The sequence below is a fragment of the Peribacillus simplex NBRC 15720 = DSM 1321 genome, assembly GCF_002243645.1.
GTDB classification, from domain to species: Bacteria; Bacillota; Bacilli; order Bacillales; family DSM-1321; genus Peribacillus; species Peribacillus simplex.
Genome location: NZ_CP017704.1, coordinates 3252060 through 3367402, shown reverse-complemented (window position 1 = coordinate 3367402; position 115343 = coordinate 3252060). Strand labels below are relative to the sequence as shown.

Annotated in this window: 110 protein-coding genes, 1 pseudogene, 1 riboswitch and 1 other annotated feature (1 of these 113 only partly in view); of the genes and pseudogenes, 35 read left to right on the top strand and 76 right to left on the bottom strand. The window is 39.4% G+C overall.

Going from position 1 to position 115343, the window contains the following annotated elements; translation table 11 throughout:
- Nucleotides 1-190: 190 nt before the first annotated feature.
- Both BS1321_RS16210 and BS1321_RS16205 read right to left on the bottom strand, forming a co-directional pair.
- A complete protein-coding gene (locus tag BS1321_RS16210) occupies nucleotides 191-538 on the bottom strand; it encodes a VOC family protein (RefSeq protein WP_094246618.1) in 348 nt (115 codons plus the stop codon).
- Between the two features lie 260 nt (nucleotides 539-798).
- Nucleotides 799-1659, bottom strand: coding sequence for a transporter substrate-binding domain-containing protein (locus BS1321_RS16205; protein ID WP_063236156.1), 861 nt, complete (start codon nucleotides 1657-1659; stop codon nucleotides 799-801).
- A 507-nt stretch (nucleotides 1660-2166) separates the two neighbouring features.
- Between BS1321_RS16205 and BS1321_RS16200 the strand changes: the two genes are divergently transcribed.
- Nucleotides 2167-2664, top strand: a complete 498-nt coding sequence (locus BS1321_RS16200) for a hypothetical protein (protein WP_063236157.1) — start codon at nucleotides 2167-2169, stop codon at nucleotides 2662-2664.
- Nucleotides 2665-2973: 309 nt separating this feature from the next.
- Here the strand turns inward: BS1321_RS16200 and BS1321_RS16195 are convergent, their stop codons facing one another.
- On the bottom strand, nucleotides 2974-3828 hold the full coding sequence (locus BS1321_RS16195; protein ID WP_063236158.1) for a helix-turn-helix transcriptional regulator: 855 nt from the start codon (nucleotides 3826-3828) through the stop codon (nucleotides 2974-2976).
- A gap of 121 nt (nucleotides 3829-3949) precedes the next feature.
- Between BS1321_RS16195 and fabF the strand changes: the two genes are divergently transcribed.
- Complete coding sequence (fabF, locus tag BS1321_RS16190) at nucleotides 3950-5185, top strand: beta-ketoacyl-ACP synthase II (RefSeq protein WP_063236159.1); 1236 nt, start codon at nucleotides 3950-3952, stop codon at nucleotides 5183-5185.
- A 156-nt stretch (nucleotides 5186-5341) separates the two neighbouring features.
- On the opposite strand, the gene BS1321_RS16185 is transcribed toward fabF, so the two are convergent.
- The gene (locus tag BS1321_RS16185; protein WP_063236160.1) at nucleotides 5342-6433 is read right to left on the bottom strand and encodes a GerAB/ArcD/ProY family transporter; all 1092 of its coding nucleotides are present in this window, start codon (nucleotides 6431-6433) and stop codon (nucleotides 5342-5344) included.
- A gap of 411 nt (nucleotides 6434-6844) precedes the next feature.
- Between BS1321_RS16185 and BS1321_RS16180 the strand changes: the two genes are divergently transcribed.
- Nucleotides 6845-7207 carry a hypothetical protein gene (locus BS1321_RS16180; RefSeq protein ID WP_063236161.1) on the top strand — a complete coding sequence of 121 codons (363 nt, stop codon included), beginning with the start codon at nucleotides 6845-6847 and terminating at the stop codon, nucleotides 7205-7207.
- A gap of 158 nt (nucleotides 7208-7365) precedes the next feature.
- On the opposite strand, the gene BS1321_RS16175 is transcribed toward BS1321_RS16180, so the two are convergent.
- A complete protein-coding gene (locus tag BS1321_RS16175; protein ID WP_063236162.1) occupies nucleotides 7366-7548 on the bottom strand; it encodes a hypothetical protein in 183 nt (60 codons plus the stop codon).
- Nucleotides 7549-7689: 141 nt separating this feature from the next.
- Entirely contained in the window at nucleotides 7690-8130 is a 441-nt protein-coding gene (locus tag BS1321_RS16170; RefSeq protein ID WP_063236163.1) for a cell wall hydrolase, read from the bottom strand.
- 794 nt (nucleotides 8131-8924) lie between these two features.
- Between BS1321_RS16170 and BS1321_RS16160 the strand changes: the two genes are divergently transcribed.
- Nucleotides 8925-10106, top strand: coding sequence for a YhgE/Pip domain-containing protein (locus tag BS1321_RS16160; RefSeq protein ID WP_063236165.1), 1182 nt, complete (start codon nucleotides 8925-8927; stop codon nucleotides 10104-10106).
- 46 nt (nucleotides 10107-10152) lie between these two features.
- Nucleotides 10153-10683, top strand: a complete 531-nt coding sequence (locus BS1321_RS16155) for a PadR family transcriptional regulator (RefSeq protein ID WP_063236166.1) — start codon at nucleotides 10153-10155, stop codon at nucleotides 10681-10683.
- Nucleotides 10684-11628: 945 nt separating this feature from the next.
- Here the strand turns inward: BS1321_RS16155 and BS1321_RS16150 are convergent.
- From BS1321_RS16150 to BS1321_RS16115, 9 genes are all read right to left on the bottom strand, one after another.
- Nucleotides 11629-12207, bottom strand: a complete 579-nt coding sequence (locus BS1321_RS16150) for a TetR/AcrR family transcriptional regulator (protein ID WP_063236167.1) — start codon at nucleotides 12205-12207, stop codon at nucleotides 11629-11631.
- Between the two features lie 115 nt (nucleotides 12208-12322).
- On the bottom strand, nucleotides 12323-13966 hold the full coding sequence (locus BS1321_RS16145; RefSeq protein ID WP_063236168.1) for an amidohydrolase: 1644 nt from the start codon (nucleotides 13964-13966) through the stop codon (nucleotides 12323-12325).
- Nucleotides 13967-14009: 43 nt separating this feature from the next.
- Nucleotides 14010-15377, bottom strand: a complete 1368-nt coding sequence (locus BS1321_RS16140) for an APC family permease (RefSeq protein WP_063236169.1) — start codon at nucleotides 15375-15377, stop codon at nucleotides 14010-14012.
- Nucleotides 15378-15434: 57 nt separating this feature from the next.
- Nucleotides 15435-16373, bottom strand: coding sequence for an agmatinase (gene speB, locus BS1321_RS16135; RefSeq protein WP_063236170.1), 939 nt, complete (start codon nucleotides 16371-16373; stop codon nucleotides 15435-15437).
- A 367-nt stretch (nucleotides 16374-16740) separates the two neighbouring features.
- Nucleotides 16741-17286, bottom strand: a complete 546-nt coding sequence (locus BS1321_RS16130; protein WP_063236171.1) for a TetR/AcrR family transcriptional regulator — start codon at nucleotides 17284-17286, stop codon at nucleotides 16741-16743.
- A 143-nt stretch (nucleotides 17287-17429) separates the two neighbouring features.
- On the bottom strand, nucleotides 17430-18332 hold the full coding sequence (locus BS1321_RS16125; protein WP_063236172.1) for an alpha/beta hydrolase: 903 nt from the start codon (nucleotides 18330-18332) through the stop codon (nucleotides 17430-17432).
- Nucleotides 18333-18549: 217 nt separating this feature from the next.
- The gene (locus BS1321_RS28520; RefSeq protein WP_257790324.1) at nucleotides 18550-18678 is read right to left on the bottom strand and encodes a hypothetical protein; all 129 of its coding nucleotides are present in this window, start codon (nucleotides 18676-18678) and stop codon (nucleotides 18550-18552) included.
- A 342-nt stretch (nucleotides 18679-19020) separates the two neighbouring features.
- Nucleotides 19021-19251 carry a hypothetical protein gene (locus BS1321_RS16120; protein WP_063236173.1) on the bottom strand — a complete coding sequence of 77 codons (231 nt, stop codon included), beginning with the start codon at nucleotides 19249-19251 and terminating at the stop codon, nucleotides 19021-19023.
- Between the two features lie 51 nt (nucleotides 19252-19302).
- Entirely contained in the window at nucleotides 19303-19812 is a 510-nt protein-coding gene (locus BS1321_RS16115; protein ID WP_198319679.1) for a hypothetical protein, read from the bottom strand.
- Nucleotides 19813-20107: 295 nt separating this feature from the next.
- Between BS1321_RS16115 and brnQ the strand changes: the two genes are divergently transcribed.
- Nucleotides 20108-21448, top strand: a complete 1341-nt coding sequence (brnQ, locus tag BS1321_RS16110; RefSeq protein ID WP_063236175.1) for a branched-chain amino acid transport system II carrier protein — start codon at nucleotides 20108-20110, stop codon at nucleotides 21446-21448.
- Nucleotides 21449-21636: 188 nt separating this feature from the next.
- Here the strand turns inward: brnQ and BS1321_RS16105 are convergent, their stop codons facing one another.
- The 7 genes from BS1321_RS16105 to BS1321_RS16080 all read right to left on the bottom strand — a co-directional run bounded on the left by BS1321_RS16105 (nucleotide 21637) and on the right by BS1321_RS16080 (nucleotide 32901).
- A complete protein-coding gene (locus BS1321_RS16105; RefSeq protein WP_063236185.1) occupies nucleotides 21637-22155 on the bottom strand; it encodes a DinB family protein in 519 nt (172 codons plus the stop codon).
- A 166-nt stretch (nucleotides 22156-22321) separates the two neighbouring features.
- Entirely contained in the window at nucleotides 22322-22468 is a 147-nt protein-coding gene (locus BS1321_RS28910) for a YuzK family famiily protein (protein ID WP_197281894.1), read from the bottom strand.
- 315 nt (nucleotides 22469-22783) lie between these two features.
- Nucleotides 22784-23659 (bottom strand): L-serine ammonia-lyase, iron-sulfur-dependent, subunit alpha, encoded by an 876-nt coding sequence (sdaAA, locus tag BS1321_RS16100; protein ID WP_063236176.1) that lies wholly within the window; start codon nucleotides 23657-23659, stop codon nucleotides 22784-22786.
- Between the two features lie 40 nt (nucleotides 23660-23699).
- On the bottom strand, nucleotides 23700-24362 hold the full coding sequence (gene sdaAB, locus BS1321_RS16095; RefSeq protein ID WP_063236177.1) for an L-serine ammonia-lyase, iron-sulfur-dependent subunit beta: 663 nt from the start codon (nucleotides 24360-24362) through the stop codon (nucleotides 23700-23702).
- A 299-nt stretch (nucleotides 24363-24661) separates the two neighbouring features.
- A complete protein-coding gene (locus BS1321_RS27540; RefSeq protein ID WP_069981789.1) occupies nucleotides 24662-28993 on the bottom strand; it encodes an endonuclease in 4332 nt (1443 codons plus the stop codon).
- Between the two features lie 54 nt (nucleotides 28994-29047).
- Nucleotides 29048-31858, bottom strand: coding sequence for a bifunctional metallophosphatase/5'-nucleotidase (locus BS1321_RS28185; RefSeq protein WP_232522698.1), 2811 nt, complete (start codon nucleotides 31856-31858; stop codon nucleotides 29048-29050).
- 488 nt (nucleotides 31859-32346) lie between these two features.
- Nucleotides 32347-32901, bottom strand: a complete 555-nt coding sequence (locus BS1321_RS16080) for a helix-turn-helix domain-containing protein (protein ID WP_063236178.1) — start codon at nucleotides 32899-32901, stop codon at nucleotides 32347-32349.
- Between the two features lie 103 nt (nucleotides 32902-33004).
- Between BS1321_RS16080 and BS1321_RS16075 the strand changes: the two genes are divergently transcribed.
- Entirely contained in the window at nucleotides 33005-33589 is a 585-nt protein-coding gene (locus tag BS1321_RS16075) for a LysE family transporter (protein ID WP_063236187.1), read from the top strand.
- Nucleotides 33590-33934: 345 nt separating this feature from the next.
- Complete coding sequence (locus BS1321_RS16070; protein WP_063236179.1) at nucleotides 33935-34684, top strand: sulfite exporter TauE/SafE family protein; 750 nt, start codon at nucleotides 33935-33937, stop codon at nucleotides 34682-34684.
- A 94-nt stretch (nucleotides 34685-34778) separates the two neighbouring features.
- Here BS1321_RS16070 and BS1321_RS16065 read toward each other — a convergent pair whose 3' ends face one another.
- Entirely contained in the window at nucleotides 34779-36383 is a 1605-nt protein-coding gene (locus BS1321_RS16065) for an ABC transporter permease (protein WP_063236180.1), read from the bottom strand.
- Nucleotides 36383-37300 carry an ABC transporter ATP-binding protein gene (locus BS1321_RS16060; protein WP_063236181.1) on the bottom strand — a complete coding sequence of 306 codons (918 nt, stop codon included), beginning with the start codon at nucleotides 37298-37300 and terminating at the stop codon, nucleotides 36383-36385. The genes BS1321_RS16065 and BS1321_RS16060 overlap by 1 nt, the downstream gene beginning before the upstream one ends.
- Nucleotides 37301-37454: 154 nt before the next feature.
- Between BS1321_RS16060 and BS1321_RS16055 the strand changes: the two genes are divergently transcribed.
- Entirely contained in the window at nucleotides 37455-38042 is a 588-nt protein-coding gene (locus BS1321_RS16055) for a TetR/AcrR family transcriptional regulator (RefSeq protein WP_063236182.1), read from the top strand.
- A gap of 147 nt (nucleotides 38043-38189) precedes the next feature.
- Here the strand turns inward: BS1321_RS16055 and BS1321_RS16050 are convergent, their stop codons facing one another.
- The 7 genes from BS1321_RS16050 to BS1321_RS16020 form a co-directional block, all read right to left on the bottom strand.
- Nucleotides 38190-38975, bottom strand: coding sequence for a PhzF family phenazine biosynthesis protein (locus BS1321_RS16050; protein ID WP_174524202.1), 786 nt, complete (start codon nucleotides 38973-38975; stop codon nucleotides 38190-38192).
- 360 nt (nucleotides 38976-39335) lie between these two features.
- Nucleotides 39336-40748 carry a glycoside hydrolase family 18 protein gene (locus tag BS1321_RS16045; protein WP_063236188.1) on the bottom strand — a complete coding sequence of 471 codons (1413 nt, stop codon included), beginning with the start codon at nucleotides 40746-40748 and terminating at the stop codon, nucleotides 39336-39338.
- Nucleotides 40749-41354: 606 nt separating this feature from the next.
- A complete protein-coding gene (locus BS1321_RS16040; protein ID WP_063236184.1) occupies nucleotides 41355-42053 on the bottom strand; it encodes a GntR family transcriptional regulator in 699 nt (232 codons plus the stop codon).
- A 747-nt stretch (nucleotides 42054-42800) separates the two neighbouring features.
- Nucleotides 42801-44267: an aminoacyl-histidine dipeptidase gene (locus BS1321_RS16035; RefSeq protein ID WP_063236321.1), complete on the bottom strand. Its 1467-nt coding sequence runs from the start codon at nucleotides 44265-44267 to the stop codon at nucleotides 42801-42803.
- Nucleotides 44268-44307: 40 nt separating this feature from the next.
- Entirely contained in the window at nucleotides 44308-44916 is a 609-nt protein-coding gene (locus BS1321_RS16030; RefSeq protein WP_063236322.1) for a VanZ family protein, read from the bottom strand.
- A gap of 243 nt (nucleotides 44917-45159) precedes the next feature.
- Nucleotides 45160-46176, bottom strand: coding sequence for an ABC transporter permease (locus BS1321_RS16025; protein ID WP_063236323.1), 1017 nt, complete (start codon nucleotides 46174-46176; stop codon nucleotides 45160-45162).
- Nucleotides 46173-46898, bottom strand: coding sequence for an ABC transporter ATP-binding protein (locus BS1321_RS16020; RefSeq protein ID WP_063236324.1), 726 nt, complete (start codon nucleotides 46896-46898; stop codon nucleotides 46173-46175). The genes BS1321_RS16025 and BS1321_RS16020 overlap by 4 nt, the downstream gene beginning before the upstream one ends.
- A 118-nt stretch (nucleotides 46899-47016) precedes the next feature.
- Here BS1321_RS16020 and BS1321_RS16015 point away from each other — a divergent pair, with 118 nt between their 5' ends.
- Complete coding sequence (locus tag BS1321_RS16015) at nucleotides 47017-47616, top strand: TetR/AcrR family transcriptional regulator (RefSeq protein WP_063236325.1); 600 nt, start codon at nucleotides 47017-47019, stop codon at nucleotides 47614-47616.
- A gap of 45 nt (nucleotides 47617-47661) precedes the next feature.
- Here the strand turns inward: BS1321_RS16015 and BS1321_RS16010 are convergent, their stop codons facing one another.
- Entirely contained in the window at nucleotides 47662-48921 is a 1260-nt protein-coding gene (locus BS1321_RS16010) for an MFS transporter (RefSeq protein ID WP_063236326.1), read from the bottom strand.
- 361 nt (nucleotides 48922-49282) lie between these two features.
- Complete coding sequence (locus BS1321_RS16005) at nucleotides 49283-49474, bottom strand: hypothetical protein (RefSeq protein ID WP_063236327.1); 192 nt, start codon at nucleotides 49472-49474, stop codon at nucleotides 49283-49285.
- A gap of 332 nt (nucleotides 49475-49806) precedes the next feature.
- A riboswitch (cyclic di-AMP (ydaO/yuaA leader) is annotated at nucleotides 49807-49949 on the top strand.
- Nucleotides 49950-50118: 169 nt separating this feature from the next.
- Between BS1321_RS16005 and BS1321_RS16000 the strand changes: the two genes are divergently transcribed.
- Nucleotides 50119-51444: a TrkH family potassium uptake protein gene (locus BS1321_RS16000; RefSeq protein WP_063236328.1), complete on the top strand. Its 1326-nt coding sequence runs from the start codon at nucleotides 50119-50121 to the stop codon at nucleotides 51442-51444.
- A gap of 22 nt (nucleotides 51445-51466) precedes the next feature.
- A complete protein-coding gene (locus BS1321_RS15995) occupies nucleotides 51467-52123 on the top strand; it encodes a potassium channel family protein (protein ID WP_063236329.1) in 657 nt (218 codons plus the stop codon).
- A gap of 143 nt (nucleotides 52124-52266) precedes the next feature.
- Here BS1321_RS15995 and BS1321_RS15990 read toward each other — a convergent pair whose 3' ends face one another.
- From BS1321_RS15990 to BS1321_RS15980, 3 genes are all read right to left on the bottom strand, one after another.
- Entirely contained in the window at nucleotides 52267-53100 is an 834-nt protein-coding gene (locus BS1321_RS15990; protein ID WP_063236330.1) for an STAS domain-containing protein, read from the bottom strand.
- Nucleotides 53101-53527: 427 nt separating this feature from the next.
- A complete protein-coding gene (locus tag BS1321_RS15985; RefSeq protein WP_063236331.1) occupies nucleotides 53528-54232 on the bottom strand; it encodes a class I SAM-dependent methyltransferase in 705 nt (234 codons plus the stop codon).
- A 440-nt stretch (nucleotides 54233-54672) separates the two neighbouring features.
- Nucleotides 54673-55293, bottom strand: coding sequence for a class I SAM-dependent methyltransferase (locus BS1321_RS15980; RefSeq protein ID WP_063236339.1), 621 nt, complete (start codon nucleotides 55291-55293; stop codon nucleotides 54673-54675).
- A gap of 275 nt (nucleotides 55294-55568) precedes the next feature.
- Here BS1321_RS15980 and BS1321_RS15975 point away from each other — a divergent pair, with 275 nt between their 5' ends.
- On the top strand, nucleotides 55569-55847 hold the full coding sequence (locus BS1321_RS15975; protein WP_375781433.1) for a PadR family transcriptional regulator: 279 nt from the start codon (nucleotides 55569-55571) through the stop codon (nucleotides 55845-55847).
- 16 nt (nucleotides 55848-55863) lie between these two features.
- On the top strand, nucleotides 55864-56583 hold the full coding sequence (locus BS1321_RS15970) for a pentapeptide repeat-containing protein (protein WP_063236333.1): 720 nt from the start codon (nucleotides 55864-55866) through the stop codon (nucleotides 56581-56583).
- 229 nt (nucleotides 56584-56812) lie between these two features.
- Here the strand turns inward: BS1321_RS15970 and BS1321_RS15965 are convergent, their stop codons facing one another.
- On the bottom strand, nucleotides 56813-57703 hold the full coding sequence (locus tag BS1321_RS15965) for a PhzF family phenazine biosynthesis protein (RefSeq protein ID WP_063236334.1): 891 nt from the start codon (nucleotides 57701-57703) through the stop codon (nucleotides 56813-56815).
- A gap of 148 nt (nucleotides 57704-57851) precedes the next feature.
- Nucleotides 57852-58104 (top strand) — a binding site (T-box leader).
- A 64-nt stretch (nucleotides 58105-58168) separates the two neighbouring features.
- Between BS1321_RS15965 and BS1321_RS15960 the strand changes: the two genes are divergently transcribed.
- Both BS1321_RS15960 and BS1321_RS28515 read left to right on the top strand, forming a co-directional pair.
- Entirely contained in the window at nucleotides 58169-58993 is an 825-nt protein-coding gene (locus BS1321_RS15960; RefSeq protein WP_063236340.1) for an ATP-grasp domain-containing protein, read from the top strand.
- Between the two features lie 135 nt (nucleotides 58994-59128).
- Nucleotides 59129-59254 (top strand): hypothetical protein, encoded by a 126-nt coding sequence (locus tag BS1321_RS28515; RefSeq protein WP_257790323.1) that lies wholly within the window; start codon nucleotides 59129-59131, stop codon nucleotides 59252-59254.
- 100 nt (nucleotides 59255-59354) lie between these two features.
- Here the strand turns inward: BS1321_RS28515 and galE are convergent, their stop codons facing one another.
- From galE to BS1321_RS15925, 7 genes are all read right to left on the bottom strand, one after another.
- The gene (gene galE, locus BS1321_RS15955; RefSeq protein WP_063236335.1) at nucleotides 59355-60326 is read right to left on the bottom strand and encodes a UDP-glucose 4-epimerase GalE; all 972 of its coding nucleotides are present in this window, start codon (nucleotides 60324-60326) and stop codon (nucleotides 59355-59357) included.
- A 103-nt stretch (nucleotides 60327-60429) separates the two neighbouring features.
- Nucleotides 60430-64032 (bottom strand): CDP-glycerol glycerophosphotransferase family protein, encoded by a 3603-nt coding sequence (locus tag BS1321_RS15950; RefSeq protein WP_063236341.1) that lies wholly within the window; start codon nucleotides 64030-64032, stop codon nucleotides 60430-60432.
- A 173-nt stretch (nucleotides 64033-64205) separates the two neighbouring features.
- Complete coding sequence (gene galU / locus BS1321_RS15945; protein WP_063236336.1) at nucleotides 64206-65093, bottom strand: UTP--glucose-1-phosphate uridylyltransferase GalU; 888 nt, start codon at nucleotides 65091-65093, stop codon at nucleotides 64206-64208.
- A gap of 253 nt (nucleotides 65094-65346) precedes the next feature.
- Nucleotides 65347-67089 carry a phospho-sugar mutase gene (locus tag BS1321_RS15940; protein WP_063236337.1) on the bottom strand — a complete coding sequence of 581 codons (1743 nt, stop codon included), beginning with the start codon at nucleotides 67087-67089 and terminating at the stop codon, nucleotides 65347-65349.
- Nucleotides 67090-67323: 234 nt separating this feature from the next.
- Nucleotides 67324-67965: an NAD(P)-dependent oxidoreductase gene (locus tag BS1321_RS15935; RefSeq protein WP_063236338.1), complete on the bottom strand. Its 642-nt coding sequence runs from the start codon at nucleotides 67963-67965 to the stop codon at nucleotides 67324-67326.
- 428 nt (nucleotides 67966-68393) lie between these two features.
- Nucleotides 68394-68804, bottom strand: coding sequence for a disulfide oxidoreductase (locus tag BS1321_RS15930; RefSeq protein WP_063234972.1), 411 nt, complete (start codon nucleotides 68802-68804; stop codon nucleotides 68394-68396).
- Nucleotides 68805-68806: 2 nt separating this feature from the next.
- Nucleotides 68807-69496 carry a DsbA family protein gene (locus BS1321_RS15925; RefSeq protein WP_063234971.1) on the bottom strand — a complete coding sequence of 230 codons (690 nt, stop codon included), beginning with the start codon at nucleotides 69494-69496 and terminating at the stop codon, nucleotides 68807-68809.
- Nucleotides 69497-69810: 314 nt separating this feature from the next.
- Between BS1321_RS15925 and BS1321_RS15920 the strand changes: the two genes are divergently transcribed.
- Entirely contained in the window at nucleotides 69811-70245 is a 435-nt protein-coding gene (locus tag BS1321_RS15920) for an Rrf2 family transcriptional regulator (RefSeq protein WP_063234970.1), read from the top strand.
- Nucleotides 70246-70291: 46 nt separating this feature from the next.
- On the opposite strand, the gene BS1321_RS15915 is transcribed toward BS1321_RS15920, so the two are convergent.
- Nucleotides 70292-73162, bottom strand: coding sequence for an SH3 domain-containing protein (locus BS1321_RS15915; RefSeq protein WP_069981754.1), 2871 nt, complete (start codon nucleotides 73160-73162; stop codon nucleotides 70292-70294).
- Between the two features lie 589 nt (nucleotides 73163-73751).
- Here BS1321_RS15915 and BS1321_RS15910 point away from each other — a divergent pair.
- The 4 genes from BS1321_RS15910 (at nucleotide 73752) to BS1321_RS15895 (ending at nucleotide 75761) form a co-directional block, all read left to right on the top strand.
- Nucleotides 73752-74357, top strand: coding sequence for a protein kinase family protein (locus BS1321_RS15910; protein WP_063234969.1), 606 nt, complete (start codon nucleotides 73752-73754; stop codon nucleotides 74355-74357).
- Nucleotides 74358-74391: 34 nt separating this feature from the next.
- A complete protein-coding gene (locus BS1321_RS15905; RefSeq protein WP_063234968.1) occupies nucleotides 74392-74835 on the top strand; it encodes a DUF6376 family protein in 444 nt (147 codons plus the stop codon).
- Between the two features lie 125 nt (nucleotides 74836-74960).
- Nucleotides 74961-75389 (top strand): SRPBCC family protein, encoded by a 429-nt coding sequence (locus BS1321_RS15900; RefSeq protein ID WP_063234967.1) that lies wholly within the window; start codon nucleotides 74961-74963, stop codon nucleotides 75387-75389.
- Nucleotides 75390-75761 carry an ArsR/SmtB family transcription factor gene (locus tag BS1321_RS15895; protein WP_063234966.1) on the top strand — a complete coding sequence of 124 codons (372 nt, stop codon included), beginning with the start codon at nucleotides 75390-75392 and terminating at the stop codon, nucleotides 75759-75761.
- Between the two features lie 43 nt (nucleotides 75762-75804).
- On the opposite strand, the gene BS1321_RS15890 is transcribed toward BS1321_RS15895, so the two are convergent.
- From BS1321_RS15890 to BS1321_RS15855, 8 genes are all read right to left on the bottom strand, one after another.
- Complete coding sequence (locus BS1321_RS15890; RefSeq protein ID WP_232522811.1) at nucleotides 75805-78654, bottom strand: YhgE/Pip domain-containing protein; 2850 nt, start codon at nucleotides 78652-78654, stop codon at nucleotides 75805-75807.
- Between the two features lie 2 nt (nucleotides 78655-78656).
- Entirely contained in the window at nucleotides 78657-79163 is a 507-nt protein-coding gene (locus BS1321_RS15885) for an Rrf2 family transcriptional regulator (protein WP_063234964.1), read from the bottom strand.
- 177 nt (nucleotides 79164-79340) lie between these two features.
- A complete protein-coding gene (locus BS1321_RS15880; RefSeq protein ID WP_063234963.1) occupies nucleotides 79341-79655 on the bottom strand; it encodes a thioredoxin family protein in 315 nt (104 codons plus the stop codon).
- Nucleotides 79656-79918: 263 nt separating this feature from the next.
- On the bottom strand, nucleotides 79919-80314 hold the full coding sequence (locus BS1321_RS15875; RefSeq protein WP_063234962.1) for a VOC family protein: 396 nt from the start codon (nucleotides 80312-80314) through the stop codon (nucleotides 79919-79921).
- Between the two features lie 43 nt (nucleotides 80315-80357).
- A complete protein-coding gene (locus BS1321_RS15870) occupies nucleotides 80358-81635 on the bottom strand; it encodes a family 8 glycosyl hydrolase (protein WP_063234961.1) in 1278 nt (425 codons plus the stop codon).
- A gap of 792 nt (nucleotides 81636-82427) precedes the next feature.
- Nucleotides 82428-83114, bottom strand: a complete 687-nt coding sequence (locus BS1321_RS15865; RefSeq protein WP_063234960.1) for a VOC family protein — start codon at nucleotides 83112-83114, stop codon at nucleotides 82428-82430.
- A 282-nt stretch (nucleotides 83115-83396) separates the two neighbouring features.
- Entirely contained in the window at nucleotides 83397-84044 is a 648-nt protein-coding gene (locus BS1321_RS15860) for a pentapeptide repeat-containing protein (RefSeq protein WP_063234959.1), read from the bottom strand.
- Nucleotides 84045-84341: 297 nt separating this feature from the next.
- On the bottom strand, nucleotides 84342-84821 hold the full coding sequence (locus BS1321_RS15855) for a DUF4306 domain-containing protein (protein ID WP_063234958.1): 480 nt from the start codon (nucleotides 84819-84821) through the stop codon (nucleotides 84342-84344).
- A 134-nt stretch (nucleotides 84822-84955) separates the two neighbouring features.
- Between BS1321_RS15855 and BS1321_RS15850 the strand changes: the two genes are divergently transcribed.
- A complete protein-coding gene (locus tag BS1321_RS15850; RefSeq protein ID WP_063234957.1) occupies nucleotides 84956-85606 on the top strand; it encodes a DUF6944 family repetitive protein in 651 nt (216 codons plus the stop codon).
- Here the strand turns inward: BS1321_RS15850 and BS1321_RS28905 are convergent.
- Nucleotides 85607-85696: pseudogene (locus BS1321_RS28905) on the bottom strand (VOC family protein); the annotation flags it as partial.
- Between the two features lie 92 nt (nucleotides 85697-85788).
- On the bottom strand, nucleotides 85789-86190 hold the full coding sequence (locus BS1321_RS15840; RefSeq protein WP_063234956.1) for a hypothetical protein: 402 nt from the start codon (nucleotides 86188-86190) through the stop codon (nucleotides 85789-85791).
- A 167-nt stretch (nucleotides 86191-86357) separates the two neighbouring features.
- Here BS1321_RS15840 and BS1321_RS15835 point away from each other — a divergent pair, with 167 nt between their 5' ends.
- A complete protein-coding gene (locus tag BS1321_RS15835) occupies nucleotides 86358-86777 on the top strand; it encodes a MarR family winged helix-turn-helix transcriptional regulator (RefSeq protein WP_063234980.1) in 420 nt (139 codons plus the stop codon).
- Nucleotides 86778-86789: 12 nt separating this feature from the next.
- Entirely contained in the window at nucleotides 86790-87989 is a 1200-nt protein-coding gene (locus BS1321_RS15830) for an MFS transporter (RefSeq protein ID WP_063234955.1), read from the top strand.
- A 79-nt stretch (nucleotides 87990-88068) separates the two neighbouring features.
- On the opposite strand, the gene BS1321_RS15825 is transcribed toward BS1321_RS15830, so the two are convergent.
- The 9 genes from BS1321_RS15825 to BS1321_RS15785 form a co-directional block, all read right to left on the bottom strand.
- Nucleotides 88069-89280 (bottom strand): hypothetical protein, encoded by a 1212-nt coding sequence (locus BS1321_RS15825; protein ID WP_063234954.1) that lies wholly within the window; start codon nucleotides 89278-89280, stop codon nucleotides 88069-88071.
- Between the two features lie 27 nt (nucleotides 89281-89307).
- Nucleotides 89308-90135, bottom strand: a complete 828-nt coding sequence (locus BS1321_RS15820) for a hypothetical protein (RefSeq protein WP_063234953.1) — start codon at nucleotides 90133-90135, stop codon at nucleotides 89308-89310.
- Nucleotides 90132-90818 carry an ABC transporter ATP-binding protein gene (locus BS1321_RS15815; RefSeq protein WP_063234952.1) on the bottom strand — a complete coding sequence of 229 codons (687 nt, stop codon included), beginning with the start codon at nucleotides 90816-90818 and terminating at the stop codon, nucleotides 90132-90134. The genes BS1321_RS15820 and BS1321_RS15815 overlap by 4 nt, the downstream gene beginning before the upstream one ends.
- Nucleotides 90815-91195 carry a GntR family transcriptional regulator gene (locus BS1321_RS15810; protein WP_048686641.1) on the bottom strand — a complete coding sequence of 127 codons (381 nt, stop codon included), beginning with the start codon at nucleotides 91193-91195 and terminating at the stop codon, nucleotides 90815-90817. The genes BS1321_RS15815 and BS1321_RS15810 overlap by 4 nt, the downstream gene beginning before the upstream one ends.
- A gap of 180 nt (nucleotides 91196-91375) precedes the next feature.
- The gene (locus BS1321_RS15805) at nucleotides 91376-92131 is read right to left on the bottom strand and encodes an AAA family ATPase (RefSeq protein WP_063234951.1); all 756 of its coding nucleotides are present in this window, start codon (nucleotides 92129-92131) and stop codon (nucleotides 91376-91378) included.
- Between the two features lie 118 nt (nucleotides 92132-92249).
- Entirely contained in the window at nucleotides 92250-92867 is a 618-nt protein-coding gene (locus BS1321_RS15800; RefSeq protein WP_063234950.1) for a YdbC family protein, read from the bottom strand.
- Complete coding sequence (locus tag BS1321_RS15795) at nucleotides 92848-93387, bottom strand: GrpB family protein (RefSeq protein ID WP_063234949.1); 540 nt, start codon at nucleotides 93385-93387, stop codon at nucleotides 92848-92850. The genes BS1321_RS15800 and BS1321_RS15795 overlap by 20 nt, the downstream gene beginning before the upstream one ends.
- Before the next feature lie 143 nt (nucleotides 93388-93530).
- Nucleotides 93531-94556, bottom strand: coding sequence for a 2-keto-3-deoxygluconate permease (locus tag BS1321_RS15790; protein ID WP_063234948.1), 1026 nt, complete (start codon nucleotides 94554-94556; stop codon nucleotides 93531-93533).
- An 84-nt stretch (nucleotides 94557-94640) separates the two neighbouring features.
- The gene (locus BS1321_RS15785; protein ID WP_063234947.1) at nucleotides 94641-95606 is read right to left on the bottom strand and encodes a sugar kinase; all 966 of its coding nucleotides are present in this window, start codon (nucleotides 95604-95606) and stop codon (nucleotides 94641-94643) included.
- Nucleotides 95607-95916: 310 nt separating this feature from the next.
- On the opposite strand from BS1321_RS15785, the gene kduI reads away from it, so the two are divergent.
- The 3 genes from kduI (at nucleotide 95917) to BS1321_RS15770 (ending at nucleotide 98763) form a co-directional block, all read left to right on the top strand.
- On the top strand, nucleotides 95917-96747 hold the full coding sequence (gene kduI, locus BS1321_RS15780; protein WP_063234979.1) for a 5-dehydro-4-deoxy-D-glucuronate isomerase: 831 nt from the start codon (nucleotides 95917-95919) through the stop codon (nucleotides 96745-96747).
- A 46-nt stretch (nucleotides 96748-96793) separates the two neighbouring features.
- Entirely contained in the window at nucleotides 96794-97570 is a 777-nt protein-coding gene (gene kduD / locus BS1321_RS15775; protein ID WP_063234946.1) for a 2-dehydro-3-deoxy-D-gluconate 5-dehydrogenase KduD, read from the top strand.
- A 185-nt stretch (nucleotides 97571-97755) separates the two neighbouring features.
- Complete coding sequence (locus tag BS1321_RS15770; protein ID WP_063234945.1) at nucleotides 97756-98763, top strand: LacI family DNA-binding transcriptional regulator; 1008 nt, start codon at nucleotides 97756-97758, stop codon at nucleotides 98761-98763.
- 91 nt (nucleotides 98764-98854) lie between these two features.
- Here BS1321_RS15770 and BS1321_RS15765 read toward each other — a convergent pair whose 3' ends face one another.
- The 4 genes from BS1321_RS15765 to modA all read right to left on the bottom strand — a co-directional run bounded on the left by BS1321_RS15765 (nucleotide 98855) and on the right by modA (nucleotide 101383).
- Nucleotides 98855-99379: a GrpB family protein gene (locus BS1321_RS15765; RefSeq protein WP_063234944.1), complete on the bottom strand. Its 525-nt coding sequence runs from the start codon at nucleotides 99377-99379 to the stop codon at nucleotides 98855-98857.
- A gap of 40 nt (nucleotides 99380-99419) precedes the next feature.
- Complete coding sequence (locus BS1321_RS15760) at nucleotides 99420-99920, bottom strand: hypothetical protein (protein ID WP_063234943.1); 501 nt, start codon at nucleotides 99918-99920, stop codon at nucleotides 99420-99422.
- On the bottom strand, nucleotides 99917-100288 hold the full coding sequence (locus tag BS1321_RS15755) for a hypothetical protein (protein WP_232522697.1): 372 nt from the start codon (nucleotides 100286-100288) through the stop codon (nucleotides 99917-99919). The genes BS1321_RS15760 and BS1321_RS15755 overlap by 4 nt, the downstream gene beginning before the upstream one ends.
- Before the next feature lie 291 nt (nucleotides 100289-100579).
- A complete protein-coding gene (modA, locus tag BS1321_RS15750; RefSeq protein WP_063234942.1) occupies nucleotides 100580-101383 on the bottom strand; it encodes a molybdate ABC transporter substrate-binding protein in 804 nt (267 codons plus the stop codon).
- A gap of 157 nt (nucleotides 101384-101540) precedes the next feature.
- Between modA and BS1321_RS15745 the strand changes: the two genes are divergently transcribed.
- Nucleotides 101541-102467, top strand: coding sequence for a helix-turn-helix transcriptional regulator (locus BS1321_RS15745; RefSeq protein ID WP_063234941.1), 927 nt, complete (start codon nucleotides 101541-101543; stop codon nucleotides 102465-102467).
- Between the two features lie 94 nt (nucleotides 102468-102561).
- On the opposite strand, the gene BS1321_RS15740 is transcribed toward BS1321_RS15745, so the two are convergent.
- The 4 genes from BS1321_RS15740 to bioB form a co-directional block, all read right to left on the bottom strand.
- On the bottom strand, nucleotides 102562-103728 hold the full coding sequence (locus tag BS1321_RS15740) for an MGDG synthase family glycosyltransferase (protein ID WP_069981752.1): 1167 nt from the start codon (nucleotides 103726-103728) through the stop codon (nucleotides 102562-102564).
- A gap of 135 nt (nucleotides 103729-103863) precedes the next feature.
- Nucleotides 103864-104313 carry a DedA family protein gene (locus tag BS1321_RS15735; RefSeq protein ID WP_232522696.1) on the bottom strand — a complete coding sequence of 150 codons (450 nt, stop codon included), beginning with the start codon at nucleotides 104311-104313 and terminating at the stop codon, nucleotides 103864-103866.
- 167 nt (nucleotides 104314-104480) lie between these two features.
- Nucleotides 104481-105179, bottom strand: a complete 699-nt coding sequence (locus BS1321_RS15730) for a polysaccharide deacetylase family protein (RefSeq protein WP_063234939.1) — start codon at nucleotides 105177-105179, stop codon at nucleotides 104481-104483.
- Between the two features lie 555 nt (nucleotides 105180-105734).
- A complete protein-coding gene (gene bioB / locus BS1321_RS15725) occupies nucleotides 105735-106700 on the bottom strand; it encodes a biotin synthase BioB (protein ID WP_063234977.1) in 966 nt (321 codons plus the stop codon).
- A gap of 518 nt (nucleotides 106701-107218) precedes the next feature.
- Here bioB and BS1321_RS15720 point away from each other — a divergent pair.
- The 4 genes from BS1321_RS15720 (at nucleotide 107219) to BS1321_RS15705 (ending at nucleotide 111040) form a co-directional block, all read left to right on the top strand.
- Nucleotides 107219-107803 (top strand): biotin transporter BioY, encoded by a 585-nt coding sequence (locus tag BS1321_RS15720; RefSeq protein WP_063234938.1) that lies wholly within the window; start codon nucleotides 107219-107221, stop codon nucleotides 107801-107803.
- Nucleotides 107782-108489 carry a dethiobiotin synthase gene (gene bioD, locus BS1321_RS15715; protein WP_063234937.1) on the top strand — a complete coding sequence of 236 codons (708 nt, stop codon included), beginning with the start codon at nucleotides 107782-107784 and terminating at the stop codon, nucleotides 108487-108489. The genes BS1321_RS15720 and bioD overlap by 22 nt, the downstream gene beginning before the upstream one ends.
- A complete protein-coding gene (bioA, locus tag BS1321_RS15710; RefSeq protein ID WP_063234936.1) occupies nucleotides 108486-109868 on the top strand; it encodes an adenosylmethionine--8-amino-7-oxononanoate transaminase in 1383 nt (460 codons plus the stop codon). Before bioD ends, bioA begins: the two co-directional genes overlap by 4 nt.
- A gap of 224 nt (nucleotides 109869-110092) precedes the next feature.
- Nucleotides 110093-111040: a hypothetical protein gene (locus BS1321_RS15705; protein WP_063234935.1), complete on the top strand. Its 948-nt coding sequence runs from the start codon at nucleotides 110093-110095 to the stop codon at nucleotides 111038-111040.
- A 210-nt stretch (nucleotides 111041-111250) separates the two neighbouring features.
- Here the strand turns inward: BS1321_RS15705 and BS1321_RS15700 are convergent, their stop codons facing one another.
- Together BS1321_RS15700 and BS1321_RS15695 are read right to left on the bottom strand one after the other, a co-directional pair.
- On the bottom strand, nucleotides 111251-111442 hold the full coding sequence (locus tag BS1321_RS15700) for a hypothetical protein (protein ID WP_063234934.1): 192 nt from the start codon (nucleotides 111440-111442) through the stop codon (nucleotides 111251-111253).
- A gap of 164 nt (nucleotides 111443-111606) precedes the next feature.
- A complete protein-coding gene (locus BS1321_RS15695) occupies nucleotides 111607-111888 on the bottom strand; it encodes a hypothetical protein (RefSeq protein ID WP_063234933.1) in 282 nt (93 codons plus the stop codon).
- 197 nt (nucleotides 111889-112085) lie between these two features.
- On the opposite strand from BS1321_RS15695, the gene BS1321_RS15690 reads away from it, so the two are divergent.
- Complete coding sequence (locus BS1321_RS15690) at nucleotides 112086-112358, top strand: YesK family protein (protein ID WP_063234932.1); 273 nt, start codon at nucleotides 112086-112088, stop codon at nucleotides 112356-112358.
- A 39-nt stretch (nucleotides 112359-112397) separates the two neighbouring features.
- Nucleotides 112398-112604 carry an alternative ribosome rescue factor ArfA gene (arfA, locus tag BS1321_RS15685; protein WP_063234931.1) on the top strand — a complete coding sequence of 69 codons (207 nt, stop codon included), beginning with the start codon at nucleotides 112398-112400 and terminating at the stop codon, nucleotides 112602-112604.
- 270 nt (nucleotides 112605-112874) lie between these two features.
- Here arfA and BS1321_RS15680 read toward each other — a convergent pair whose 3' ends face one another.
- Nucleotides 112875-114368, bottom strand: coding sequence for a peptide MFS transporter (locus BS1321_RS15680; RefSeq protein WP_063234930.1), 1494 nt, complete (start codon nucleotides 114366-114368; stop codon nucleotides 112875-112877).
- A gap of 351 nt (nucleotides 114369-114719) precedes the next feature.
- Here BS1321_RS15680 and BS1321_RS15675 point away from each other — a divergent pair, with 351 nt between their 5' ends.
- Nucleotides 114720-114944 (top strand): hypothetical protein, encoded by a 225-nt coding sequence (locus tag BS1321_RS15675; protein ID WP_063234929.1) that lies wholly within the window; start codon nucleotides 114720-114722, stop codon nucleotides 114942-114944.
- A 101-nt stretch (nucleotides 114945-115045) separates the two neighbouring features.
- Here the strand turns inward: BS1321_RS15675 and rsiV are convergent, their stop codons facing one another.
- Nucleotides 115046-115343: the 3' portion of an anti-sigma-V factor RsiV gene (gene rsiV / locus BS1321_RS15670; RefSeq protein ID WP_063234928.1), read on the bottom strand. 572 nt of this gene lie beyond the right edge of the window; 298 of the gene's 870 nt are visible here — the last part of the coding sequence; the start codon falls outside the window, past its right edge; the stop codon is at nucleotides 115046-115048.

Genomic DNA, 115343 nt, shown 5'->3' with positions numbered 1-115343 from the left:
TGTAGATGTGAACATACGTTCCGCTGGCGCAAAAAAAGAGAACACCCGAATGGCTGCTTTAATTTTTGGGTTTGTTAAAGATTAATGTTGATTTTTGAACAAATAAAAGAGACCACCTATAAGTGGTCTTCTTTGGCATCCTATGTAACTAACGCACCCTTTAGCTCAATAGCAAATGAATTACAACTCGTTATTTCTCCCAAAGCTCGACCAGTCGACCTTCAGGATCTTCAATCCAAATAAACTTTCCAAATTCACTAATCTCTTTTTTCTTTGCAAGAGGTACACCAATTTGTTCAAGATGCTTAATAGTCTCGTTTAGATTATGTACTTGGAAATTTAACATCACTTGTTGTTCTGTTGGAAAATGACTGTCATTCTCGGTAAAGAAAGAAAAGATAGTCTCATTTCCTAATTGGGGTTTTATCACAGTCCCATTCCAATTTTCTATTTCAATCTTCAACACTTCACTGTACCATTTTTTTATAACTTCAAGATTCTTAGTTATCCAAAATATTCCTCCAAAACCTTTTATCATCGTATCTAACTCCTGTCTGTCATCAAATTTTTTGCTATCCGATTACATTAGATATTCGAGATTTAAATTTAAGTTCCTTTTTCAACTATACTGCCCCGTTAGTTGCATAACAAAAAGGTTGCTTCAGCAACTTTCCAAGTAAAGCTCCGTTAGTGAAACAAGAAAAAGGCGAAGTAATTTGCTCTTTTTAATTCAAAAAAAGCTACCCTAGAAACTGACACGAAAGTATTACGGGTAGCTTTTGGGCGCACCTCTATATTCTATTCCATCCACTTTTTGTAGAGTGCATCAAATTTTCCCTGGAGCCTCATTTCATCCATCCACATTTCCAAGTAGCTTGCATAAATGAAATCACCTCGTGGGATCATATAACCTTTTTCACTGTTTGTGAAAGGCTTGTCAGTTAGAGCTGCATACAATCTGGGATCAGCTTTTGCATAAAGCATTGCTTCTACTGTGTCTGTGATCATAACATCATACGTACCTTCTGCAACAAGATGTGGGATATCAAGATTGTTTTCTACAACCGTTACGTTAGCATTGCTTAGATACTGAAGGACAAATTCTTCGTTCGTTCCGCCTGGATTTACGCCGATGCGGACAGAAGGCTTGTTGATATCTTCAATGGTAAGATACTTGTCTTTATCTTCCTTGCGAATCAAAGGCACCTTACCGAATGAAAGGTAACCTTGGGATACATAAGCGCTTTTTTGTCTGGCTGTGTTGCGAGTCACACCGCCCACAGCGATATCAAATTTGTCCGCTTTCAGGTCTTTCATCATCGTAGGCCATGTGGTAGCGACAAATTCCACCTCCACACCAAGGTCTTTGCCAAGCTCTTTGGCAGCGTCCACGTCGATGCCTTCATACTCATTTGTTTCCGGGTTCAAATAGGTAAAAGGTTTGTAGTCCCCGGTCATTCCTACCCGAATGTATCCTCTTTCGATTATTTCATCAAGCTGCGAAGTCTCAACATTTTTCAAATGCCCTGGTGCATTTTCTGATGCGGGTTCAGCCGATACGTTTTGCGAGGAGATTAGGTCGTGACCGACGTACCCTGTACCTAGCAAGGATAAGCTGATCATTCCAGCCATTAGTGTTTTTTTCCAATTGTTAAACATGTGAATTTACCTCCATTTTTCGCTATATTTTTTATTAATCTACCAATTATTAAAAATACAACAAAAAAAATGAATCACCTTCAAAAAACGAACATTTTTCCATATTCAGGTTAGATTAACGTAAAAGTTGAGATTAAAAGGACTACAGATTTAGACATATCTAAAATAAATGTACTTTGTTCTTTCACTAACCTTCCCCGATAGTTACATAAAAAAAGCTGCCTCAAAGACAGCACTGATATTCAGCTAACGCACCCGTTAGCTTAAAAATGATATCTTAACTTACTTTCTAAGATATCATTTTTAATCAATATTTATCGGCTAAGTAATGGTGGATGTTTGCTTCTTCCCATAAATCGGTTAGTAATATAAGATTGTTCTGGTTTCCGTTTTTAAATTCCTGTTATAGATAAAACTCATACTTGTACCTTACCTCCTCAATGCTATAATTTCTTTAATAGCAATAATAAACAAATACCTATTGTAAATCTTTAAGGAGAGATTTATTTGAAACACTTATCTTTAACTCAGAAAAAATGGTGGTTGACTGCACATATATTATTTTCTGCCATCTGGCTTGGCGTTACTGTAACTTTTTTAATACTAAGTATCAGTGTCCTAATGACTAATGATATTGGGACAATAAAAGCGTACTATTTAAGCATGTTGCGGCTTGAACAAACTGCAGGTAGAGTTTCGATTATTGGAACAGTTATTACTGGATTTTTACTTTCCATTCTAACAAAATGGGGATTACTTAAATTTTATTGGATTATTTTCAAGGAAATCATCACGTTGATTTGTATGGCATTGGGATTTTTATTTATTTATTTTTGGACCTTAAAAGGTTTCAATGACTCAGATAAGTTTTTAAGTGATGCCTTCTTTGTAAACCACTACCAACTAATGACAGGAATTGTTTTACAAATAATTTTTCTAACAACGCTTTTTATAATATCAGTGTTCAAGCCTTGGGGACAGAGAATGAAGAAAAATGAAATATAAGTTGTAAGTATCCTTACCTTTAAGGATACTTTTTAATGAATTTTATCTAAAGTCAATTCAACTTTTTGTCTTACGACTATTCATAGGATAGTTCTCCTAGCTCTTAAACACCTAATTTCAAGCTTGTCTACGATAACCCGTCCCGAAATTGGTATAAAAATCAGAAACCACTATTGAACTAACCTGCGACGATAGTTCCATAAAGAAAAAACTACCTAAAAGACAGTTCCAATCTTAAGCTACGCAACCGTTAGCTTAATAAGAAAAAACACCTTAGTTGGAATTTTTCGGCACAGTAAATATGCTGGATCATGAACTTTCAATGGAGATTTTTTTCATTAATCGTTTTAATTTATCTTCTGTAGCTGTTCCCTCTACTGGTGTATAGATACTGCACCTTAAGTCCATGTCCCCCTGGACTTGGAGGGAAGTTAAATTAAACAGCATCTTTCCGGCTTTAGCATGTCTAAATTCAATCATCATTTCTGGAGCTTTGCTCACTTGACTTTCTTGCCATAAAGATTGAAATTCCGGGTGAGAATTACTCATTTCTTTAATAAATAGGTTATACCATTCATCACCTAAGTAGTGACCATAATAGGCACGAAAAATGGAAAGAAATCCTTTAACAAAATGCTCCCAATTCACAGCTAATGATTTTAATTCTTTTCTTGTAAAAACTAGATGGATCAAATTTCGTTGGTCATCTGGGAGTTGTTCAAAATCTAAAAATACATGAGCAGCAGCATTGTTCCAGCCTACAATATGACAATGTCGATCTGTAATGATAGTAGGGCAATACGTTAACTCAGCTAAAATTCTTTCCAAAGAAGGACTAAGTTTTGGCTGATCCTTCTTTCGATGAATAATGGATGATTTCACTTCTAAAGCTAAATCATATAGATACTCTCGTTCATCTTTATTTAATTGTAGAGCTGTAGATATGCAATCCAATACGCTTGTAGAGACCTTTATATCCCGACCTTGCTCTAGCCACGTATACCAAGTAGTACTAACTCCCGCCAAATGTGCAACTTCTTCTCTTCGTAAGCCAGGTGTTCTTCTCCGTGTACCTGCAGGTATACCTATAGATTCAGGCTTTATTTGGGATCGCTTAGTTTTCAAAAATGAAGACAAAGCTTCCAGTCTGGTTTTATCATTCATTTCTAAAACCTCCATCATAACAATTTAACCTAGTAGTTATTATACCAGGATAAACACTCACTTGTAATAGGATAACTCCGAAGTATAATACAAGTATACTATTCATTTGGAGTGATGAAAAATGGAAAGAGTCGTTATTACCGGAATGGGAGTAGTCTCTCCTATTGGAAACAACGTAGAAAAATTTTGGAGAAATCTGACTGAAGGGAAGTCGGGCATTTCCTCTATTGATACATTTGACGTAAGCAATCATAAAGCAAAAATTGCAGGAGTTATTCGTGATTTTAATGCAGATGATACTTTAGGGAAAAATGAAGCACGACGTCTAGATCGCTTTACTCAATTTGCTTTGGCTGCCGCTGAACAAGCTTGGACTGATTCTAATTTAGATATTGATGATATCAATCTAGAAAGACTTGGCGTATATGTTGGTTCGGGGATAGGAGGAATTGAAACATTGATTGATAATGTGGATACTCTTCGAGAGAAAGGTCCAAGAAGAGTTAGTCCAACCCTGGTACCAGCCATGATTTCAAATGCTGCCGCAGCCCAAATTAGTATCAAGTGGAACGCAATGGGACCTACTATGTCCCCTGTTTCTGCTTGTGCGATCGGAAATACAGCTATTGGTGAAGCATTCAGACTTATTCGCTTTGGAGAAGCTGATGCCGTTTTTGCAGGAGGAGCAGAAGCAGCTATAACAGATTTATCTTTAGCTAGTTTTGGTAATGCTACAGCATTATCAACGAGAAACGATAATCCAGCTAAAGCTAGCCGTCCTTTTGATGTAAATCGAGATGGATTTGTCATGTCCGAAGGAGCAGGAATTTTAATCTTGGAATCTTTGTCTCACGCTTTACGTAGAGATGCAAAAATTTATGCAGAAGTCATTGGGTATGGTGCGAGTTCTGATGCCTATCATATGGTAGCTACACACCCAGAAGGAAAAGGAGCCTATCTTGCAATGAAAATGGCTTTGAAAAATGCAAAAATTTCTCCTGAAGAGATTGATGTTATTAGTGCTCATGCAACAAGTACAGAAGTTGGAGATCGATCTGAGACACTGGCAATTAAAAAACTATTTGAATCAAAAGCTTATCAAATCCCAATAACAGCCAATAAATCTATGCTTGGTCACATGTTAGGTGCAGCTGGAGGCGTGGAAGCAATTGCTTTGGCAAAAAGTTTACAGGAAGGAATTATTCCTCCAACCATCAACTTAGAAAAGCCTGATTCATTATGTGATTTAGATTATGTACCAGGTGTTGCTCGTAAAGTGGAAATAAGTATTGGTCTATCAAATTCATTTGGTTTTGGAGGTCATAATGCAGCTATCGTTTTAAAAAAATACGAGTGAATTAACTTTCGCTCGTATTTTTTTAATTAAAATTAAAGATCCTCTAGAGTACCTTTAGCTATTATAGAATAAAACTGCAGGCAAACTCTCTTTTCTTCGAATTTGACTGAGTAATATATTATTAATTCTTTGCTTTTTATATTAAATGATAATTTGTCATAAACGTTTCCTCCACTTTTTTATGCTTATTAAGATCAAAAGAAGAGGCAAGTATATAACAAGGAAGCACACCCAGTATGGATTGATCATTTTATTTAATATAAATAAGGAATCGACATCGAAAAAGAATATATTGACGAGTAGTATGATTATGGACATTACCCATAAGGGATACTTTTGCTGGACGTTGAATAAGCGCTTGACACCCCTGCTGGCAGCCCACAAAGGAATGACCATGTTGAGAATGATGACGATGGCCCACCAAGAAACAGTTATGTATTCGAAACGTTGAATAAAGGGGAATTCAATGACACTGGTCAATGAGAGTGTTGGCCATAGGGTAAGGACCAACTGTTCCTGTGAATAAAAGACTGTCGAAACAAAATAAATTAATAGGATCAATAACGTAGTGGCCAAGGCTCCTCCATGAGCATACTTTTGTGATTTTTTTGCATTTTTGATGAACGGATAAAACATCAGGATCATTTCAAAACCAAGCATTGATAATGAAGTACTTCTAGTTCCTTTCATTATTTCCAATAATGTATGATCGAATATTGGAAGAGTTCCGGTGAAATCCGCGTATTTAAAGCCATATAGAGGTACAATTAAAAGCCAGTATGAAAAGATTACAGTTAAAAAGGCAATACCCGTAATGGTTCGGAACCCTCCCGTAATGATGTAATAAATCAGAATCAGGAAAACCAAAGCAAATGCCCAAGAAGGTACCTCGTCAAACATCCAAACATGTACAACATTTATATAGCCGATTATGATCGTCATACCAAGGGCGAAAAAGTACAGAATGAATAAGAGACTAAAGAAATTCCCAATCCATTTACCCCACGCATGGTTATTAGCGTATATGAGATCACCAGGAACAATACTGAAAATCTTATATATAACCCAAATTAATACATGAACAATCAGTCCGGCTAGGAGTATGGAGATCCAGCCATCTGTTCCCGTCGCCTTAGCTAAATCTCTTTGAAAATTTAACACGCCTAATCCAGTTTGCATGGAGTGCACTAAAAATAACACATAGAATGGCGATACCTTATACTTTTCATTAACACCAGCTTGGTTCATAGAGGACCCTCATTTTTATCACACATATTTCCTATGTTAATAATCTGGCTTTTACAGGAGTAATTTATTCAAAAAGGATACAAACGTTAAGTACAGTTCGAATGAACTAACCTTCCTCAATAAACTAATCACAATCTCACGACTGCTCTAGAATTCTTAGGATTTCCACAACAATTGAAAGAAAGGTTACATTCCTAGATTGAATTCGGTATACATTTATACAGTCTTTAACCTTATCTTCTAAGATCTAAAAATCTTAGGTATGCTTCCTCATTTTGAAGGATCTTATCAGCACGGTTCCTGATTACAGGGAAGCACGACTACTGTAAGGCTGTTTAAAAAATTGGCCTCTAGCACAATAATATAGTCAACGTATGTCTATCTTTATTCCACCAAAGGAGGAGTATCTATTTGAAGATCTCTTCAATATCATTCAAAGAACCTCCAGTTTATCATGACTTCCCTCCCCTCTATGAAGGTTTAGGGCTGCCTGAGTTATCTTCATTCATTCAGCAACGATTTGAATTTACATATACCTTGGGGAAAGTGGAAAGAATCGGGCTTGGGTGCATTCGCTTTTATAAACGGCAGGGGAATTTCGAAGTACATATACCTGATAAGTTGCCAGGAATGGGACCAATAAAGCTTCGAAAATTAAATAGTTTGTTACTGGAGGAAGCCAAAACAGCTTTCATCGAAAATATTGAATCGGGACCAGAAAAGCGGAAGGTGTACTACGCCGAATTTCGTCGCCCTCGGAAAGACGCTGAATAAGTGTGCTGTTCCACAATTGAAATGAATAAAAGCGCTGTTCCTTGTTATAGGAAAGCGCCTGTTTGAGGACAATCATTCTTGTCGTCTTGTCGATTTTGTTTTAATAAAAGGGTTCGTAATATAAATTTCCATAGGAATCCCTTATCTTAATAATCCGTTTAATTTTCATTATCTAAATCATCATCAAGAAATGACTTTTTATCTTCTTTAACTCCATACTTTTTTTCAAGAAATTGACCAATAATTGAATTGTTAATTCCTTTCCTTACTGCTGTTTCAATAACTATATAGAGAATGAATAACCCAATAATTAAATAAACAAAAAATATAATAGCTTCCACTAAAAATCCCCCAAACAACAATCCATCATTTCCTTTATTTTACCATAAGTTCCACAATTCCTTGTTGAAGTGCCCGTTTGATGCATAAAAAAAGGAGCTGCTGATCAGCTCCTTGAAATGAAATAATAGCCCCTAGACAGCCTAACCTGTATAAACACTTGCACATGTTCCAGGTTTTGGTTCATAATAACAATGATTTTTAAATTGACCAGCAAAAGGTTGATCGTACCATGTTGGAGGGCATGGAGCATATGGATTAAAATACCAAAGCGCATATTTCCCTGGATGTTGTCTCCAATAATCCAAATTCTGTTTTGCTAATCTTTTTTCAGCAGTTCTCGCTCTTTGATAAAATACATTACCTTTTTGAACAGCTTCAAAAGAATAATTTCCTCCTTGTACATGAAAAATGACCTGTGGAATTGTTCTTAAATCTTTAAAGTCTAAACAACTTGCTTTAACACGATTAACAATTACATTTCCTACATATAACATTCCTTGTAATCCTTCACCTTCGGCCTCTGCCCTCATCATCCTTGCCATTAAGTCAACGTCTGAACTTCGGTAACTTACTCTTGTCATTTTTTCACCTCAAATATATCGTATGAAAAAAAGCCTGCATTAATGTCATTGTTTATAAAATAAGAATGCTTCGTTTATAAACATAAAGACAGCTCCGCTCTTCAGCCAAACCCGTTAGCTGTAAGAGTTACTGTTGCTCCATTTTGGGGAATCACTGAAAAATTGTACCGGCAGAGTAAATCAATAACAAACACATAATTAACCGAAATGACTTGTCATGTTTAGCAAAAAAATCTTTGAACAGCGAGCCGAATCCTGACCACAAAAGCAATGCCATCCATCCCAGGAAAATGGTTAAGGCTAAATAGATAGCTACGAATTTAAGCGATTCATTAAACGGTAAAATAAACGCACTCAACACGGTTAAATAGAACAATATGCTTTTGACATTGATAATTTGAAGAACGAAACCTGATAAAAAAGAAGACTGCACATCTCTGTATTCCTTCTTTGAACCTTTTGGAATGCTAATCTGCCAAGCTAAGTACAGTTCTTCACGAACAATAAAATCTTTGAAAATTCAATAGAATAAAAATGTTACTAACGGGGCAGTTTGAAGCAAACTTTATTGTAACTTCCTCAAAGAATGTAATAGTTACTCCCAACAAAGTAGAAGATTTAACGTTCTGCTTTGTTGGGAGTTTTTTCATATACATAAAAAAACATAAAATTTTTCAATTGACTTTTTGAAAAAAATAAAATAAAATACAAAGTACTCGATTTAAACTACTCTAATTAGAGTACTTCAAATGGAGTAAAATACTGAAATTAAATCAAAAGGATGGATTCAACATATGAAATTTACTGCATTCTTAAAAACAAGAGGTGCAACTGCGGCAATCTTTATGGGGATTTTCTATGCAGTTGTCATGCTAGGCATCTTCTTGCCTGGGTATACAGCCATTCCAGGAAATGTCGATAAATTACCGATCGCCATCATCAATGATGATGCTGGTAAAAATGGGGCAATGATTGCCGAACAGTTACAAGAAAATTTACCCTTTAAAGAAATCGAGACGGATATAACCAATAAACAAGCCTTAAAAGAATTGGAACAAAATGATTTAGCATTAGTCGTACACATCCCAAAAACCTTCTCTGCAAATATGCAAAAAGGTGAAGCGTCATCAAGCATCGACTTTACAATCAATGAGGCAGGGGCAACAGTCGTTTCTTCTACCATGAATGCTATCGTAACTGAAATTAATAACCAGTTAAGCACTCAATTCTCACAACAAACAGCTCAGGGCGTATTGATGAACTTTAATGTACCAGAAAAGCAAGCCGCTGAATTAGCCGAAAAGATTGAGAAATCTTATGTAGGAAATGTAGTTACAATCAACGAAATACCAGATGGCATGAATAATAATATGCTGCCTATGTTCTTAACAATGGCCGGTTATGTTGGGGCGATGATCGGGGCGATGCAAATAGTAGGTGCATTTAGAGCCAGCCGTGGAAAAGCTAGTAAAACACGTTTATTCATTTATGCACAATTAACAGCGCTATTGATTGCAGTTATTTCATCAGTCATTGCTGTAGGTGTAGCGTATTTAATTGACAAGCCAAGCGGTGACCTATTCTTCGGTATAGTAGGTCAACAAATACTAAACTATATGGTATGTTTTAATTTCACCGCGGTTTTAATCTTCTTATTTGGTGAAGGCGGCATGATTTTAAACTTACCGATCTTATTAACACAAACAATAGCAAATGGTGCCACTATCACACGTGATATGATGCATTTACCATATGAATGGATGAGCCACATTTCACCGATGTATTACTCGGTGCAAGCGTACTTTGCAAACCTATATGGCAGCATCAGTCCAAGTCCGTATATTTGGTCAATGGCTGCGGTTGGTGCCGGTTCGATGTTAATTAATATGGCTATTGTCGCGTTTATACAAAAACCAATGCCAGGGCAGGTTTCTGAAACAGAAGTTGAAAAGAATGCGGCTGAAATCACAGCTTAGGTTTTGCTACAATAAGGAGATAATACTTCTTAAAGGAGCGTAGAAAATGTCTATTCAAATTTTTATATTGAGCAAGCTGATGGAGGATAAAAACTATCCTTATAAATTAAAAAAGCAGCTTTCAGAACCCATTCCACTGGATCGCCTAGGCGGGTTAACGGAAAGTAAACTGTACTACCATTTTGAGTCATTGGTAAAACAAGGTTTAGTCGAGCCAGTTGAAGTAATAAAAGAAGAACATCGGCCTGATAAACAAGTATTTGCGATTACGGCTAAGGGTCGCGAAGAACTACCCAAAAAAATCTATAAATTATTTGAAAATGCGGATGAAATTAAGGAAATGATTGTTGGTTTAGCTAACATCAAGTATGTAGATCGGGATAAAGTAGTAGATATATTAGAAAAAAAAGTACATTCCATCAAGGCTATTTGGGAGGAGCTTGGGAATTTCGAGCCAGAACCTAAAGGCAACGAGAATATTCGTGAATTTTTGGGTGGCTATTTTTCGACCAGAACAGATCACACAATATATTGGTTTGAAGAGTTAATTAGAAGAATTAAGATAAAAGAATTGTAAGTTTACTCAAAAGCAGGATTTTTGGCAGGAGTTCCAAAATAATTTGGGGTTACATCACAGGTGCAGATTTCCGTATAGATGGCGGTACCACGCCGAATATAGCGAAATTAGCATTAATCTCATAACGAAAAATAACATTCATTTTATAGATAAAGCTATGTGAAAACTTATATTCACATAGCTTTTATTTTTCATATTTCAATAAAAAAACTTGCTCGGAATGAGCAAGTAAAACTGTAGACAAAAGAAGTTCTATTAAATTTTAAAACAAAGTTGATGGAGCTGGTGTGCGAGACCCTGCGGGAAAAGCGTGTCCAGGGGAGACCCCGCAGGCGCAAAGGCGCCGAGGGCGGACCGCCCGCGGAAGGCGAGTGCCTGGAGTGGAAATCGACGATCAGATTACAAACCCTCAAAAAAACGTTCCAATTGATTTCAGAAATCCGCTCCCTTTCCGCCGACTGTCTGCCAAGCCGCATCAAAGCAAGCGGCTGTGGGGTCTTGGCTAGCCAGTTATTTCGGCAGGAGTCTCGCAAATTTCTTCAATCTAATGTTGTTTCATCCATATAAAAAGTAAAAAAACATGAAGGATAACCAAATCTTTTTTAAAACCATGGTTCGGGATGAGACCATTCCGTACCCCCTTTTGTCGTCAAACCGTACTTGCTCGGAATGAGAAAGTAACCAGTTTGTCGACAAAAGGATTTCTATAAATTTTAAAACAAAGTTGATTGGAACGTAAGGTACGAGACTCCTGCGGGAGAAGCGTGTCCAGGGGAGACCCCGCAGGCGCAGAGGCGCCGAGGGCGGACCGCCCGCGGAAAGCGAGTGCCTGGAGTGGAAATCAACGATCAGATTTTGTCGACTAACCAGTTATTAAGGCAGGAGTCTCGCAAATTTCTTCAATCTGTTTTCCCTAGTATGAACTGTATTAACGTATGAAAAAATTCATCTACTTAGTCCATACCAAAAATTCTCCCATATATTCTGAATTCTAGGTTCCATTTCCTCTTTCCCATAATAAGAAAATTCCATGAATACCCCATCAATCAAACAGAGGTAGGACATGATTAAGTTCTCGATTTTCACCTGGCGTATTTCTTTTTTGTCAATTCCTTCTACAAAGATAGCATGTAAGAGAGAGGAAAATGATTTTTCAGATCTAAGGAATTTATCATTTAATATGTGCTTCAAATGCTCTGGTGGAAAGATCATTGCTCTCTTTAAAAAAGTTGCTTTATCTTCATGGTTTTTATAATAGTTACAAGTATCAAGAAGGATGTGCCTCAATTTTTCTTCAGAAGAGAGTGTATTTATTTCTTCGACAAATTGTTCGACCTGGTGTATATGCTCTTCAAGAATTTCTTCAAACAGACACAAGAAAAGGTCATCCTTATTTTTGAAATGGTTATATATTGAGGGTTTTTGTATACCTACCCTCTTGGCAATTTCCGATAAAGCTGTTCCCTCGTATCCGTACTTAGTAAAAAGTGTTAAGGAAATGTTTTTAATTTCATTTTTTGTCATAATGAGCCCCCAAACTATCTAACGTTAGTTAATATCATTATAAACTCATTTCCATTTTTAAACTAAAGATTTGATACCTTAGAACATAGTTCTTTTTCTCGAAAAGATAGGCGAATCAGAATATGCTGGATAAAGAAGTTTCTTCGCTTTTATACACAACTTTCCCATCGTTTATTGTAAGTTCCACTTTAGTTTTGAGCACTTCATTTTCTGGAATATCAAAAAGATTTCTGTCTAACACCACAAGATCAGCAAGTTTCCCCTCTTCTATTGTACCTAGCTCGTGCTCTCTAAAGCATCCATATGCTGAGCCATATGTATATGCTTGCAATGCCTCTGCCAAAGTGAGTTTTTGTTCAGGATGCCATGTGTTTTTTGGATCTCCACTACTATCAACTCTTGTAATTGCAGTATATATTTGTCGCATTGGATTTAATGAGATAGATACCGGAAAATCTGTTCCTAAAGCTAAAGATGCACCTGAATTTAAAAGCGACTTCGTCAGGAAAACATTTTTTTCCCTTTCAGGACCTATAATTGATGAATATACCTCTCTTGATGAAGCAGCCATGTGATCAGGTTGCATAGAGACAATGACTCCCAGTTTTGAAAAACGTTCAATGTCATCCTGATCGATTACTTCAATATGCTCTATTGTATGCCTTGAGTCTCTTTTTCCATTTTTACGTACAGCTTCTTCAAAAGCGTCTAGAGCTAAACGAATTGCCGCATCTCCAATAGCATGAAACCTGATTCTAAATCCAAGTTCATCTGCTTTAACAACTCGATTAATTAATACTTCTGGATCTAGAGCTGGATGACCACAGATATCCAATTGATCGGAGTAAGGTTTTAGGAAGTAAGCGGTATGACCCGTGACTGTTCCATCAACAAATTGCTTTAATCCTGAGAATTGAAGTTTCTTTGATTCATATTCATTTCTCAGTATTTGAGCTTTATCCAAATTGCCATCTAATTCAGGAGTGATATGAAATCTAGTCGTTAATTCTCCTTGCTTATCCAATTTCTCAAAAAGGTCATAGTCTTGAAGAAAGTCATCTATTGGAGCATACAAATCGTTTACAGAAGTTATTCCATATTGGGATAATAATTGTAAAAACTTTTTTAATATCGTTTCTTTTTTATTTTGTGTTAACCGTAATGCCTCTTTTAAAACTATTTGTTGAGCTTCTTCATAGAAAATTCCAGTGAGTAAACCATCTTTATCTCTTTCATAACGACCAAAATCCGGATCACGTATATCCTCTGTAACTCCTGCTAAATCCATAGCTTTACTGTTTACCCATGTATAATGACCTTCAGCATGAAAAAGAACAACAGGACGATCTGGAATAACAGCGTCAAGTATTTTATAATGGGGTTCTTGTTTATCATGCCAATAACCTGCGTCCCATTGCATACCTATAATCCATTCTTCCTCAGAACAATCTTTAGAAAATTCCAGTACTTTTGCAGCTACTTCTTGAGCTGACCTGGCTTCAAATAAGTTAACACTATTTAAACTTAGTGCACTAAACATAATGTGGAGATGAAAATCATGAAACCCAGGCATAATTAATTGATTTCCATAGTTAAATACTTTTGTCTCATTTCCTATAAAAGGTTCAATCTCTGCTTTTGATCCTACACTCATAATTTTGTTACCTAAGATAGCAATTGCACCAGATGTTGGCTCATGTGTAAGCCCTGTGAAAATAGCATCACTAGAAAGAACAATATCCGCTTTTTTAATAGCCATAGGAGTTACCTCTTTTCATTCAAATTAATAAAACAGTAACTGATCATTGCACTAGTTTTACATCGAACTCTTCTTTTTGCTCTTCAAAATTCAATTCAGGAGGACGTTCCTTAAACATTTTTGTTAAGTACAATAAGTAAATGAACCCTACTGCCAACCAAGTAATTCCTAATACTAAAGAATGAATATCTAACTTTGTCATAAACAATATAGTTATACCAGTGCCTATTAAGGGAAGAAGTAAATATAAAATGATACTTTTAGGCGATCTCTGCTTCTGCCTCACAAAATAATGGATAAGCACAGAAAGATTAACGAATGTAAAAGCAAACAGTGCACCAAAGTTAATGAAAGAAGTAGCTGTTGCTATATCCAAAAATACAGCACTCATAGCAACACAAGCAATGATCAAGATATTGAATATGGGCGTTTGAAATTTTGGAGAAACATATCCGAAAATCCTCTTAGGCAGAACATTATCTCTCCCCATTGCATATAAAATCCTAGCTCCACTTCCTCCTGAAGCTATAGCAGAAGCAGTAGCAGCTGTCACTACCACAGAAATAAACAAACTATTCAGAAAATTACCTCCGGTATAAATCATGATATCCACTATAGCTGTATCAGGGTTCTTAAAAGAAGTGAAATTCGGGAAAATGGATTGTGCAAAATAGGTAGATGCAATAAATAATAACCCTCCAATTAATGTCGTAGCATAAATCGCTTTGGGAAGTGTTTTTTTTGGATCTTTGGTTTCTTCAGCTAGTGTAGTAACCGCATCAAACCCTAGAAAACTGAAACATAATAGAGGTACAATTGAGAGTAGATTATTAAAATTCACGTCAGGACTAAAAAAAGGATCCATAGAAAACAACTCTCCTGTACCTTTTCCTGCTAAAAGTCCATTAATGCAAAGCAGGCTGAAAATAATAATAAAAAGAAATTGAAACATTACCAAAAAGGTATTTACATTTGCAGCAACTTTAATCCCAAAAATATTAATAATAGTCACAGCTATAATAAAAGAAATAATAACTGCAATGATTGGAATACCAGGGAAGTAAGCATTCACCATAATCCCAAAAAGTAAAGCACTGATCATAGGACTGAAAAGATAATCCAATAAAATTACCCATCCTACCAGAAAACCAAGGTGTGAATTAATTCCTTTCTGCACAAAGGTATAAGCTGAACCGGTAGTGGGATATACCTGAACCATTTTTGCGTAACTATATGAAGTGAATAGCATAACAATTAAAGCAATTATGTATGCTGTCGGAACCATTCCATGGGTACGATCAATAGCGATACCATATGTGCTAAAGACTGTCACAGGCGCCATAAAGGAAAGTCCAAATACAATAACATATCTTGTATTTAGTGAACGCTTAAGCTCGGGTAATCCTTTCATCGCAAAGAGCTACCTCCTTTATTAAATGTAATGACTGATTTTAAATTAAAGTGATTATTAAATATCTTCTTTCGTACTTAATGCTGCAAGGCTGGCAAATTCATGTACAAGTGTCGCTGCTAAAAGTGAAGTAATTTGACTTGGATCATATGAAGGTAGCACTTCAACCACATCATATCCTATAAAATTAAATTCAGTTAGAGAACGTATCATTTTTAGAGTTTCAAAGCTGCTAAAACCACCTGCTTCAGGTGTACCTGTTCCCGGAGCAAAAGAAGGATCAACGAAATCTATATCAAATGTCAAGAAACAAGGAGTGTTACCAATAGTCTTTCTAATCTCTTTCAAAACATCTTCAAATCCCCGATCAGAAAGTTCACTAGTTGTAATCAAACGATAACCTAAATCATGACTTGCCTGTAAATCTCCAGAGTGGTTAAGCGTGCCTCGGATTCCTATTTGAAATACTTTATCTGTCTGTAGCAAACCTTCTTCGTGTGCACGAATAAAAGGAGATCCATGCCAATATTTTTCCTCATAATATGTATCCCAAGTATCTGTATGGGAATCAAAATGAATCATGGCTACAGGGCCATATACCTTTGCCGCAGCGCGTAAACTAGCTAAAGTAACAGAATGATCTCCCCCTAATCCAATAGGTATGACTCCTTTGGACATCAATTCATATATGGATTCCTTCATTAAATCATAGCTTCGATGAATATTATGAGGAATAACCGGGATATCACCAATATCAATTGCATTCATTTGTTCAAAAGGATATACCTTATGAATCGGATGATAAGGAAACAAGGTCATGGATGCTTGGCGAATGGCTTGAGGAGCAAACCTGGCTCCCACCCGAAAAGAAGCCGCTGTATCAAAAGGCATACCTACAATTGCTAGCTTCGCATCATGCTTTTGAGAAGGTAAACGCATAAAAGTTCCCGTTGTACAAAACTCTGGCTTTACATCTGGTGTAAGTGGATATTTCATAAGTATCATCTCCTGGTTTTAAATAAAAATCTTTTCATACAAATTTTACAAACAAGTAGTGTAATCGCTTACAACCAATAATTCATTAGATTACTTTTTATTTCTAACACCTACTTTTCGTACTATATTAACTAACGGTAGTTAGTATTAAACCAAATATAAACATAGTTGTAAAAAAAGTCAAACTATTTTTTATTGTATATCAACTCCATCTTTTGATTAAAGTAAAGCCACCTATTCTTGTTACACTAAACTGCCCCTTTAGCTCCATAAGAAAAAGAGCTGCAAAAGCAACTCCCTTATTGAAATAAAGCACCCATTAGCTTAAGAGAAAAAAGGCGTCCCGGTTCTGCAGACACGCCTAATATTATAAATTCCTCTCTAACAAAATTCCCACTTGTTCTGCCAAGACTTGAGGCGGATCAGGTATTCCATTCGTGAAATAAGATTCTACTATCCCTACAATAGCTACTCCAAAAAATTGAATGATAACATCTTTACTTAATCCTTGATTTTTCCCTTTGTTTACATCTACTTCATTCTGTACTTCTTCGATGACAAGCTCAAGAAAGCGACTGCGAAAAAAAGGTGCCCCTTTGTCTGCCAACATGGTTGAAAAGAAGGAATAATGACTTTCAAAGTATTCAAACCAAATGAGAAGAGCATCTGTAAAACTCAATTCAGCTGAGGATTCACAAAGTTTTCTTAGCTCTTTAATATGCTCTTCAATGAGCTTATCGAGCAGATCATATTTATCCAGGTAATGAGAGTAAATGGTTCTTCGGCCAACATTCGCTTTGTCGGCAATATCCTGTATCGTAATCTGATCAAAATTCTTTTCAGACATCAGTTCAATAAAAGCTTTTTTTATTGCTTCCTGAGATTTGAGTATTCTTCTATCTATGATAGACATTGTGAGAGTCACCAAACTTTCTTGAAAAACCTTGTGCTATAAGGTACAGCCGTTTTCCTGAAAGTACTGGGAAAACGGCTTTATTCTTAATGATACCAAGCTTCTGTTTTTTTAAAACATATTGGATGCTATTTTCTTATTTCTTAAAGATTCTTGCCAAAGTACTCTGTTAACTTAGTTACAGCTTGATCTACATATTCTGGGATATCATACATAGCAATATGCGTTGCACCCTCAACCCAGAACAATTCCTTTGGTCCATTCGACAATTCATGGAATTGTTCGCTGTAACCGCGTGTGTCGGCCTCGGTTCCTACAATGAATAACATAGGTTGAGTCAGGTTTGTGCTAATTTGGCTTGATGCCGAGAATGCCATGAGTTTGTCAACGCTTGTAAATAGGAATCGATTTGGAGAATTAGGGTGCTGTGCTCTAGGCGTTCTATAGTAGTCAAAAGCTTCACGCATTAGCACAGGTGTATTTTCATCAATTTCTTCAAGCGTATCAGGTGCATAAGTAAGGAAATGCGCTTCTGTTCCATTTGCTTCTGCAGTACGCTGCTTAGCAACAGCCTCAAGTGTTTGCAATTGTGTTTCAATGCTACCTTCTCCTCGGAACATAGCACCGATGTCCACCGCACTCACAGTCGCTACAGTTTTGATGCGGCGTTCAGTTTGAGCTGTAGCTACGGCATAACCGCCACCCGCACAAATACCAAGTGCTCCAATTTTTTCTTGATCAATATACGGAAGAGTTGTCAAATAATCCACCGTACAACGCACATCTTCTACTCTGGCATTCGGATCTTCAAGCAAACGTGGTTCTCCTTCGCTCTCTCCCTGATGAGATGCGTCATATGCTAACGCAACAAAACCATTGTCAGAAAGCTTTTGTGCATATAACCCTGCAGTCTGTTCTTTTACTCCACCACCAGGATGTATAACAACAATCCCAGAATATTTTTTGCTTTCGTCAAATCTATCTGGTAAATAAAGGTTCCCTACCATCTTTAATTGACCATTTTTAAACGTTACTGATTTTTTCATGTTTTTTCCCCTTTTTTGTAATGAATTCGATGCCCCAAAAAGAAACTGCATACATGTGCAATAAGGAGCATCTGTGTAACATTATAAACAGGAACAGGATATCTTCAATGACCAATTGACTACGATTCGTGCGTTAGTGCACAATTCGAGTGAAATTGTGTAATATGCCTTCTTCCCCTTATTCTGACGTTTTTTAAAATGAAATAAAAAAAAGACCTTATTCAGGTCTCAAAGATTGCGATTGATTCAAGAATTCTCTAATAGGTATCCTTAGCTCCCGGGCATACAATAGCATTTCTGCCCATTCCTTATCCAAGCCTTTTTCAATAAATAAAGAAATTAACATGTTCGCTCTCCCCGATCTTTCAAAAAGTTTACCTAAAGATTAGTTAAGACAATTCATTTTAATTATACTTGCATTAAACATGCCAATTTTAATTAGGTGATTTATTTAGGCCAGGAAATAAATTATTGTTTCTACGGAAACTACATCTAAGGCCCATAAAACCCCATCTTAGCATTCGTGTTATTCATCCCCAGATCGATATTTTAAACTCACTTATAACAGCTAAATTGTCCCTTATTTAATACAATGAATGGACATGTGTGTTATATTGATGCCATTATTTTCACTTTATTGATTAACCAACCACAGTTAGCCTAACGCCAGCTCAACAAAAACCGTAGTTTAATTATCATTTTCCCTGTTTCTTTTTCCTTCAAAATATATGGATGCCGATAGAACAATGATTCCAATTAATACAATGTCAGATAACCAAAATAAGTCCATATCCGTGATATATTCAACCATATTAAATATAGAAAGCGCGAATATGAAAATTATTAAGAAAAAATCTTTTTTGCTTTGTTTCCGTTTTTCAAAGAACAATCCCAGTATTTTTTCAAAAAATACTCCCATTATAAAACACCGCCTTAATTTCCACTGTTCCAAATTGACAGCAAAATTCAATTAAAGTCCGCCGTCTAAACCATCAATTTTTATCCCTCTGCTCCAATCACGGGTGACTTTTAATTCATTATCTATGATGGTTATCGTGATCTCTCCTTCTTTCTCATAAAGCTTGGATGAATTCTCGTCATAAATCTTAAATACAGTTGTGTATATGTAATCTACTGTGCCATCTTCATTTATGCTTTGTTCTTCAAGCTTCACACTTTGCACTTCGATGCTTTTATTGATTTCTTTGGCTACCAGTGAAGGCATTGAATAAAAACGGTTAAGAATTTGGGCATTATATTCATCTTCTGATAAATATCTTTTAATATTACCTGCAATTTCATCAAAGGTTGGAGGATTGGCTGGATCTTTAATGGTATATCGTGCAATATAATAGCCTTTAAATAATTTTTCTGCCTCTCCCAATTTGACCACATTTCCCTCTTTAACAGGGCTCCTCTCTGTCATTTCACCGTTTTCTTTGACCACTTCCTTGTTACATGCACCTGTACATAAAAACACTGCGATAAACAACAAAAAGCTAAGAAAATTTTTAATTTTTGCACCCTCATTTCCGTTTAAATTTCATTTGTTCAAAAATGAATTTCATTAGTATGAGCAGCTTTTATATGTTCAAAATAAGGTAAGGGCGGATCACTGATCATCAGGGTAAATAATAAAAAAACAAAAATATATTGAAATATCAATTTAATTTAGATATAATACTGTACGGTCTTAGTATTAGTGTATATTTAATTTTTAGAAAATTTAATAATTTTCTAAAATAGCAAATTTTGGTTTTTTCGGAGGGTTTATTTTGTCTAATAAGGTACCATCTTCATTTATAGTAGTGATTGGGTTCATGTTATTTGCCCTTTTCTTTGGGGCAGGGAATTTAATTTTCCCGCCGATGCTTGGTCAATCAGCAGGTACAAATGTCTGGTCAGCTAATGCAGGGTTTTTGGTCACAGGAGTAGGACTACCGTTACTTGGTGTGCTGGCACTCGGTTTTTCTGGAAAAGATGACTTACAATCATTAGCGAGCCGTGTCCATCCAGTCTTTGGTATTGTATTCACAACCGTTCTTTATTTAGCCATTGGTCCATTATTCGCAATGCCTAGAACAGGAAACGTTTCTTTTGAGATCGGTGTAAAACCTTTTTTGCCTGAAGATTCAGGTCCATTGCCTTTACTTATCTTCACTATCATCTTTTTTACAGTTTCGTGCCTTCTTTCGCTCAATCCTGCGAAAATTGTCGAAATTGTGGGGAAAGTTTTAACACCCATCAAGTTGACGTTCATTGGTATCCTGGTGGTAGTCGCTTTCGTTAATCCAATTGGAGATTTTCAAGCACCTGCCGAGCACTATATGGTTCAACCATTTTTCAATGGGTTCAGAGAAGGATATTTAACGATGGATACTCTTGCATCTTTTGTTTTTGGCATCATCATCATTAATGCCATCAAAGAAAAAGGTGCTAAAACAAAAAAACAAATAATGATCGTTTGTGGAAAAGCGACTGCCATTGCGGCCGTTATCCTTGCTACTATTTATACAGCTCTCTCTTATATGGGTGCTTCAAGCGTTGGGGAACTTGGACGCTTGGATAATGGAGGCATTGTCTTGGCAAAAGTCTCGGATTATTACTTTGGAGCATATGGTGGGCTATTATTAGGATTAATGATCACAGTGGCTTGCATAACGACAAGCGTAGGACTCATTACATCTTGCTCGACATACTTCCATAAGCTATTTCCAAATCTGCCTTACAAAACAATTGCCATAAGTTTATCCATATTCAGTGCAATAATTGCCAATATTGGACTAACCGAGTTAATCGCCATTTCAGTACCTGTTATGACAGCCATTTATCCATTAGCCATTGTTTTGATCTTCTTAACATTTCTTCATTCCTTATTTAAAGGAAGACCTGAAGTTTATCAAGGCAGTTTACTTTTAACATTCATCGTCAGTTTATTCGATGGATTAAATGGAGCAGGTGTACACATTTCATTCATCAATGATTTCTTCACTGCAATACTTCCTATGTATGAGGCAGGACTAGGATGGATCATCCCTGCCATTGTTGGAGGATTCATTGGGTATGCCAGCAGCGTCTTACGGTCGAAATTCGGTCATAATCACCAAATAGATTAATGATATAAATCAGTTCAGACATAATTGACTGTAGACAAACTCGAAGAAAAGCGAGTTTGCCTACAGTTTTTTTCTTTTATAAACGTTCAGTTGATTTCAGAAATCCGCTCCCTTTCTCCGACTGTCTGCCAAGCCGCATCAAAGCAAACTCCTGTTGGTGTACGAGACTCCTGCGGGAAAAGCGTTCTTCATTCATTCCGTAATTTCTTCAGCAATTGAAAAATCTGACCCCTATGATGTGATTCATGTTCAATCAAATGATAAACGACCCATTCAGGTGTGACGTCATATTGTTCAAGTACCCTCGGTTTTCGCCAATCCGTTAGGTCCATTGTGCGAAAGTTTGAAAGAAATACTTCACGTACCTTATTGAGACGGTAGAAGTGTTCTTCTAATGTTTGTCCTTCAATGTGGCTTAGGGAGCCATCTTCAGCACGGCATCCTAATGGAAACAAGGCGGATATTTCCGAATCCCATTCCGTAACAAGGACCTCCTCGTATAACCAATCTGCCTCTATCAGCGCTATGTGATATAATATCGAGCCAATCGTTTGCCTTTCATCGATTTTCGAATCGAGTATATTTTGGCTGATTCCAGTCAATTCCGATATAAGCGTACGGCGAACATCTTCTAAACACCATAGCCACCGCCCAATTTCCTCTTCATATCCCGATAATGCAGAAACCAGTAATGCTCTTCTCTTCACCAAGATCATCCTCCTCTTCATCAACGTACATTCTATTTAAAAGTGTTGTTTCCTTCTTTTAAATGGAAAAATTACCTTTTAGAGCAGGACAAAAAGAGCAATCTTTTTGATTGCTCTTTCGCTTGTTCATGATTTTTTCGTTTTATGTTATTCGATAACTTCGAAATTAACTCCCTAAAAAAAGATTGGCTCTCATCTCCTCAGAAATACGCCTGCCCTGTAGATAATCCTGTTCCCGTTCTTGTTCAACCATCATACGTTGCTCCAGTTTTTGAGCATATAGTGCATAGCCGATTCCATGAGCCTGAAACATCGCTTTTTCCATTGCCGACGTGTACGTTAATTCGAGAAAATTAATGAAGAATCAATCCTTCCCATAGTGAATTTCGTACTCATCTTATCATTGAAAGTGATAACTCACAAAGTTGCTGTGGTTCCATATTCACTGATAATTCAGATTTTTCAACAGCTGTTTCTATCTCCGTGTACATAAACGCCAAATTCCTCCATCTTCCTCTAAATCCCTTTTTTCATGTACAAAAATGAGCAGGTTTATGGGGTTGGAGTTGATTTTTTAAGACAAATTAAAAATCCCATTAACAAACCTGATGTTAATGGGATTGAAAGTTTATTTATATGAACCGAAAATTTCCTTTGCCAATCTACGCCCAGTAGGAGTCGCAGCCAGGCCGCCTTCTGCCGTTTCACGAAGTGCAACTGGCATGGTCAAACCTATTTTATACATGGCATCGATAACTTCGTCACATGGAATGCGGCTCGTAATGCCTGCAAGTGCCATATCAGCTGCCGTTATTGCGTTGGATGCACCCATTGCGTTACGTTTCACGCAAGGAACTTCAACCAATCCTGCCACTGGATCACAAACCAATCCAAGCATATTTTTCAATGTGATCGCCATCGCTTCTGCAGCTTGGCTTGGTGTACCGCCGGCCAGTTCTACTATCGCAGCTGCGGCCATTCCACTTGCCGAGCCCACTTCTGCTTGGCAGCCACCAGCCGCTCCAGAAATGGAAGCATTGTTTGCAACCACGAATCCGAAGGCAGCGGAAGTGAAAAGAAATTCAATCATCTCTGCTCGGGTCGGGTTTAATTTTTCTTTCACGGCAAATAATGTACCGGGAACAACGCCCGCAGAACCTGCAGTCGGAGTGGCACAAATCATTCCCATTGCAGCATTCACTTCGTTCGTCGCAACAGCTTTACTGACGGCATCCAATAATAAATCGCCTGCGAGTGCCTTGCCCGACTTGATATAATTTTGCAAAAGAACGGCATCTCCGCCCGTTAGGCCTGTAACGGATTGCACACCTTTCAGACCTCTTTCCACCGCTTGTTCCATCACGGTCAAATTCCTGTCCATCTTTTCAATGATCTGTTCTCTCGACAGGCTTGAGAACTCCATTTCTTGTAAAATCATGATCTCCGCGATTTTTACATTTTTACTTTCAGCAAGTTCAACCAACTCTGCTACATTTCGGAACATGTTTTTACCTCCATATCTATGCCAACACTTTTAATGATTATCATTCAACCATCCTTATGACTTGCGACACGTTTTCCAATCCTTCAATTTCCTTCATGACATCGCCCTTGATTTTCTGATCGACTTCAATCACCATAAGGGCCATTTGACCTTTATCTTTTCGTGAAACTTCCATATGTCCAACGTTAATCTCATGATTAGCCAACACTGTCGAAACGGAAGAAATTATTCCAAACACATCGTTATGCACGACTAAAATGGCTGGATTTTCACCTGACAATTTAAGCTTGAACGTATTCAACTCCGTTATTTCTATCGTTCCGCCGCCAATCGAGATCCCAACAAGTTCTAATTCTTTATCTTCGTCGAACAGTCTGATTTTGACTGTATTAGGATGATCCGTCACAGTATCCTCGATTGTAAAGGAAACTTCCATACCGGCTTCTTCCGCTATCGTTAAAGAGGCAGGGATTCGTTCATCATCCGTATCGAAATCCAATATCCCGCCTACGACAGCGACATCCGTACCGTGTCCCCTGTATGTTTTTGCAAAAGAACCATATAAAGAAATAATGGCTTTCTTCGGTTGCTTTCCGAATAATGTCCTTGCTACTCTGCCAATTCTGGCAGCTCCTGCTGTATGTGAGCTTGAAGGTCCAATCATGACGGGACCGATTATATCGAATGCAGATCTGTATTTCATTGTGTAATGCCCCTTTTCTGGCAATATATTTTTTAACCGTCTTTTAAGGGTGAATGAATATCAAAAAGCGGCATAATTACTATATTAAAATATTTTTATCATTCCTGCAATGAAAACCCTTTCATTGATATCCCATATTAACATATATTACATAACATACCTACCAAAATTTTTATTCTTTAACGCGAAATCAATATTTGATTTTTCAGTATTTTAAGATAATTAACTTTCGATGATTATATTTGTAGAAGAGCATGAGAAAAGCAGCCATCAGGCTGCTTTCCCCTTCTATCTCCGATTTAACTCGCTTTTTTCTCATCGATGGATTTAGCTGCACCCCAAATTTCGGATGCCCATTCAGGATGGTCGATGAATGGGTTGCGGTTATTTTGCCAGTCATAAATGACATCATTGCGATGGCTCTCGAAATCGTCGACTGGATCGAGATCATTCCATTTCAAAAGTGTCGATAGCTTTCCATGAAGCGGCTTCGGATACGTATTGACTGTATCGGATAATTCAAGATCCAACTCTCCATTTCCTTCATACCGGACGGCCATGTAAAATAACATCCTTGCTATATCGCCTTTAACATGATCTGGCGGCTCCCATGAATCTGAATCAAACTTACATTCACATCCACTATATGTTTGACCGCCCTCGTCGAAATCAAGGTGGCCCCGTTTACCATTCACTGTCACATCAGCGGGACGGAGGTGATGAAGGTCTGTCCCGGGACCTTTGCTTGTCCCAAAATCACCGTGGGACTTTGCCCAAACATGTTCGCGGTTCCATTGTCCGGTATTGCCCCCATTCGCGTTCTTCGAGATGGATTTTCCAGAGTAAAGCAAGATGACATTCTGTTTGTTCACCGGGTCTTCATCCGTTTCTTTAAGGGCATTCCACACTTGATCATAAGTTAACATCGTATGCCCCTTAATTATCGAGTTCAGAACCGATTTCAATTCCGTTCCCGTTTTTCCTGCCGCCGTTTCGTAATAAGCTTCAAGCGGCTTATCATTCGATACGGTCAACGTGAAACGAGCAACCACTTCTGATAGCTGGTCCTCGGCCTTGACTGCGACAAGGTATGTTCCAGCTTCATTTGCAGGAAGGGTTAATGTCTGGCCTGTGACTGTACCGATAGTGGATGAAAAGGTCAGCTTATCTCCATCTGGATCTGAGAAGTGCTCACTCAAATCGATGGTGACCTTGGAACCGGCTTTCACTTCAAGATTTTCCAGTTTTTTCGTTACAACGGGCGGATGATTTTCTTTAGGGTCGAAAGGGGAAGCAATTGCTTCCCCTTTCGAATTGACAAACTTGATATTCGATGTGTCGACACCTTCTGTTACCGACCATTTCTGAACGTTTTCAGCGCCCCTGATTTCTTTTACATTGGCGTTGTCAATGATGACTTCCTTCACCGCCATGCCTCCAAAATCAATGATTGCGCCCTCCTTATCCGGTTTTATCGTCACAGCTGCATTCTTCAGCCCAAGGCCTTTGAGTACAGCATATGAACCTTTTAACCAGATACCTTCTTCGATGTTGGATGTTTCGTCAAGATCGATCAAAACACTAGGTGAAGCAATCGTTAGTCTTTTTGTTTTAACGTTTGTTACATGATACGTTTTTTCTGGAGCAGGAGGTTCAACACCACCTGATTCAGATAACGAGGTTGAAATCAATACAGGGTCATGATCGCTTGCTCTTCCCTGAACTTCCATGAAGGATGAGTTAATATGGACAATATCGACTTTCGTGGCCGCGGCCATATTATTCGATACCAGGATATGGTCCAGTACTTGTGAATTGCCTTGATATGTGTAAGAATAACGTTTTTCAAAAGGGACTTTCTCGATCATATTTGTTAGATCTTTGCCCTTTAATGTTTTAAGCGGTGCCGAAAATTCAAAATCATTAAAGTCTCCAAGCAAGACGATATTCGCTTTGGCATCCTGTGACTTGATATCACTGACAAACCGATTGACGATGGAGGCAATCTGAAGCCTTTGCGTTTCACTAGAAAGGAAAGGAGGCTGGTTTTTGCCGAATAATGGCTGGTCACCGCCCTTGGAATTAAAATGATTGGCCACCACCACTACGCTTTCGCCTTTAAATTCGAATTGAGCGGCTAAAGGCTTCCTGCTTGAAGTGAAGGCGGGATCGGTAGGCTCGATTCGTCCAGGGTTCAAGGTAAGTTTTCCATCTTTGAAAGCCACGGACTGTGTTGCCGTTCCTTTCGTTCCTTCAGTCAATTTGACACGGTCCACATTATATAAAAAGCCTACACGGATATTCCCGCCGGGTGCCCCGCCATCAAGTTTATCTTCTGGAGCGATATCGATGAATTGATATTGCGGTCCGCCCAGCTCTTTTATTTTGTCGGTTAACTTCTTGGCACTTTGAGCAGAATCCGTTGTCCCGCTATCTGTTGCCCCATCATTATCTTGCATTTCCGTTACGCCGATGATATCGGGTTGTTTAAGATTGGTAATGATGGATGTTGCGATCGTTTCAACTTTAGAATTAGCGGTTTGAGTGGAGAAATTCTCTATATTATAGGAAGCGATCGATAACTTATCAGCATCCTTCTCTAAAGATGTCACTTCCCGAGCCGTACCGCCATCCTTTAACGCCGGCAGCTGAGCTTTATCCGTCACTACCCTATAGTTGCTATATCCATAGCTGATGACACCCGTAACCGAGCCTTCAAAGAAATCACCCGTTTTCGCTGCAAATGATTCATCATTTATATCCAGGGTAATTCTTTCAGGATTGAAATCCGTTTCTGTTATTTTGACGCCTCCAACTGCAGTCGTCGTTTCCATATTCCCTGGAATCACGACCAATTCACCATAGTCTTGAGGAGCAACCACTTTCGGGTTATATACTTGCACGAGCATTCCTTCCAGACTCTCGTAGAAATCAATGCCGTCTTCGCTCGGATTAAAGTCTGTCAATCTATCATCATCTATGTTCTCAGACGGCGGAATGACATCTTTTCCAATGACGATTGGTTCTGGTATCGCTGCAGTGCCAAGCTTTTCAATAGTCGTATTAGTCAATTCAGTTGTTGGCAGATCAGTCGTTTTCATTTCAGTGTATCCTTCGATATACCACTCGACGACTTTACCTGCCACTTTGATATGATCTCCCGCTTTTAGACCATGTGCTTTGTTGTACACTAGTATTCCCTCGGAAGTCGTTAAGTCCTTATCCGGGTTGGGATCTTGGATATAAAAGTTATTTGCATCTTTTACATAAGTGACCACACCTTCCACACCTGAGACGAGTTGATTTTCATATGATGAAAAATGATTCATCCCCTGAATGTCACGAATCTTCACTTCATTGGTTTTGGTAACGGTATAGGCAAATGTGAAAACTTCTGATGTCTTGTCATTGACAGCGATTGCCTTGATGACAGTATCTTTCGTTAAAATGATAGGTTCTGTGTACAAGGCACTTGAAGACGTCGGTGTGGATCCATCCAGCGTATAGTGGATTTTCGCTTCTTGCCAACCAGATTCAAGTGATACTTTTGTATTTTCACTTACCGTACCAGGGAAAATATCCGCGTATACGGCTGGTTTGTTCACCAGTTCATAATCTTCAATACCACGCGGCTTCAACTGATACATGTCATTGAACCTCGATCCGATTCCGGTTACGGAAATGACATCCCCTACTTTAAAGCTATTCAGGAAATCTTCATAACTCGAACCGGTCCGGTTATCATGGCGAACGATTACAGATTTCCCTTCAGTATCTTCCGCCTTGAATTCGAATGTTCCGTATGTTCCCGATGCCGCCAATTCTGTAATGGTCGCTTTTTCAATGGTTACCAGCTCACCCTGTGTTTCCTCATTGACGCCAGATGCATCAATTTTTTGGATTTCAGGAAGTTCATTCCCAGAAGAAACCACTTTAAGGGAGGTTGGTTGGATTTGTAATTCCTTATTATAAGCGGATACTTTTCCGATTAAAGTAACCTTATCCCCTTGCTTTACATCCGCAGGCCACGAAGAACCATAAACATATAGTCCAGCCGTTTCATCTTGGATATAAAAGCCTTTTCCTCCCCAATAACCAAGCCCCGTGGTGACCACCCCATCGACCTGCACTACATCTTCAGTATTCGTGCGTGCCTCGGCAATGGAGTCCAGAACCTTCACATCAGGCTGTTCAGGAGTTGTTCCCCCATCAGTGATGATCGTGTAATCCGTTGCGGATTTCAGACCGGGTACTGAAAAGTACTTTTCCAGCTTCCCCGTAATTGTCACCTGCGCTTTGAGTAATTCCGGATGTTCGACCAAATTCAAAGCCGTTCGGATATTTCCGGCTGGAAGCTGAACAGGCATGATTTTCTTAACATCCGTTTCATCCGGACTATCCGCAATACCTATATTCGTACTTTCAGTAAAAGGCGATGTTTGTTGATAGCTTGTACCGCTTTTAGCCGTACCGACGATGTATCCCTTCACCGTCGCCGTTCCACTGTTATTATTAATCGCTTCCATTACCGATATTGTCCCTTCTGCTTTTGCAGCGGCTGCATTTGGCAAAACCGTTGACAGCACGATCAGTATGGCAAAGAAAAGCTTGCTTATCCCATTCTTCTTCAAGATCTCAACCCCTCCAACTTTTTTTCGTAGGCCCAGGAATCATTTGAATACCGCTTAAAGAATGGTTTCGCCATTCACCGTGACACCGCTCATGCTCACGGTCTTACCGTTAAGTCCCGATAAATCCAAATTACCCTCGACTGTAACCTGTGAAAAAGTAAAGTTATCCGGAGGAGTTCCCGTTAATGTAAGATTCCCTTTAACCACTGCATTTTCTAATGAAGCAATATCCGTGATGTCCACAACTACATTACCTTCATGTGTTTTTGGGGCATCAGCCGTTCCGCCAAAGTCCTTAGCCAATACCACAGTCGGGTCTGTATTGCTTCCGGCAACATCCTTGATGCGTCCTTCGATGCTTGGATTGACAGTTTTCAGCTCGCTTACATAATCCCGTAAATTCTCCCAATCAGCGAGTCCGATATCGGTCACTCTTCCTTCTTCATAAGCCTTCTTGAAAACGGTGAAACCATCTCCGCCCTTGGCTGTAAAAGCATTGGTCGCCACGACATATTCCTTCGTTGCATCCAATTCGGAATATGTTCCATCTTGTCCCAGGACTTCAACCTTTGTGACACGATTGCCTGCTTCCTTCGAACTGTCGTAGCTGAATTTCATTCCGGAAACATGCAGGAAGCCGCCATTTTCCTTAGGAGCGAGGCTTACACTATGCTCTAATGCTTCATTGATTTCTGCACCTGTAAGCTTCATCGTCGCTAACGTATTCCCAAACGGTAAAACGGTTAGGATTTCCCCTAAAGTGATCTCACCTTGATCGATGCCAGCGCGGATGCCCCCGCCATTTTGGAAAGCTATGACTGCATCCTTATTGAATTCTTTCGCTTTACTAAGCATTCCATCCGTAATTAAATTACCCAGTTCCGTTTCATTTTTACGAACACTCGGCTTCGTTGCATCTCCTGCATCACGCGGTGTTTCCAAGGCTTTCACAGCAGATGCACCAGTCTGCGTATCCTTCAGCTCCTTAATCTTAGAGGAGTATGTTTCGAGCACTTTTGCCGCTTCAGCATCATCCTGTTTTTCAGAAAGCTTAATCAGCTGACCGGCTTGTCCGACAATCTTGCCTTCCTTATCGAAGTTCACATCGATCGTTCCTAAATAGTCGCTATATTGATACCCTTGAACGATGACAGTCGGCTCTTTCGTTTTCCCTTTATCATCTTTGTCAACAACAACGGGGGCGTCTAACTGCGTATGGCTATGTCCGCCCACAATCACGTCGATGCCCTTGACCTTGGCAGCTAATGTTAAATCATTGTCATAAGCTGCATTGTCATCATAACCAATATGGGATACGGCAACTATCTTATTGACACCCATGCCTTTGAACGCCTTGACCGCTTTTTCGGCTTCTTCAAGATAGTTTTCAAATTCTATACTTCCTGGACTTGAAATGTCTTTCGTCTCTTCAGTTGTAAGCCCGAAGAACCCTACCTTTTGGCCATCCACTTGTTTTACGATTCCATTGTATATCTTCCCTTGCTCTGGCTTACTTGAAATCAAATCCGAGAATAGTCCCTTGAACTTATCATCTTTGGAGAAGTCCACATTCGAACTGACAAATGGGAACTGTGCCCCTTTAATGAAGTCAGCCAAAGCTTGATGCCCTTCGGCGCTTGATCCCAAATCAAACTCATGATTCCCGAATGTCATGACGTCATATTTCATTAAATTCATGAAGCGAAGATCAGCCTGCCCTTTGAATTCATTAAAATAGAGAGTTCCCGAGAATACATCACCAGCATCAACCAAAAGTGCTTGCGGCTTACTCTTACGCACTTCCTTAACAGCCGTCACCCTTTTGGCCACATTATCCAAGTGGGCATGCGTGTCATTCGTATGCATCAAGGAAAGCGTGATCGCCTTCGCTGGATTTTTCAAGGCTTCTTCAGCGGCAGCGACTTTCTTATCCGCCAATGCTATTTTCGCTAGGAATTCCTTTCGGTCCGACTCCTTGATTCCATTTAAATTAATGGCTGCTTTCGCCTTTTTAGCCGCGTTTATCTGTTCTTTCGTTTTAAGTTCCCCATTGGCAAGAGCTACATAGGCATTGACCCGTTTTGCCACTTCTTTTTTCTTTTCTGCATATACTGCTTCATCATACTTACCTTTCACTTCTTTAACATAGGCGTGTATGGCTTTTCCGAGCTTGGATGTTTTGCTGACCTTTTTCAACTGCGAAGAAACGGTTTGCATCCGCTTGTCCGCGGTCTTTAAATCACCCTTCTTCACCCAGTAAGCAGCTTTTTCATAGTAGTACGGAACTTTCAGGTCACCGCTCAAAGCTGTTTTGGTCGATTTAGTGAATTTATCGTATAAGAGCTTTTCGATTTTCGCACCGTAAACAGTATCTTTAATATCTTTATCTGTCTTTTTCACGGCTTTATCCAGTGCCTCGTATTGATTCCTGATATCAATTGATTTCTTGGCAAGTATTGAATTCGTAAGGGAGCTAATCGATTTGCCATGTGCAGCTTTTGCTTTCTCAGCCGCTTTATACCCTTTTACATAACCTTCTGAACGAGTGATGTACTTATCATAAGCTTCGATTTCTTTGTATTTGGCATCTTTTTCTTTTTTGCTTAACATTGATTTTTTAATGGTAGAGTTGATGTCTTTTTTTGCTTGTTTTGCAGACTTGATTTGTTTTTCAACAGTGGACACTGAAGCGAGTTTAGAAGTGTAGAAATAGGTGTCGAATGGTTTTTTGATGGCGGCCTTGGCCGTTTTGATCTTACTATTAAGGCTAGTGGCAGCATCCGAAGGTGCCGGTGCTACTGCTACGATCGCTGTCGCAGCCATTATGGTAGCTGATGCAATTTTTACGATTTTCTTTTTCCCCATTATAGTAATCCCCCCATAAGTTCTATACTGGCATAACATTCTGCTAACTTATCCATAGAATTGACACGCTTTTCCAAAAATTCAATTCCGACAAATTTACTTACCCATACACAAATCCACCCTACTTTTTTCCTCTAAAGATCCGTGTATCTCCTATATTACAACAAAATAATCCAATTTTAAAACATATTTACAATACAACATGGAATATTAACAGAATATTATCATTATAATCACCCCAAAATACCTAGTAACAGATTGATGATATATCAATAAAATAATTTAATGGTTAAATAGTATCGGTTTTCCTTGAAATCACCCTTAGTCTTTATACCTAATTTATCGAAAACAAAAAAAGAGAGAGATTTAAATCTCTCCCACTCTTTATTGATTCAACATAAACTTCCAATATATTTACTTTTAATAATTCCAACACCAATATTTTTGCAAAGATATATAACAAGCAGAAACAGCATTACTCCCTTTTTTTAAGTTGGATAATATAGGATCATGCTTAATCGAGTTAATGTTTCCCCTGAATTATGGTAGGCATGCGGTCTGTCAGCCTTGAATCTGATAGAATCCCCATTCCTTACTGTATATTCTTCGTTATTTACACGTACAGTCACTTCCCCTTCAAAAACAGTTATGTACTCTTCAGTTCCTTCTCTATGCGAATCGGAACTTAGGAATCCACCTTTTTCTATCTCGACTGAATATACTTCAAAGCGCTTCTCATCTTCAAAGGGAAAGTGGGGATAAACTCGATATTTGCCGTTATCCTCAGATAATGATTGAATTTCACTTTTTAAAACAATTTTTGTATCTGGCTGCGGACTATTTATCAGTGAAGAAAATGAAATCTTTAATCCATTGGCTATTTTCCAAATGGTTGTAATCGTCGGGCTCGATCCTCCCCTTTCGATTTGTCCGATCATCGTTTTGCTTACTCCGGTTAATTCAGCAACCTTTTCAAGACTTAATTTCTTACTTTCCCTGATGGCTTTTAAATTGTTAGCAATAATAAAATTTATTTCTTCCATAAAAATACTCCTTATTTACAATATAACGTCGGCATTGTACAATAAAAAGGAAGTCGTTATAATGTCACTTTTGGTCATTATAGCATACAAAGGGGAGTCAACCATGCCTTTACTATCTTTTTTGCTATTTGTTTTTGTTACAAGTTTCACTCCAGGACCAAATAACATCATGGCCATGTTATTTGCGAACAAGTACGGGTTAAAAAGGACGATTAAATTTTGTTTCGGGGTAGGTGCCGGTTTTTTTGTAATAATGTTATTGTGTAGTTATTTTAATGTTTTGCTTGAAAATTTCATACCAAAGATTGAATTTATCATGACTATCCTAGGTGCAATTTATATGCTGTATCTGGCCATAAAAATCATTTCCAGTTCAAATAAAGATAAGGACGATAATGATCACAAGAACAACAGCTTTATAGCGGGCATGCTTTTACAATTCATAAATCCAAAAGGCATCTTATATGGCATCACTGCAATATCGACCTTCATACTACCTTATCACTCTTCAAATTTCAGCTTACTATTCTTTTCATTATTTCTAGCTTTTGTTGGTTTTATGAGTACGTTCTGTTGGAGTATGTTCGGTTCGGTTTTTCAAACTTTTTTATCAAAGTATCGAAGTCAGTTTAATGTAATTATGGCTTTGTTATTAGTGTATAGCGCGTTTTCGATTCTTGTACACTAAAAGGGTAAAGGGTGCGAACCTTCATTAAGAAGGATTGCCCCATGCCTCACCCTCCCCTGCATTAAATGGTTAATTTCCCTTCCCCCCATTTATCTTTAAGATAAATGAAGATTTTCCAACACACTCTTCCTAAGAAATAGGGCGCCACTATATCCCCCTCATTCCAGTTTACTATACAACGAATTTAAACCCGTGTACCTCTCTATTAAACAACATGACAAACACGTTAAAGAGGGTAAAACAGACCTTAAATAACCCGTTATAAATCAGGTTTCCATCAAACTAAAAGTGTTTTGATATGGTATAATTATAGAAGGGTAATTTCTTGCTTCAGGAGGTGAAATAATGACGCTCAGCAGTATCATATTGGTGGTGGCGGCAGTCTTTATCGGCGCCTTGATGCGGACGATGTTCGGGTTCGGTGAAGCGATTGTCAGCATGCCTCTGCTTGCCTTACTTCACATTCCACTTAATACTTCAGTTTCCCTGATTGGATTGGCAGGTCTTACCGTTGCTTCATTAACCGTCGTTAGTGGATGGCAGCATATCGAACGCTCGGTATTAATCAGACTGGCGCTTGCAACGGTCATCGGAATACCAGCCGGCCTCGCTTTGCTTCATTACGCACCTTCTATGATCATTACTTCTGCACTCGGTGTTTTTTTGATTGCATATGGAGGATATTCTCTTCTTAAGCAAAAACTTTTTCACGCTGTGGATAAACCGTTATTTAACTCGAAGGGCTGGGTATGGCCGTTCGGTTTTGCGTGGGGAGTCCTTGGCAGCGCCTATAACTTTAACGGAGTGCCGGTCGTCGTCTATGGAACTTTACGAAGATGGAACCCAGATCGATTCCGCGGAACATTGCAAGCCCATTTTCTTATATCCGGAATCCTGGTCGTGACGGGTCATGCGCTAGGCGGACTATGGACTGCCGATTCACTTATTCTTTACGCTTATTCCATTCCAGCTATATTACTTGCGACAGGTCTCGGAATCTTCATGAATAAGCGAATTCCTGCGAAGAAATTCGAAAGCTATTTATTCTTTATCATCATTGCGCTAGGTGTACTATTATTATTTCCTCATGACTGATAACCAATAAAAGCCTGATTTCTCATCGAAAACAAAGAAATCAGGCTTTAGTCTGAAGACAATTTGCAGGAATAATAGAATCATAGTTGATTCGTCAACCTCGGATATCCCGTTTGTTATATCCGATAAAGCCAACAGCCAGAAAACCTATAGCTATGATTGTAAGTATGGATACTTTCATGAAGTCCATATCTTCAACAGGAAGTTTCGGAATATGGCCAAATGGTGTTAGTTTTCCCATCCATTCCGGAAATTGAAGCATTCCTCCTAAATAAACGACTAAGATTGAGTATGTCAAGTAAAGCCAAGTCAAGCCAGAGAATTTTGGTGCAAAGCCAATAAACAGCACTGCGATACCAATCATGATCCACATCGCAGGTAGGTAGACCATTGCTGCACTATATAAAGTGCCGAAAGCAATCCCTTCATCCATTACTGAATTCCCGACTGCCCAAAGGCCCACGGCAGCAAGCGTAATCATGAGAAAACCGCCAATCACGGAGATGATAAAGTAGCTCCCCATAAGCCTTGTACGGGATACAGCACGACTAAGTAAATGTTCAGTATGGTTCTTTTTCTCTTCCCCTTTAAGCTTTAACATCGCCATTAAAGGCGGAATGGTGCATACCATGGAGATGACTGACATCAACATTGTCAAGAATTGTTCTGTCAGAGAATAGCCTTCAACTGGCGTCAATAGTTCAGCCATCATTTCATTTTTTGCAAAAAAGGATTCTAAATCACCTAAAACGGAACCGTAAGATGCTCCTAAAATGAACATCCCGGCTGCCCACGCAATTAATCCTGTACGCTGAAGCCTTAGCGCGAGACCAAGCGGACTTTTCAAAAAGGATGACGCATATTTTCTGCCAGGCTTAGACGGTATGAATCCAGCTTCCAAATCACGGATGGCATTCAAATATAGAGAAAGTCCAAACAAAATCATTGCCGCACCGATCGTAAGGATGATTGGCCACCAATAATTATTCACATATACTTCTGAACCTAAAACCCAACCCAATGGTGAAAACCAGGAAAGTGTTTCATTGCTAACATCCCCAATCGCCCGAATAAGATAGGAGAGAAGCAAAACAGTGATGGAGTAACCAATCGTACCTCGCGCACTCTCTGTAAGCTGGGCAAATAATGCCGTTATCGCCGAGAAGAAAATACCGGTTGCCCCTAAAGCAGCTCCATACATAAGGGAACCTTCCAAATCCATGCTTTCAATTCCCAGAGCATACAATCCGAAACCCGTTATTATCGCGATCAATGCATTCGTTCCAAACGATACGGAAATGGTTGCATATAAATTAGCTAACCGGCCAGCCGGCAAAGAACGGATCATTTCGATACGGCCGTCCTCTTCATCTGCGCGTGTATGGCGCGTAACAAGTAAAATGCTCATTATCCCCACGGCCATAGCGGTTAAAAGTAACATTTGATGCGCCATCATCGCTCCGTTTGTATAGTCATCCAGGCCGTAACCTTTCCCCACCATCGCTGTCATTGCAGGGTTCCTCATCGTTTCAGCAATAGTTTGCCTTTCTAGCCCAGTCGGGTACAGATCGGTGAATGCCATTGCAACCATAAATGAAAGGACCGATAGGGAAATTATCCAAACAGGGATCCGAATCCGATCTTGCCGTACGATGAATCGGGAGAGTCTTCCTGTATTATGATAGGACCGGTTTGCCATTATAACGCACCTCCCGCCCCAGAATCAGAAGTCTTCCTTTCGCCTTCATAATGGCTCATGAATAAATCTTCCAATGTAGGCGGCGCGCTTTCCAATTTCACAATTCCAAATTGGCTTATATACTTCATTACATTATCCAATTCATCTGTATCCACTTGGAATGAAAGTGCTTCATCTTTCTTCACGATATCCCGAACCCCGTTTACATTCCCTAAAGCAGGAATAGGTTGCTTCGTTTCGACAAGCAAGCTTGTTCTCGTTAAATGACGTAACTCATCCAATGTTCCCGTTTCAATTATTTGCCCTTGCCGAATGATGCCCACTTTATCGCATAACCTTTCCACTTCAGAAAGAATGTGACTGGAAAGCAAGATGCTTTTTCCTTCATTTTTCGCATCCATCACACATTCCTGGAACACTCTTTCCATCAATGGATCTAGACCTGATGTTGGTTCATCCAATATATAAAGGTCGGCATCAGATGAGAAAGCAGCAATCAAAGCAACCTTTTGCCGGTTCCCTTTTGAATATGTTCCACATTTCTTGGAAGGATCCAAATCGAATTTTTTTATTAGTTCTTCGCGTCTGCTTTTATTGTTCGCCCCGCGTAATTCAACAAACAGATCAATAACTTCCCCGCCTGTTAAGTTGGGCCATAGGTTCACATCTCCTGGAACATACGCGATTCGCTTGTGAATTTCAACCGCATCTTTCCATGCATCCTTGCCGAAAATCTTTGCTTCCCCATCCGTCGCTTTTAAAATCCCGAGCAGCACACGGATCGTTGTTGATTTTCCAGCACCATTAGGACCGATGAATCCAAACACCTCACCTTTATTCACTTCAATGTTCACACCATTTAAAGCGGTAAACTTTCCAAACTTTTTCGTTAAATCAGTTGTTTTCAATACTGACATTCCTCATCCACCTCTTCCTCTGAAAAGAAATTATGAAATATTTTAATCAATTTAGTACATAATATATAAAATAAGAATTCCTGACAATAGTTTATGAACTTATTTTATTGTTCTATTACATATTTTTAATTAAACTAAGGTTGAGGTGAAATAAATGGACGGATTTCAACGCCGCAGGGAACAAAAAAAATTGAATATACTGGAGGCTGCCTTAGGTTTATTCATGGAGTATGGTGTACAAAAGATTTCTATAGGAGAAATAGCCAAAAAAGCAAATGTATCTCAAGTAACGATATATAATTACTTCGAAAGTAAACATAATTTAATTCATGAGGTTTTTATTTATTATACAGATAAGGCAATGGATGAATTTGAACAAATACTTACCAGCAACATTGCTTTCCCTGAAAAAATAAAGCAAATTATGTTCACGAAGAATGAAACAGCGAAACAAATTCATGAAGATTTTTATCAATATTTAATGAGGGAATATACTTCCGGGCTCAATTATATGGAAAAAATATATACAGAAAAGGCCCTGCCACGCTTTATTGATCTTTTTAACGAGGGGAAGGAACAAGGATATGTTGATCCAAACTTATCTAATGAAGCGATTTTATTTTTTATAAAAGCGATGAATGAATATATCCAACGGGAAGAGGTTTATCAACAAATCCTACCTTTGACTGAAGATATTATGAAGATCTTGTTTTATGGGATCGTTGGAAAAGAAGAGAAATGAATTAAAAAAAACGGTGTGAATCGATATCTCCAATTCACACCGTAACAATCTTATTTAAGAATTTCCTGCCCTCTTTAAGTCAATGTTAATAATTTGGCTGAAGTGTAATTATATTTCTCGATTGATAAATCAAAAACGGCTCCCGTATTATATGGTTAAGTTCCCTTCGAATATTGTCACGGCATGGCCAGAAAGTTTAACTGTGTCTTCCGTTACTTCAACCTTCAATAGTCCTCCTCTTTCCGATGCCTGATAGGCTATGGTGATACTTTTGTCCAGCTTGCTTTTCCAATAGGGTCCGAGACAACAATGGGCCGAGCCCGTTACATAATCTTCGTCAAGGCCTTGGGCAGGGGAAAAGAAACGGGAAACGAAATCATATTCACCGCTATCCGATAGACTCGTTACAATGACGCCCCGAATCGGCATTCGGGCAATGGAATCGAAATCCGGCTTTAAATTCCTTACGATTTCTTCTGATTGAACTTCGACTAGATAATCCCATTTGTTTTGTCCAACATACGCAGGCACAACACCTAAAGCTTTTATCAGTAATTCAGGGGCAGCGGTCTCCTGTTCGATTAATGACGGAAATTCCAACTGAACCATTCCATCAACGAATTTTGCAGTGAGAAGCCCGCTTTTCGTCTGATAGGCAATTGGTTTATCCCTTGGCACGTATCCTTTACCCCACAAAAAGAAAGAGCTTGCCAGCGTCCCATGTCCACAAATCGGGATTTCAACGGAAGGTGTGAACCAACGCAGCTGCCATTCGCCTTTATGAAGGTGAATAAACGCAGTAACAGGCATATTAATCTCTTTAGCTATTCGCTTCATCCACTCGCTATCACTTTCCCCGGTAAGAAGGCAGACAGCCGCAGGATTTCCTTTAAAAGGTTGATCTGTAAACGTATTAATGATGGTTAATTCCAAAAAAATGCCTCCTTAAATGGGATTGTCCGTAATACATTTCCACAATGAAGAACACATTTCCTTTATGGTAATTACCCATACCTGTTTTTAAGGAGTTCTCTTTATCTCATAAAATGAAAAAGACCACCATATAGCGGTCTTTTCAAATTCTATATTTTTCAGTTTCAATATGGCGTCCTCGATTAAGCCCCTTTATGGACTCGGATTCCAAACGATTGTTAACGTTGTTATAAAAATCCGGTAATTCTTGTAGTGCATTTCGAAACCTAAAGGGTTTTCACTAAAATAGACAGCTTTATAAAAAAAGCTGCCCATCACTATATTAATTATGTGTGATCCACGTTGCTGTAAAAAAACACCCTACAGTTTCCGTACAATAAATGTATCCCCAAGCAGTTCCCAATTCTGGGGAAAAGGATAACCAAGTACCCAATAACTGAGACCCCTTGACCTGTAAACCTTCACCAGGTCGAATTTAGCTTTAGCACTGCGTGCATCCTCAAACCAAACTTCATGTGTGCGCCCCTGATTATCTTTGTACCTATAATAAGGTGATTGAGCTGTCTCGTCATATTTTATTTCTGCATTATATTGGACGGCGCGTCTGATGGCTTCCTGCATGTCGAAAGTCTCTGCTTCCTGCCCCTCTTCATGAGGAACAAGCCAGTCCCGTGCATAAATTTGAAATCCTATGAAGATTTTATTTGTTGGTATAGCCGTTACGGCATAGTCAAGGACACGCTTTATTTCATTAACGGGAGAGATTGCCTGCGGCGGCCCCTTTCGGTAACCCCATTCATATGTCATCAGCACTACGAAGTCGAGCAGCCGTCCATGAACTGGATAATCATGTGCCTCAACTAATGCTCCCTTTTGATTGGCGCTAGTTTTTGGGGCAAGGGAGGATGACACAAAGTAGCCCTCAGGATGCAATCGATCCACCGCTCTTTGGAGAAAGCGATTATAGAAATCACGGTCCTCTGGTGCTACACTTTCAAAATCGATATTCAATCCACGGTACCCTTTATTTTTCATCGTATTTATGACGTTGGTTAATAATTTTTCCACTAAACTTAAATCGGAAAGTATCGTATGTGCAAGCTGAGTTCCCGCTTCCGTGGCGGAAAAATTCGTTATGCACATCATGGGTATGACGCCAGTTGACTGTGCCGCCCGTATCGTCGGGGTGTCATCTATGACTTCTAAGCTGCCATCTTTCCTCATTCTATAACCAAATGGACTTACGTAGGTCAAATCGTAGGCTACTTCACGTACCTGCTCCGCACCTACTTGCCCGTAAACATTTGTAAAACCATTTACATCAATGATGGGTTTCGGTTTCTGGGGAATCCTTATTATCCGACCGATATAAATATTGGAAGGATCTGTAATCCGGTTCGTCTGCATAATGGCTTGAACTGTCGTTCCATAACGTCTTGCTATATCATAAAGGGTATCTCGTTCCCTTACGGTATGATAAATGACCGGAATGGTTAGCCTCTGCCCTGGATAGATAGTAGAAGGATTTGTGATGCGATTCGATTGCATAATTTCCTGTACCGTAGTTCCAAACTGATTTGCGATTTTATCTAGAGTATCCCCTTGCTGAACCCTGTACTGAAGATAAGGTTCAGGAATCAAAAGTGCTAGGCCAATCACTAGCTTATCTGGATTTTCAAGGCCATTGATCCGAACAATTCGGTTGGTGCTGACACCATATTGCTGGGAAATTCCCCACAAAGAATCCCCCCTATTCACCACATGGATTTTCACATGCACTGCCCCACTTTCCTTCAAAATATTCCATTCATTTTATTCCCTAGATAGGCCTAATATGTTTTATTGAGTTCAACATTCCAGAATCCTTAGTTTTTTCGCTCTTATTATTTATAATTTTTGTTCCCCATTGTGAGCCCGGATTCTTTATCTAAGAAAAACAAGGGAGTGATTTCAGTAGAGGAAAAGAGTTAAACAAATCCCCCAAAGACAGGGACATTGCCAAAACCGTACCTATAACGGTGACCGTGTAGAAGCTGGATCCATATCTATCAGTACGACAAAGAGATGCTACATGCGAAGCTGGTGGTCATTGCTGGGGAAATTGCAGAGGTAGGCGCAGCAAACTATGCGAAATACCAGGGAGCAACCTCAAATTTTATCTTCCTGACTTTCATGCTTAATTTATTTTGGAATCTTCTTAGACCTATTGCAAAAACGCGAAGCATTTTGAGCTCCCCTATTTCCACAGCTGAAAATCATTATAGAACGAGAAATTAAAAAAAGAGCGATTGCTAACTAAAAGCAGCCGCTCTTTGTATATTATTTATACTTGTTTCAGTTATCTTAAAATCCAGTCATCTAAAGAATTCCCTGCCCTTTTTAAGTCAATGTTAACAGTTTGGCAGAAGTGTAATTATACTTCTCAATTGAAAAATCAAAAACGGCTCCCGCTTTTAAAAAGACTGTACTTTCAACGATTAAAGTCGGATCACCTGGCTGCAAGTCCAAAAGCTTGGCATCATTGTCATTTAGTTTTTCACACGAAATGATTTTATCTGCAAAACCAATATTCAACTTCAAATCCTCGACTATATATTCATAAATGGAACCATTTGCGATTTCTTTATTTATGATGGGGATGATGTCTTTATTGAAAAAGGACTCTTCTATTACAATGGGTTCACCATTTAAGTATCTAACCCGTTTGAGGTTATAGATTTTGGTTTTTATATCGCATTTCATTTGTTTGGCCAACTTTTCATCAGCTTCTATTAATTCTAATTTCAACACTTTACTTTTCATTTCATCATTTGGAAACACTTTGGTTAAGCCAGTCATATCCCTCATCGAAATGCAGCCTGGTCTGGAAAATTCCCTAAGGAATATGCCGCTTCCTTGAACTTGATAGATATAACCCTGCTCAACCAATATGTTGATTGCTTTTCTAATGGTATTCCTGCTGACATCGAACTTCTTCATCAACTCTTCTTCAGTAGGTAACTTAGTATTTAATGTATATTTTCCATCTAATATTTCTTTCTCCATTTGTTCTACGACCATTCTATACTTTACACCCATATTTCCCTATACCTTCCTCTATACATAATGATTTCGAACAATAATTTAGACTAAATGATAGGTTTTCTTTACAATAGTTTATTTTATAACGATTGTAAAGAAACCTCAGTTTCTTTCAGACTGCAGTCAAATTCGATGAAAAGCGAGTTTGACTGCAGTTTTTTATTTAACGTTCCAGTTGATTTTCAGGTATCCGCTCCCTTTCCGCCGCCTGTCTGCCAAGCCTCATCAAAGCAAGCGCCTGTGGGGTCTTGGCTAACCAGTTATTCGGCAGGAGTGTCGCAAATTTCTTCGATCCAATAAGGATTACAGGAAAAAAACTTAAAGGATAAACTAATCTTAAACATAATTCGGGATGAGACCAGCCTACAGTTTTTTCAAGAAAACATTCCAGCTGATTTCAGAAATCCGCTCCCTTTCCGCCGACTGTCTGCCAAGCCTCCTCGGCGCAAGCGCCTGTGGGGTCTCGGCTAGCCAGTAATTCGGCAGGAGTGTCGCAAATTTCTTATATCCAATAATATTTACAGTAAAAAAACTTAAGGATAATTAGTCTTAAAATCATGGGCGGGGATGAGACTGTTCCAAACCCCTTTTGCCTACAAAAAAAGTGTTCTATCTAAATTTTTAAACGAAGGTGATTGGAGCGGGTGTTCGAGACTCCTAAAAAAGAGACATCCTATCGTTGAACGAGAGGATGTCTCAAAATCTATTTAATTATCATTTTACTTTCCCCAAACATGCAGTTGTTTAAAGATCCTTCATCCGCTTTAATGTGTAAACAAAATATTCCCAGTTGTTTATGGTCGAAGGGATGCTTAAGTGTTCTTCAGGTGTATGTACGGAAAACATATCCGGTCCGATTGAAACAGTATCCAACCCTGGTATCTTATCTATGAATACCCCACACTCGATCCCTGCATGCACAGCGATGATTTCAATATCCACTTGATATTTTTCTTTGTATGTCTCTTCAAATAATTTCTTGAGTTTCGAATCAGGATTATAGGGCCATTCCGGATAATCCGCGTCAACCAATAGTTCGCATCCAAGCATGTCGGCAATCGCCTTTGCTTGCTTGACCATGTTATATTTGATGCTTTTGACCGAACTCCTGATTTCACTTTCGAATATCATTTCCGTTTCATTTGTTGTAACGACCCCTAGATTCGTCGAACTTTCCACTAACCCTTCTATTCCCATGCTCATTCCTAGAACGCCATGCGGGATTACCAGTAAGGAGGAAGTGGCTTTAGTCACCGTATCTTTGGAAAAAACGTTTGAAGAAATCGTTTCGATCTTTTCAAACCTAATCGATACCTCAGGGTCGGAAGATTGCAGTTCATTTTTAAAAGTATCCTCCCATTGCTGGAGTCTCTCCTTTATCTTCTGAACATCTTCTGCATGAATCAGTACTGTCGCCTCTGCTTCACGAGGAATCGCATTCCCTTTCAGGCCTCCGTTCATTTGCTGAATGAAGCAAGGGAAGTCAGTCGTTAATTCATGTAATACTCTGCCCAAAAGTTTATTGGAGTTCCCTCTTTCCTTATGGATGGACATACCGGAGTGTCCGCCCTTCAACCCTTTAATCCTGATGTTATAAGATGCAGCATCAACAATAGAAGCCGATTCCCTTCCGATTGGCAGGATCTGCCGCACGCGTATCCCTCCTGCTGAGCTGACCAGCAACTTTCCATCTTCCTCCGAATCGATGTTAATCAGCATTTTCCCCTTAAAGTGAGCCGGATCCACAGCAAGTGCACCGTTCATCGTCGTTTCTTCTTCAGTCGTTATGACGATTTCAAGAGAAGGATGCGGAATATCATTTGCATCCAATAATGCCAAAGCATAAGCAACAGCAATTCCATTATCCGCCCCCAATGTTGTATCCGTTGCATACAACATGTCTCCCACAATCCTTAATTGAAGCGGATCTTTCTCAAAATCATGAAGCGTTCCCTTGTTCTTTTCGCAAACCATATCCATATGCCCCTGGATAATGACTGTAGGTGCACTCTCATATCCAATTGTGGCAGGCTTTTTGATAATCACATTCAGCGCCTCATCCTGGGTCACCTCCAGGCTCCTATCCTTAGCGAAGCGAACCAGATAGTCACTGATCGCTTTTTCATTAGCCGATCCTCTCGGGATTTGGGAAATCGCTGCAAAATAATGAAACACCGGATGGCTCGATAATTCTTCTAACGTGTTATACATGGGAAATACACCCTTTCATTTAACATATTTGTACTGCCTCTCATCCCTTTACTTTTCCAGAACGGAACACTACGACTTTCTTGAACAAAGGATACAGAATGTACCCTAGGTAAACACCCATCATATTCAGGATCAGGTCATCGACATCCAAACTTCCGCGCCGAAAAACAAACTGACAGATTTCGATGCCCGAAATCGAAAATAATGGATATAGAAATTTCCTTTTAGCGGAGGGCTCTTTCCCTTCCCTGGACAACAAATACAGACCGAATGGAATGAACAGCCCCACATTGGCTCTAAGGTTATAAAATGATACAAGCCCGTTCATATCGTTAGATAAATATGAAAGAATCGTAGAAAAAGGAATCAAATTATACGAATATACCTGCCCTTCTGGACGAAAGAACAGCAAAACCAATAATGATAAACTGTAGCCAAACAATACTGCCTGCCATAAAAGGCGCGGAATTCTGACCGTTTCACCTCGAAAATAAAGAACCGCAAACGAAAAGAAAAGAAGTATACAAAACCAGACAACCATGATCACCAAAGGATTCAAATATAATAGAAGCTGAAGAAAAAAAGGCAAACCGCACAAAAACAATGTTTGCGACAGCAAAAGGGAAAGCATGACCGATCTTAGAGACATATAACTCCCCCCTACTATATCTTTCCAAATGATTGCATATCCTTATATCCTAGGACAACTTTAACAGCCCGTCAACAAACTGCATTAACCTGTCATTAGAAAACCGGCAAGGAGAAGCTTTTTCGAATAAATCAACCGATGGGAAGGATAATTCGACCATCAACTAAAATCTCATCTTTTTCCAGCGAAACAAAAAAGCCGGTTCCTCACTTTCCAGGAATCCTGCTTTTTTTGTTTAATGATTTATAGTGCACGGTATTTTTTTAAACTAATAATATTGATGGTGATAAAAACGACGGCAAAGGCCAGGAGAATGAGTAGATCTAGTAATACCTCATTGAATGTGAAACCTTTGTACATAATGCCGTTCATGGCATCCGACGCGTAATAGAGAGGCATGACCTTGCCGATTTTTTGCAGCCAGTCTGACATGCCATCTAATGGGAAAATTCCTGTAAAGAAGACTTGCGGCACGATGACCAGCGGAATGAATTGTACCATTTGGAATTCAGATGTCGCAAAACTCGATAGTAATGTACCAAGCGATAATGCAACGAGCGCGACCAGTATATTCGTCAGTAAAACGAGCCAAATGGAGCCAACAAGGACGATATCCAGTACATTGACAGCATATAGTACGACAATTATGGTTTGAACGAGAGCAAATAAGCCATATCCAATCACATAGCCCGCTACGATTTCGTATCTTTTAATCGGGGTGGCAAGCAGCCGTTCCAACGTACCACTTGTACGCTCTTTCAAAAGCGCAATCCCCGCTATTAAAAATACAAAGAAGAAAACGAAAAAGCTGACGAGCATCGGACTGAAAGTATCAAAACCCTTTGTGTTGGCATCTCCGTAAACATATTGCTCCTCAATTGAAGGAGTGTTTTTTTCATTCCCTTGCAAGCCATGCATCATTTGCATTTGAACGGCCTTTGCACGGGTTGGTTCGTCGTTCAATAGTGTCAGTTTTATTTTGCCATTTTCAACCTGCAGCCAGCCATCCGTATCATTTTCAATCATTTTTTTCTGTGAAAATTCCTCAGCGGCCGTTACTTGAAAATCCGCTTGTTTCAATGCTTTAACGATAGCTTCATTACTGCCTGTAACAACGATTTTCAAATCACTTGCTTCTGTATCGAAAATAAAATACATGAGCGTTAAAATGAGCAATGGAGCTAGGAAAAATAAAGCGAGCGTCCTTCGATCCCGGCGCATCTGCCGTGTAATTCGAGTAACAAGAGAGGCAATTCTCATTTTAGGCCGCCTCCAATCCTTAAAAAAACATCATCTAGCGTTTCCACGGCAAATTGAGTTTTTAAAGCTTCCGGAGTTCCTGCCGCGATGATTTCTCCTTCACGCATCATCGCCAGTTTATCGCATCGTTCCGCTTCATCCATCACATGCGTCGTGATGATGATCGTCTTATGATCTTCATTTCTTAAACGCTCAAGTTCCTGCCAAATCGATTGTTTCAGCAAAGGGTCTATCCCTACTGTCGGTTCATCCAAAATGAGAATCTCCGGATTTTGGATGAGTGCAACCGCCAGTGACAGACGGCGTTTCATTCCCCCGGAATAATGCGCAACCCGAACATTCAAATCATTCGTCAGCTGTACGATTTCAGCTGCATATTGAATGCGTTCCCTTCGTTCCTTTTTCGAAAAACGGTATAGCTTCGCAAAAAATTCGAGGTTTTCAGCTCCCGTCAGTTCTGTATATAAAGCATCGGACTGTGCCATATAGCCGACATCCATTAACAGTGCTACATTTGGCACTTCATGATCCAGAACCGTTACTTTACCCGCATCGGGCTTAATCAATCCGACAATCATTTTAATCAAGGTCGTCTTTCCGCATCCGGATGGACCTAACAAGCCAAAAATTCCGTTTTTTTCAATATTCAGGCTCAATGGCTGAATGACCTTCTTCTGATGAAAACCCTTAGCAATTCCTTCAATGGAAATCGCATTTTTCATTGTACACACATCCTCCCTCTTTAATTAACACGGTGTTGAGTGTATCATCATTCTAAGGTAGCATTCGGTCTAATACAATCAACACATTTCGAAAAATGTTTAGTGAAGGAGACATTCCATGGCATCAATTCATGAGGATATGGTACAAAAGACTAAAATGCAGATACAACATCATTTTATTGCACTCGTTGAAGCAGAGGGTTTCTCATATGTATCAGTGAAGAAAATTGCAGAGCACGCCAACATTAATCGGGGCACATTCTATTTACATTACGCAGATAAATATGAATTGATGGATCACATACAGCAGGAATTGTTAAATGAACTTCAAACTCGCATTACTGCCATTTTGCCGAAAGAGGCTTTTTTGGCTCTTCATCAACAACAACTATACCCGCCCTTCGTAGCGATTTTTCAATTCATCAGTGAACATGCTCACGAATTAAGGGCCATTCTTGGTGATCAGGGCGATCCTTCTTTTGCCAAAAAAATAAAGCGCGTATTCGGTGAAGTACTGTTGGAGCGTTTGATCAGCCTGCATCCAGCAGCTAAAAATGAAGCGTTCCGCATGTATATGCACGCCTTCCTGACATCGGCGATTTTAGGGGTGATACAGGAGTGGCTGGAGAATTGTGAAGAGCAAACGGCGGAAGAAATGGCGAAAATCCATTTTCAAATCTTGAACTTCATCAGCCAATTGCGCACTTTCATTCAATGAACGATTCATTAAAGGCATGTTCCATCAACATGCCTTTAAATCGGATTACATCTTTTCCCCCGCTTTCACCTCTACATTACCAACGGAATAATACCTGCTCTTCGAGGCCTTCATACTAAGCATCGACAATATAATTGATAAAGCGAGCATGATCAGGGAACCTGAAATCACCACGAACCGAATCGAAATGAAATGAGCTGAAACACCAACAATTGCGGTTGTACAGATAATCAATAAAGCTTCTAATAAGCCAAAAATACTTCCGACCCTGCCCATGATTTCCACTGGAATATTATTTTGATAAAAGGTTTGAAAGCCTGTGTTGGCAAAAGCCAGTGAAAAGGCAATGATGAAGAATCCGATGGCGGCCAGCGAAAAGGAATTCGAAAAAGCATAGATCATATAACCTATCGAGACAAATAAAGATCCAAGACCAATCAGGTACGAAATTTGCACTTTACTGATGAATACAGCATTGACTATGGCGCCCGCAATGATGCCTGCCCCGGCAATGCTTACAAGGAATCCGTAATCGCTGTCTGACAAAAAGAGTACGGCCTTGGCAAACGCGGCTTCTTGGGAATCAATGGCCGTTTCCATCACCACCATGCAGCTGAATAGGAAATAAATGAGCATGATATAGGAAGATTTCCGGCTGAAGTCCAGGACGATGCTCCAATCCTTTTTCATGATGGTCCAAGACAGGTAATGACTGGATTGTTCAAGGGAATGATCCTTTTCAAGATTAGGCATGAATAGAGTGATGATACCGGATAATAATAAGGCAGCCGCGTTAATATAAATCGCTAAAACGGGTGTACCGATTAAGAAAAGGATACCCGCTAGCGCTGGTCCAATCAAAAAAGCTCCAGAATCCATTAAGCTTCGTAATGAGTTAAATCGTTTCCTCTGTTCAACGGGTATCAATTTTGTAATATACGACCTTGATGTTGTTACGAACATGGCCCCTGCCATATTGATCACGAAGACAAGGGAATAGATGATCCAAATAGAAGAAGTCAATGGCAGCAAGGCTATGAATACCATTCGAAATAGGTCAAGTGCCACCATTAGATTCCGCTTATTTATCCGGTCAATCACGCTGCCTGCCCACACATTCGTAAATATGGCAGCCATCGGTTTAACGATATAAAGTCCAGCTAACGCCAAGGCTGAATCAGTCATATCCAGAACGATTAAATTAAGTGCAATGAAATAAACCCAAGAACCGAAGTTGGAGATACCAATCCCGCACAATAGAATGGAAGGATATTTCCAGGATACTAATGTATTTCGTAATGTCATCGCTTCTCCTCCTTTGACCGTAAAGAATAAAAAAAACGTCCCAAAGAAATGCGTCTCGGGACGAGATCAATTTGCGGTGCCACCCCTGCGTGTCACCATACATCCCCTTCCTATACTCTGCTGCTTTCGGGGCTCTTTTGGAAAGTGGTCATTTCATTTACTTTTCTCCTATTTACGTCCACATTAACTATTGCTAAATTTTAACATCAATGGATTACTATTGTAAACAACACAAAAAAACTCATTCAAAATAAATGAGTTTCAAAGCAAAACAAGATATGGATTTTTCGCTCAGCGTTCCTGGATAGAACACAGGGATTACATAATTGAATACCGCTAGTGAATGTTGGATTCAGTTAATTTACCTTAGGGAAAACAATTTTAAAAACGGATTCTTTTTCTTATCCGTTATCCTTAATTCATTCATGATGATTTGATCCTCATGATCGGCTATCCATTTCCTTAGTGCATCTTTATCCTGGCATTGTGTTAAATATGTCTGGCCACCCTTGCCTGTAGCATTAATAACATATCTATTGAACGTCTTCTCCATAATTGCCCGCCTTTTTAATAAAATGTATTGAATTTTTAAATACGAATGCAATGCTTTTTTTCTTTATAATTCACAAAAGAAACATAATTTATATATTAGAAATTTTGATTGGCAATGACATGTTCTGCTTAAAAGTATTGAATAAAGTACATCGATGCTGGTTATCATAATCGGATTAATCGAACCTATCATAATGTGCTAACTAATATTTGTCAATACGTTTTTAAAATGTAAATAAAACGTAAATTTTCAGTCTTGTTAAAGAAATATTTATTTACCAATTAGGGGTTTACAACTGCTAAATGATGGGAGTAGAATACGTTTATCAATTTAATGCATTTCGGCCTAAACTCAAAGGAATTGAGTACGGAGGACCCAATCATTTGGGGTTAATTCTGCCTTGCAGAAGGGATGAGATCAGCTCTTTCGCCATCCTACCCGTCAGCTAACTTCGTCGGCTAAAGCGAAGGAGGTCATAAGACCGCCTATTTCGGGAGCTTTTTTGCACGCTTTTTGTGGCAAAATAGCTGCTCGATGTTTTCGCAGGTCTTTTTATTATGCCTTAAAAAGATTCGGAAGATTGATGATTAAAATATCATACAGTTTTACACAATATTTTTATGGGTAGGGATGATCATTTGAGAATGACAAAATTGGATCCGCCAAAAATACTTGTACTCGGCTTTGCCATCTTGATACTTATTGGGGCCTATTTATTGACCCTGCCGATTTCCACAGAAAATGGAAATGGCCTTTCTTTTCTGGATGCTTTATTCACCTCGACTTCCGCTACATGTGTAACAGGACTGGTCGTAGTCGATACGGGAACGACCTTCACCACTTTTGGGGAGTTGGTCATCTTAACACTGATTCAGGTAGGCGGCTTAGGTTTCATGACATTTGCGACGTTTTTCTTTTTATTATTAGGCAAAAAGATTTCTTTAAAAGGCAGATTAGTTCTGCAGGAGTCCTTAAATAATCTATCCATGGCGGGTGTAGTCAAATTAGTCAAGCGGCTTTTAATTTTCACGGCGATCATTGAAGGCTTGGGTGCCCTTATCTTATCGATTCGCTTTTCTTTTGACATGCCAATCGGCAAGGCAGTCTATTACGGGTTTTTTCATTCCATATCGAATTTCAATAATGCCGGCTTTGATTTAATGGGGGAATTCAGGAGTTTGACCCCTTATGTATCGGATCCATTCGTAACACTTACCATCGCCTTCCTCATCACGTTTGGCGGGATAGGTTTTATCGTGATGAATGAACTATACGAATATCGGAATACCCATCGTTTATCCGTACATACGAAGATAGTTCTGACGACTAGCTTGACCCTCACGATTGCCGGTACAATTTTAATCTTTTTATTCGAGTTCAGCAATGCCAAGACATTGCAGCCTTTATCTTTCATGGGTAAAATGCTGTCATCTCTATTTCAATCGGTTTCACCACGGACGGCAGGCTCCAATACGCTGAATATCCCTGATTTAACTCAGCCTACATTACTGCTCATCATTTTCTTGATGTTCGTTGGGGCTTCACCCGGATCGACTGGCGGCGGGATTAAAACAACTACATTGGCAACGCTTGTTGGAACGGTTTGGTCTCAGATTAAAGGAAAGGGTGATGTGGTATTATTCCGTCACCGCATTGTGAGTGAAACGATCTTTAAAGCATTATCCGTTACATTCATTGGCGTATTCATGGTTTCAATCATCTCCATTCTGCTGGCCATCACTGAAAGCGGAACTGACTTCTTGATGATTTTATTCGAAGCCACTTCAGCATTTGCCACCGTGGGACTTTCAATGGGTTTGACCCCAGAATTATCACCTGTTGGCCGGATGCTCATCATTTTCACGATGTTTGCAGGCCGTGTGGGTCCATTGACTTTGGCCTTTGCTATCACTATGAGGCGCAAACCAGATTCGTTCCGCCGGCCAAAAGGGAAAATCATGATTGGTTAATCATAAATGAGGAGTGTAAAAGATGGGAAAACGACAATATGCCGTGATCGGTTTAGGCAGATTCGGAACCAGTGTGGCCCATAGATTATATACGGCCGGCCAAGAGGTATTGGGTATTGATGTCAACGAGGAAAGAGTCGAGAATTCGGAACTGAGCGTTACCCATGCGGTCATGGCGGATACGACTGAAGAAGAGACATTGAAAGCAATCGGAATCCGTAATTTCGATTGTGTCATCGTAGCCATCGGAAATGACATGCAATCGAGCATTTTAACTACCTTGCTTTTAAAAGAGCTTGGGGTCGAAAAGGTCATTGCCAAAGCACTCAATAAAAATCACGGTCAGGTGCTCACTAAAATCGGTGCCGACTGGGTCATCTATCCTGAGAGGGATATGGGGGAACGGGTCGCGAATCAGCTCCTTTCCCCTAACATGCTGAACTATATAGAGCTCTCTAAAGAATATAATATCGAGGAAATCATCCTCCCCATGAGCATGAAGGGAAAAAGCCTCAGAGAGCTAGATTTGCGTGCAAAATATAATATCAGCGTCATTGCCATCGTGAGTAATGGAGAAATTATCATAGCACCCTCACCAGATCAGGATATCCATGAAAAAGATTTGCTTTTAGTGGTTGGCAACAAAGAAGATCTAGCCATCTTTGCCAATATTGAATAATCCAGCAGGTTCCGGCTCTTGCTTTATGGAGCCCGGTACCCATTTTGAATGCAGCATCACTTATACATGCGAGAAGACCGCCATATGGCGGTCTTCTCGATGAAATTTATAACGAGCATCCCCATGCCCTGGATATGTATGTATTATTTTATCGTACTGATCGCTTGGGCAAGAGTGGACTTTATCGTCACTTTATCAAAAGGCAGGTGAAGCTTAACGGCAGTCATCGCTATTTCCGGACGAAGTCCTGAAAGGGTTGTTTGGATTCCGATCAAATGTAAGGATTCAATCAATTGTGACAGCTTGTGGGCGGCTGCACTATCTATTGCATGAACGCCCGATAGATCAATGAAAAGCCTGGTGACATTTTTTTCAGCGCACTTTTGTAATGTGTTTTCAAGCAAGGACATGCCCCTCGTCGTGTCAATATCGCCTATCAGGGGAAGCAACGCCATGTTATCTTTAAGGGAAATGATGGGCGTGCTCAATTCATCGATCGTTGCTTGTTGGGCTTTCATGATTTTATTGGCATATCTATGATTCGCTTCCGTAAACCTCTCCATCACTTCACTGAACACCTTCACAACTATCCGGTACCAGGAATTTATTTCTTCCTGGGTATATTGATCTCCATGCAACCCTACAAATCGGTCAATATAATCCAGGTATTGCTCTTGCGTTCGAAAAAACTCCCTCAATATAAAATAGATGGGTGTTTTTAAATGCTGCTCATCCTGACCGATATCTTCAATCCACTCACCAAGCTGCTTAAAGAATTCCCTTTCCTCTGTATCAAAGACCTGAAAGAAACGTAAATGGAATTCATTATTTTGTTGTTTAAGTTTTTTGATCACTTTGGGATCAGGTGAGCTATAAACCCCCGCCTTATCGTTTTTATTCAATGTTGCGTACCAATCCTCAGTCAATTGTCCTGCCACACCCAATAAAAAGGAATATAGTTCTTTATTTCTGTGCATAAGTTTCTCCACCTATTTTTTTTATAAAATAGCATTCCAATTGGTCTCAGCAATCAATAAATCCAATGCAGCTAAATACTGAAATCAGCATTGTCAGGTATTGAAAGTTAAAGTTTTTTATCAACTAAGGAAAAGCATCGAAGATAACCTCTTCAATACATGAAATGTCATGACCTGATGCCCAATTGCCCCTCTTTTCATATACCTTCCCAGCTTTTTTTTGAAACCATACAACCACTGTTTTTTCAAAAAAAGATTGAGAACCTTCATCTATTATTCTGGAAAATCCACGTTCACCCAAACCACATTTTATTTTTTAGTTTACCATTTTTATATTTTGTTAACAAATCCCCCCCTTTTCTTTATAAAAAAAAGGACCTGATCCCAGATCCTCCGTTTAAAACTCATTTCGCCTATCTTATGAGAATCAATTTTTCATAAATAAAGCCGTCCATAAACCTTGCACCCCAAAGGTTTCATCCGTTTGTTCCATTTCCCTCATTTTACGTATTTCCACCACTTCAAATTCCTTGAAGATCATTCTGAGTTTTTCTTCAGTAAAACCTAATCCGCCTTTGAGGCTTCTTTGCCTATATACCTCCCAATCAGAAATGTCAGCACCACCCAATATGCCGCCTTCGACAAAACAAGTAATCGCATACAGCCCCTTAGGCCTTAACGCCTTTTTCACCATCTCCAAATAATTGATCCTACGATGAGGAGCAATATGGTGAAAACAACCTGAATCATACACGAAGTCATATTGCCCTTCCTCAATATCCAAATCAAATATATTGCTTTGAATGAAGTTCACGTGCACATTTTTATCTGCCACTCGTTCTTTTCCCCATTCAAGGGCTTCCTTCGAAAGATCCACCGCATCAATGGAACAGCCCTTTTGAGCGAGATAAATGGCATTTCTTCCAGGTCCGCACCCAAGCTCAAGAACCTTTCCTGGCACAATTAACCCACTATCAAAATATGCAACCAAATTCTCATCAGGGAAATTTTCGAAAAAGGGAACCCCTTTTTCACGGTCTTCATAAAAACCATTCCAGAATCCAGTCGGCTCTCGCAATAGCGAGTCCAGCATATTCAATAGATCTTCATAGGTTGTAATCGTCTCCGACAAAACCATCACCTCTTCCCATTGTATCCCACTTGTTAATTATACTGATTTCGGCTAATGCCTATGTAACAGCTGCATCAAAAATGCGTTACGTATGACGTTCTGACACTATTGGACCTTGTTGTTTATATACTGGTCATTGGAATTTAAAGGTATCAAAGATGTCTTCAAACTATCTTCTGATGGTATGATCCATTCTTACTTAATAACCCGATGAGCAGCTCAATATCCACGTTAGGGAAGACATGGGTTTTATATATGCATGTCAAACATGACATGCTCTTTACAGCGGATCAGGCTTAACAGCCCCCCCCATTAGTCAGCGTAGAAAAAGAGGAGACAGGTTCGCTTCCAAACAACAAAACTCAGCTCTATGATGTATCCTGATGTCTTTGAATCCGACTCCAAATCCACTTCTGAAACATGCTTCCGCCATCTTCCCCTTACATCCGTTTACTGATGATTATCTTTCTATACATTCCATTCAGCATGATCGGTCGATCTTCTTCAATTTTCATATTCTTATCATGTCTACTGAACAAGTCCTCAAACCGCAAGCCGATATCCGTTCCTAAAAATCTAATGATGGGTCGCAGAAGCTTTTTGGGTAGTGAAAGCACTTCATCTTTAGAAATAAACTTATCGAATAGTATTATTTTTCCATACTCTTTTAAAACTCTGATCATTTCCTGAAGACAATCATTGGCATCAGGTACGACGGAAAGGACCAAACTTCCCACTATATAGTCAAACGATTCATTCTCGAATTCCATATGCTGTGCATCCATCTCGAGGAAATTGATCGATGTATTATCAAATTTCTCCATCGCTTTTTTTAGCATATCCGCTGACAGGTCTATCGCCGTTATCTCAAGGTCAAGGTTCTTGATCAGCTCCAAATCTGCCCCCGTTCCTACACCCACAAACAGAACCTTTGCATCATCATGAAAATGCATCTCTTCAAATATTCTTTTCCTGGCATCTAAAAAGAGAAGAGAGTTGAAGATTTTGTCATAAATCGGCGACCAAACCTTATAAATCACTTTATTCCACGAATTATTCAACATCCCCACCCCCTTACATATTTCTTCTACAAAGCATAATCAATCCCTTCCAAGCGGATATTATATCTGGCAAATTAGTAAAATTAAAAATAGTATGCGACGCAGTGATCCACGAAAACGGACATGTTTCTTTTCATAAAGAATAAACTGCACGAACCATAGTAACCAAATTACCTTGACTGTCATAGTAATATATTATAAGATATACCAAAGGAGGTGAGGATTTGGTTCAACGACAACTATCCTCTGACTTGCTTCGCGGACATGTAGATACGATGATTCTAAAACTCCTGCAAAGTGGCGATAAATATGGTTATGAAATCAGCAAACTGATATATATGAATTCCAATGAGCAATATGAAATTAAAGAAGCGACGATGTATTCCAGCTTAAAACGTCTGGAAAAGGACGGATGCATCATCTCTTATTGGGGTGATGCCACACAAGGCGGAAGAAGGAAATATTACAAAATCACCCCGATCGGGGAAGACACATATACCCAAAATAAAAATGATTGGGAGCAGGCCAAACTAATACTTGAGCGCCTCCTATAAGAAAGGAAGATGAAATGTGATTGAAAAACTGCATACACATGTTCATAGCATTTTTGCCCCGTACATAAGTGCAAAAACAGCAAAGGAATTGGAAGAAGAATTGCTGCAAAACTTACTGGAAAAATACAATGACCATAGAAGGAATGGTGCCAGTGAGCAGTCAGCTTATAAGCTGACTGTGGATTCGATTGGGGAAGTATCAGAGCTCATGGAATCACTCAATCTTCAATATAATGTGCTTGAGCAGGCGATAAACATGGACTATTCCAGGCACCGCTTATTGGATTCCGACTTTCGCTCGGTTTCGGTGCATGATGGGAAGTTTAATTCCTGCGATTTAAGCCGTTCCGACTTCAGCCATTCCGACCTGACGAACAGCACATTTAAAAGCAGTAACTTAGATAATTGTATCTTTGAAAACGCCAATTTAACTGGTACCTTATTTAAAAGTGCAAATTTAAAAGGCGTAACTTTCAAGAACAGCATTTATAATAAAACCCATTTTAAAAGCTGTAATTTATCTGGCCTTATATTTGATGGGGAAACATTCAACCAAACCATTTTCGAAGGTTCTTCATTGAAAAAGGCATCATTTCGCGATGCCACACTCATCAATGTTCAATTCCGGATGTCCGATTTAAAGAAAATCGACTTTACTGGAGCTTCGATGGATAAACTCACTTACAACTTTTTACATGGAGCTAAGGTTGATCTTAGCGGCGTGACCATCATCTAAGGAGGAATTTCCAATGACTTTACCGATAGCGATTGTCGTATCCACCTCTATCCTTTGCGTGACCGTGTTTCTGACTGCGGTCGTTTTAAAAGGAATGAGCATGGGAGAATGATTCATCAAGAACCCTGTGCTAAGACATGAAACGTCTTAGCACAGGGTTTTTACGTGTTCACTATACCATTTCAGATATGAATAACATTCAACCGCCCATCCTCCCCTGCATGAACCTTTAGACTTCCACTTCAAATTCTTTAACGTAGACAGCATTCCCGGTGATTTCAATATCATATGTGTCATGGTTTTTGGTAGCCGTAACGCGAACTCTGCCATCCTTTCCGATTTCATGTCCCTGTTCGATTAACAGGTGCACTTCATCTTCAAGATCATCCTTTATGTATTTTGCATAATAAGCCCCCATTACACCTGAAGCAGTTCCTGTAACCGGGTCCTCAAGCGTACCTGAAAATGGCGAGGAAAAATGCCGGGCATGCATATGGGCATCCTTATCATAGGCTTCCAAGCAAAAGGGATGAACAGAAGCTCTTGGCATTTCCTTTAATAATTGCGGAAACAGGTTATTGTTCGCCTTCATCCTTTTGAATGAATTCCGTTCTTTTACCGGAACCAGTAAAGTCCATAAACCTGTACTTCCATAAACAATAGGTAATTCACTTTCCAGATCTTCTATATCAAGGCCCAGGGAACTGGCTAAGCCCCCCTTATCTCCGTTAAACGCTTCAAACTGTGGCGCGGCCTGCTTCATCGTAATGTATATCTCTTGATCAGCCGTCGTATGGATCTTGATTGGCAATATTCCCGCTCCTGTTTCAATCATCAGCTCATCTTTATCCAATAATCCCCTGGTCTTCAGTGCATGGATGGTAGCCATTGTCGCGTGTCCGCAAAGATTCATTTCGTGTCCTGGTGTAAAATAACGGATTCTAAGATCGGCAATATCGGACTCCATGGGAAAAGAGGTTTCATTAAACCCCACCTTCAGCGCTATATCCTGCATTTCCTTTTCCGTCAGTCCATCCGCATCTAAAACCACACCTGCTGGATTTCCTTTATTCGGTTTACTGCTGAACGCATCGTAATGAAAAACCCTTACCATTTTCAAATCTAACATCTCCTATTAAATGAATGGTGCTTCTCCTGAATAGTAATTCTATATCTCAATCAAAATCCCTTTTTCGTCCTATACTCAGTGAAAGAACCATTGATTTAATTTTCTGACTATTGTATAATTACTCAAATTCATCTAATTGTAAAATTCCATGAAGGGAAGGAGTACGTTATAGTTTCTGTTCCAAAGAGAGCTGGTGCTTTGCTGAAAGCCAGTGTCCAGAATATAACCGAAGATCATCCCTGAGAAGTAAAGCCGAATCTTTAGTAAGCTTTACCGGTTTCCCCCGTTATATAGGACAACGTATTATTGTGCGTTTGTAAAGGGTAGTAATGTGCTGTCGAAGCATTTTATTAAACAAGAGTGGTACCGCGAGTTCAAATCTCGTCTCTTAATGAGACGGGATTTTTTGTTTTTATCCTAATCAATGAAAATAACGGGAAAGCTGGTGCAGGAGTCATGCAGACACTATTATTCGTAACGGATTTATACTATGAAGCAAAAGGAAGAAATTATTATGAGGAGGATTTGTTCCTTACCTCGAAGCTTAGAGAAGATTTTCAGTTAGTACTTTGCCATCCTGAAGACATTGAAACGTTTGAAAAGGATTTTGACCTAATCGTATTTCGAAATGCAGGTCCAGTCGCGAATTTTAAAGATAAGTATCTAGCATTCCGTAATAGAGTGGCTGCTGGTTATTTGAAAACGTACAATTCATTTGTTGGAAAGGCTGATATGAACGGGAAAGAATACTTAATTGAACTGACGAATGCTCAATTCCCTGTCATTCCGACCATCGATACACTTGAATCTTTAAATAAACTTCCTAATGTGGAAACGTATATAGTAAAGCCGAAAGATGGAGCGGATTCCATCGGTTTGGAATTTTCCACGAAAGAAGAATTGGGAGATAAAATGGATTCGGTATCAAAGAACATATTGGTACAGCCATTTATCAACTTTGAGTATGAGGTCTCATTTTATTTTATCGATATGGAATTTCAGTATGCCCTTTATGCTCCAGATAAAGAGAAAAGATGGGAATTAGAAGAATATATACCTACTGAAGCAGATCTGGCTTTTGCTAAACGATTTATTGAATGGAACAATCTTGATTGGGGCATCCAACGAGTTGATGCGTGCCGGAATGAGCAAGGTGAACTTTTATTAGTAGAACTAGAAGATTTAAATCCCTATCTTTCCCTGTTGGAATTAACCGATGAAACACGCCGGAATTTTGTAAAAGCCATGAAAAAATCAATCCAGAAAGCACTGGAAGCTTAGAATGTCGAATAAAGTGTGTGAAGCCCGAATAAATTCGTGAACGGTCGAATAAAGTGTGGGGTAGGGCGAATAACCGCGGACCATGATTTTAAAATAACTTGGTTATACTACCTGATTTTCACTGTGTTATATGAAATGAAAACTCAATGGATTGAAGAAATTTGCGACACTCCTGCCGAATTAATGGCTAGCCGAGACCCCGCAGGCGCTTGCTTTGATGAGGCATGGCGGACAGTCGGCGGAAAGAAAGCGGATTTCTGAAATCAACTGCAACTTTCTTCAAATAAAAAAACTGTAGGCAAACTCGCTTTTCTTCGAGTTTGTCTACAGTCTGAAACGACTATCAAGCCCCAAGGGGCCTTTAATTCATTTGAGATTTATGCCATTTCCACGCACTTTCAATGATCTCTTCCAAATCTATCGACGCTTTCCATCCAAGTTCTTCATATATCTTATTAGCCGAAGCAACCAGACGGGCTGGATCTCCAGGGCGACGGTCTGCATACTCTATGGTCGGTTTCACTCCTGTGACTTTTTCACAAGTGTCGATTACATCCTTAACCGAAAACCCTTTTCCATTCCCAAGATTGTAGGTGGCCGTATCCTTCTTCCCGGATAATAGGGCTTGAAGCGCGATTATATGAGCTTGAGCTAAATCCGTTACATGAATATAATCACGAATGCAAGTGCCATCTTCTGTGTCATAGTCCGTACCAAACACGGAAATCTTCTCACGTTGACCTAATAAATGCTGTAAAATGATCGGAATCAGGTGTGTTTCCGGATCATGGCTTTCACCGATTTCTGCCGATGCATGTGCTCCGGCCGCATTAAAGTAACGCAGGACGACATAATGGAGTCCATATGCCTTTGCAAAGTCTCCTAAGATCTGCTCTACCATCAGTTTCGAGCGACCATATGGATTAATCGGATTGGTTGGCTGATCTTCATCAATCATATCAACATTCGGTATCCCGTATGTAGCTGCCGTTGATGAAAAAATGAAATTCTTAACATCATGCTTGAGCATGGTATTCAATAATGTAAGAGTTGCACCTACATTATTTTCATAGTATTTATAAGGATCTTGAACAGACTCACCAACTAAGCTATTAGCGGCAAAGTGCATAACAGCTTTAATGGGATATTTAAGGAATATTTCATTCAAAACCGCTTCGTCACCTAAATTTCCTTCCACCAAGATGGCCTTCGAATCGACCAGCGAACGAAAACCGGTAGAGAGATTATCCAGAATGACTACCTCTTCAGTATTCACTAACTCTTTTACAAGATGACTTCCAATATATCCTGCACCGCCAACGACCAAAATCATATAGAATTTCCCCTTTTACTTTAAGCTTAAATGAATCATTAACAAATCTTGCAACCTATATATGTCATTAGTGTGAGGTCTAATTAAAAGAACCTCCCTCATTTTATAGGCATTTATTGAAAGTTTCCATGGCCAATCCATTATATTGGGTGTAATCAAACTTCGCTAGTTTAGGATTATCATTACTAACCATAGTAGATAAGCCCTTTTCCAGTCCATCTATGCTATTTTCAACAAGTAAACCATATTTACCGTTTTCCAAAACGGTTCGGTTAGCCACTATATCAGTAGCCATGATTTTCATTCCTAAGGTCATTGCCTCCAATAATACCATAGGCTGCCCTTCATAATGTGAGGAAAGAACGAAACAGTCACATTTTTCCATGAACGAAAATGGATTTTCAAGCTGACCCAAAAGATGAATGGAATGATTTAAGTCCAGGTCATCAATGATTGCCTGCAAATCTTCCTTTAAAGGTCCTTGTCCTAAAATATACAGTTTACTATTTTTGTGTTTCTCATGAAATCCTGCGAATGCACGAATCAAATTATCTTGACCTTTTTCAGGAGATAATCTTCCCATATTGACAAAGTTAAAATCATTTTCATCAGGATATGGAACGAATTGATTATTCACTTCCAATCCATGCACCTCTTGTACGATTAACGCCTGTTTATCGATCCAACCTATAGATATCCCGTCCAATAATATATGGGCATAAGTACCAAGTTGAGTAATCGCTTCTTTATCGAATTTCACGATCCGGCCATTAAAGGTTGGCCCATTTTCCAAGACCATGGCATCTTGCAGTCCATAAGGCTTATCCCAAATATTATAATCGCCTAAGTTAATTTCGGCAGTGCCGCGCACTTCCCGTTCTTTTAACAGTATTGGCTCTTCTATGATTTCGAATGCCCCCGTATTTAACCAGCCAATTTTCTTATTATCGATTTCGAAAAGGTAATAGCCGCCTTTGTTGGTTCTGTTATACTTTATGATTCTGACGATTTGCCCTTCAAAATCGATTGCCTTGCTCACTCTCTTAGCCTTGTAGTTCGGATAAGCCTTCGTCCAGATTGTATGGTCTTCCGGGTTGGTTATTTTTCCGTACTTCTGATTACCGGTGTTTATTTCCTTTAGCGTTCTATTCTCAATCTTATCAATGAATTTTTTATTGTTTTTATAGTTTCTGGATATTATATACTTTCTTTTCATCATGATTTGCAGCTTGTCATTAAAGCTCATGTCTTCATTGATTGTACAATGTTCAAGCATGGATAAAGCAGAATTATCTATCCACCCTATTATCTTGTTTTTTACAGATATTCTGCTATAAATCGAATGCTGGGTTTTTGCTTCCCTATCGACTTTTACAATGATCCCTTTAAAATCATGACTGCCGGAAACTTTGTACGTTCCTTCAACCTTGTACGGCAAGGACCAAATATAGTTCGAACGAGGTCTTACTAACCTCGCAATTTTATCGACTTCTTTTTCATAAATGATACTGTCTGGCAACAGCTCCACAGCTTCTTCACTAATCCAGCCAATTACTTGATTGTTATGACTGAATTTGTAAAAAGTCTTTTGATCAGCATAGGCTTTTCTCGAAATCACGATTTCAGCGTCTTCAAATCGTTCTTCCAGTGGAAATTGAGTGGCATTCGAAATTCCCGGAAGGGTATTCCAAACTTGATTATCCTTAACATCCCTTAATATCGCCCTTGCTTTGAAGTTTTCTGTGAACAGTGCCTTTTCATCATTTTCGATAACTTCAGATTCATTTGACTCGATTTGAAGGATTTTATCCGGGTTGATAGAATTCATTACATAATCAAATTTATCGTAGTCTGCATACTCCAATAGATTCTTTCGGTTTAATTCCATCGTTCCCTCAGAAACACTTACCAGTTTATCAAATCGATTGTATACCGAAAAAATCCCTCTTAAATTAATACGGTGAGGTCTCTTTCCATTAATGATGCGCTCACTATCAGAAAGCAAATCATTATGCATATAACAAACTTTCTTTTTTGCGTCTGCCGTCAGCAGATATTTAGCCCAATAATGGCTATAACCGCTAAAATCGATAACAAAATCAAACTTTGTTTTACCGAATAAACGTGCATGCTCTCTATTATAGGCATTTTCCGGGTAAAGCTTCTTCCCTAGGAAACCTCTTTCCCCTCTGTTATGGATGAATTTGTCTTTGTATACTTCCAAAAATTTATACACAGGCAGGCCAGGTTTGAATAGAAAGCGCACATTCTTATTAACCTTGCCCATGTTTTTCAAAACCTCGTGCGAGTGGGGAGTGGCAGTAAAACAGCTGACATCATATTTATCATAATCAATATTATTCATTAAGTTAAGGAAAGAGGATGTAATTCCGTTATCCCTCAATCCGCCCGGGTAAATTAATATTTTTTCCTTTGCGGAATCCAGCCCAGTAATTGTGTTTAGTTGTTTCGTAGACTTATTGAAAATTTTATTGACTATTCTCTCTGTTACTTTTCCATCCTCATGGTTTGTGAATTTCCCCTGCATTTTTTTATATTTATCGGAATATCTCAATTTCACATTTTTAATATCTTTAATGGCTAGTGCCAATTCTTTTGAGTTAAAAAGCATTGGTCCCGGGAGTTCGTCATTTTGGAGATATTGTCCCCTTTCCTCTGCATAAACGTCCGTATCCCATGTGTAAAATAGAATGGGCTTATCGGTAACAAGGTAATCAAAGAAAATGCTGGAATAATCCGTGATAAGCAAGTCAACTGCAGAAAGCAATTCATTTGTATCCACATGGTCAGGTATTAGTCGATCCTTGATTTCCGAATGCTTGGCAGCCTCTTTATATAGAAATGGATGCACCTTAATAAATAGGTTATATTGTTCACCAATTTGACTTTGTAAATAATTAATATCTGCAATGATTTGAAGAAGATCGTTATCTACTTTGGCCAAATTCGTCCCCTTCCAAGTCGGAGCATATAAAATATTTTCCTTAGCATCACTGATTTTCAAACCTAGAGTTCTTAGATATTCCTTATACTCCCCCGGATTCGTATTCAGCGTCAAATCGATCCTCGGATATCCTTCTTCTATAATTTCACCTTTATACAATCCATTTAACTTATAGCTATGTGTAAATATGTTGGTGGTATGGGCATTAGGGCTCAAAATGAAATCTGCACTCAAAAAGTTCCTGACAACGTTTTGGGAGACCGAAGGGTTACCAGGTATATCAAAGCCCATATTCTTAAGGGGCGTTCCATGCCAAGTATTGATGTAAATTTGATCGCTTTTAGGGATGAAGAACGACTGGAATGTGGAGTTATTGATTAAATACTCACTTGTTGCCAACCATTTTAAGTATTCCTTTGAATTACGTTGAACAAATTGAACATTCGGCATATCCTTATACTTCGCTATTACACCTGAGAGAACACGGAAATCCTGGATGGACCAAATGTGCATAAAATCTTGATAGTCTGGATTTTCCACCATATATTTAAACATCGCGTATGGACTGTCAGTCATACTGTTTCCATCACGACTCTCATATAGAATTGTGTTTTTTTGTACGCTTAATTTCTCATAATACTTTGCATATCTATTTACACGCTGATGATTTTCCTTCATTAGGAAATTGGCGATCGGCTGTTTGAGGAAATCGACTTTTCTTTTTATTACCTTCTTATTCACTAAATAGGCATCCCCTTTTATGGATTTATATTCATCATTCAAAATTATGTTTGCCTTCCATTAACCAAAAATAACAACTATGAATGATCAATAGTTGGAGATTTTATAAAAATAATTACTCTATTAAATTAAAACTTAATAAATTCAGTATGATTATGTTTGGCAGTAAAAGTTTATTTGTCCACTGTCTTGTGCAGTTCGAGGATATTTTCCATTACTTTTATAATGTCGTCTCTTAAATCTGGATGTTGCAGGGCAAATTCAATTGTCGTTTTCACAAAGCCATCGACAACACCGACGTCATAGCGTTTTCCTTCAAAATCGTAAGCGAAGACTTTTTGGATATCATTCAGTTTTTGGATGGCATCCGTTAACTGGATTTCACCGCCAGCCCCTGTTTCCTGCTTGGCTAGGAAATCGAATATTTCCGGGGTCAGTATGTACCTTCCCATGATGGCTAAATTGGATGGTGCCGTTCCTTGCTTTGGTTTTTCAACGAAACGGTTCACTTCGTATCTTCTGCCTTCTTGCATAAGCGGGTCAATAATGCCGTATCTATGTGTTTCGTTCTCATTTACCGGCTGCACTCCAATTATGGACGAACCTGTCGCATCATATTCGTTGATTAATTGGCGTAGGGAGGGCACATCGCTTTCTACGATATCATCGCCTAAAAGGACAGCAAAAGGCTCATCACCAATAAAGTTACGTGCACACCAAACAGCATGTCCGAGGCCTCTCGGTTCTTTTTGCCTAATGTAGTGGATATTAGCTAAATTGGATGGGTATTGCACCTTCTCCAATAAATCGAATTTCCCTTTATCCCTCAAGTTATTCTCTAGTTCGTATGCATTATCAAAATGATCTTCTATCGCTCGTTTATTCTTTCCTGTGACAATGATTATATCTTCAATTCCCGCTCTCACGGCTTCTTCTATAATATATTGAATAGTTGGTTTGTCCACTATTGGCAGCATTTCTTTAGGCATTGCCTTCGTTGCGGGCAAAAATCTAGTTCCCAATCCCGCTGCAGGTATAATGGCCTTTTTAACTTTTTTCATTCTTTGTAACTCCTTCATATTAAGATAAAACTATAAATTTTACTTATTCACCCTTTTCATAGTAACATAGACTCGTTTTTTGTAAATATATTAGCGGAAAAAATACCCTTCATTTGTAAGCGCATCCAAAGTTAAAACTTCCACCCAATTCAATATCCCGCTTTCTGCTTGAAAAAAATAAGGCCTTTCCCCGATATTTCAGGAAAAGGCCTTATTTTTTTTCATTATATAACCGATAGGTCCTAAGACCTAACTAATTAGCGCTATTGATCATCTCATTAATATTTTCCATGAAAGCATTCATGACCTGATTCAATTTCAGCTCGGCTTCTTCCATCGTTTCACCTTGGATACCGAAATAGAATTTGATTTTAGGTTCTGTACCAGATGGCCGCAAGCATACCCATGTGCCATCTTCAAGGAAGTATTTAATTACATTTGATTTAGGTAAATCAATGACTTCTTCCTTATTGGTGCCCACCGTCAGCTTCACACCGCTTTGATAATCCTCCTGGATCGTTACAGCTTTTCCCGCAATTTGTTTTGGAGGAGCCTCACGGAACTGATTCAGTATTCCTTGAATCTGCCCGGCGCCTTCAATCCCCTTTAAGGTCATTGACTGAAGTCCCTCCAGATAATATCCGTACTTTTCAAAGATGGTAAGCAATCCTTCATATAGGTCCATGCCCTGTTTTTTATAGTGGGCACAAACCTCCACCGCAAGAACGGCCGCTTGGATCGCATCTTTATCACGGGCAAAATCCTTGATTAAATAGCCATAACTTTCTTCATATCCAAATAAGAACGTGTGCTTACCGCTTTCCTCATATTCATTGATCTTTTCAGCGATGAATTTAAAACCCGTCAATACATCAACGGTCCCTAAACCATATTCCTTTGCGATCCTGCGCCCGATTTCAGAAGTTACTATCGTTTTTAAGACAACTCCGTTGGGAGGTAAAGTGCCTTTCGCTTTCTTTTCTTTTAAAAGATAATCCAATATTAGTGCACCTGTCTGATTACCAGTTAGCACCACATATTCGCCATCTTTATTTTTAACGGCGATACCGAGTCGGTCTGCATCCGGATCTGTTGCGATCAACAGGTCTGCCGATACCTCATTTCCTAATTCAATGGCCATTTCAAATGCTGCATGCTCTTCCGGGTTCGGGGATTGAACTGTCGAAAAATTGGGATCAGGCAATTCCTGCTCTTTTACAACATGTACCTTGTCGTATCCCAGATCTTGTAAAGCCCGTCTGACAGACTTATTTGCCGTGCCATGAAGAGGTGTGAATACTACCGTCACATCAACTTCTTCACTTAGATCTTTGTTTTCGGGCACAGTAAGCAATTTATCATTATAAGCGGCATCGATTTCCTCACCAACAATCTCGATGAGGCCTTGCTCCTTCAATGTCTCTTCATCTTTTACCGAAATGGCAAGTTCGTTTTCAATCGCATTCACGAATTCAATCACTTTATCAGCCGTTGCCGGAGGAAGCTGTGCACCATCTGGCCCGTACACTTTATAGCCATTATATTCAGGGGGATTATGACTTGCTGTGATTACGATCCCCGCATAGGCATTCAGTTCACGAACGGCAAAGGATAACTCCGGCGTTGGTCTTAACTCATCGAATAGATAAGCCTTGATTCCTTCTGTGGCCAGGGTTTTGGCTGCTTCCAAGGCAAATTCAGGCGATTTAAAACGTGAATCGTAGGCAATCGCGACACCTCTGCGTTTTGCTTCATCACCCATGGATTGCAGATAATGGGCTAATCCCAATGTTGCTTTACGGACTGTATATAGATTCATCCGATTGGTACCTGCCCCAATTTCCCCGCGCATACCGCCTGTGCCGAATTCCAAGTTCTTATAAAACGCATCTTCTATATTTTTTTCATTATCTTGCATCTCGTTAAGTAATGATTTCATTTCATTATCAAGGGCTTCGAAATTCACCCATGAGTCATAAGAACATTTCCAATCCATCTTCGCATAGTCCTTCTTTCTTTGTTTCCCGTTGGGGAATATATGTATTTTCACCAAAAAAAATAACAGTTACCATAAATGAAAAAATCCGTTCATAGGACTTTCTTGCTATATTATCAGCAAGAAATGGACATCAGTCAATATTTTTAGCAAAAATTTGTTGTAAATGCATTTAAATGGAGGCAAAAAAATGGACGTCACCACAAGGAGCGACGTCCACTAAAACCTTACAAATTATTCAGCCTCGGCAACAACGGTAAAGCGTTGGTTGATGTGCTGCGGATTTTCAATTTCATCAAGTACTGCAAGGGCAAAATCGGCATAACTTACATAGCTTTCACCCTTTGAGTTTACAAGAATGTTGTCTTTACCCAGTTTATACCCGCCTGTTCTATTTCCTTGCGGATCAAAGAAGGCGGAAGGACTGATGAACGTCCATTGGATGCCAGTTGCATTTTGTAGATCTCCAAGGTTCTTGGATTGATTAAAGGCTGTTGCATAGTATTCTTTAGGGAACTCAGGCGTATCCAGTACACGGATCGTTTTTGCCTCGTCAACGAAAAGGCTTCCAGCTCCGCCAACAACAATCAGTTTAGTTTGAGGAGCCCCTTTCATTGCCTCAATCAAAATTCTTCCTGCCTCGACATGCAGATGTTCTTTCCCTGGAGCAGCGCCAAAGGCATTCACTACCACATCAAATTCTTTAATATCTTCTGCTTTCAGATCGAATACGTCTCTTTCCAGTACGGATGCTCCTTGAATTTGGACTTTAGCTTCATCCCTGACAATAGCCGTAACTTCATGTCCCCTAGTCAATGCTTCCTTCAAAATCAGACTTCCAGCTTTTCCGCTCGCACCAATAATACCGATTTTCATTTTAAATTCCTCCTATATATTTTCTTTGAAACTTTAATTGTAACTTAATTGATTACATGTAATAATATAAGTTACAGGTTGCCGTTTGTCAACTTTTATTATTTAGAGGTGTTTCGTCGATATATCGTAAGTTTCGGAGATATATCCTGTTTTTCGTCGATATATTGCAGATTTTCGTAGATATATTGCAAGTTTCGGAGATATATCCTATTTTTCGTAGATATATTGCAGTTCTTCGGAGATATATTGCAAGTTTCGGAGATATATTGCAGATTTTCGGAGATATATCGCAAGTTTCGGAGATATATTGCAGATTTTCGGAGATATATCGCAAGTTTCGGAGATATATCCTGTTTTTCGTAGATATATTGCAGATTTTCGTCGATATATATAAAAAAGCACCATTCCTTTTAGAATGGTGCGCTTAATTACATGTTGATTTTCTTTTTCATTAGCAGTCCCATGCAGATAGTGATGAGAGTAAAAGCGATAAAGGCCAAAAACGGGATCGTGATGAATCCTAGCCAGTTTATATACTCACCTGAGCAGGGAATACCGCTTTGGCACATTTCGAAATGCTGTAGGGCTGGAATTTTTTGCAGACAATAGTGATACCCTGACACCAACATGCCCAGAATCGATAATGGGAGGATGTATCGATAAATTTTCAGGTCTTGCTCATAAAAGGCCCGGCCCAATAAAATAACGAGCGGGTACATCAAGATCCTTTGATACCAACAAAAGGTACAGGGTACATAATGGAGAATCTCACTAAAGTAGAGACTTCCAGCAGTGGCCATGATGGACAGGAGCCAAGAAAATAATAGTGGCTTGTTCATCACTATTTCTCCTTCGCTGCATCATCAACCATTTTCACTAAATCATCAATTGTATTTCCTTCAAACTTCTTGCCATCGACAAATAAGGAAGGAGTTCCCGAAACGCCCAATTCGTCGGCCAACTCCATATCCTTGTTCCATTGGTCCTCGGACTTATCGGCTTTAAAAGAGGAAACGACCTTTTTCACATCTTTGTCATTTGCGATTTCTTTCAATGTTTCTTCTAAGAATTTGTCCGTAAAGACATCTTCCTTTTCATATTTCAGGTCAGCTGGCTGCTTATCGTACAACAGCTCATGAAACTTCCAAAAGGTATCATTTCCCAATTCCTGATAAACGCTTTCCGCAAATTTAGCGGATCTGGTTGAATCGACGTTAATGAACGAATAATTCATGAAATAAAATTGCGCTTTTCCTGTATCAATCAATTCACTTTGTATAGAAGGAAAGAATTGTTCCTCGAATGTCTTGCAGACTGGACATTTATAATCACCAAATTCCACTATTTGGACAGGAGCCGATTTTTCTCCCAAATAAGGCTGTGATTTATAATCGATTTCATTAACGGCTGTATCTTCGTCTTTCCCATTTGCCAAAAATATAAAGCCAATAATGATTACAGCGATTAAGCCTATGATCCAAAACGTGAATGCAGAAGATTGTTTTTGATTACCCTTTTTTTTATTAGCCATCATATACCTCCATCACTTGTAGTTGTGTCGATATTCCTTCTCCAGCCATAGCGGCCGATTTCAGTTCCCCCTTCCTGCACGTTTTCACCTGTAACTGATTCATTTACACGTTATAATATAAGTTTCATCATGATGGTTTGTCAATTACACATACCTTTTATTTTTGCTCTTGCAGAAACGGCGTGACTTGACAAGGAAACGTTTAATGGATAAATATTATTCTTGCAGGCCATTATAACTTGTAACCACTTGAATTACATGTTAAATAATTTATACTATATAAGAATAGAGATTTTAAAGGAGAGAAAAAAGAGATGTCCATCAGTACCCGCTTTTCCGTAGGAATCCATATATTATCTCTTTTAGAAATAAACAAAGAAGGCGTTAACACTTCTGATTTTATAGCAAAAAGTGTAAACACGAACCCAGCCTTAATTAGAAAAATCACCGGCATGCTGAAGAATGCAGGTTTAGTGAACGTTCGGCCGGGTATCGCCGGAGCGACATTGGCCAAGAGCTTATCGGATATTACTTTGCTCGATGTTTATCAGGCTGTTAATGTTGTCTCCGATAAAGAATTATTTGGAATCCATGAAAATCCTAATCCAGCATGCACTGTTGGAAGAAATATACAAGATACAATAGAACCCATCTTTTCAGTTGCTGAACTTGCCTTGGAAAAGGCATTGGGAGTGGTAACGATCGAAGATGTCGTTAGGGGTATTCTGGAAAAGGATAAAACTAAATAGCAAAAAAACACATGAGTCGGACTCATGTGTTTTTTTTACCGTTTTCTTATTTGTACTTAGGAACTTCAATCGTCAATTTATAGGAATCTAATAAACTATACAAATTATAAATCTGTTTCACTTGTTTTGTTGCCCAGCCAATATCAGTTGCATACTGGTGTGAAGCATATCCATATTTCTCTGCAGCTGTAGGATTCCATCTCATTTTGTAAAGCGTGTCCTGTCCAGCAGAGATATATCCTTTGGCGATGAATTCGGCACCGCCTATGATGGCCGCTTCCGGAGTGAACCAGCCTGCATTATAGGCGTATTGAGCACCGCTGCTTACCGCCGTTCCGTCAAAGGCTCCCACTCCATACATATTATAGACCGTTTTCCCGCTCACCTTTACGCCAGTCGCTAACGGAGAAGTGCCATTCCCGGTCTCCAGCAAAGCATGTGAAATCAGGTAGATTTCATTGACCCCATATTTTTCCCCTGCCGCAGTGAAGGTTGCAGCTTGGCCTTGTAAAATTCCCTTACCTGAAAGGATTCTATTATTCACTTCAGAAACGTTCATACTGGTGACTTGGGAGAGCTTGACGAATTGAAATGAATCGATTGGATCATTCACAAAATTAATTGGGTTGAGATTATATTCTATATCTTCCGGATTGGCATTTACCCATGTCTTGTTATAGTCCACCTCATACCAATAGTATCCGTCAGAGCCCTTTACTTTTGATTTAATATTCATAGATTGATTATTGCTGACTGGACCGACTACCCAATAATTAGATCCAGCTCCGCCCCTGACACGCCATCCGGTTCCTTTTACCGTACCTTTTGTTGAATTGATTAAAGTTAGCCCATCTTCACGTATGTAGGTTTTATACTTTTTATCCGTTTGCCCATTTACGGCCATTTGAATTTCAACCATTTTTTCCATCGAAAGATTATACTCTTTATCAATCCTGATTATCGATCCATTCGAACTTCCTGGACCTTCCGGTGCTTTGACCGTTAAATATTGTGAACTTACATATCCCGTTTTTCCATTGGCCGTGACTCTTGACCAGCCATTAGACTCTGAATACACCGTTACGGCCGTATTGTTTATAAGCTTGGCTATAATTGAAGCGGAAGCTGATGCAGCAGACCGCATATTCAGACTGGAGCCATCATTCACATTTACATATTTAACTACCGTGTTTTCTTCTTTGTCCGGATTCAGCCCCGGTAAAGAACCAGGCTTCGTTGCTGATAGATATTGCGTACTGACATAACCTTCTCCGCCATACGCTTTAACTTTTGACCAGCCATTTGATTCCGAGATGACTTCTACCTCTACACCCCTTGCCAATTTCACAATGACGGAAGCACTATCTGACGGCTTATTCCGCATATTCAGAGAACCCGAGCTGACATTTACATATTTAGTCGTCGTTTTTTCAGGTATGGATGGTTTGGAATCCGTTACAGGCTTTGTCGTTGAAAGATAGGCAGTACTGACATATCCATCCTTCCCATTGGCCTTGATCTTCGCCCAACCTTTGGATTCCGAATACACCGTCACTTCCGTTCCTTTTGACAGCTTTGCGACTATGCTCGCGCTTTCCGACCCGCTTTTTCTCATATTGAGCGTTCCAGAGCTTCCGTTTACATATTTCGTCGTCGTTTTTTCAGGTATGGAAGGCTTCGTTTCCGTTCCTGGTTTTGTTATCGATAGATATTTGGCACTGACATGGCCGTCTTTTCCATTTGCTTTGACTTTGGCCCAGCCTTTGGATTCCGAATAGACCGTCACTTTCGTTCCTTTTGAAAGCCTCGCGACCAAGCTCGCGCTTTCCGATCCGCTTTTTCTCATATTGAGCGTTCCAGAGCTTACGTTTACATATTTTGTCGTCGTTTTTTCAGGTGTGGCTGCCGTTGATCCCGATCCTGGCTTTGCAGCAGACAGATATTTGGTGCTGACATATCCGTCCTTTCCATTGGCTTTGATTTTCGCCCAGCCTTTCGATTCCAAATAAACCGTCACTTTCGTTCCTTTTGAAAGTATTGCCACAATGCTTGCGGTAGCTTTTCCACTTTTTCGCATATTAAGTGAACCCGTACTGACATTCACATATTTTGTTGTCGTTTTAACCGTTGCCGCAGCTTTGGTTACCGTTCCTGGCTTCGTTGCCGATAGATACTTGGTACTGACATATCCTTCTTTTCCATTAGCTTTGATTTTCGCCCAGCCTTTCGATTCCGAATACACCGTTACCTGTGTGCCTCTTGTCAGCTTCGCGATCAGGCCGGCACTATCACTACCGCTTTTTCGCATATTAAGTGAACCTGTGCTCAAATTCACATATTTCGTTGTCGTTTTAACGGTCGCCGTAGCTTTGGTTACCGTTCCTGGCTTCGTTGCCGATAGATACTTGGTACTGACATATCCTTCTTTTCCATTGGTTTTGATCTTCGCCCAGCCTTTGGAATCCGAATACACCGCCACCTGTGTGCCCCTTGTCAGCTTCGCGACTATGCCGGCACTATCACTGCCGCTTTTTCGCATTTTTAGTGAACCTGTGCTCAAATTCACATATTTCGTTGTCGTTTTAATGGTTACTGCAGCTTTCGTTAAAGTCCCTGGCTTTGTTGCCGATAAATACTTGGTACTAACATATCCATCTTTTCCGTTGGCTTTGATCTTCGCCCAGCCTTTAGATTCCGAATACACCGTTACCTGTGTGCCATTTGCCAGCTTTGCAACTATGCTTGCACCTTCCGCCCCGGTTTTTCTCATATTGAGCGAACCGGAATTCACATCTACAAACATGACGTCTTCAATATTGGCCTGTTCAGCATGTAGTGGAGCTGCAGATATTTTTTCTTCGAAAGCAACTGTAGACAACACTGCAAAACAGAAAGTTGGTATAATTAATTTCTTCACCTCATTCTCCCTACTAAAGAATTATGTTTTTAACATTTATTTAAATATCGGTTAAAATTAGTATAATAATATAGGCATTTATGCTCATTCGTCTAAAATATATCATATTCCTTTAGATCTATAGGGAGATGAAGGAGATTGTAACACAATAGTAAACTATTAGACATTTTAGTAATTAATTAGAAATATTCGTAATGGAGCTTACGCGACAAGCCAATAATGAAAATAAAGTATATTGATATAATTACTTAGCTCTCAAATTAATCCTTATGAGACGAGCATCTTTCTGCATTTACCGAATATACATAAAGAGTGAGCACACGATCCTTATATTTGACGGATCGAGGCAATAACCTATATAATTACTGTATATAACTTATAAGAATCCTTCTGTTAAGGGGAGTAGCTATACAATAAAGTCGTCAGTACAGGATTGAATCCTCGGCTTTATTGGCAACTGATTTTAGTTGTTTGCAAGACCTTGCCGATTATTTGGTGAGGTCTTTTAATTTTTAAAAGACGGTATAACCAATAATCGGTTATACCGTCTTTTTTGATTCGAAAAAATTGCACAATAGAGGTGAAAAGTATGCAGAACTATAATGAATTAGCTCAAAGCGTTAAGATTTCCGATGATAAAAAGCATATATTGCTTGATGCCGACCCATCTTTATCACTAATCGGAAAAGGCCGCAGCGCATATGTATTCAGAATACATTCCACCAATAAAGCACTAAAAGTGTTTTTCCCGGATCATACTCACACAGCTAAAATTGAAGCTGAAATATACAAAACCGTCCAATCCATCGAATACTATCCAACCTTATATGATGCGGGGGTAAATTACCTGGTTATAGATCATATTGAAGGCAACACTCTTTTTGAATGTTTAACATTGGGAATCCCGATAACGGAAGAAAACATCGCGGAGATAGACCATGCTCTGCAATTGGCAAGGAAAGAGGGATTGAATCCTTCGGATATCCATTTACGAAACATCTTCATCACTTCCGAAAAAAAGGTGAAGATCATTGACGTTGCAAGGTTTAAGCAAGTGAAATCCTGCAATCAGTGGCACGACTTGAAAAGTGCATTTCACCTTTTCTATTCGAAGTCATTTTTCCCGAAGAAGATCCCTGGCTTCATACTGAATTCCATTGCAGCGATTTACAAAAAGAGATTTCTGCCTATTTGATCATTACTATAAATAAATTACATTGGAGGCACATATGAAAAAAATAATGACCATTGCTGTACTGTCCATCCTTACATTAAGCGGATGCTCGCTTTTGGGAGAAGTCAATTCATCATTGGAGTATGCAGATAATGCTACGGAGTATGTAAATACCGTTAAGGATTTTTCCAATGAGGTGCCCGCATTGTCACAAGACGCCGTCACGAATGCTGATGCAAGAGCAAATCTTGAAAAAGAACTGGAATTGATGAAAACGGAGATTGAAGAATTCAATGCAACTGAACCACCCCAAATCGCTGAAGGCATCCACGAGAAGATCGTCAGCTCAAATCAACAGCTTTCAGAGGGCATTGAATTATATCTAAATAATATTGAAAATGGTCAAATTGATCCTAATGCATTAGAAGACTCAGAGATTATGAAATCAATCGATAATATAACTGGATTGGCAAAACAAATTGAAGACTTGGGTAATTAAGCAGGCTGCAATGAATAAAAAGGAGTCGCTTGAAACAAATTATTGACATGAAACCAAAAGGTTTTATATAATCAACAAAGCAAAACCAATTGGTTTCATATCTTTAATTAAAAAGGAGAATCAGTATGGAAAATCAACATACATTACAGGATATCAAGAAGACGATTATTCTTGAAGCTCCTATCCAAAAAGTTTGGGATACAGTTTCGACTGCTGAGGGCATAGCTTCATGGTTCATGCCAAATGATTTTCAACCGAAAGTGGGACATGAGTTCCATGTGCAATCACCTTTTGGTCCTTCTCCTTGTAAGGTAATGGAGTTAGATGCTCCTCATCGGCTCTCATTCAGTTGGGATACGGACGGTTGGTTCATTTCGTTCATTTTAAAAGAACTGGATGACAAAACGGAGTTCACCCTTATTCATGGTGGTTGGAAAGAGCCTGAAACGATTCTTCCGAAACCGAACGAAAAAAGCTCAGTCATTCGCGATAGAATGGATCATGGCTGGGAACAGATCGTTAATCAAAAACTTAAAAAGGCTGTTGAGGGCTAAGTGTCTGCAGCAGAAAAGCATGATGTATTTCAGGCTATCGCCGACCCAACACGCAGAAAGGTCCTGCAATTGCTTGCTGAAGGGGATTTACCCATTTCAGAAATCACTTCTCACTTTTCCATGAGCCGTACAGCGATTGCCAAGCATCTTCATATCCTTTCTGAAGCTGAATTGGTCAGTGGCCGGAAGGTAGGAAGAGAAAAACGCTTTCGGCTTCAGCCAGAACCTTTAGCGGAATTGAAACAGTGGCTTTCCTTTTACGATCATTTTTGGGATAACAAACTATCCATCCTTAAACATGTGATTGAAAGTTCAGGGGAAAATGGATTGAAAATCATCGAAAAAGAAAAGGACACGGATGAAACATCATAAGAAAAACCCCCGGCGCATTGCACCGGGGGTTTTCTTCATTAATTTATGCATCCAGCTCAATATTGTGCGCTTTGCGCTTCTTGATGACCATCGTTAGCAATAACAGTAGATTAAAGACAATGATGCATCCAGTAAGGAATACTATACTCGTTGTCAATGCATCCGCTCCAAGGCTCGTACTCATCGCCTGACGGAAGCCCATGACAGAGTATGTCATCGGTATGAACGGGTGAACATGACTGAAGAAGTTATTGGTCAGTTCCACTGGGAACATCCCTCCGCTTGCACCTAGCTGTAATACAAGGAATATCATCGCCAATAAACGACCTGGATTTCCAAATCCTACGGTCAAGAAGGTAACGATGAACATGAAGGTAAGGGAAGTCAGTATGGAAACCCCAATGAATTGTCCCATGTTCTCGACCTGTAAATCCATTCCCCAAATCATGATCGCATCCAACACTAATGCCGAAAGCGTCGCTTGGATAAATAGGACCGTAAATTTACTGAACCACCATGCCACTCCAGATGTAGGCCTTGTAGAAGGCAAGCCTGTCGGGAATCCCATATTGAAGGCAATAGCTCCTACAAATAACCCAAGAGACAATACATAAGGAGCCAGTGCATGACCATAATTCGGCACGTCACTGCTTTTTTGTTCTTTAACCTGTGTCGGCTCAGCAATCATGCTGTAATTATTATCGGTTGTTTTATTTTCACTTATTTCTTCTGCACCATCACTGAGTTTTTCCGAAAGCTCGACCGTTCCATCTTTAAGTGAGGAAATTCCATCACCCAATTTACCGGAACCTTCAGCAAGTGCTGATGAGCCTTCATTGATTTTACCTGCGCCATCAGCAAGCTGGATGACTCCATTGCTTAAAGTAGGCAGATTGCTTGCCAATTGTTCAGTGCCTTTAACAAGTGCTGATGAGCCCTCGTTCAAGGCAGCTGAGTTGGCATTCAGTTGATTGGCCCCATTAGCAAGTTTGTTTGCCCCTTCGCCAACTTGGCTAACACCGAATGCGTACTTCTCAAGACCATTCCCAAAGGAGGATGACCCTGATTGAAGTTGTGATACTCCATCAACCAACTGACCAGATCCCTCAGATAGTTTTGAAAGGCCATTATTTAACGAGGAACCGCCTTGTGCTAACTGGTTGATCCCCTTCACTAATTCTGGTGTACGTTCATTTAAACTTTGTGTTGCCGCCGTTAATTGATTGCTGCCTTCAGCAGCTTCATTCAAGCCGCCGTTTAATTGGGTTGCACCAGGAATCAATTGTTCTTCCAGTGCGTTCCTTATTGCCGTATATCCGTTTAACGCTGAAACGGCGTTTGGATTGACCTTATTCACCGCATTATTTAAATTGGCCACTTGTTCCGGAAGCTGGCCTAATCCATTCAATACTGGCATTACTTTATCCGTTAATTGCGTCGATAAGTCGGATACACTTGCAGCAAGAGTCGATGCAATTTGTTTTTGTGCTCCCGCTTGGTTTTGAAGTTCATTTTGAATGGCTCCGATTAATTCGGATTGTTGTTCACTGGCCATGCTTTTGAACGCTTCCGTGTTTTGAACGGCATTGATTGTGCTTTGCCCATTATTCGCAATCGTTGATTGAAGTTCCGTTAAAGCCGCTTGGCTATTCTTGAGGTCTTCAGTAATGCCTGATACGGTACCGGACGTGCTGCTTCCTGCGGGAACCGCTTCTTGCAATTGATTTACACCGCTTTGAATGCTAGTCAGTCCTTGCTTAAGTTGACTTAGCTGATCCTCTGCTGGTAATTGGCCATCCATTTTTTTCAGGCCGTCATTTAACGCCTGGCTTCCTTCTGCCAATTTATTGATTCCCTCATTTAAACTCTGCTGACCTGCTGCCAATTTTGGAATTCCTGTCGATTGGTCCGTCAGCTGGCTTGCATTTTGTGATAATTGATTCAACCCATCATTCAAATTCGCACTGCCTGTTTGCGCTTGTGCCAAACCAGTATTTAAACTTTGGGCTCCTGGAACCACTTTGGCCAGCCCAGTGGAAAGCTGAGAAGAACCTTGTATAAGTGCTTCACTATTATTAGTTAATTCCCCTGTGCCTGATGCGAGTTCGTCCGCACCCTTTTGCAACTCACCGACACCGGAAGTGTATTGTGAAATTCCCTTATTTAATTCCGACGCGCCACTTTCAAGCTTATTTGCTCCTTCCAAAAACTCGCCGACGCCAACTTGAAGTTTATTCGCCCCATCTTTAAAGGTTAATGTGCTGGAAGCTAATTTATTCAGATTTTCTGTCACTTCTTTGTTTCCATCATGCAGTTTTTCAGCACCGTCATCCAGTTTTGATGCCCCATCTGCTGCATCGCCGAATCCTTCTCCGATTTCATCCAGTTGTGAGAAGATCGCTTCCGCATATTCTTTTGTGACACTTTCGGCAATTTCCGTTTTCAAATTATTCGTTGCCTGTTTTCCGACCGTTTCAGAAACGAAACTGCGTCCAGGATTCACGTCATACGTTAAATTCATTTTTTTTGGCTTATCATCCATGACGGTTGAAGCATTTTTTGAAAAGTCTTCCGGAATGGTAACGACCATATAATATGTACCATCATCGAATCCTTTTTTCGCCGCTTTTTCCGTTACGAAATGCCATTCTAAATCATCATTGTCCTTTAATTGCTCGATTAGCTCATTACCGACTGTTAAGGTTTTCCCCTCATATTCCGCCTTCACATCCTTATTCACGACCGCAACAGGTAATTTACCTGTATTCCCGTATGGATTCCAGGCAGAACTAAGGAATAACCCCCCATAAATAATCGGAACGAACAGTAAAACTATTGCCACACCGACCAGTTTTCGATTTGTAAGGAAAAGCTTCCATTCTTGTTTAAGCATGTTCACTTCTTTTCACCTTTCTTTTCACGCAGTACTTCACTCAATGACCCCGAATTCCAATTAAGAGTCGGTATGTCCGTGGTGCCAAAGCTTTCTTTAAGCAAATCAGCCACTGTTTGACTGGAAAAGAAATCCACTAATAGTTGATCCGCCCGAGAAAACATCCGACGAAGGACGTCCATCCCCTTCTCTGCATACTCTCCATCTTTAAACGCTTTTTCTATAAGTCCTGTATCCGGAAACATCGAAATGGGGCCTTCCATCGCCTCAATAATTTCAAGGTTTTTAATCTTATCTACACTTTTGGCAAGAGTAAGGCCGCCATTGTTACCAGGAACGGAAGTGATTATCTGCTTAACGACCAATTTCCTTATGATTTTTTTCAAATAAGAAGGAGACACTTCTAATCGCCTGCTGATCTCATTTGACGAAAGCGGTACATTTTTATCCTGGGTAGAGAGTATAACAATAATGCATATAGCTTGCTCTACCCCTTTTGTAAATTGCAAATCAGTTCACCTCTTTCAGTATCTATATGGATATTCGATATCCATAATGGATATTCAGTATCTATAATTAAAACCCGTTTCATCTTAGAAATCAAGTTATTTCTAGAAAAAATTTCTAAAAAAAAGGTGAACCCCTTATTACAGCACCATTCGGGGTTCACCTTTGTTAGGGATCTTTTATAGGTCTTTTAGAAATTCATTGACCGCTTCTGGAGTTTTAGCATTTGCACTGTGCAGGTGTGCAACCTTTTCTCCATTTTTAAATACTAATAATGATGGAATTCCCATTACCGTTTGCTCTTCAGAAATCTCAGGGAAATCATCACGATCGATTGTAAACCACTGTTTGTCTTGATGTTCTTGAGTGATCTCATCGATGAACATGTCTAAACGTTTGCAGTCCGGACACCATGTAGTCGTAAAAATCCCGACCGTCAGTCCCTCTTGGTTGATTTGTTCACGGTATTCTTGTTCAGTATTGATATTTTTCATGATCGTCTCCTCCGGGCTTTTCTTATCATCATACTTTAATCCATGAATTAATGTACTCAAGGATTAATATATAATTAATTCCTTTACAGCACAAACGGTTTATCCTGGATCTATCTAACTCTTTCCCGGTTTATGTACCTTATCTATGCTTCGGGAAAAGCCTCGCAAAGTCTTCTTTTAAAAATTATGGTTCGGGGTGAGACACTTCCGAATCTCCTTTAGTCAACAAACTAAAAAGCCACTATTCAGTGGCCTTTTTACATTCATATTGGGAGAGTAAGTTGCCAGGAAACACCAAATTTATCAGATATCCATCCGAACTTCTTACTAAAGGAATAATCACCCAATGGCATCAGCACTTGTCCGCCATCAGTTAACCTCGAATAAAGCCTGTCAATTTCCTCTTCACTATCACATGTAAGGAATATTGAAAACGAAGGTGTAAACGTAAATTGATGCTTAACATAGCTATCGATGCACATAAATTCCTGATCCTTCAAGGTAAAGGTAGCCTGCATGACACTTCCCTCTGTACCTGCTTCATTTGCACCATACCGGATCATGCTGGTTATTTTCGATCCTTCGATTAAAGATGTGTAATAATTCATTGCTTCCTCCGCCTTACCTTCGAACATCAAGAACGGTGTGACCTTCATCATTCTCATCAAACTCCTTTTCATCTTTAATTAAGTTTCTTCATTGTCATGGCGCCCACCAGTTACCTGAAACCACGATCATTGTCTGTAATTTTACCGTATTGGCAAAATAATCATCATCATCTTGTTCCTGTATCGTCCGATTCCATAACATGTTAATCCATTGCTGATTGGAGGAATCAACCATGGCACTCACCATGAATGGAGCAACGAAGCTTGTACTATTCCCTTCTTCCACGGCTTTTCCGCTTAGCGTATAGCCGGATTGGATATTTTCAGGGTTGCCATCCGTTTCTGCTTTAATCCAAGCATTCATCCGCTTTAATTGCGGCAGCGCTCTTTCATCACCAGTCAGTAAGAAATCGAGCGTATAGCGCCAAGGGGTCCTGCTGCTGTTCCAGCTATAATTGCCGTCATTCTCCCCTTCTAAAAAATCAGCTTCTGCCGGCTGGTATTCTCCCTTGAATTGTACGATGAAGTCCGGGACGAGGCCAGTATTGCCGCTTTTCTCCTCATAAATCGAATGAATGACCGCATAGGCCTTATCCGTTACATCTTTCCATTCATCATTCCCAGTTGCCGCCTCAAATGACTTAAAATGATTGAGAAGATGGTCAGATGAACGAGTCGATTGTCCGTATACGTCATCTTTATCATCCGCCCAGTCCCCCAGTTTAACCAGGGACTGCGACCGATTTATCTCATTCGACATGATCGCATCCAAGATGTCCTTTGCACTGGCAAGATAGTCGATTTCCCCTTCACTTCCCCACTGGCGATCGGCCAATAATAACGAATAGGCGATATCCATATTGCCATCAGTTGCTGAATCGGCATCCCCTGGCGTATTGATGATTTTACCCGATTTATCCTTTACTTGCTGCCATGCCATTAATGAAGGGTCATTATCACTTCCATGTGCTTTATAAAAACGATAAAGCCCATCGAAGTACTGCTTGTCCTGGCTGCCTGCCATGATCGCCGTAATCATCATCCCATAACCATGCGCTTCAGAAACGGTCACTGCGTTTTTGGGCTCTGCATAACCTTTATCATTGTAAAAAATATAAAATTGATCATTTTTATCCGCAGGCTCCTTAAGATATTCACTTTTCCAGGTTTCATAAAAATTCGCTACGGCAGCATCCATCTCCTCCTGTAAAAGATTGTCAGGTTTTATCGTACCCGCTTGATAGACTGTATGCTGTGGAAATACCCTTTTACCGGCGATCTCTTTCTTTTTGGTTTGAGATACCAATGCTATCGAGGCAATGATCCCGAAAATGATCACGCCCATCGTTATCAATAAACTTCTTTTTTTCATGGCTGGCTCCTTCGGTTATGGTGCAGTATTCACTTTATTTTTATGTTCGGTTAGGAACATGAAAATGGTGTTGTTAAATTCTTTTAGACTGCTAAACAATTTTTCCTCTATTAAACATGACTTTTCTTATGTAATTCCAAAATGTCACAAGCTCTTTTGGATATTTATGTTAAAATCAACATTGAATTCTGAGTGTTTCTACTTAAGTAGTTTTTTAAATGAAAAAGGAGTGTTTTCATGAATCGAATTTGTAATCAATGCCAAACTGAAATGATAGATGATTGCAAAGTAAATGTTCAGGGCGGAATGTATGGGATAAAGATTAGTCAAAAGAAAGGACTTTTCAGTAGTGTTTCTGCAAACCCTAAAGCATCTGTATGCCCAAATTGTGGTTAAGTAGCTTTCTATGTTGATGAGTTTAGAGAATTTAAAAAGTAAAAATATAAATATACACAACTAACCGACATTTGTGAGCAGAAGGAGTAAATGGTGAGTTAACAAGCTCAGCTAATATCGTTGCCATAGTATCCGAATTGTACCTTTTGTTTTCTAAAATAAATCAGATTACCATAAATGATTACGATTTATTCAAAATTTTAACATAGCCTTATTTAAAAAAAGTGAAACTCCTAATTATATATTAGGAGTAACAAGCTTATTATCATATGACTTGCATCAGTAATGAGATTAAATCGTGGTTTGAGATACATAATGGCAGGCAGCCCTGCTTCTGCGTTCGCTTTCATGATTGAATCGGTCTTATGAATTTTATTACCAAAATATAAATCTATATCATTCCACTTTTTTCAATTCCATTAATCCTTCGCCATCCAATGAAATATCTAGTTGCTGATTTATGACTAGCGAAAGCGGAAAGATTTCCGACACCTTATCCGAGAAAATCCAACGCCGTTTCCTTGGACCTAAAAGTAAAAACGCACCTGCTTCATGTTCCCCCATGAAATTCAATCCATCTTCACTTATCGCCTCACCACTCCTTACAGGTACACCATTACTGATCAACTGATTTCCCAAAACCCTCACTTCATCTGTCGTAATGTTTATTTCACTAATGCACAGGACGTCTTGGACTGAAAAAGACTCAGCCTCGGATGTGGGTGATACGGAATATCTCGATATGAACTCGACAATGTTGCCTGATGGGTCTAAAAAATAAAAAGCATGTGCATCTGAATAGCTGAAAAAAACTTCGTCCTCATCATCTTCCCTAGTCAATTCCACTTTTGATTTCGCCCATGCTTTTGCCAAAGTAAATAAATTGGTCGGTATGTTCATGGCAAAATGATAAAAAGGCTTTTCTTGGTGATGATATTTTTTGATTTCTAGCACACTTTCCCCTGCCTTCATTTCAAAACCATCATCAGTTTGCGATATTAACTCAAAGCCTAGCACATCAACATAAAAATTCCGCATTTCATTCCATGCATGACTATACAAAGTGACCTTATTGATAATCAACGTTCAATCCCCCTTATCTCAATCCACCTAACAAATATTGTAAAGTAATCCTGTATTTGTGCAAACATTCCTACTCCTCAAAATCTATATATTCATATTCACCTCGCCTGTTTTTACCACAAAACCCCAACAAAACTTCCCTTAATTAGCTACAAACCAACTCAAAAAGGGCCACCTAATCGGTGGCCCCTCGTTTTCTTATAGTAATGGCAGCTTTATTGGAAGATCTCTCCGCCAGCGCAGTTTACTCTCCATTAGGTCATTCTTTTCATCTTAAAAGGTTCACTCTTTAATTTTCAGTCCAAGCATGGCTGCAAAGACTATCGCTTGGTCCGGGGAAACTTCGCATCCATTTAAATCTTCCATGGATACGGTAAGCCTTTGAAATGTAGAACTGCTAATATCAATTCCTTTGAGCGGTGTCCGGGAAAAGTTCACTTCATTTAACCTACATGTTTCGAACTTCACTTTGATGAATTTACACTCATAATAATCAGCACTTTCCAATGAGCAATGATCGAACTTCACTTGCTTTAAACTGGAATAACCAAAAGCACTTAAATTCAAGTTGCATTTCTCAAAGGAGACATTCCCTAAACTTGCGTCAGACAGGTTAATGCCTAAAAGTTTGGATTCTTTGAATTCCACCCGATGAATCGAGCCACCCATGAAATCGGCATTCGTCAAATCGCAATGATCAAAAATGACATCCGTCAGCTCGATATTCCTGAAAGATACATCGCTGAATGTCACATTTTTAAAAACAACCTGTGATAATACGATTTTGTCCATCTTTTCTCTATCGATCGTGCAATTGGTTATGATACAGGAATCAAGATAAGGCTCATCTTGATAATATATTTCCTGAAAGTTAGCTTGAGTTAAGTCTTGGGGGATCTTTGGCTGTTCAATTTTGATTTTGCCTGACATATTATCACCTTTTCGCTTTATTTCTTTTTCCCATCTGCATCACACTTCTTTACAGGAAACTGGACGTTTTGCTTTTAACAGCATATCCCTTTATTTGAAAGGTGCGTGCATTGAACCGATAAGGGTCCACCTTTGGTAATATAGCAACTGGTACTCAATTTCGGCTTAAATATAAACTAAATTCCAGTGAAGTTCAATCTAAGAATTTCGCGAAAATGACTATTATTTTTCGTTCTTTTGTGTCAATTACAATCATCACTTTACAAAAAAAGCTGCCTCATCGGCAGCCTTGTGACTTTAAATTTCAGTATGGAATCCTGTTGGTATCCTGAAATAATATAGAGCTGCACTTAATATGGCTATCATTCCGCCTATCAGAAAAAATGATTGAAAGATATTTCCTCCAACAGTCGGGGAATTGGATACAAAACCACTTGAAAGCAGAAAAAGGATACCCAGTCCCAACAAGAATAGTGCCATTTTTTTAATACTTCTTTTGAATAGGATATATCCCGTAAGTATGATTAAATATGATGCTGCGAGGACCATCAGAAATGGAAATAACGGTTTGAATTTTGCGGCATAAACCAAATAATCGAAATTCGAAATATCATCTGTATCCATCGCCTGATCAGCATTAACTTGTGTGAAATGCGTGGAATACCCCCATTCCCAAGGTCTATCCAGAATTTCACTGCCTTCATACCAGGTACAAAACGTAAAAACCATTAAGAAAAGTGCAGCGATAATCATTTGCAAAAATTTGTTAAAAGTCAATATCATCTCCTCCAGCTGTCATTATACCAATAAGTGGTTAATTTTCAACCAAATTCCCGGTGTTAAAGCCATATGTAAACAAACACTGTTTCCTGAATAATATAATGTAACCACTTTTAAGGAGCGTTTGAGATATGATCACTCATGGAGATGACCTCCTTTATTCAGGAGCATGGTTACTTGGCATCGGCACACTTGTAGGTGCAATCGGGCAAACCCGGCAAACTTTAACGGGCACTAACCTCGGAAAAGACCTGGTCCTCAAAGGGAATGGCATCGAAGCCGTTGGAAATTCGCTGCAAGCAATCGGCCGTTCGAAAATGCTGAACCCGGAAAATGAACGTTCGGAAACTTATTTCATATTCGGGGCTTGGCTTGAGGCTGTTGGCAATATCGCAAATGCAGTTGGAATAGATATGCAATTGAGTGGTTCAGTGGAGGAGGGCACCAGAACGGATGCGATCGGCAGTGGAATCCAAGGCCTAGGTGCCGCTTTTGAAGCATTCGGGGCATCACTGACGGAGGAGACCATTTCACGCTCTTTTGAGATCAAGGGAAATAGCCTCATTGCAGCCGGCTCTTTTTTGGAATCGGTCGGAAATATTTTCATTTTAAATGAAAAACAACGTTTGGGAGAACAAATTCTTTTACTAGGCAGCTGGACCCAAGTTTTCGGTGCATTTATATTGATCGATGCCTTTTCACTTGGCCCGGAACCCGAACAACCTGAGGAAGGTAAGGATGGACATAACGGCCATTATAGCTATGCCAACTATTGCGTATGATTAGGGGGCCACGAGTTCGATCTTCATCCGATCAGGATCTTCAAAATATACCGCATAATGATTCTCCCCGCCGGCGAATGGGTGCTTGTCGGCAGAACCAAAAAGGGCTGTTGCATTACAGCCCTTTTTCCCCCGCCTCCTTTATCAAAACCAATAAAGGTCTCTATATTACGCAGGTCCACTTATTTTAAGATTTCGTCATAAACCTCTCCGCCGCCATTTATTTTGATAATTTTCAGGCGATTGGTATTTTTGACGAAAACGGTTTTATATTGTTTTTCACCGTTCAGTTCAATAAGGAATACTCGTTTACCATCGTTATCCGTTTCCTTATTGAAAGTATAGTCTTCGTTGCCGATTTGCTCGATGATTTTGTCATATTCGGGCAAAGAAGACCACTTCTCATGTTTAGGACTTGTTTGAGTGTCTGTTTGCGAGGGTTGTTTTTGTTCTTCATTTTCAGTTTGGGTTTGATTTTCATCTGTTGTTTGCACAGATTTTCCCCCGTTTTCATCCGCTTTGTCATTATTGCAAGCAGTTAGCATTGTTGCTGCGGCAATCAATGCGATCATAGATTTATACATGCTTCACATCATCTCCTATTCCTATATTCCCATTCATTTTAACTAAAAACCTGATTTAACTAAACCATTCAAATCCGAGTAGACAGAAAGGATTTTTTTTGTTATTATAGTTACTCAGGGTAACAGTTACTCATGGTAACTATATATTAATTTAAGGGGTGTTTCTGATAAAGACTTACCAAAAATTCTTTCAGCAATTATTACTGCTGTACCGACCTTTTGAAAATAATCTTAATATACAGCTGGGCAAGCATGATTTACACAGAGCGCAATGGTCCATTTTGTATTACTTAACCAATTATGTTTCGGCGACGCTTGTAGAGCTTGCCACTTACCAAAGCGTGGAAAAACCCACGATTACGAGGACCATTGCCCGCTTGGAAGAGCTGGAGTATGTCGAGCATGTGCCAAGCAAAGATAAACGCGAAAAAAGAATGCGGCTTACGGAGCATGGAAAAAAGGTCTACAGTGAAGTCCGCGTGACAATCGATCAATACGAACAGGATATCTTGAAAGGAATCACTGAAGAGGAACAACTCGCAGCCATACGCATCATGGGCGAAATTAGAAATAACATTATAAAGTAAGGAGATAATAAAATGGAACAATCCAGACCTAGACTGTGGACGAAGGATTTTGTCATCGTTTCTTCCATTAATTTTTTCATAACATTAATCTTTTATTTATTGATGGTGACACTTGCCATCTATGCCGTAAATGAATTGGATGCTTCTACAAGCGAAGCCGGACTCATATCAGGTATTTTCATAATCGGGACGTTAATTGGACGTCTGTTCATCGGCCGTTTCATTGATTCAATCGGCCGCAAGAAAACATTATTCATAGGTTTGATCTTTTTCACTTTGACAACACTTCTTTATTTTGTGGACCTTGGAATTGGCTTCCTGCTTGTTAACCGCCTGATCCATGGTATGGCGATGGGCATGGCAAGTACTGCGACAGGCACGATTGTCGCCCAGATCATCCCGGCAACAAGAAAGGGAGAAGGCATCGGCTATTACAGCATGAGCGCAACACTTGCGACGGCAATCGGTCCTTTCATCGGTCTGTATATGGCTCAGCATACAAGCTTCCAAGTCATTTTCAGTTTCTGCCTGGCTTTAGGGGTGATCTCCCTGATTACAGCATTCTTCCTATATGTCCCGGCATTGAAAGTGACGGCCAAAGTTACGGAAAGCAAAGGATTCAAGCTTTCCAATTTCATTGAACCTAAGGCACTGCCCATCTCGATCATCACTCTGTTATTGGCATTCTGTTATTCCAGCGTCCTTTCTTTCATCAGTTTCTATGCCATAGAAATCGATTTGGTCAATACAGCAAGCTTCTTCTTTGTCGTTTACGCAGTAGCCGTATTATTATCACGTCCTTTCTCAGGACCGTTAATGGACCGCAAAGGATCGAACTTCATTATGTATCCGGCTTTCATGATTTTCGGAATTGGTTTGCTGCTTCTAAGTATAACAACCAATAGTTTCACTTTACTGGCAGCTGGTTTCCTCATTGGCCTTGGATTCGGTAATATGCAATCAAGCTCGCAGGCGATTGCCGTTAAACTGACACCGCCTCACCGAATGGGGATGGCAACGTCCACCTTCTTTATCATGCTTGATGCAGGACTTGGATTCGGCCCTTATATTCTGGGATTCATCATTCCAGTAACAGGTTATAGCACACTTTATATCATCCTGGGCGTTTTGGTCATCGCAACCTCCGTCCTTTACTACTTCTTGCACGGCAAGAAGGAACGTGCAACTAAAACGAACTTAGCTTCCATTTAAATAAAAAAGGGATATCCCATTGGGGGATATCCCTTTTTTATTTAAAGCTTTTTGAGACAGCTTATAGTGATAGTGGTCCTTATTTTATTTCCAAGTCATCTATAAAAAGTCCAAAACTTTTGCTGTTCTTTTTATTTATGACTGCTTCACCTTTATATAAAGTCTTTCCAGTCTTTATATCTGCAATCAGAAGTTTGGCAGGCTTGGATGTTTTGCCCTCTTGATTCATTCCGTTCAATAGGAAGTACACACGCCCGTTCTTAAAGGCAGCGGTATATTGCTCTTCTTTATTAGCAGCTATATCCAGCTCCGTGTCATTCGTTAGCTTTTGACTGCTGAGGTCAAACGTTTTAAGGTGATAGGCATCTGATTCCGTTTCAACTACATAAAGGTTTTTCCCGTCCACATATCCTGATCCTACCATATCAAGGCTAAGCGATTCTTTTTTAACCGTTTCTAATTTTTCCGTTTCATAATTATAAGATAAAAGCTTGCTTTCTTTTAGTTTTTCCTCAAAGGGACCATCCTCATGATTTACCCCTTTAATTGACGAAATTAATACCATGTTGTTTGGCTGGGAGGGAGCAACATCGATTGGCATCTGAAAATCAACTTGATCTGGGTAAGTAAAGGTTTCAGATACAAGGGTTTTATCGCTCAAGACTTTTTTATTGGCTACATCGATCGTATACAGATGAACCTCTTTTGTCTGCTTCTCATTGTTGGAATTCACATCATTCATCGTTAAAACCTGTAGTTTTGAATGGACCAATTGCACATCCCTGACATCAACATTCATGATTCTCTCTTGATGCGGAAGTTCGATTTGGAAAGAAGTTTCCTCTTCGTCCTTCTTCTCCAGTAAACCGATATCAAACTCCGCTTCCATTTTCCCTCTCTTTGTAAATTCGCTATTCACCAAAGCGTAAGCGAGAAAATCATCGTCTTCATATAAAGAACTAATGGAATCCTTACCACGCATAAACGAACGATGTTCTTTTACCAATCTTTCAATTTGCTGGTCTTGTCTTCCAGTTAAGTTCTCCAAGTAAGACTTTTCGCTTTCATATGTCGTTGTATTGGATTCAATTGTTAATGGTTCATAAAAATTACTGCCATTTTGAAGCGAAGCATTTATGATCACCGGATCAAGCTCTTTATCGCTGCCTTCCAGTGTCTTGAACGTATACTTTGGAAGGCTGGAAGCGGAGGAAGCTACTTTGACATAATAGGTCCCGATGCTTAAGATGACAACCATTCCAATAATGATGCTGCATAAATAACGTTTCACCTTGTTCACTCTCCTTTAAAGTTGTTGTTATACGGTAACGCGATTTTTCAATAACCAAGCACCAAGCCAAACTGATAATCCTGTCAAAATGATTCCTAATGCGAGCATCAGGCCAAATAATTCATTAGGATAGAAATAGAAATTCCCGATTCCCATTAAAACTGGAGCTAAAAACAACACAGCAGCGATTCCGCAATATACCAAGCCCAAAATGATTCCTTTTATGCGGAAACTTCTTTCAAACATGATCGCCGTGAATAATATCGACATGATCATAAGACCAATGCCATAGGAAAGCAGGAATTGCGTGAACGTGCTTGGGATGATCAATGACAAAATCGGACTGATTTTCGCAATGGCAAAAGTTGACATTTCATTCAAGAGCGCTTCCGGCACATTTGAATTAAATAGGGCATTTTCCATTGGTAAAATGATGATCTGGAAAGCAATCAACCCTAATACCATCAGGAAAATGGCCGTAGCTTTTGAAAGGTAGATTGATAATCTGGATGTTGGCAACATCAATAGACGATAAATGAACGTATTCTTTCCAAACCAATCACGATACCAAATAAGGAAAATGTAAAAAATAAGGGCAACCGCACTCAGCGCTATCGGTCCTACAAACAAAAGGGTATGGGCGATATGGCTAAACTCAATGCTTCCATAATTGGTAATATAAGCGGCTTCAGATAGTCTTTCTTCCGACATGATATCCCTGGCATCTTTAAGAAGGCTCTTCGTTACGATGATCACTCCGGCAAATTGCGAAACCAAGGTTATCAACAATAGGCTAAGATAGATTTTACTGAAACGGTTGATTTCAAAGTTCACTAGTTTTATATATCGCATCATGATTGATACACCTCTCTCATTACATCGACTACCGATTTCCCTTCCTCTTCACGCATTTCTTCTGTATTGAACTCTTTAAGCACTGTACCGTTATCCAATAAAATGACCTTATCGATCAAATGTTCAATATCACCGATTTCATGGGTCGTGATGATGACTCCTCTATCTTCAATTAGGTGGCTCGCAAAAACATCGGCAATTTGCTCGCGGCTAAACATATCGATTCCCGAAAATGGTTCGTCCATCAGTACATAATCGACGTCAAGGGACAAACCAAGCATCAGGTTGAGCTTAGCTGTATTCCCTTTTGACAATTCCGAAATGCGATTCTCCTCTTTAAGCTTGAAAAACCCCATTAGTTGGTTAGCTCTTTCCGGATTCCAGGAGGTATAGAAATCCGACATGAAAACCATGGCCTGTTTAATGGTCATTTGCGGAAGCATGGTCGGTGCGTCCGGAATGAAGGTGATTTTTTCATAACTGTCCTTTGTCATCTTTTGATCATCAATCAGGATTTCACCTTTATATGGCGTCAACCCCATGATCGCTTTGAGTGTAGTCGTTTTACCGACACCATTTATCCCGATCAGACAAGTGACTTCCCCTTTATTGGCTGTAAATGAAACAACATCCAAGATCTTTTTCCGTCCATAATTCTTGGAGATCTTTTTTACTTCTATCATTGTTCTTCCTCCTCCCTTATTTCTTCCGAGTATTTTTCTTTAACCACACGAAGCAGTTCATCAACCGGTACATTAATCGGACGAATCGCATCGACAAACGTATCGACGGCTGCCAAAATCAATTCCTGCCTTACAGCCTGTAAAATCGTTTCATTCGTCGTGATTTGACTGGGGAAATTTCGTTCTGTATGAATCAAGCCCTGTTCCTCCATTTCTTTATACGCTTTTTGAGCGGTATTGGGATTTATATTAAGTGAAGCCGCCAGTTCTCTTCGGGAGGGAATTTCCTGCCCCGCCACGAAATTACCAATGGCTATTTGTTCTTTGAAATGCCTAACGACTTGCAGATATACCGGTTCCCGGGTATTTACGTTCATTAAAACCACCCCCTATTTATTAAAAAAAGCCTGATATGCGTGTATGTACCAAGTGGTTCATACACCTTATAGATGTACTATACCCGTAATACACTAAAACTGTCAATAATGAATTTCAACAATATGAAAACCCCGATGCGCAGTGCAGTCGGGGGGTTTTTTAAAGGAGATGCTAAAATCTCATTCGAATAGATGATGAAGCAGCCGATCTTTATCTTCAAAAAACTGTTTCATTAACAAATAGTGATTGGACTCCTCTAAAGTCACCTCACTCATTCCCTCATCTGAAATTTGGAGGATTTTAGCATCCGGGTAGGCCATGATGATCGGTGAATGTGTGGAAATGATGAATTGGGAACCTTGTTTGGCAAGCTCATTTATCCTGGCCAGCATCGACATTTGTCTTAATGGCGACAAAGCAGCTTCAGGCTCATCAAGGATATACAATCCATTGCCTTGAAATCGTTCTATAAAGGCTGAAAAAAATGATTCCCCATGAGATTGCTGGTGAAGTGACTTTCCACCGAAGGAATCGATGATTTTTGACCCAAACGATGCCTCCCTGTCTAATTCCTCTATATTCGTAGCTAAATTATAAAAGGTTTCCGCCCTAAAGAAAAAATTATCCTTCGGTTTGTACACGCCTTTTTTCAAACGGAGGTATTCGTCCAAATTGGAATGTGAATCATAATTGGAAAAATTGAAATTCAACGTTCCGCCTTCTGGATTGAAGCCATACGCAATCGCAATACCTTCAAGCAAAGTGGACTTCCCCATTCCATTTTCCCCGATAACATAGGTAACACTAGGATGAAAAGTCACTTCTTGAAGGTGCTTGATAACCGGCAGATCAAGAGGGAAATGGTCATACGAAGATATTCGATCTTTATTCAGGTAGATGCCCCTGATGTACTGTGTATCATAATCTAGTTTCATTTGTTATCACCTTCTGTAGAATAATTTAGAGCGCTGATATGTCCTTCTTACATTCCATTAAGACTGCAATCCAAGACACCATTAATTAGCCAAATTGATAGATTGATAATGTTTGATTCTAAATGACCGCCCACTTTGGATGCAATTCAATTAAACTTCCTGTAATGTGTTGGATTGTATCTTTCACTCCCGATTCCTTTATCAGAGCGGGCAATTCCTTATCCAAATACCGTTGATGTAAATATTCACTGTCCCATAATGAGACAACCAGGTATCTCCCGTATTGCCTTTTACCGAATGCGCCTGACATCATACCCGGTGTCATCCCCTTGTTCCATACGCCTTTTTGCACCTGCTCAAAATGGGCTTGTTTATCATTTTCAGCAGAACAGTCAGCCACTCGAAGTAATTTTCCCTTGCCAAAAAAATCCGTAATGTCCGTTGTTCCTATATTGAATATCCTCTCGAATATATCGACAGAAATATTTGTATAAGTACTTCCTTGGTCACTCTTCCCGAATATTTCATCATGCTGATGCTGCATGAAAATTTGATAGGAATGGAGATCTTTCCAAACGGAGAGAATGCCTGCTTCAAAGGGTTCAGATCTATTCCACCCTCCGATTTGACCAACGAAACCAGCCGAATGACGCAATTCTCCCCATCCCTCTTGTGCTTTTGAAAATGAACGCTTGTTTTCCTCATTCACTTGGCATTTAATCCACTTCATTAACATGATGATCCCCGCGCTTCGCCCAATGTTTCGCTTTTTCGTCAACCTTTTTTATAAAAGCATTTTTTCCGTTTACATATCCTTTGATATCATCTGGAAATTCCGCTGCCAAGCGCTGCTTCAGCCTACTATACTTTTGTGCTTCATCACGATGTGCCAGCAAATAAACCCGAAAAGCGAGGTGTCTGGCTATTTCTTCATGTCCTTTTTGGAACATGTGAATATGGTGCGTCCTCTCATCCCCGCCTTTACGAAAAAAACGTCGTCCGGCGATTCCGTTCTCACCCCTGGCATCATACCCTATCTCTTCCATCTCTTTATTATAATCAGCGACACATTCCACATCCATAACCACTGCCAAAATATCTATTACTGGCTTGGCATGGATGGCCGGTATGGCCGTACTGCCAATATGGTATAACTTTATCATTTCAGACCCGAAAATATCCTGTAATTTTTGGCATTCATCATGAAATAGCTTGGACCATTCTTTCTTATATGGTACGACCTCGACCTTTCTCATGAAAGCCTCCTTGATAGGAATTGGCATTAACATCCCTTTTTGTTATTTCCTTATTTTAACATCAAAGTGCATGTATCACAAAAAAAGCAGCCGGGACAATAACCCCAGTTGCTTTTTAGATAACGCTTACATTTTATTTTGTTTTACTCCGCTTTTTGTATGGAAGTAACATTTGAATCTTTCAAAATTGTTGGTTTCTTGACTCTTCGCTGCGGAATGCCTCTTTCTTCTTGTTTCTTTGCAACCCACATCGTCAGCATGGGTGTTAGAATCGCCGTTACCAATACACTTGTCGCGATGATCGCCGTTGCCGATTCTGCGACAGGAGCAAATTGCGGGTTTAACTCGGCAATAATGAAAGGTACTGCAACTGCGGCACCCGCTGTTGAAGAAGCGGCGACCCCGGCAACACCATCTGAGCCTGTAACATAACGGTCCAGTAGATATAAGACACCTCCGGAAAGAAAGACGACAGCAACACCCATTAAAATACCCATGAATCCAGATTTTAAGATCATGCCAAAATCCAACCCGAATCCTAGAGCTAATGCGAAGAACGGGATAAGGACCGGTACGGCCTGTCCAAAGAATTCCCGGCATTCTTTATCAATATTACCTACAATCATACCGACTGCAAATGGAATCAAAGTGGAGACAATTGTTTGCCATGGAAACGTAGCAAGGCCTCCAACACCGAGGATGATCATCGTGAAGAACGGTCCGCTTTCAATACTGATGAACGGGAATGCTGCAGCATCTTCCGTTCTGCCCAATTTTGTCATGAGTGCGGTATAAAGACCGCCGTTCGTTTCATTAAAAGCTGCTATCAGCACTAAAACCGAAAGACCGGAAAAGAGACCAGTTTGAATCCCATTCTCTGGAAGTAGCAAAGCTGCCCCATATCCTAATAATGCCGCAAATACGACTTTACCGATAAGCAATGTAAATCCTTTTCTTGCAATATACCCGGATTGCTTAACATCTATCGTAGCTCCGACACAAAAGAAAAAGACGGCTAATATCGATGCGGTACCTGTTAGCATCGCACCTGTAAATCCTCCAAAGAAGGTTGCTGTGTCAGGAAAAATAGTATGTATCAAAGCACCTATGAACAAAGGGACAACCATCATGCCACCAGGGATTTTTTCTATTGCGGCTTTTATTCTCATCACAATCTCTCCACTTCATTATCAAATTTATGATTATTTGTAATTGGAAGTCTAGTTGTGGAGTTAACTGGTTGCTGTTATCGATCATTCAACGTTTAATAGTTTGCTCTGGCTTTCAATAAAGTCCTGTAATTTTTTCCGGCTGGGCATGCCATCCATATCACCGGGAGCCATGACTTGAAGGGCGCCAATCGCATTACCCCGAGTAACGGTTTCCATCGTGGATTTCCCGTCAAGCAAGCCGCTGATCACACCGACGGCGAAACCATCGCCAGCACCTACCGTATCAATGACTTTTTCAGGTACGAATCCTTTAACATACCCTTCTTCATTCGCATTTTTATAATAGGCTCCCTCTGCTCCAAGCTTGATTACGATCATTTTAACTCCTTTGTTCAAATAAAATTCGGCCACCTCCTCAGGTGTTTGGAGTCCTGTTAAAACTTCCGCTTCAGACATGCCTGGAAGAAAGAAATCACAAATGTAAGCAAGCTGATTAATGCAATCCACCATTTTTTGTTTATCCGGCCATAGGCTAGGCCGTAAGTTCGGGTCAAATGAAACCGTTTTTCCTTGGTTCTTCATAAATTTCATGGCAGCAACTGTAAATTCGTGGCAGCTTTCAGATAATGCGGATGGGATACCTGTTGCGTGCAGATGTTTAGCTTGCCGAAAATATTCTTCTGAGAGGTCGTCAATATTCAGAGTGGAAGCAGCGGAATTTTTTCGGAAATATTCCACTTCTGGGTCTCCGTCATGCACTTTAGACTTAATTAGCATTCCTGTCGGATGATCACTTGTAAAACGGATACCTGTCGTGTCGACCTTTTCTTTATTCAATTCTCCGATGATGAACTTACCGAAACTGTCGTTGCCAAGTTTCGTCATATAAGCAACATCTAAATCAAGACGCGCCAATCCGCATGCTACGTTTGATTCTGCTCCCGCAATCGCTCGGGAAAAGGATTTAACCTCATGTAAAGGCACAACTTCATTTGCATAGAACATGGTCATCGGTTCCCCAAAGGTGATCACATCTAAATCTTTCATTCCCAATTCCTCCTGAAAAAAGGTGTATTACGGTTTAGTAAACCTAAACTGTAAGAAAGCGCTTTCTTTTGAATGAAATCAGATTATCATATAAACCAGTTTTTAACAATACTAATCTTTATATTTTTATTTTGCTTAAAACATAGTATTTATCATATATTTCCTCTTTTACACTGATATATCTACTAAAATTTTCTATTATCATTGACTATTTGGAAAATATTATATATATTTTTAATATTGATAGCGCTAACATTTTGGAAAATTCCGATAAACCGTTTTACTAAATTAGGAGGTTATTTATATGCAAATGGAAAAACGTTATTCCATTCATCCGTCACAAGCCAAACACTTTGATACAAGTGAAATCCGCAAAAACTTTTTAGTGGAAAATTTATTTCTCGATGATGACGTTTCTTTATGCTATTCCCTGGATGACAGGATCATCATAGGGGGAATCAAACCTGTTTCTAAAGGGGTTAAGCTTGAGGGACATGATTTCATAAAAGCTGATTATTTTCTTCAACGAAGAGAATTAGGTGTATTTAATATAGGGGGATCAGGGAAGATTTCAGTTGATGGGGAAGTATTTACCCTTCAAAATCGCGATTGTCTGTATATAGGATTAGGCTGTAAAGAGCTGATTTTCACTAGTGATTCAAACACCGAGCCCGCCAAATTTTATTTAGCCTCTGCTCCAGCACATAAAAATTACCCCGTTCAACACGTAGCTTTCAAGGAAGTGCAAGGAGATGAAATGGGGTCGCAGGAAACGGCAAATAAGCGGACGATTCGCAGAATGATTCATGAAAAAGGAATCCAAAGCTGCCAACTGTGTATGGGTATGACTGAATTGGCTCCAGGAAATGTCTGGAACTCCATGCCTCCTCACGTTCATGACCGCAGAGTGGAAGTTTATATGTATTTTGACTTAGCTAAAGATGCCATTTTGTTCCACATGATGGGTGAACCCGATGAAACAAGACATATAGTAATGAAAAATGAACAAGCTGTCATTTCACCTCCGTGGTCCATACATAGTGGTTCTGCTACAAGCAACTACACATTTATTTGGGCAATGGCTGGAGAGAATTATACATATGAAGATATGGATACCTTTTCTATTTCAGAAATGAAGTAACATGCAAAGAGTGGTTATTAATCCATATGGGGATGGAGGAAATTAGATGAGTTTACTGGATTTTTCAATGGACTTTTTCAGTTTAAAAGGTAAAGTTGCCATCGTAACAGGAGGAAATACTGGATTAGGACAAGGATATGCGGTTGCATTAGCAAAAGCAGGTGCAGATGTTTTTATCGTTGCCCATGGTGATAATTGGCAAGAAACAAAGGATTTAATCGAAACCACCGGCCAAAAAGCAGTCTTTTATCAAGCAGAACTTACGAATAAGGAAAGCCTTAAAGGTGTTGTAAAAGGCTGTCTTGATGCTTACGGGAAAATCGATATCCTTGTTAATAATGCAGGAACGATTCGCCGAGCTCCTTTATTGGAATATAAGGACGAAGATTGGAATGCAGTAATGGACATTAACCTTAATTCCCTGTACTTTCTTAGTCAGCTCGTTGCTAAAGAAATGGTTGAACAAGGCAGCGGAAAAATCATAAATATCGCTTCAATGCTCACATTCCAAGGAGGCAAGTTCGTTCCGGCATATACAGCGAGTAAACATGGCGTTGCCGGGCTGACTAAAGCCTTCGCTAATGAATTGGCGTCTAAAAATATTCAAATAAACGCGATTGCCCCAGGATATATTGAAACGGCCAATACTGATGCGCTTCGTGCAGATGAGTCAAGAAACAAAGACATTCTCTCAAGGATCCCAGCCGAAAAATGGGGAACACCCTTTGATGTCATGGGGACCGTCGTTTTTCTTGCAAGCAAGGCCTCTGACTATATGAATGGCCATATCCTCGCTGTTGATGGAGGCTGGCTCGTTCGTTAATCCACTGATTAAGATTTGCAAATGAATATGTTTAAGGTTAACACCCTTAGCCAAAGTGCTTAGGGTGTTTCTTACATCCAATGTTTAACAAAATCAGCTAACTAGCGTTGGAATCGTAATGCTCCTTTGTTATGATGAAGGTATCCCATTCAATTTCAAGAAATAATATCCTTTAGGAGAACATCATGAAAAAAAAGAAAACTACCATATCAGATGTTGCTGAGAAGGCCGGTGTTTCCAAAAGTACGGTTTCTCAATATATTAACCAACGTTTTCGTTATATGAGTGCTGAAACAAAAGAAAGAATCGAGCAAGTCATCCAAGAACTTGACTTTCGTCCCAATGATAATGCCAGGAATTTAAAAGTAAAAAAAACAAAAGTGATAGGCATACTCGTAGCTAATATTTTACATACTTTATCCACTGAAATCATTCGTACCGTTGAACAACAGCTTCAGCAGCATGGCATGAAAGTATTCATATGTGACTCTGCCGATGATCCAGAGAAAGAAAAGGAATACCTTGATTTGCTGGTTTCTACACAAGTAGATGGAATCATCATTTTTCCGGTAGGAAATGATTTTAAAGTCTATAATTACTTGATCGATCATTCAATTCCAATGGTATTCGTTGATCGATTAGTTGATGGAGTTACATCCGATTCCGTTCTTTTGGACAATCATGCTGCAATCTTTTTAGCTGTTTCCATGCTGGCTGAAAAAGGACACGAAAATATTGCTTTTTTAACCTTACCGATTGATATCCCGATCACACCAAGATTGGAGAGAATCGAAGGATTTAAAAAAGCGATGGCATCTCATAAATTGGAAGTCAGGGAGGATGATATTCATTCTTTACCCAGAAATCGAATTCAAGAAAAATTGGCCCAGATATTCGATGCAGAAAAACCTCCAACAGCCATAGTGGCAGGAAATGATTTAGTGTTACGTGAAATCCTTAGCTATTTGAAAAAGCAAAAAATCTCGATCCCTGGGGAAGTGGCCATTGTCAGCATTGATGATGTCGCTTATACGGAGTTTTATGAACCATCCATTACAACAATCGGACAACCAATACAACAAATGGGCATTAAAACAGCAGAGTTATTATTGAACCGGATAACCAATTCAGATCAGACCCCGTACATTACATATCGGTTTGCCCCCGAACTCATTGTTCGAAGTTCATGCTAATTAATCATACAAAAACGGCAGTTTACATTCACTGCCGTTACCATCTTTCAGGTAATTTACAGAAACATGGCTAAATCTTTCACCTTGGAAATCACCTGCCATTCACTTCATTTTTAGCTAATTTTATGACATTTTGGATAAATGGTGCTTTCGCTTCCGTGTACCCGACTATATCTGCAGGATGCTTTTGAGCTAAGGATAATTTTTTTAATTCCTGATATTGTTTCCTTACGTCAGGATGATTTCTTAGATAGTCCCTAAATGAAAGGTGATTCTTCCACTGTTCACTTCCGAATCTATAGATATGCAGATGATGTGTCCCCGCTCTCCATTGGCCTTTTCTAAAAAAACGCCTTTCGGGAAATTCCTGATGCGGGACAAATTCATACCCAATCGATTTCAAGGGTTCAATGAATGTGTCAGCTTCATCTAAATGCCGGACGCCAGCCATGATGTCCAAAATCGGTTTTGCCCCCAACCCTATGACAGAAGTACTTCCAATATGCTCAACACAAAGGGGGGAGTTCTTTAAAACCTCCATTATCCTCGCTTTTTCCTGTTGAAATTCGCTAACCCAATTAGGGTTATAATCCTCGATCTTTACTGTTTTCTCCATATAATCACTCAACTTTTCAGGTAAAAGATATTATCAGCCATTATTTCTCATCACGTGACCATTTGACGATCGGATCTTGCGTGCTCGGCTCATAGTAAGTTCCGACATACACCTTTTCTTTTCCGGTTATTTTATTCGTTCGGTTGACTGTATATCTTCCTTTATCATAATTTTTGGTAAGATAATATTTCCGGTATGAAAACCCTTTTTCGGGGCCGGTTAATTTCTCTTTGGCTTTATACGCGTGTGGCTTGTTCAAGCTCTCTTTCACTACACTTCTAATATTCAGCGGAGTTCCCTCAAGCTTAACATCACTTCGGAAATCGGCGCTCCTAGTCTCGGCTTTCCCTGAAGGCACGGATGCCATTTCGATCGTTTCTTGGGTTTGTTCCGAGAATGATTTTGTGACACTGTATGAATACAGGATATTCATGGAACTTATATTGTCTTTCATTTTGCCAGCAAATTCAGGCATGGCAAAATTCAATAGAAAGGTGATCGATATACATACGATTAATAAAGTAAGCGAAATTTTCTTCATATTTCCTCTTTCTCAACTATGTATTCTTGTAATCCAACTTGTTCATTTTCCTTTGGAATAATTCCAAATTTAGCGATTAATAGAATGGCAAGAAAACTGAAACAGCAAAAACTAGTATTATCACTTGTAATAAATGAAGCCGGTATAATACGAGATGCCAGTAATGAATTCAAAATGTAGGAAAAAAGAAAACCCAAATAGGATAGGCAAATCAGATAGTTTCCAATCAGTACCCTTTTGTAATGTGCATAATCTGATTTATTTCCATTTCTGATACTGACACATTGTCTAAATTGCCTAATCAGACCGTATGTGAAACCAATAATTAACATGACTACAATGAGAAAATCAATTATTGCTTCCTCCACTTTTACTCCTCCTTGGTCATTTGTTCTTAAAAACTTGAAAAATATTACATTAAACTCATCATATACCATTTATGATAAAATGATAAATATTTCCTACTTTAATATTGGAGCTGTATCATGAAAATTTTTGTAAAAGTCCTTTTAGCAGCGGCCGAATTATCCACTTATGTTGAAAGATGAATACATGCATGTCCTTATACTTACGTTTAAAGTGAGATAAGGTTTCAATATAAAGGAAAATATACCTAATATTACTTGAGATGTTCAAAAAAAAGACCACCAGATTGGTGGTTATTTTAAATTCTTAAATCCGTATTTTTCAAAGATTTCCATGGAGGCTTCCGTTTGGAGATAGTCATAGAATAGTTTGGCTTCCTTGGCATGATCCAGGTCATTGATCATTCCGACGGGATATATGATCGGGTCGTGTAAATCTGCCTGGGCTGTTGCAATGATTTCAACTTTTGATGAGTTGATCGCATCCGTTTTATAGACGAGGCCTGCGTCCACGTTTCCAGTTTCCACATATGTAAGCACTTGCCGGACATCCTTGGCATATACCAATCGATCTTCAACCTCTTTAAAGAGGTTCATGTTTTCCAAAGTTTGTTTCGCATATTGCCCTGCCGGTACAGACTCTGGAGTGCCAATCGAAATTTTAGCGGCCTTTGCGAGGTCTTCCAGCGATCCGATTTCCTTTTTGGAATCCTTTGGCACCACCAGCACCAGGTCATTGCCGACTAAATCGATTCCGTTTTTCTCTTCAATAAGATCTTCCTCTACTAATTTATCAAATTTATCTTCTGCAGCTGAGAAAAACAGGTCAACAGGTGCGCCTTGGGATATCTGTTGCTGAAGAGCTCCAGAGGCTCCAAAGTTATAATGAACTTTCACATTCGCATTCTCTTTTTCAAAAGAATCTTTTATATCATTTAAGGCATCTTGCAAACTTACAGCTGCGGAAACCGTCAATTCCACTTTCTCGTCAGCTTGTTGCGTCTGCTTTTCTGTGCTTTTTTCTTCATCACTTGAACACCCTGCACCCACTATCACAAGCATCATTATCGAAAAAATCATAAGATATATTTTTTTCAAAGTCTCTCTCCCTTTCTTACTAGCTATAATAAGTTATAACTAGTTATATCTAATTATAACTAGTATAAGAGGTATAAAAGGTTTTAATCAATGCCTTTTTGCTGTGAATTTACTTTTTTAAGGACTCTAAGATACAATAAAGAACGGAGGGATGCACATGTCAAAAGAGCTTTCCTATACGATCGAGGAAGTGTCACAGCTTTTAAAGGTATCTAAATTGACAATTTATGATCTTGTTAAAAAAGGGGAACTCCCAGTATTCCGTGTGGGAAGGCAGATGAGAATGGATGCAAAAGACTTGGAGTTGTATATTAATAACCATAAGTCCAGTGCATCCCCAGTTCCTGTTGCCGAATCCCCTAAAAACGAAATGAAGGATTCCCTTAACCTTGTCATAAGCGGTCAAGACATGGTGTTAGATATACTAGGGCAGCACATTCAGAAGGACTCCAGCTATAAAACATTACGCTCTAACACTGGAAGTCTAAGCGGTCTTATATCCATGTACAATGGGGATTCCGACATCGTTAGTTTGCATATGTTCGATGGAGATACTGGGGAATATAATCTTCCTTATATAAAAAAGATTTTGGTGGGTTATCCTTATATTTTACTTAATCTTGTTTCAAGGAAAGCTGGTTTATATGTTAAAAAGGGAAATCCTTTTGGCCTCACAAATTGGACTGATTTAAAACATAAAGACTTGGCCATCATCAATCGAGAAAGGGGATCGGGAGCACGAATTCTCCTTGATGAGCAGCTAAGGATTCACAATATATCTTCTAAAAATCTTAAGGGATATGAAAACGAAGAGACCAACCACTTAAGTGTGGCTTCAGCTGTTTCTGCTGGGATAGCGGATGTGGGTGTGGGAATTGAAAAAGCTGCAAAAATCGTTGGAATTGACTTTGTCCCATTAATTACAGAACGTTATGACCTTGTTATTTTAAAATCTCCAAAAAACGAACAGCTCATAAACGTTGTTAAGCGCATTTTATCATCGAATCCATTTCAAGCTGAAATCAAAGCTTTAGGTGATTATGATATTTCTCAGACAGGCTCTATCATTTACGAGACATTTTAAACAGGAAGGCTTCTGATTCAGCAGCCTTCCTGTTAAGTATGCATCAAACTATGGCAATGACTTCACTAGCATAAAAAGCCTTTTCTTACTGAGATCAGCTATAAAGAAGTTTGGGCTGTCGGGCTAGATAGGAAGGCGTACCATTTTGATTAAGATTAAGGATGAATTTCATGACCTCCACTATTCCCTCAGGTTTCTCCAACTCTATTTCCTTATGATAAGATTCCATGGATGTGTTCCATTTTTTCATTTTTTTCTGATCCTTCAATACACTCAACAATTGTTTTTCAAAAGGCGTTTTCTGATTAAGTTTAAATACAAGTCCTTGTTGTTTTAAATACTGTAGATTAATTTCCTCCTGCCCGGGAAGCCTTGAATGAACAAAAATGGGAAGCCTTTTTCGCAATGCCTCGCTAATCGTGACACCGCCCGGTTTCGTAACAATTGCGTCAACTTCTTCATAAAGCTTATTCATTTCAGACCTTGATGAGATATAAGGCAATGGTTTGATATGAGGTAAGTTCCATGTATCGATTTCTTCATAAAGCTTGTTGTTATTTCCGCAAAGGACTAAATAATCAAAGTCGGTTGAATTCTTCAACTCATCACCTAAGTTCAAAATCCCTCCCAGACCACTGTTTCCTCCGGATATCAAAATTTTTGGTCGTTCTGTGTTTCTTTGTACACGGGCATTTTTAGTGATTTCCTCGTGCACGGGGATGCCAGTGACCATCATCGTTTGTTTTGGTATTTGACGCTTACTCATCAGCTTTTCTTTTACTTCTTGACTAGGTAGAAAATGGGCATCTATCCCTTCGCTTCCCCAAACATTATTAATAAAATAGTCGGTGTACACGTTTATAACCGGTGTACTGCACTTCCCTTTCATCTTTAACTGACTCAAAAGATATGAAGGGAAGCCGTGAGTACACACAATTAAATCAGGCTTTTCTTCGGCTATCAATTGTTCCATCTTATTCATGAATAATTGCTGATACCACTTAAATATCCGTTCCTTTGGCGAGTGAACATAAAACAGATTTTTGTAGGCAAGATTATAGGTTTCCGGCGCATAACGGATCCATGTTAGATAACTATTTACAATGATTTTTTCTAGAGAGGTATTGGTATAACTGATTAGATCGATTTTTTTATAGGTAATCCCATTTGAATGCTTTTTTAACATATCCATTAATGCCTCTGCAACTTGATGATGTCCCGACTGCATTCGAAAGAGAGGTAAAAACAAAATCTTCTTCATATATGTCATCTCCTAAGAAATCATTCTGAAAATACGAAAATTTATAGTTCATGATATCTTCCTCTTACAATATCGTTGGAAAAATTCCTTTAAATGGATTTTTTCATTTCCAACGCTTTATACTAAGGAGCCGACTCAACTTTTGGACATTTGTTTTCTCTTTTTAAAGTATTTGATAGTAACATATAGTACAAAAATAACTAAAAATACAACACCTAAATATGGAACATATTTGGGATTAACATTAAAAGCATCCCCCACATAATAACCGGCCACTATAAAAGGGACGGTCCAGAGTATAGTGCCTAATAGGGAAAATAGGAAGTATTTCCGAAAGGGTATTGAAGAGATTCCTGCAAAGTATGGACTAATTTGTCTTATTCCCGGAATGTAAAATCCCAATACTAAGGTTTTTTCTGCATTATCCGTATAGTTTTTCTTTGCTTTCTCCCAGCGTTCACTCGTAATTCCAATGAATCTTCCATATTTATTTATAAATGGATACCCCACATATTTTCCGCATGCATAAGCTGCAAGCATTCCGATAAAAGCGCCGAGAATTGCACACAGCATTGCTAAACCCATTGAGAGCTTACCTTGGACAACCAACACCCCAATTAGAAATAGAAGTGATTCTTCTGGAGCAGGCACTCCCACAATGCCGAAGAATAAAAAAAGAAAAATGATCAGGTATCCATATGAATCAATAAAATGTAAAAGCGTATCTATATTCATAATACCCCCAGAATTAGTTATAAGTCTTTTAAAGTAATAAAGTGTATTCCTTTTTCCTTACTCTCCTGCAGGTAAATTTTTAACATTTCAATCATATGGCCTGGTGCTTCTTTATCCGCCCCCAAGGTTTCACCACAGTCATGCAGCAACAGAATGGAACCTTCTGTTGAAGTGCTTCGCAGTTGATCAAGCAAAGTATTTCTGCATTTTTCGACTTTCCAATCCCCGAAGATGCCGGACCACATTATCACTCTATATTTCTTACTGAAAAGTGGGGTGAATATATTAAAATGGCCCCATGGCGGTCTATAAAAAATCACCGTTTCATTCGTACATTCATTTATCGCCTTTTCAGTCATTTCCAACTGGTTCCGTAGATGGATTGGTGATAGCACCCAGCTTGAAACATGGTGAAAATGGTGGATCCCTATAGTATGTCCCTCTTCATGCATTCTTTTAATAATTTCAGGATTACTTTTCACTTTACTGCCAACAACAAAAAATGTGGCCTTTATCTCATACTCTTTTAAAAGATCAAGTAATTTTATTGTATATTCAGGGTTTGGGCCATCATCGAAAGTTAGCGCTACCCCATTATTCGAATTGATTTTTTTTGTTATTCCCAGACTGCATACACGAATAAGCACCGTTGGGATAATAGTATAAAATATTAATAGCAATAATAAAATAATAAAACTAATCAGCCATATATGCATCACACAAAACTATCCTCTCATTATTGATATTACCAATACTGATCCTTTCCCTATATCATCAGCATTTACCACAATGCAGCAAATGTTATTGTATTCAGGTAATTCATTAAAAAAACCTCTCCTTACAATTTAGCATTTTTTTTTCATTATTTTCACTTATCAATCATTTTTTTATTTTTGTAAAGGTTGAATGACCATTAGCTCTCTTACAGTAAAAAAATAAAACCCCCAGACTGTAGAGAAATTTGAAGAAAGCAGGTTGCCTATGTTTTTCTTTAAGGAAAGTTCCAGTTGATTTCAGATATCCGCTCCCTTTCCGCCGACTGCCTGCCAAGCGCCTTTGGTGTCTCGACTAGCCAGTTATTCGGCAGGAGTGTCGCAAATTTCTTCAATCCAGTGAGGAGTACAGTAAAAAAACATGAAGGATAATCTAGTCTTGTTTTAAAATCGTGGTTCGGGATGAGACCAATCCGAACTCCCTTTTGCTGACAAACAGAAAAAAAACACCCTAAGGGTGTTTTTTAAATCCATATTGTTTTCCTATAATCTTCTTTATCAAAGGGCACATTCTTCAATTTCAAAACCCAGGTCTTCGATAATTCCCCAATCCGCTGTGGGTTCTTGACCGGCTGTCGTTAAATAATCGCCGACGAAGATGGAATTGGCTGCATAAAGTGCCATGGGCTGCATAGAACGGAGATTGACCTCACGACCGCCAGCCAGACGGATTTCTTTACTCGGATTAACGAATCTCATCATCGAAATCAATTTCAGGCATTTAGTGGGGGTTAACTCGGAAGTTCCCTCAAGCGGCGTTCCGTCAATTGCATTGAGAAAGTTACAAGGTATGGAATCTGCATCAAGGCTGCGTAAGGATAGAGCGATTTCCACCGCTTCCGCCTCAGATTCCCCCATACCGAAAATGGCACCAGAACATGGGGACATTCCGGCATCTTTCACAGCTTCGACCGTATCTACCCGGTCTTCATATGTATGTGTCGATGTAATTTTGCTGTAGTTTTCCTGTGATGTATTCAAGTTGTGGTTGTAGCGATGGACGCCTGCTTCCGCTAGTTTACCGGCATGTTCCTCATTCAGGAAACCTAAACAGCAGCAGATTTTAAGATCCGTCGTTTCGCGGATTTCTTTTACCGCTTCAATGACATGATCGATTTCCCTGTTGGTCGGACGACGGCCAGACGCAACGATGCAATAAGTACCCGCTTTGCGGCGAATTGATTCTTGCGCTCCCTCGACAATCTTTTCTTTAGTCAGCCAAGCATATTTATCGATTGGGGCCTCCGACACGATCGACTGTGAGCAGTAGCCGCAATCTTCAGGACATAATCCTGATTTCGTATTGATTATCATATTTAATTTAACTTTTTTCCCATAATGATGCTTGCGTATGAGATAGGCTGCATTCAAAATTTCCAAAACCTCTTCGTCTGGGGCTTGTACGATGGATAATGCCTCTTCCTCCGTCACTTTATATCCTTTGATAACGTTCTCCGCTAACATCTTCCAATCCCTTACCAATGTTTCCAAACCTAATCCCTCTTTTCTTTTAATGTTGTATATTCATTCCCATAAATCTTCCGCGATTAATTACCAGAACCCCTTGGAACCGATTGGATAATTTTGCACACGCTAAATCAAATCTGTTGTTCCTGATGTGTTGCCATTAATGTGTGACGAATCGCCGGTTTATTGATTCCGTGACTATGTAATACTTTGGAAGGAGAAAGATCAACAATGCCTGGTAATGAAAACGATATAAATAGTTCTCCAGACAAAATAGAACTTTTAATTTGTTAACTTAAAATATTTTAAGTTAACATATCGATTGAATAATAACATACAAACAAAATATTATTCAATGGTCTTTTTTCAATATTTTCCTAGTCTGTTCTTTAAATCCTGAGAAAGCTGGCATTTTATATGTTAACTAAACTATAAATTAGTTGACATATAAAATAGGAATCAGGCAAACTAATAGTGGGCATTATGCTGGCATTTCTAAAAAGGAGGTTAAAAACTTGAAAGCAAGGACAATTTCTTATGTGGCCCTTTTTACCGCGTTAACTGCCATTGGCGCCTTTATTAAGATACCTATCCCATACATACCATTCACACTGCAAATTCTGGCAGTCTATTTGGCAGGCGCATTATTGGGGCCCCGGCTCGGGATGCTCAGTCAGTTATGCTACGTCTTGATCGGACTTGTCGGAGTGCCCGTGTTTGCTGAAGGCGGGGGATTCGGCTATATATTCAAACCCACTTTCGGCTATTTACTCGGATATATACTGGGAGCCTATGTAAATGGATGGCTGATCAACCGGTTTTCCCTCTCCACGATTCGTTCCATATTCTTTGCTAATGCCGCCTCTTTGCTGACAGTTTACCTTTTCGGCTGCATCTGGCTGTATGGTGCGATGAAGTGGATTGTGGAAACGCCGCTTTCAATCAACCAAACGATTCTTTACGGCTTCTTATTACCTGTACCCGGTGATTTAATGCTATGCATTCTTTGTGCTGTCATCATTCAACAAGTACGTCCCCGCATTGCAAAATATATAAACGTAAAGGAGCTGAATCATCCATGGGCCAAGCCTACTTTATAACTGGAACTGGCACGGATATTGGAAAGACCATCGTCACGAGTGCACTCTATCTGTCTCTTCAAACATTGGGAAAAAGCGTCACGATATTCAAGCCATTTCAAACTGGAATCAATAAGGAAAATAATACATACCCGGATATATTTTGGTTTGAGCAGGAACTCGGTGTAAAGGAATCAGGGTTTTACACACTGGAACCCGAAACCTCCCCACATTTGGCGATTAAATTAACCGGTAGTCTAATCGATGAGAAGCAAGTCGTGGAAAGGGTTCATGAACTCGAGGAAATGTATGACATCGTATTAGTCGAGGGCGCTGGCGGATTGGCTGTGCCGCTTATTGAACGAACGGAGGGTTTCTATATGACGGCGGATTTCATAAGGGATTGCAGCATGCCAGTCCTCTTCGTATCTACAAGCGGTTTAGGGGCGATTCATGATGTCGTGACGACCCATTCTTATGCCCAAGTTCATGATATAAACGTGAAAACCATTTTGTATAACCATTACCGGCCAGAAGATCGTATTCATCAAGACAATATCGAAACCATTGAAAAGCTGACTGGGCTGAATAGCCTCGCCTGCATCCCAACACTGGCCGATGTTAGAAAAGACTTGAGGAGCTGCATCCTTGATTTGCTTGATGACCAAGATTATACCCAACAACTGAAAGAGGTGTTCAAAGCATGAACAGTCAAGATTTAGAACAATGGGATAAGGAATATGTATGGCATCCGTTCACTCAAATGAAAACGTATCGGGAAAGTAAACCGTTGATCATCGAACGCGGCGAAGGCAGCTACCTGATTGATGTAGATGGAAAACGCTATCTCGACGGCTATGCTTCATTATGGGTGAATGTGCACGGGCATAACGAGCCGGAATTAAACGGCGCACTTATTGAACAAGTGAATAAAGTAGCGCACTCCACGCTGCTGGGATCTGCGAATGTACCATCGATCTTACTGGCAAAAAAACTGGCAGAGATCACTCCTGGTTCTTTATCGAAAGTCTTCTACTCTGACACCGGATCTGCAGCTGTGGAAATCGCCCTTAAAGTTGCTTATCAATATTGGCAGAATATCGATCCCGTCAAGTATCAGAATAAAAACAAATTTGTTTCACTTGACGAAGCATACCACGGCGATACTGTCGGAGCTGTGAGTGTGGGCGGAATGGATCTATTCCATAGAATCTTTAAGCCCCTCTTATTTCAACGGATTTCCGCTCCTTCACCATATGCCTATCACATGACTGAGTATGGAGATCAGGAAGCCGTGAAAAACCATTGCTTGACGGAACTGGAGAAGTTACTGCAAGAACAATCAGAGGAAATTGCAGGATTGATCATCGAACCGCTTGTGCAGGGAGCAGCAGGCATCATAACCCATCCCCAGGGCTTTTTGAAAGAGGTCGAACAATTATGCAAAAAGTACAACATCCTCTTAATTTGTGACGAGGTGGCCGTAGGGTTCGGTCGCACCGGTACAATGTTTGCCTGCGAACAGGAAGATGTCGTCCCTGATATCATGTGCATGGGCAAAGGGATTACTGGGGGATATATGCCACTCGCAGCCACCATCATGACCGAGCAAATCTTTCAATCCTTTTTGGGGGAACGAGAAGAACATAAAACCTTCTATCACGGCCACACCTATACAGGAAATCAGCTAGCCTGTGCCCTGGCCCTGAAGAATATCGAGCTAATGGAAAGCCGCAATCTCATTAAAGACATCCAGAAAAAATCAAAATATCTATCCGAAAAACTGCAAACGCTATACGAACTTCCGATAGTCGGCGATATCCGCCAGCGCGGCTTCATGATTGGAGTGGAAATCGTTAAAAACCGCCAAACAAAAGAAACGTTCACCCTCCAAGAGAGCGTCGTTTCCGGAATCATCCATACAGCACGGGAAAATGGCCTGATCATTCGGGAACTTGGTCCAGTCATCACGATGATGCCGATCCTTTCCATGTCAGAAAAGGAACTCGATTTCATGGTCGAAACCGTCTACCGTGCCATTCAGGAAGTCTCCATTTATAAAGGATTGATCCCAGCAGCAAACTGATTCAAAAAGAACCGGAAGGGCAGAGCTCATTCCGGTTCCTTGCTTTCTTCACAAAGCACCTTGATATACGGAGTACATATGCTGATTTCCTTCCATTGTCTGCACGGCTAAAATCATCATTAGCCTCTTTTTCAGTTTTACAAACCTATAGATTGACCTAGATATTTTTAATATTTTTGGGTATTTCTGCTATAATCAGGGTAAAAGGAAAGAGGTGAACCGTTTTGTCAGGCATAGAAAAAGAGTATGATTCCCCTACCAGAAAAGACTGGATCAGGACTTTTTATACTTTTGCTTATATAAGTCTGCTCATTCTAATTATCGTCTCTGGAATTATTCGCTATTTTCAGGCACCTGCTGGTAATGTTCAAGAGTCGAAACAGGAACAATCAAGTAAAAGTGAAAAAGTGAATGAAAGTAAAGTCATTGAAAAGGATCCCACCGTTACATCACTGGTTTTAAAACCATTAGCGGAATCACCAAAAGCAAAAATCATATTTGAACATGTCGGTTACTTTTTAATCCTGCTATTCCTTTTTATACTCATACCAATCCCGCTATTGAGCGTTAAAAGATTTAAATTCATGACCCTCGAAGTTGAAAGAGAATCTCAAGCCATCGAGGTAGCTAAGAATTTGACCATTCAACAAGATAAATTCGGACTTCTCTCTTACTGGTTAAAAGAGGATTTTAAATCATTGTTTTTAGAAGTTGAAAGGGATAATACAAGCTATAAGGACTTTCTTGAAGAAATGCTCTTTTACATGAGAGATCACTATAAAAATAATTGGGACTCCCATTTTGAATTTGATATAGTGACGGAAACCAAGTTTAAACAGAATTATTCAGCTCCTAAACTTGTTAAAAAATCTCTTCCCTCAGCAAAAGTGAAAGGAATCGGGCTTCCTATCAATAAAGAGAATGATAGATACATACACTTTAAAAACTTTATGATCCATACAATTAACGTCGAAGAAAATCTGCTGACTGAGGAAGAATGCTTAATTACTTATGTCATTGTCCTAAAGAGCTATCGAACCATTTTTGATGAATATGACGGCCATTTAGTATCAGGCTTAGCTTCATTAACATATGAATTATACCGAAGATATCACACATCTTTGGCTATTCAAGAAGAGGAAGATGTTGAATCTGAGGAAGAAATTAAGTAAAATAAAGGAAAGAGGTGATAACGATGTCTTTACCTAAAAGAAAATATAGTAAATCCAAACTATTTAAATCCGCAAGTAAGGTTGGTAAGTCACAGCCTCACGAGGTCGTTATTCCAACTTATCATTCGAACAAGTTGACACCGAATAGTCCGTCAGTAAAAAAAGTATTATCAAATGTAAATTAAAAATAACCCCTGATGACTCACGGGGTTATTTTTTAAGTCCAAGATATGTATTAATATACGGTTCCAGAATAGGGCTCCTGCCGATCCAATCCTTAGCTGATTTTATATGATCGGGACTCCATACAGGTGAAGATGGCATTTCAATACCTTTAGGTTTGGACCCGACTTTCCTAGCGCTTCTCAATAGTAGCTCATACTTATACTTCCTTCCCTCCATATCTTCCCTCCTACCCATAAAACACCTATCGTTATATATAATTATGTTTAAATGACTTTTTTATGCGCAGCCATTGGTCATCTTCTTCAATGAATCGATGGCATTAGAAAAGGCACCCTCGATGGGATGCCGTTTTTCTCCAAGAAATATTGGATGATGTCACTCTACTCAAACAAAGGGATTTCCGGGGGCATCCCGGCTTCTGGCAAGAAATAAATGAAAATGGTGAAACAAATGATAAGCAAGGAAAAGATGATTGCAATAAACGAAATGCCCAAGAGAAATTTCTTACCTGCTAAATATAAGCTGATCACCAGACTTGTAAAGCCAATGATCAAATAAATGCTGGCTCCAGCATATGAATTCAACTTTGGAGTAATTCCCGTGATGAAAAGCAGAACGAAAGTCATTTGCAGGGATATGCAAATTCTAAGTAAAAGTTTCATTTTTACCTTCTTTCTATTTTTGAAGTTGAGTAAGATATTAGTAAAATATAACACCCACTTCTTCATGACGCACCATTAATGGACTCCATTTTGAAGGAGGCAGCTACCCCCGGCTGCCTTTTTCATTCTTTAAATAAAAAAGAATAAATTTACTAATTATGGTATTATTTACATAATGACTTTAAGGAGGTTACAAAATGATGTTGGGAGTTCCCCTCCTAGTTGCTTGTGTCCCTGGATTGCTAGTAATACTTTTATCGTGGTGGTTTAGGAAATTACATTTATCTTTATTTGTTAGGCTTTTACCAGGCATATTAACCGTCATAACTTCAATTATTTTGTTTTACATTGGTTTTGTGAACATCAGAGGTTTTGAAGGAGCTGGATATGGAATACTGGCTTTCTTTTTACTTCCCTTTGCAATTGTGGCTTCAATTATTGCGAGTAAAAACAAAGGTGTGCAAAGCTAGAATTTTATTCAAATCACTATGAAAGTAGGAATATATACAATGACTAAAACGAATAAAACCAATAAGAAAACCATTGGTGAAATGACAAATAGCCGAATGCGTTGGGCGTTTGACCCCTCCACCCGTATTATTAAAAACAAAAAAGGAAAAGGTTCTTACAACCGGAAAAAAGAGCAGTCCTATAAAGGATGCTCTTTTTTACATTTACAGCTTGCAGCGGTTGGAAGATATCTGTTGAAAAATTAAACTTCTCAGATTGGCCTTCATCAAAATATACAATTCATGTTTGCGGCGTAATCGTTAAATGGCGGTAACCTTTGGTGAACCAATATTAGCAAACCTTCGATCTGTTTCCTCTTAAGAAAACTTTGCAGAACCGTATCATTTCTGAAATTCCACTGATCACTTTTGGAATATATATAGCACCCATTCAGGAAGTTGCAGTGCACGAGATATAACAAAAAAGATGACCCCGATTTATTCAGAGGTCATCTTTCTTTTGCTGCTTGCTAAGTGTTAGCGAATGCCTTTCATGTAACCTTGAATCTTTGGTGATAAGGCCATCAGGGCCAGTCCAAGGACTATTGAAGCAACACCGATCACTCCAAAATAAACCATTTCGGTTTGAGGTGTGTAGAATCTAACGATTTGTGCGTTCAGTGCTTGTGCTGCTGCACTTGCCAGGAACCACAGGCTCATCGTTTGTGCCGAGAATGCGGCCGGAGCCAATTTTGTAGTTGCTGAGAGTCCAACAGGAGATAAGCAAAGTTCTCCAAGTACTACAAGGAAATAGCTAAGTACAAGCCATAGCGGATTGACTAATGCGTCTGATCCACCGAAATAAACAGGAAGCAGGATCACCAGGAATGATAAACCGGCGAACAGTAGACCTATTGAGAATTTTTGAGGAATGGTCGGCTGACGCTTTCCTAATTTAATCCATAACCAGGCGAATACTGGTGCAAGGGTAATGATGAACAAAGGGTTCAAAGATTGGAACCATGCCGGGTTTATTTCTAATCCTGCAAAGTTCAACTGTGTCCGTTTGTCTGCATAGCTTGCCAATATAGTTGCACCTTGCTCTTGAATCGCCCAGAACATGACAGCTGCTATAAACAAAGGAATATAGGCAATCAAGCGTGAACGTTCAACAGAAGTCGTTTTCGGGCTGCGATACATGAAAATGAAATAAAGGGTCGGAATAACGATTCCTAGGATACCTACGAGATTAATAAAAGTTTCAATCGTTAAGATGCCTGCAGAAGCAGTGATGCCGATGATGGCAGCTATGATAAGCGCAGCTATTCCAAGTTTAGTGAATGTCGCTTTCTTTTCATTCTGTGATAATGGATTAGCAGGAAGAGTTCCAGCCAAGCCCAGGTTCTTTTTCTTTGTTGTAACAAAGACGATGAGTCCAATCAACATACCAATTGCTGCAAGTCCAAAACCAAGATGGAAGCTGTAGTCCATTCCGACTGTACCGACAACAAACGGTGAAAGGAATGCACCCATGTTGATACCCATATAGAATATACTGAAACCGGAATCCCGGCGTTCGTCATTTTCTGCGTAAATTTCACCGACAATGCTGGAAACATTCGGTTTTAATAAACCAGTACCCAGAACAATGAGTACCATGGAAACAAAGAACATGGAGAGACTGCCTGGTACAGCAAGGACAATATGACCGAGCATGATCAAGATACCACCGTAAAATACGGCTTTTGAAGTCCCGAAAATCCTATCGGCGAACCATCCGCCAATTATACCTGACATATATACTAAAGATCCGTAGATGGATACAAGGGCAAGGGCTGTGGGTTCATCAAGACCTAGTCCCCCTTTAGATACTTCGTAATACATATAGTAAACAAGAATTGCCTTCATGCCATAATAGGAGAAACGCTCCCAGAACTCAGTAAAGAAAAGGGTGAATAGTCCTTTTGGGTTTCCAAAAAAACCTTTTTGAGGTACACTATCCACAATTTTCTGTTTATTTATCGTTGCCATACCTAGCCCTCCTTTTATTATTGTATAATAACTTTTATTTTCACTATTGTAAACAAATATTTAGTATATTTAAATAATTAATTTCAAAATAAGATAGAAGTAGCTTCCCACCACGCAAGCAAAAGTTCGCATTCCCAAGTAAAAAACATTCTCTATAGTCTAATAGGGAGCATTCATCAATGATATATTGCCCTAACTTCACCAATGGTATTACGTTTGATATCACTTTGGTTGCCATGCACATCTAATGAGATTCCGCAAAAATAGAGAGAATCATTTTGAAAAAAAACCCAACCACAACCGTTATATACACCGTATAATAGATATAACAAAAAATGAGGAGGCACCATAATGTTCGGGATCATAACTGTTGTGCTGATTTTTTCCATCCCTATAATCGGCATACTGACAAGCCATTTCGAAAAACAGTCAAAAATCAAACACAATATGCTCAAAGTTGAATTGGAACTTGAAAAACTTAAACATGAAAACTTTCTTATGGAGACGGAAAAAATGAGGCTGGAGCTGGATCAGATGAAGTTCGATCAAAAAAGAGACGAGCCAAGGTTACTGTGATCAAGTAACGTTGGTTCGTCTTTTTTAATCGGTATTGTGCCGTTTTAAAAACCTTCCGCCCTTCATAAGAATAATTAATGCTCCATGCAAATAAGTTCGTTTTAATGGATATATTGATCGCCCACAAGATGATCTGACAGCACCTTTGTCGGGATGATGAACTCGACGGCCCCCATATATCCAGGCGCAGCTTCATAGCTGTTAAAGGCGATGACTAGCTTGCCATCTTCGTTTATATAAAAGTTTTGCTTTTCATCGATGCCTTTAAAGGCAGTAAGATCATCCTCTTCGACCCAATATATCTTTTCCGGATCTTCAGCCATCTGCCGCTTCATCTGTTCCTTGATGTTCTCGCTGATCACATGAAGATAGCGATCATCTTTAAACAAGCTATTTAGC

What these genes read in the sequence shown, in the direction of transcription:
- BS1321_RS16210 (WP_094246618.1), bottom strand. Translation starts at nt 538, where the DNA reads ATGATAAAAGGTTTTGGAGGAATATTTTGGATAACTAAGAATCTTGAA.
- BS1321_RS16205 (WP_063236156.1), bottom strand. Translation starts at nt 1,659, where the DNA reads ATGTTTAACAATTGGAAAAAAACACTAATGGCTGGAATGATCAGCTTA.
- BS1321_RS16195 (WP_063236158.1), bottom strand. Translation starts at nt 3,828, where the DNA reads ATGAATGATAAAACCAGACTGGAAGCTTTGTCTTCATTTTTGAAAACT.
- fabF (WP_063236159.1), top strand. Translation starts at nt 3,950, where the DNA reads ATGGAAAGAGTCGTTATTACCGGAATGGGAGTAGTCTCTCCTATTGGA.
- BS1321_RS16185 (WP_063236160.1), bottom strand. Translation starts at nt 6,433, where the DNA reads ATGAACCAAGCTGGTGTTAATGAAAAGTATAAGGTATCGCCATTCTAT.
- BS1321_RS16170 (WP_063236163.1), bottom strand. Translation starts at nt 8,130, where the DNA reads ATGACAAGAGTAAGTTACCGAAGTTCAGACGTTGACTTAATGGCAAGG.
- BS1321_RS16160 (WP_063236165.1), top strand. Translation starts at nt 8,925, where the DNA reads ATGAAATTTACTGCATTCTTAAAAACAAGAGGTGCAACTGCGGCAATC.
- BS1321_RS16155 (WP_063236166.1), top strand. Translation starts at nt 10,153, where the DNA reads ATGTCTATTCAAATTTTTATATTGAGCAAGCTGATGGAGGATAAAAAC.
- BS1321_RS16150 (WP_063236167.1), bottom strand. Translation starts at nt 12,207, where the DNA reads ATGACAAAAAATGAAATTAAAAACATTTCCTTAACACTTTTTACTAAG.
- BS1321_RS16145 (WP_063236168.1), bottom strand. Translation starts at nt 13,966, where the DNA reads ATGGCTATTAAAAAAGCGGATATTGTTCTTTCTAGTGATGCTATTTTC.
- BS1321_RS16140 (WP_063236169.1), bottom strand. Translation starts at nt 15,377, where the DNA reads ATGAAAGGATTACCCGAGCTTAAGCGTTCACTAAATACAAGATATGTT.
- speB (WP_063236170.1), bottom strand. Translation starts at nt 16,373, where the DNA reads ATGAAATATCCACTTACACCAGATGTAAAGCCAGAGTTTTGTACAACG.
- BS1321_RS16130 (WP_063236171.1), bottom strand. Translation starts at nt 17,286, where the DNA reads ATGTCTATCATAGATAGAAGAATACTCAAATCTCAGGAAGCAATAAAA.
- BS1321_RS16125 (WP_063236172.1), bottom strand. Translation starts at nt 18,332, where the DNA reads ATGAAAAAATCAGTAACGTTTAAAAATGGTCAATTAAAGATGGTAGGG.
- BS1321_RS28520 (WP_257790324.1), bottom strand. Translation starts at nt 18,678, where the DNA reads ATGTTAATTTCTTTATTTATTGAAAAAGGCTTGGATAAGGAATGGGCA.
- BS1321_RS16120 (WP_063236173.1), bottom strand. Translation starts at nt 19,251, where the DNA reads ATGGGAGTATTTTTTGAAAAAATACTGGGATTGTTCTTTGAAAAACGG.
- BS1321_RS28910 (WP_197281894.1), bottom strand. Translation starts at nt 22,468, where the DNA reads ATGTTTCAGGCTCATGGAATCGGCTATGCACTATATGCTCAAAAACTG.
- sdaAA (WP_063236176.1), bottom strand. Translation starts at nt 23,659, where the DNA reads ATGTTCCGAAATGTAGCAGAGTTGGTTGAACTTGCTGAAAGTAAAAAT.
- sdaAB (WP_063236177.1), bottom strand. Translation starts at nt 24,362, where the DNA reads ATGAAATACAGATCTGCATTCGATATAATCGGTCCCGTCATGATTGGA.
- BS1321_RS28185 (WP_232522698.1), bottom strand. Translation starts at nt 31,858, where the DNA reads ATGGGGAAAAAGAAAATCGTAAAAATTGCATCAGCTACCATAATGGCT.
- BS1321_RS16080 (WP_063236178.1), bottom strand. Translation starts at nt 32,901, where the DNA reads ATGGAAGAAATAAATTTTATTATTGCTAACAATTTAAAAGCCATCAGG.
- BS1321_RS16075 (WP_063236187.1), top strand. Translation starts at nt 33,005, where the DNA reads ATGCCTTTACTATCTTTTTTGCTATTTGTTTTTGTTACAAGTTTCACT.
- BS1321_RS16070 (WP_063236179.1), top strand. Translation starts at nt 33,935, where the DNA reads ATGACGCTCAGCAGTATCATATTGGTGGTGGCGGCAGTCTTTATCGGC.
- BS1321_RS16065 (WP_063236180.1), bottom strand. Translation starts at nt 36,383, where the DNA reads ATGGCAAACCGGTCCTATCATAATACAGGAAGACTCTCCCGATTCATC.
- BS1321_RS16060 (WP_063236181.1), bottom strand. Translation starts at nt 37,300, where the DNA reads ATGTCAGTATTGAAAACAACTGATTTAACGAAAAAGTTTGGAAAGTTT.
- BS1321_RS16055 (WP_063236182.1), top strand. Translation starts at nt 37,455, where the DNA reads ATGGACGGATTTCAACGCCGCAGGGAACAAAAAAAATTGAATATACTG.
- BS1321_RS16040 (WP_063236184.1), bottom strand. Translation starts at nt 42,053, where the DNA reads ATGGGTGTAAAGTATAGAATGGTCGTAGAACAAATGGAGAAAGAAATA.
- BS1321_RS16035 (WP_063236321.1), bottom strand. Translation starts at nt 44,267, where the DNA reads ATGTATAACACGTTAGAAGAATTATCGAGCCATCCGGTGTTTCATTAT.
- BS1321_RS16030 (WP_063236322.1), bottom strand. Translation starts at nt 44,916, where the DNA reads ATGTCTCTAAGATCGGTCATGCTTTCCCTTTTGCTGTCGCAAACATTG.
- BS1321_RS16025 (WP_063236323.1), bottom strand. Translation starts at nt 46,176, where the DNA reads ATGAGAATTGCCTCTCTTGTTACTCGAATTACACGGCAGATGCGCCGG.
- BS1321_RS16020 (WP_063236324.1), bottom strand. Translation starts at nt 46,898, where the DNA reads ATGAAAAATGCGATTTCCATTGAAGGAATTGCTAAGGGTTTTCATCAG.
- BS1321_RS16015 (WP_063236325.1), top strand. Translation starts at nt 47,017, where the DNA reads ATGGCATCAATTCATGAGGATATGGTACAAAAGACTAAAATGCAGATA.
- BS1321_RS16010 (WP_063236326.1), bottom strand. Translation starts at nt 48,921, where the DNA reads ATGACATTACGAAATACATTAGTATCCTGGAAATATCCTTCCATTCTA.
- BS1321_RS16005 (WP_063236327.1), bottom strand. Translation starts at nt 49,474, where the DNA reads ATGGAGAAGACGTTCAATAGATATGTTATTAATGCTACAGGCAAGGGT.
- BS1321_RS16000 (WP_063236328.1), top strand. Translation starts at nt 50,119, where the DNA reads ATGACAAAATTGGATCCGCCAAAAATACTTGTACTCGGCTTTGCCATC.
- BS1321_RS15995 (WP_063236329.1), top strand. Translation starts at nt 51,467, where the DNA reads ATGGGAAAACGACAATATGCCGTGATCGGTTTAGGCAGATTCGGAACC.
- BS1321_RS15990 (WP_063236330.1), bottom strand. Translation starts at nt 53,100, where the DNA reads ATGCACAGAAATAAAGAACTATATTCCTTTTTATTGGGTGTGGCAGGA.
- BS1321_RS15975 (WP_375781433.1), top strand. Translation starts at nt 55,569, where the DNA reads ATGATTCTAAAACTCCTGCAAAGTGGCGATAAATATGGTTATGAAATC.
- BS1321_RS15960 (WP_063236340.1), top strand. Translation starts at nt 58,169, where the DNA reads ATGCAGACACTATTATTCGTAACGGATTTATACTATGAAGCAAAAGGA.
- BS1321_RS28515 (WP_257790323.1), top strand. Translation starts at nt 59,129, where the DNA reads ATGAAAACTCAATGGATTGAAGAAATTTGCGACACTCCTGCCGAATTA.
- galE (WP_063236335.1), bottom strand. Translation starts at nt 60,326, where the DNA reads ATGATTTTGGTCGTTGGCGGTGCAGGATATATTGGAAGTCATCTTGTA.
- galU (WP_063236336.1), bottom strand. Translation starts at nt 65,093, where the DNA reads ATGAAAAAAGTTAAAAAGGCCATTATACCTGCAGCGGGATTGGGAACT.
- BS1321_RS15940 (WP_063236337.1), bottom strand. Translation starts at nt 67,089, where the DNA reads ATGGATTGGAAATGTTCTTATGACTCATGGGTGAATTTCGAAGCCCTT.
- BS1321_RS15935 (WP_063236338.1), bottom strand. Translation starts at nt 67,965, where the DNA reads ATGAAAATCGGTATTATTGGTGCGAGCGGAAAAGCTGGAAGTCTGATT.
- BS1321_RS15930 (WP_063234972.1), bottom strand. Translation starts at nt 68,804, where the DNA reads ATGAACAAGCCACTATTATTTTCTTGGCTCCTGTCCATCATGGCCACT.
- BS1321_RS15925 (WP_063234971.1), bottom strand. Translation starts at nt 69,496, where the DNA reads ATGGCTAATAAAAAAAAGGGTAATCAAAAACAATCTTCTGCATTCACG.
- BS1321_RS15920 (WP_063234970.1), top strand. Translation starts at nt 69,811, where the DNA reads ATGTCCATCAGTACCCGCTTTTCCGTAGGAATCCATATATTATCTCTT.
- BS1321_RS15910 (WP_063234969.1), top strand. Translation starts at nt 73,752, where the DNA reads ATGCAGAACTATAATGAATTAGCTCAAAGCGTTAAGATTTCCGATGAT.
- BS1321_RS15905 (WP_063234968.1), top strand. Translation starts at nt 74,392, where the DNA reads ATGAAAAAAATAATGACCATTGCTGTACTGTCCATCCTTACATTAAGC.
- BS1321_RS15900 (WP_063234967.1), top strand. Translation starts at nt 74,961, where the DNA reads ATGGAAAATCAACATACATTACAGGATATCAAGAAGACGATTATTCTT.
- BS1321_RS15890 (WP_232522811.1), bottom strand. Translation starts at nt 78,654, where the DNA reads ATGCTTAAACAAGAATGGAAGCTTTTCCTTACAAATCGAAAACTGGTC.
- BS1321_RS15880 (WP_063234963.1), bottom strand. Translation starts at nt 79,655, where the DNA reads ATGAAAAATATCAATACTGAACAAGAATACCGTGAACAAATCAACCAA.
- BS1321_RS15875 (WP_063234962.1), bottom strand. Translation starts at nt 80,314, where the DNA reads ATGATGAAGGTCACACCGTTCTTGATGTTCGAAGGTAAGGCGGAGGAA.
- BS1321_RS15870 (WP_063234961.1), bottom strand. Translation starts at nt 81,635, where the DNA reads ATGAAAAAAAGAAGTTTATTGATAACGATGGGCGTGATCATTTTCGGG.
- BS1321_RS15860 (WP_063234959.1), bottom strand. Translation starts at nt 84,044, where the DNA reads ATGTCAGGCAAAATCAAAATTGAACAGCCAAAGATCCCCCAAGACTTA.
- BS1321_RS15850 (WP_063234957.1), top strand. Translation starts at nt 84,956, where the DNA reads ATGATCACTCATGGAGATGACCTCCTTTATTCAGGAGCATGGTTACTT.
- BS1321_RS15840 (WP_063234956.1), bottom strand. Translation starts at nt 86,190, where the DNA reads ATGTATAAATCTATGATCGCATTGATTGCCGCAGCAACAATGCTAACT.
- BS1321_RS15830 (WP_063234955.1), top strand. Translation starts at nt 86,790, where the DNA reads ATGGAACAATCCAGACCTAGACTGTGGACGAAGGATTTTGTCATCGTT.
- BS1321_RS15820 (WP_063234953.1), bottom strand. Translation starts at nt 90,135, where the DNA reads ATGATGCGATATATAAAACTAGTGAACTTTGAAATCAACCGTTTCAGT.
- BS1321_RS15815 (WP_063234952.1), bottom strand. Translation starts at nt 90,818, where the DNA reads ATGATAGAAGTAAAAAAGATCTCCAAGAATTATGGACGGAAAAAGATC.
- BS1321_RS15810 (WP_048686641.1), bottom strand. Translation starts at nt 91,195, where the DNA reads ATGAACGTAAATACCCGGGAACCGGTATATCTGCAAGTCGTTAGGCAT.
- BS1321_RS15805 (WP_063234951.1), bottom strand. Translation starts at nt 92,131, where the DNA reads ATGAAACTAGATTATGATACACAGTACATCAGGGGCATCTACCTGAAT.
- BS1321_RS15800 (WP_063234950.1), bottom strand. Translation starts at nt 92,867, where the DNA reads ATGTTAATGAAGTGGATTAAATGCCAAGTGAATGAGGAAAACAAGCGT.
- BS1321_RS15795 (WP_063234949.1), bottom strand. Translation starts at nt 93,387, where the DNA reads ATGAGAAAGGTCGAGGTCGTACCATATAAGAAAGAATGGTCCAAGCTA.
- BS1321_RS15790 (WP_063234948.1), bottom strand. Translation starts at nt 94,556, where the DNA reads ATGAGAATAAAAGCCGCAATAGAAAAAATCCCTGGTGGCATGATGGTT.
- BS1321_RS15785 (WP_063234947.1), bottom strand. Translation starts at nt 95,606, where the DNA reads ATGAAAGATTTAGATGTGATCACCTTTGGGGAACCGATGACCATGTTC.
- kduI (WP_063234979.1), top strand. Translation starts at nt 95,917, where the DNA reads ATGGAAAAACGTTATTCCATTCATCCGTCACAAGCCAAACACTTTGAT.
- kduD (WP_063234946.1), top strand. Translation starts at nt 96,794, where the DNA reads ATGAGTTTACTGGATTTTTCAATGGACTTTTTCAGTTTAAAAGGTAAA.
- BS1321_RS15770 (WP_063234945.1), top strand. Translation starts at nt 97,756, where the DNA reads ATGAAAAAAAAGAAAACTACCATATCAGATGTTGCTGAGAAGGCCGGT.
- BS1321_RS15765 (WP_063234944.1), bottom strand. Translation starts at nt 99,379, where the DNA reads ATGGAGAAAACAGTAAAGATCGAGGATTATAACCCTAATTGGGTTAGC.
- BS1321_RS15760 (WP_063234943.1), bottom strand. Translation starts at nt 99,920, where the DNA reads ATGAAGAAAATTTCGCTTACTTTATTAATCGTATGTATATCGATCACC.
- BS1321_RS15745 (WP_063234941.1), top strand. Translation starts at nt 101,541, where the DNA reads ATGTCAAAAGAGCTTTCCTATACGATCGAGGAAGTGTCACAGCTTTTA.
- BS1321_RS15740 (WP_069981752.1), bottom strand. Translation starts at nt 103,728, where the DNA reads ATGAAGAAGATTTTGTTTTTACCTCTCTTTCGAATGCAGTCGGGACAT.
- BS1321_RS15735 (WP_232522696.1), bottom strand. Translation starts at nt 104,313, where the DNA reads ATGGGTTTAGCAATGCTGTGTGCAATTCTCGGCGCTTTTATCGGAATG.
- BS1321_RS15730 (WP_063234939.1), bottom strand. Translation starts at nt 105,179, where the DNA reads ATGCATATATGGCTGATTAGTTTTATTATTTTATTATTGCTATTAATA.
- bioB (WP_063234977.1), bottom strand. Translation starts at nt 106,700, where the DNA reads ATGTTAGCGGAGAACGTTATCAAAGGATATAAAGTGACGGAGGAAGAG.
- bioD (WP_063234937.1), top strand. Translation starts at nt 107,782, where the DNA reads ATGGGCCAAGCCTACTTTATAACTGGAACTGGCACGGATATTGGAAAG.
- bioA (WP_063234936.1), top strand. Translation starts at nt 108,486, where the DNA reads ATGAACAGTCAAGATTTAGAACAATGGGATAAGGAATATGTATGGCAT.
- BS1321_RS15700 (WP_063234934.1), bottom strand. Translation starts at nt 111,442, where the DNA reads ATGGAGGGAAGGAAGTATAAGTATGAGCTACTATTGAGAAGCGCTAGG.
- BS1321_RS15695 (WP_063234933.1), bottom strand. Translation starts at nt 111,888, where the DNA reads ATGAAACTTTTACTTAGAATTTGCATATCCCTGCAAATGACTTTCGTT.
- BS1321_RS15690 (WP_063234932.1), top strand. Translation starts at nt 112,086, where the DNA reads ATGATGTTGGGAGTTCCCCTCCTAGTTGCTTGTGTCCCTGGATTGCTA.
- arfA (WP_063234931.1), top strand. Translation starts at nt 112,398, where the DNA reads ATGACTAAAACGAATAAAACCAATAAGAAAACCATTGGTGAAATGACA.
- BS1321_RS15680 (WP_063234930.1), bottom strand. Translation starts at nt 114,368, where the DNA reads ATGGCAACGATAAATAAACAGAAAATTGTGGATAGTGTACCTCAAAAA.
- BS1321_RS15675 (WP_063234929.1), top strand. Translation starts at nt 114,720, where the DNA reads ATGTTCGGGATCATAACTGTTGTGCTGATTTTTTCCATCCCTATAATC.